Source organism: Pseudomonas sp. GW823-FHT02F05 (genome assembly GCF_058797315.1).
Genome location: NZ_JBXAJM010000024.1, coordinates 1 through 91,445 on the forward strand (window position 1 = coordinate 1; position 91,445 = coordinate 91,445).

Consider the following 91,445-nt stretch of genomic DNA (forward strand, 5'->3'; position numbering starts at 1 on the left):
ACTAATAGGCGCCGCGTTCACTCAGGAAGCACGCGTTATCGTTGACGTTTTTCGCGAGCAAGCTCGCTCCTACAGGATTAGCGCAGACACAGTCCCTGTGTATGACTTGATAACCAAGCAAGCGCTTGGTAAGTTCGCTCCATCTCGCCATGGAGCTTGCCGATGTCTGCCTATCAGGAATACTTCGATCCCAGCCACCAATTGGTCCGCGACAGCGTGCGCCGCTTCGTCGAGCGCGAGATGCTGCCGGGCATCGAGCACTGGGAGGAAGCTGAGAGCTTTCCCCGTGAGCTTTACCTCAAGGCCGGTGCGGCGGGCATTCTGGGCATCGGCTACCCCGAGGCGCTGGGTGGCAGCCACGAAGGCGATCTGTTCGCCAAGGTCGCCGCCAGCGAAGAGCTGATGCGCTGCGGCTCCGGCGGCGTGGTGGCAGGGCTCGGCTCCCTGGATATCGGCCTGCCGCCCATCGTCAAATGGGCCCGGCCCGACGTGCGTGAGCGCATAGCGCCTCTGGTGCTCGCCGGCGAGAAGATCATCGCCCTGGCGGTCACCGAGCCCAGCGGCGGCTCGGATGTAGCCAACCTGCAAACCCGCGCCGTACGTGAAGGCGAGCATTACCGCGTGAGCGGTGCCAAGACCTTTATCACCAGCGGCATTCGCGCTGATTTCTACACCGTGGCCGTGCGCACGGGTGGGCCGGGCTTTGGTGGCATCAGCCTGCTGCTGATTGAAAAAGACACGCCCGGTTTTACCGTCGGCCAGCCACTGAAGAAGATGGGCTGGTGGGCGTCGGACACCGCCGAGTTATTCTTCGATGACTGCCGCGTGCCTGTGGGCAATCTCGTCGGTGTCGAGAACATGGGCTTTGCCTGCATCATGGGCAACTTCCAGAGCGAGCGCCTGGCCTTGGCCCTCATGGCCAACATGACCGCGCAACTGGCCTTGGAGGAAAGCCTCCAGTGGGCCGCCCAGCGCGAAGCATTCGGCAAACCCATCGGCAAATTCCAGGTGCTCAAGCATCGCCTGGCGGAAATGGCTACCGCCGTGGAGGTTTCCCGCGAGTTCACCTATCGCCAGGCCGCGAAGATGGCCGCCGGCAAGAGCGTAATCAAAGAGATTTCCATGGCCAAGAATCTGGCCACCGATACCGCTGATCGGGTGACGTATGACGCGGTGCAGATATTGGGCGGGCAGGGATATATGCGTGGCAGTCTGGTGGAGCGGCTGTATCGCGATAACCGGATTTTGTCGATTGGTGGCGGGACGCGCGAAGTGATGAATGAAATCATCAGTAAGCAGATGGGGTTGTAAGCCGGGGTGTTCTTTCGGCCTCATCGCGGGCAAGCCCGGCTCCCACAGGAGAATGCATTCCAAGGTGGGAGCCGGGCTTGCCCGCGATGGCGTCAGTACTGACGACGCTTATCTCTCAGTCAGCCCGAACTGCGTCAGGCAATACGTCGGAATCCCCATGTCTGCCAACCGCTGCGAGCCACCCAGCTCCGGCAAATCAATAATCGCCGCGGCTTCAAAGATCTTTGCCCCCATGCGCCGCACCAGGTTCGCCGCCGCAATCAGGGTGCCGCCGGTGGCGATCAGGTCATCGAACATCAGCACGGAATCGCCTTCGCACAGGCTGTCGGCGTGCACTTCCAGGAAGGCTTCGCCGTACTCGGTCTGGTAACCCTCGGCCAGCACGTCCGCCGGCAGCTTGCCTTGCTTGCGGAACAGGATGAGCGGCTTGTTGAGTTGGTAGGCGATGATCGAGCCGATCAGGAAGCCACGGGCATCCATTGCACCGATATGGGTGAAATCGGCTTCGACATAGCGTTGGGCAAAGCTGTCGGCCACCAGGCGCAGGGCGCGGGGCGATTGAAACAGCGGCGTGATGTCACGAAAGATCACACCCGGCTTGGGGAAGTCGATAACGGGGCGAATCAGGGATTTGATGTCGAACGAATCAAAAGTCATCGTCGAGGAGTCCAGAGCGGAAAACGGACTCGAAGTATACCTGCGGCCTCGCCGATTGGCGCGGCCGCAGCCTGGATCAGACCTCCAGCGAACCGCCAGCCAATGCACACAGCTGGATCGGGTCGAGGATATGCACTTCTTTACCCTCGGCGGCAATCAACTGGTTCTGCTGGAAACGGGTAAACACGCGGGACACAGTCTCCACTGCCAGGCCCAGGTAATTACCGATCTCATTGCGCGACATGCTCAGGCGGAACTGGTTGGCCGAGAACCCACGGGCGCGAAAGCGCGCCGACAGGTTGACCAGGAACGTGGCGATACGCTCGTCGGCGGTTTTCTTCGATAGCAGCAGCATCATTTGCTGGTCGTCACGAATCTCGCGGCTCATCACGCGCATCAACTGGCGGCGCAATTGCGGCAGTTGCAGGGCCAGTTCATCCAGGCGCTCGAAAGGAATTTCGCACACCGACGTGGTTTCCAGGGCCTGGGCCGACACCGGATGAATCTCGGTGTCCATCCCCGACAGCCCGACCAACTCGCTTGGCAGGTGGAAACCGGTGATTTGCTCTTCGCCGCCGTCGCTGAGGCTGAAGGTCTTCAGCGCGCCCGAGCGTACTGCATAGACGGAATCAAACTTGTCGCCCTGGCGAAACAGAAACTCGCCTTTTTTCAGTGGGCGGCCGCGTTTGACGATGTCGTCCAGCGCATCCATGTCTTCCAGATTCAACGAAAGTGGCAGGCAGAGGGGGGCCAGGCTGCAATCCTTGCAATGGGCCTGGCTGTGAGCGCGCAGTTTGACTGGCTCGGACATTTCTTAAATCCTTGTGGGAAAACACACATAAGACGTAAGGGTAACGCACTGGGGGGCAGCGAGGCCAGCGTGTACAGAAAACCTGCACAGGTATAAAGATTTGTTGCTTGAGGTCGATACAAAGAGCACATCTCTTAGACGGAGCTCGGATCATGTCTGTTATAGCGGCCTACAACCCGGCTATTCGCATCCCTGTTGTGCCTGACGCGAAGCCGGTTACTGCGCTCAAGGACGAAGGTCCCACCCTTGAAAAATCTTCTGAAACCAAGGTCGTGGAAGGTGTGACAGTGACTATTTCCGCTGCGGCATTCAAAGCGGCAGGCGTGGAGCAGCGCAGCAATGCGGACATCGATGACAGTGGCCTGGAAGACAACGTCAAACAGGTATTGAAAATGATCCGCCAACTGAAGCAACAGATCGCCGAAAAACAGGCCGAACTGGCGGCGGTGGCCGCGGACAGTAATCTTTCCCCTGAAGAGGCGCGTGCCAAGGCCAGCGCGCTGCAGACCGAGATCGGTTCGCTGCAGGCTGGCCTGATGTCGGCTCAGACGTCGCTGGCCAAGGCGATGAAAGGCATGAGTGCCGAGGATTCGATGAAAGCTGCCTCCCTGGCGATGTAATCAAATCACCCGCGAAAACCGTTGCCTGTTCTGGTGCTCCAGGTAGGCATCGAACACCATGCACACCGAGCGCACCAACAAGCGCCCGGCTGGCAGCACGCGAATGCCCTGAGCGTCCAGTTCGATCAAGCCATCATCGGCCATTGTCTGCAATTGCGGCCATGACTCGGCAAAATAGCCGCGAAAATCGATGTTGTACGCCTGTTCGATTCCCTCGAATGCCAGGCTGAAATTGCAGATCAACTGCTGGATCACGTCCCGTCGCAACCGGTCGTCCGTAGTGCAGACCAGGCCGCGGCTGGTCGCCAGTTGCGCGCCCGCCAAGGCATTCTGGTACTGGTTCAGGTCACTGCTGTTCTGGCAATACAGGTCGCCGATCTGGCTGATCGCCGACACCCCCAGCCCAATCAGGTCGCAGTGCCCGTGGGTGGTGTAACCCTGGAAGTTGCGCTGCAGCTTGCCTTCTTCCTGGGCCACCGCCAGTTCGTCGTCCGGCAGCGCAAAGTGGTCCATGCCTATGTAGCGGTAACCGGCCTGGGTCAGTTGTTCGATGGTGGTTTGCAGCATCAGCAGTTTTTCTGCCGGCGAGGGCAGGTCGTCGGTGTTGATCCGCCGCTGGGGCATGAAGCGTTCCGGCAGGTGCGCGTAGTTGAATACCGACAGGCGGTCAGGCTGCAAGCGGATAACTTCCTCCACGGTGCGCGCAAAGTTCAACGGCGACTGCTTGGGCAGGCCGTAGATCAGGTCGATATTGATCGAGCGAAATTGCAAGGTGCGCGCTGCATCGATCACGGCGCGGGTTTCCTCCAGGCTTTGCAGGCGGTTGACCGCCCGTTGCACCTCGGGGTCGAGGTCTTGCAGGCCGATGCTCACGCGGTTGAAGCCCAGTTCGCGTAGCAGGCCCATGGTGGCCCAGTCGGCTTCGCGCGGGTCGATTTCGATGCCGTAGTCGCCCGAGTCATCATCCAGCAAATTGAAATGCTGGCGCAGGCGTGTCATCACCTGGCGCAGTTCATCGTGGCTGAGAAACGTTGGCGTACCGCCGCCGAAATGCAGTTGCTCAACGGGTTGCTGCGGGTCGAGGTGGCAGGCCACCAATTGGATCTCCTGCTCCAGGCGCTGCAGGTAGGCCTGGGCGCGCCCCCGGTCCTTGGTGATCACCTTGTTGCAGGCGCAGTAGTAGCAAATGTTGGCGCAGAAGGGTACATGCACGTACAGCGACAGTGGCCGCACTGCCTTGCGGCTGTCACGCAGGGCGTGGAGCAGGTCGAAGGTGCCGACCTGGCTGTCAAATTGTACGGCGGTGGGGTAGGACGTGTAGCGCGGCCCCGCCAAGTCGTAGCGGTGAATCAGATCTGTGTCCCAACGAATGGCGTCGAGCATGCGGGCGGTCCCCCGGATTGGCTAGTGGGCCGAGTCTAGGGGCAGGGCAGGCAAGGCATGTTGATTTGCATCAACGGGGAGCGGCGCTATGCCACAGGGCCTGTTAATGCCCCATTAGCCAGTGCTGATGGGGGCCGGGCAAGGTCCAGAGGCCGAAGATCATCACCAGCACCCCGCCGGCCACCCGCACGCTGCGCTTGCGCAACAACGCCGTCACCCGTTCGGCGACCAGCCCGGTGGCCAGCAGCACCGGCCAGGTGCCCAGCCCGAACGCCAGCATCAGCAAGGCGCTGTCCAGTGCATTGCCCTGGCTCGCCGCCCATAGCAGGGTGCTGTAGACGAGCCCGCACGGCAACCAGCCCCACAGCGCACCCAGCAACAAGGCGCGGGGCAGGCTGGACACCGGCAGCAAACGGTTGGCCACTGGCTGCAGATGCCGCCACAGGCCGCGCCCCAGGCTTTCGATACGGGTGAGGCCGCTCCACCAGCCGGCCAGGTACAGGCCCATGCAGACCAACAGCAGGCCGGCGAGCACACGCATGAACATCGCTGCCGGGCTGTTGGCCACCGCCCAGCCGGCCAGGCCGATCAATAAACCGGCGGTGGCATAGCTGAGGATGCGCCCCAGGTTGTACGCCAGCAGCAGGCGAAAACGGCGGCTGCGTTGTTCCTTGGGAATCGCCAGGGTCAGCGCGCCCATCAACCCACCGCACATGCCCAGGCAGTGGCCACCACCGAGCAGGCCGAGGATCAGCGCCGAGACCAGCAAGGGCATCAGCTCAAGCATGAGGGGGCTCTTTGGGCGGTTGCTCGGGGTTGTTGGCTTCATCGATGGCGGCCAGGTGGTTCGGGTCCTGGTCATCGAACAGCACGCTATGGGCCGGGCCATCGAGGTCTTCGTACTGGCCGCTGTCCACGGCCCAGAAGAAGATGTAGATGGCCACGCCCACTAACAGCAGTGCTGCCGGAATCATCACATAGAGAGCTGGCATCTGTACTCCATGCCCACGCGGCTCAGGCCGGCAGCGGGCGGGTTGCTGGGGCGGTACCCGGGGCTTGCGCGCTCGGCAGGCGAGTCAGGCGCAACGCGTTGAGTACCACGGTCAACGAACTGAGGGACATGCCGATGGCCGCCCAGATCGGAGTGATCCAACCCAGGGCGGCGAACGGCAGCATAAGGCCATTGTACAACCCGGCCCACAACAGGTTCTCGATGATCACTCGGCGGGTGCGCCGCGCAAGGCTGAAGGCCTGCACCAGCGCATCCAGGCGGTTGGACAACAGCACCGCATCGGCGCTGGTTTTTGCCAGGTCGGTGGCCGAGCCCATCGCCACACTGATATCGGCAGCAGCCAACACCGGCACATCATTGACCCCATCGCCCAGCATCAGCACTTTGCGACCTTCCTTGTGCAGGTTTTGCAGTACCTGCAGCTTGTCGTCAGGGCGCAGGCTGCCGTGGGCCTCGTCGATACCCAGCTCAGAGGCGACACTGGCTACCATCGGCGAACTGTCGCCGGAGAGCAACAGCGTGCGCCAGCCCCGCGCCTTGCATGCGGCCAGCAAGGCGGGGGCGTCGCTGCGCAGACGGTCGTCGAGTACGAACCAGGCCAGCGCCCCGCTGCGGTCGCCCAGCAGCAGCCATTGCCCGGCTTCGTCCGGCGAGGCGGGAATCGCGCAGCCACTGAGTTCACAGACAAAACCCGGCTGGCCGATGCGCAACAGACATTCTCCCACACGACCCTCCAGGCCCAGGCCTTGCGTGCTCAGCACTTCATCGGCGGCCAGCGGCGCACGGCCGAAGGCACGGGCAATCGGGTGTTCGGAGCGGTTCTCCAGGGCGGCGGCAAGGCCCAGGCATTGGTCGCTGTCCAGCGCGCCGAGGGGCCGGATGGCGCGCAACGCCAGGCGCCCTTCGGTGAGGGTGCCGGTCTTGTCGAAAATCACCGTGTCGATCTGGTTCAGGCCCTCCAGCACATGGCCGCGGGTCAGCAGTAACCCGAGACTGTGCAAGGTACCGGTGGCTGCGGTAAGGGCGGTGGGCGTGGCCAGCGACAGGGCGCACGGACAGGTCGCCACCAGCATCGCCAGCACAATCCAGAACGCCCGGGTGGGGTCCAGCTCCCACCACAGCAGGCCGATCAGTGCGGCGGCGATCAGCGAGCACAACAAGAACCACTGTGCAGCGCGGTCGGCGATCTGCGCCAGGCGCGGCTTCTCGGCCTGGGCGCGCTCCAGCAGGCGCACGATGGCGGACAGGCGCGTGTCATGCCCCAGGGCGCGTACTTGGACGGTCAGCGCGCCTTCGACATTCAGCGTGCCGGCCGTGACGCTCTCACCCGTGCGCCGAGGTTGCGGCAGGTACTCGCCGGTCAGCAGGGATTCATCAATGCTGGATTGGCCGTCGAGAATCATCCCATCCGCCGGCAGCACCGCACCGGGATGCACCAGCACACGATCACCCAGTGCCAACTCGCTGAGCAGGATGCGTTCGCTCTGGCCATTGTCCTTGAGGCGCAGGCAGGAGGCGGGCAACAGGTTGACCAGTTGGGCGGTGGCTGCGGCAGTACGCTCCCGGGCGCGGCGCTCAAGGTAGCGTCCGGCCAGCAGGAACAGGGCAAACATGCCCACGGCATCGAAATACAACTCGCCTACGCCAGTGATCGCCGTCCAGATGCCGGCCAGGTACGCGCCGCCAATCGCCAGGGACACCGACACGTCCATGGTCAGGTGGCGCGTGCGCAGGTCACGCAGGGCGCCTTTGAAGAAGGGCGCGCAGCTGTAGAACACGATGGGCGTGGTCAGAAACATCGCGACCCAGCGCAGGATGACGTGCAGTTCCGGGCTCAGGTCGATATTGAATTCCGGCCAAGTGGCCATGGTTGCCATCATGGCCTGGAACCACAGCAAGCCGGCGACCCCCAGTTGTCGCAGGGCCAGGCGATTCTCGCTGGCCAATTGTTCGGCGGCGCGGTCGGCCTGGTAAGGGTGGGCGGCGTAACCGATATGGCGCAGCTCGCTGAGCAGTTGGCTCAACGGCAATTGCCCATCGGCCCAGCGCACGTGCAGGCGGTGGTTGGACAGGTTCAATCGCGCTTCGGCCACCGCAGGCAGGCTGCGCAGGTGTTTCTCGATCAACCAGCCGCAGGCGGCGCAACTGATGCCTTCCATCAGCAGCGTGGTTTCGGCCAGGTCGCCCTGATGGCGTACAAAGGGTTTTTGCACATCGGCGCGGTCGTACAGCGCCAGCTCGTCCACCAACTGCACGGGCAGCGCCTCGGGGTTGGCCGAGGCTTCGCTGCGGTGTTGGTAATAGCTTTCCAGCCCGCCGGCCACTATCGCCTCGGCCACGGCCTGGCAGCCCGGGCAGCAGAGTTCACGGCGTTCGCCGAGGATCTGGGCGGTGAACCGACTGCCGGAGGGGACGGGTAGGGCGCAGTGGTAGCAGGGGGTGGGTTGGGTCATTGCTCAGTTCCGTAGATCGTTCCCACGCTTTGCGTGGGAATGTTGCCCGTGACGCTCTGCGTCACAAAGCAGACGCAGAGCGTCCAGCAAGGCGTTACCACGCAGAGCGTGGGAACGATCATCGTCTACTTCTTCAGGTCCTCGGCGCCCTGCAACGGTTCGTCACCCAGCAGCAAGTCCTTGTCGTGGCTGACCTCTTCTTCTTCGAACAGGCGCCAGGTGTTGCCGCCCTCCACGCCAAGCAGTTCCACGAAACGGCGACCTTCGACCTTGTCGGTGACCTGGCCGATGTAGCGGCCGGGCTCGCTGTCGCTGCGGGTGAGGTTGATCTTACGATCCTTCTCTGGCTGGGTCGGGGAGATCAGGTTCAGCTCCAGGGTATTTGGATTGCTGTAGCCAGTCAGTTGCAGCTCGACCTCGCCGGTCAGTTCGTCCAGGTGCAGCTTGCCGCGCAGTTGCAGGGTCTGGGCCAGGCGTTCGCGGTCCAGGGAACGGTTGATGCCTTTGCCGGCCTCGTAGTAGTTGTCGTTGACCAGATTGTCCGGGTTGTTCACTGCGATGGTCACCATGGACAAGGTCAGGGTCACCGAGCAGGCCAGAATCGCGATGATGATCCAGGGCCAGAGGTGCTTGTACCAAGGGCTGGCGGCAGTAGTTGCGGGCATGCGTATGTTCCCTGTTAACGGACTTGTGGGCCGATGAATCGGCTCTTGGCTTCAATATGGACGCTGGTGTCATCGGCGTCTTCGAGGATGAAGGTCACCTCGTTGGTGCTCGACGGCAACTGCTCGGGCGCACTCGACAACTCCACCGGCATGCTGACGATATCGCCGGCGGCCACTTTGATTTCGCGCCGGCCTTGCAGCTTGAGGTCTGGCAGGCCAGCGGCGTCGAGCACGTAGGTGTGGTCGCGCTGGTCTTTGTTCATGATCTTCAGGCTGTAGACGTTTTCGATGCGTCCTTCGGCGTTCTCGCGATACAGCACGCGGTCTTTGCTGACGTCGAAACCCACCAGCGAGCGCATGAAGAAGGCGGCCACCAACAGGCTGATCATCGCCAGCAATACCAGGGCGTAACCGATCAGGCGCGGGCGCAGCTTATGGGTTTTCTGCCCCGACAGGTTGTGTTCGGTGGTGTAGCTGATCAGGCCGCGTGGGTACTCCATCTTGTCCATGATGTTATCGCAGGCATCGATACAGGCGGCGCAGCCGATGCATTCGATTTGCAGCCCGTCGCGGATATCGATACCGGTAGGACATACCTGCACGCACATCGTGCAGTCGATGCAGTCGCCCAGGCCCTGGGCCTTGTAGTCGGTACCCTTTTTACGTGGGCCACGCACTTCGCCACGGCGGGGGTCATAGGACACGATCAAGGTGTCCTTGTCGAACATCACGCTCTGGAAGCGCGCATAGGGGCACATGTAGATGCACACCTGCTCACGCAGCCAGCCGGCGTTGCCGTAGGTGGCGAGGGTGAAGAAACCCACCCAGAAATACGACCAGCCATCGGCCTGGCCAGTGAAAAAGTCGAACACCAGTTCGCGAATCGGCGAGAAGTAGCCGACGAAGGTGATGCCAGTGGCAAAGCCGATCAGCAGCCACAGGCTGTGCTTGCTGAACTTGCGCAGGAATTTGTTGGCGCTCATGGGCGCCTTGTCGAGCTTGATGCGCTGGTTGCGGTCGCCTTCGGTGACCTTTTCGCACCACATGAAGATCCATGTCCACACGCTTTGCGGGCAGGTATAGCCGCACCACACGCGCCCGGCGTATACGGTGATAAAGAACAGGCCAAATGCCGCGACAATGAGAATGCCCGACAGCAGGATGAAATCCTGGGGCCAGAACGTTGCGCCGAAAATAAAGAATTTACGCTCCGGCAGGTTCCACCACACCGCCTGGTGACCGCCCCAGTTCAGCCACACCGTGCCGAAGTACAACAGGAACAGAGCGGCACCGCCGACCATGCGCAAGTTGCGGAACAAGCCAGTGAAGGCGCGGGTGTAGATCTTCTCTCTCGAAGCGTAGAGGTCGACGGTCTTGGTAGGCGGGGTAACGTCATGTACCGGTATCTGGTCGCTCATCATTGCATCCCACGGCGGTGGAGATTTGCCTCGGCCAGTACGTGCCAGCCGGGGTCAAATTAAGGGTGTTGCAGTGGCCTAATGATACGCCCCCGATGGTGCGCAAAGGGTGCGACCTTTGGTCGCGTTGGGGGAAATCAATTGATGGTGTACGTGACCTGGATCAATTGACTTGGCAAGTATGGACGGTTTTTGTCGGTAAGCCGGTCATTCGTCCCATGGATTGATCAGTGCAACGCCGCTCGATTTGAAGTCGCTGATGTTACGCGTGACGACGGTGAGCCCGTGAACCAGCGCGGTTGCGGCAATCAATGAATCACTTTCGTTGGCTCGGTCGGGTACATGCAAGTGTGCGCAACGCAACGCGACTGCTGCATCGACGGGCAGGATTCTGGCATCAAAGGCGGGCATCACATGACGCTTGAGCCAGGCTCTCAACACCTTCCCCTGCGCCGGGTCTCGCCGCTCAATTCGCAGGACTCCGGTTTCCAATTCCTTCAGCGTGATCGCCGAAATAAACATACGTGGCGCTACCACACTTTTTGCCCACGCCACCACATTTGCATCAGCCTGAGGTTTACGCAGTTCAGAGATCACATTCGTGTCGAGTAAATACATCAAGAAAAGTCCACGGGGCGATGAATGATCACGGCACGTTCGGTTTCGAAGTCGATATCGGCCGCTTCCGGCATCACCAACAGGTCAACGATGTCGGCATTCAGACCTGTCAGCTTCTGGTAGTCCTCAATGCTTAGCAGTACATGGGCAGGCTTGCCGCGATCAGTGATAAAAACCGGCCCTTTGCGGGCGGCTTTTTTGGCACCACTTGTGTCTTGATTGAATTCGCGGCTGGAAATGGTCGTGATGGTCATGGGGTAGGCCCCCCTTCGCTGGACTGAATGTAGTTACGTTACTACTTAGCGAATGCGTGCGGCAAGGTTGAGGCTACGAACGGTAGATTTGGCTTTCAAAGCTTCGGGGGCTAGAACAAAAAAGCCCCGCCAGCATTCGCTGCGCGGGGCTCCCTTATTGTTTCAGAGGTCTTACTGCTCCTCAGCCTTCTTATCCCCATGAGACAAGCTATACACATACGCCGCAAGCAAGTGCACCTTGTCATTGCCCTGCAACTGCTCCTGCGCCGGCATCTGGCCCTGGCGGCCATAACGGATGGTCTGCTGCAGTTGCGCGAAGCTTGAACCGTAGATGAACGCACCCGGATGCGTCAGGTCGGGCGCGCCCATGGCTGGGGTGCCTTTACCGGCCGGGCCGTGGCAGGCCACGCAGTTGGCGGCGAAGAGTTTCTCGCCGTTGGCTACGTCGGCTTTGGCGCCTTCCGGCAGTTTGCGGCCATCGAGGTTGGTCACCACGAAGCCCGCCACGTCAGCCACACCTTGCTCGCCGATGACTTCGGCCCAGCCTGGCATCACCGCGTGGCGGCCCTTCATGATGGTTTCCTTGATGGTGTTGGGTTCGCCGCCCCAGCGCCAGTCGGCGTCGGTCAGGTTGGGGAAGCCGTAGGCGCCTTTGGCGTCGGAGCCGTGGCACACCGAGCAGTTGGAGGCGAACAGGCGGCCGCCCATCTTCAAGGCTTGCGGGTCCTTGGCGACTTCTTCAATCGGCATCGACGCGAATTTGGCGAAGATCGGCCCGAATTTGGCCTCCGACCTGGCCATTTCCTTTTCCCATTCGTGCACGCCGGTCCAGCCGGTCTGGCCGTTGGCGAACGGGGTTTGCTTGTCGTTGTCGAGGTAGTTGTAGCCAGGCAGCAGGCCCTTCCAGTTACCGAGGCCAGGGTAGAGCACCAGGTAGCCAAGGGCGAAGACGATGGTGCCGACAAACAGCATGAACCACCACTTGGGCAGCGGGTTGTCGTACTCCTCGATGCCGTCGAACGAGTGGCCGACGGTCTCGTCCGTCTGCTCGGTGCGCTGGCCCTTGCGGGTCGACAGCAGCAGCCAGGTCAGGGCGAAGATGGTACCCAGACTGAGGACTGTGACGTACAGACTCCAGAACGTAGTCATTCTTTGTTACTCCTAGAAGCTTGCTCGACGTGCTTGATGGCTTCGGGGTCATCTGCGAAGGGCAGCATGGTCGCGTCGTCAAACTCCGACTTGCGCCGCGGGCTGAACACCCACAACGCCAGGCCGACAAAGGCCACCATCACCACAACGGTGCCCAGGCCACGAATCATCCCGATATCCATGAAGGTCACCGTTTGCTTTTGATGATGGTGCCAAGGCCTTGCAGGTAGGCCACCAATGCGTCCATTTCGGTCTTGCCCTTCACGGCGGCGGCTGCGCCGGCGATGTCTTCGTCGGTGTAGGGCACGCCCAGGGTGCGCAAGACTTCCATCTTCTTCGCGGTGTCCTTGCCGTCGAGCTTGTTTTCCACGAGGAACGGGTACGCCGGCATTTTCGACTCAGGCACCACGTTGCGCGGGTTGTACAGGTGCGCACGCTGCCAGTCATCGGAGTAACGCCCACCCACACGGGCCAGGTCCGGGCCGGTGCGCTTGGAACCCCACAGGAACGGGTGGTCCCACACGCTTTCACCGGCGACCGAGTAGTGGCCGTAGCGTTCGGTTTCAGCACGGAAAGGGCGGATCATCTGCGAGTGGCAGCCCACGCAACCGTTGGCGATGTAGACGTCGCGGCCTTCCAGTTCAAGGGCGGTGCGCGGCTTCATGCCTTCGACCGGCTTGTTGGTCACGTCCTGGAAAAACAGCGGGACGATTTGGGTCAGGCCGCCGATGCTCACGGCGATGACCATGAAGAAGGCCAACAGGCCGATGTTCTTCTCGACTACTTCATGCTTCATCAGTGAGCTCCCACAACGGCGATCTTGGCGGCGGCTTCGGCTTCTACAGGGTCGCTGGCACGCACGGTGCGCCAGACGTTGTAGGCCATCAACAGCATGCCGCTGGCAAAGAACGCACCGCCCAGGGCACGTACGATAAAGCCCGGGTGGCTGGCTTGCAGCGCTTCGACGAAGGAGTAGGTGAGGGTGCCGTCATCGTTGATCGCACGCCACATCAGGCCCTGGGTGATGCCGTTGACCCACATCGAGGCGATGTAGAGCACGGTGCCGATAGTGGCCAGCCAGAAGTGTGCGTTGATCAGCCCGACGCTGTGCATCTGCACGCGGCCGAACAGTTTGGGGATCATGTGGTACAGCGCGCCGATGGAGATCATCGCCACCCAGCCCAGCGCCCCGGCGTGTACATGGCCGATGGTCCAGTCGGTGTAGTGGGACAGCGAGTTGACGGTCTTGATCGCCATCATCGGACCTTCAAAGGTCGACATGCCGTAGAACGCCAGGGACACCACCAGAAACCGCAGGATCGGGTCGGTGCGCAGCTTATGCCAGGCGCCCGAGAGGGTCATCATGCCGTTGATCATGCCGCCCCAGCTTGGCGCCAGCAGGATGATCGACATCGCCATGCCCAGGGACTGTGCCCAATCCGGCAAAGCGGTGTAGTGCAAGTGGTGAGGGCCGGCCCAGATGTACAGGGTGATCAGCGCCCAGAAGTGCACGATGGACAGGCGATAAGAGTAGATCGGACGCTCGGCCTGCTTGGGCACGAAGTAGTACATCATCCCCAGGAAACCGGTGGTGAGGAAGAAGCCTACGGCGTTGTGGCCGTACCACCACTGGATCATCGCGTCCGTTGCGCCGGAATAGGCCGAATAGGACTTGAACAGGTTCACCGGCAGGGAGGCGTGGTTGACGATGTGCAGCATCGCCGTGACCACGATAAAGGCCCCGTAGAACCAGTTGCCCACGTAGATGTGCTTGGTCTTGCGCTTGACGATGGTGCCGAAGAACACCAGGCCGTAGGTCACCCACACGATGGCAAGCAAAATGGCGATCGGCCATTCCAGCTCGGCGTATTCCTTGGTAGTGGTGTAGCCCAGGGGCAGGCTGATGATGGCGCCGACGATGACCGCCTGCCAGCCCCAGAAGGTGAAGGCGGCCAGACCATCGGAAATCAGTCGCGTCTGGCAGGTGCGCTGCACGACATAGTAGGAGGTGGCAAACAGTGCACATCCGCCGAAGGCGAAGATCACCAGGTTGGTGTGCAGTGGGCGCAGGCGGCCGAAAGTCGTCCAGGGCAGGTCGAAATTCAATTGCGGCCAAACCAGTTGCGAGGCGATGAACACCCCGAGCCCCATGCCAAGGATCCCCCAGACCACCGTCATGATGGCGAACTGGCGGACTACCTTATAGTTATAAGCAGTCGGACTGATTGCTGTGCTCATTCTAAGGTTCCACGGTTTAGGTTTTTTTATAGGTAAAATCGGCCGCAAGTATGTAGAAACCGAGGGGCCATTGCAACGCAATGGCTGACCTGTATCAATGCGTTCCACGCCAGATTCTGCGCCCTTTCCATGTTTGGTGTAAGGATAAAGACCGAAATAGAAAGCTGATCAAGTGGACAGGAATTTTAGAGGGCGCAACGGATACCGTCGCCTACGCCAGAATTGCTCCACTGTGGGAACAAGCGTAGACCCGAATAGGAGGAGGGGAAAGTTGGGTTTGGAAGGGGTGCGACACTTGGTCGCGACTTATGCCTGTGGCGAGGGAGCTTGCTCCCGTTGGGCTGCGTAGCGGCCCCAAAATCGTGGGAGCGCTTCGCACTCCAGCGGGAGCAAGCTCCCTCGCCACAGGTAGAGCTTTTACTGCGGTTGGCTGTCTGGCGTTGCGCCTTCAGCGTTATGGGACAGGCTGTACACGTAAGCCGCCAGCAAGTGCACCTTGTCATTGCCTTGCAGCACGTCCTGAGCCGGCATCTGGCCCTGGCGACCATGGCGGATGGTCTGCTGCAACTGCGCCAGGCTGGTGCCGTAGATAAAGCCGGCAGGCTCGGTCAGGTTGGGCGCACCCATGGCTTCCACGCCGTGACCTTGCGGACCATGACACGCCACGCAAGTGGTGCTGAAGGCGGCTTGCCCGGCGGCCAGGTCGGCGGTGTTGTCGGCGGGCAACGGCAGCTTGGCCAGGTCGTGACGCACGTAGGCGGCGACGTTCTTCACCCCGTCCTCGCCCAGCACTTCACCCCAGGCCGGCATCGCCGCGTGGCGACCGTTCAGGATGGTGGCCTTGATGGCCTCGGCCGAACCGCCCCAGCGCCAGTTGTTGTCGGCCAGGTTGGGGAAGCCATAGGCGCCCTTGGCGTCCGAGCCGTGGCACACCGCACAGTTGGAGGCAAACAGGCGACCGCCCATCTTCAACGCTTGCGGGTCCTTGGCGACTTCTTCCACCGGCATGGCCGCGAACTTGGCGAAGATCGGCCCGAACCTGGCGTCGGCCTTGGCCATTTCCTTGTCCCATTCCTTGGTCTGGGTCCAGCCGTCTTCATAGCCCGGCAGTACGCCTTTCCAGTTGCCCAGGCCCGGGTAGAGGATCAGGTAGCCGACGGCAAACACCAGGGTGCCGGCGAACAACATGAACCACCACTGGGGCAGCGGGTTGTCGTATTCCTCGATACCGTCGAAGGCGTGGCCCATGGTCTGGTCGACGCTGCCCTTGGTCTCGCCCTTGCGGGTGCCGACCAACAGCCAGGTCAGGCCGATCAGGCTGCCCAGGGTCAATACGCAGATCCATGTACTCCAGAACGTAGTCATGGCCGAGTGCTCCTTGTGGCTGGCTCTGCTTGAGCGTCGGGTGGGGAAGGTTCATCGGCAAACGGCAGCAGGCGGGCCTGCTCGAATTCCGCGTTGCGGCGGTTGTTGAACACCCATAGCGACAGGCCGATAAAGGCGATGGCGACCACCAGCGTGCCAAGGCCGCGGATGGTGCCCGCATCGAATTCAAATCCCATGGCTCACCTCTTGCTCTTGATGGCAGTGCCGAGCACTTGCAGGTAGGAAACCAGCGCGTCCATCTCGGTCTTGCCCTTGAGGCTGGCGACGGCGCCATTGATGTCGTCGTCGGTGTACGGCACGCCGAGGGTGCGCATCACTTTCAACTTGGTCTCGGTGTGGCTGCTGTCGACGGCGGCGGTGACCAGCCAGGGGTAGGCCGGCATTTTCGACTCTGGCACCACGTTGCGCGGGTTGTACAAGTGCGCGCGGTGCCAGTCGTCCGAGTAGCGCGCGCCGACGCGGGCCAGGTCCGGCCCGGTACGCTTGGAGCCCCACAAGAACGGGTGGTCCCACACGCTTTCGCCAGCCACCGAGTAGTGGCCGTAGCGCTCGGTCTCGGCGCGGAACGGGCGGATCATCTGCGAGTGGCACTGCACGCAGCCTTCGCGGATGTAGATGTCGCGGCCTTCCAGTTGCAGCGCGGTGTAGGGCTTCATGCCTTCGACCGGTTTGTTGGTCACGTCCTGGAAGAACAGCGGGACGATCTGCGTCAGGCCACCGATGCTCACGGCGAGCACCATCAGCAGCATCAACAGGCCGACGTTCTTTTCAATCGTTTCGTGTTTCATCATCGACTCCTCAGGCCATCTGCGCGGCAGCGGTGACTTCGGCAGGTTGCGCCGAACGCACGGTGCGCCATGTGTTGTAAGCCATCAGGAACATGCCGCTGAGGAAGATCGCACCGCCCACCAGACGCACGATGAAGCCTGGGTGGCTGGCCACCAGGGTTTCGACGAAGGAGTAGGTGAGGGTGCCGTCTTCGTTGACCGCACGCCACATCAGGCCCTGGGCGATGCCGTTGACCCACATCGAGGCGATGTAGAGCACGGTGCCGATGGTGGCCAGCCAGAAATGCGCGTTGATCAGGCCGAGGCTGTACATCTGCTCGCGACCGAAGACTTTCGGGATCATGTGATACAGCGCGCCGATGGAGATCATCGCCACCCAGCCCAGCGCCCCGGCGTGTACGTGGCCGATGGTCCAGTCGGTGTAGTGGGAGAGGGCGTTGACGGTCTTGATCGCCATCATCGGGCCTTCGAAGGTCGACATGCCGTAGAAGGCCAGGGAGACGACGAGGAAGCGCAGGATCGGGTCGCTGCGCAACTTATGCCAGGCACCCGAGAGGGTCATCATGCCGTTGATCATGCCGCCCCAGCTTGGCGCCAGCAGCACCAGTGACATCACCATGCCCAGGGACTGCGCCCAGTCCGGCAAGGCGGTGTAGTGCAAGTGGTGAGGACCGGCCCAAATGTACAGGGTGATCAACGCCCAGAAGTGCACGATCGACAAACGATAGGAATACACCGGGCGCTCGGCCTGTTTGGGCACGAAGTAGTACATCATGCCGAGGAAGCCCGCAGTCAGGAAAAAGCCTACCGCGTTGTGCCCATACCACCACTGCACCATGGCATCCGTCGCACCGCCGTACAGCGAGTAGGACTTGGTCAGGCTGACCGGGATTTCCAGGTTATTGACGATATGCAAAATGGCCACGGTGATGATGAACGCGCCGAAGAACCAGTTACCCACATAGATGTGCTTGGTCTTGCGTTTCATGATCGTGCCGAAGAACACGATGGCGTAGGCGACCCAGACGATGGTGATCAGGATGTCGATGGGCCATTCCAGCTCGGCGTATTCCTTTGAGCTGGTGTAGCCCAGTGGCAGGCTGATGGCGGCCAGCAGGATCACAAGCTGCCAGCCCCAGAAGCAGAACGCGGCGACTTTCGGCGCGAACAGCTGCGTCTGGCAGGTGCGTTGCACCGAGTAAAAGGAGCTGGCGAACAGCGCACAGCCACCGAACGCGAAGATCACCGCATTGGTGTGCAATGGGCGCAGACGGCCGAAGCTGGTCCAGGGCAAATCGAAGTTGAGCGCAGGCCAAACCAATTGGGCGGCGAGAAAAACCCCGAGCCCCATGCCGACGATGCCCCACACCACCGTCATAATGGCGAATTGGCGGACCACCTTGTAGTTATAGGCGGTACTTAAAGTAGTGTTCATGGTTCCCCATCCACGGTTCAACCCAAGCAAGTGCGGCACTTGGGCTGGAGTTATAGGCAGACTAAAAAGCGAGGCAAGCATGGGCAAAGAGCACAAGGCCAGTATTGACGGGGATCAATGGGCGCAGTGTGTACGGGAACATGGCTGGTTGTGGGATGTCGCCACGGGCAAGCGTTCGGGCGAGCCTGTGACGCTGATTCTGGCCCATGGCGCCGGTGCACCGATGGACTCGGCGTTCATGAACGACATGGCTGCACGCCTTGCCGGGCATGGTGTGAACGTGTTGCGCTTCGAGTTCCCGTACATGGCCCAGCGCCGCTTGGACGGGGGCAAACGCCCGCCGAATCCGGCGCCGAAACTGCTGGAGGCGTGGCGTGAGGTGTATGCCCAGGTGCGACGTCATGTCGCTGGGAAACTGGCGATTGGCGGCAAGTCCATGGGCGGGCGCATGGCCAGTTTGTTGGCCGATGAGCTGGGCGCAGATGGGTTGGTGTGCCTGGGCTATCCGTTTTATGCGGTGGGCAAGCCGCAAAAGCCTCGGGTGGAGCATCTGGCTGCGCTTGCGACGCCGACGCTGATAGTGCAGGGCGAGCGTGATGCCTTGGGCAATCGAGCGGCGGTGGAGGGGTATGCGTTATCGCCGAGCATTGAGGTGATGTGGCTGGTGGCGGGGGATCATGATTTGAAGCCGTTGAAGGCGTCGGGGTTCAGTCATGAGCAGCATTTGGAGGCGGCGGCCATCAAAGCGTCAGGTTTTCTCGCCTGACGCTTTGCAGGTTTCTCTATGTTGGGATATTTCGGCTAGTGTTTTCGTGAGGTTTAACACTAGCGGTCCCTAATGAGCGTGAAGTGTCCTGTCGCGTCGTATTGAGCATACTCACTGTCGAAGGACGCCTCGAAGTTGCCATTGGCCGTGCCTTCAACAGGGTTGAGCTTTATTGTCAGCGTTGCGTGTTTGGCGGGAATCGCTGTAGTGCCAGGCATGTCCCCAGGGCCAGAGATGGAAAGAGCATAATGTAAAATTCCGTCAAGTATATACGTATTGTCTATCGGCGCTTCTCCTAGGTAGGGGATATGAAAATAATACGAAGAAAAATTCTTTGTACTTTTATCTCCAATGGCCCCTGAAAATGTCCAGGTATTTGTCTGTGTACGATGACCAAAAGTTGTTCTTTCTGCAGTGATTGATGTTTGAGAGTTTTTAAATGTCCATTCAAAATGGTTGTTTGCAGATTGAGAGATATAGCAGTCGGGGATGAAAATAATTTCTTGGTTCATGGTGAGACCTTTTACCCGTGGGGTTTGCGCTATCTGATTTTTTCAGAAATGCCAGCTTGAGTGTGTCGCGCTCGACTGAGACGTGAAACTTATTTTGTTTTAAAGTTCTTTTGTCGAGCCTTATTACGATGGGGGAGTAGGGTCTTTTATAGGCTGAAACGTGCCGTTAGTCATCTCTACACGGTCGCGGATTTTATTTTTAAAGGTGGCTTCGCAGCGCAACGGCTGCTGAGTCAGTGTAAGCGTTACATTGTATTCGCCTTCATAGGTGCCACCGCCGAAGGGAGCATAGTAAAAATTTGATTTCTCATCGCCGTTTTTAAATGTTTCATCGATGATCTGTTCATTTTCATCGTCGCAGTAAATATAAATAGCCCACTCACGGTATTGAGGCGTACCCCATTCTCCCTCCTCGCTGGTCAGATACCATGCCTTGCTTGAACTGGAGTAGGCCAGCCAGCCCTCCGTTTTGTATTGAGTTTGTCCTTCTGTCCACTTAAAGATCGAATGTTGTGAGGCAAGGGTAGTTCCAGGCCACTCACAGCAGCATTTTATTTCGCGTAATTCCGACGCTGTGTCAGTGAAAGAACCTTCGAAATTCAGCGTTGTGTTCCCTGTGCTTTCGTCAACGGTTACTTCAATGTCGCCGACAGGTTTAATACGTTCTTCCGTTTCAGGTGCGTTATTGTTTGCACCTTGAATGTACAGGTGGGCGAAGGCTTCCGGGTTTTGCTTGATTGATTTGTTAGGTGATGTGCTTATGGAGTCGCAAGGTATTTTCAGTAACAGTGATTGTTGAGTGTCTGGGGCCTGGAGCGTCAACTTGACCCAATACTGATTATTGTATTCGGATAGGTGCAGTGGGAGAGCCCAGCCTTCCAATGTTCTTTCGTTGTTCGATGATTTTTCAGTCCATTGCACACGCCCTATGGTTTTTGGGAAGGGATGCAGGGCGCTATTTGAATCGGCAGGTCGGGACATGGCGGTGTGCTCCTGTTTGACAGGTTCACACTATAAGGAGGGAGGCGTTCAAAGGTTAACTGTGAGAATTGACAGTTTTATAGAATGCTTGGTGATAAAAAGATGATGAGTGATAGCCATCTGCAAGGGGCTCACTGGTTGGAGAAAGTGAGCCCCTGAAGTTCTACCGGTTAAAACGCTCCACCAGCGAGTACTGAGTATTCGCCGTATGAGTCAGTTCTTCACTCAACTGCGCCGAGTTCATCGCCTGCTCTGAGGTCTGGTCTGCCAACAGCGCAATAGTGCTGATGTTACGGCTGATCTCCTCGGCCACGGCGCTTTGCTCTTCGGTGGCCGCGGCAATCTGGGTGGTCATGTCGGTGATATTGGCCACCGCCTCGCTGATACCCACCAATGCCTGGTCCGCTTCCATCACCCGCGCCACACCTTCTTCGGCCTGGCGGTGCCCGGCGTCCATGGTTTGCACGGCCGCGGCCGCCGTGTGTTGCAGCTTGGCGATCAAGGCATGGATCTGCCCGGTGGATTCGGCCGTACGCTGCGCCAGTTGGCGCACTTCATCGGCGACCACCGCAAAACCACGGCCCATCTCACCGGCACGCGCGGCTTCGATAGCGGCGTTGAGTGCCAGCAAGTTGGTCTGGTCGGCGATGCCCTTGATTACATCGACAACGCCGCCAATTTCATCGCTGTCCTTGGCCAGTTGAGTGACGGTCACGCCGGTCTCGCCAACGGCGGCCGAAAGCCGCTGAATCGCCTCGCGGGTTTCCCCGGCGATATCGCGGCCGCGACCGGTCAGGCGGTTGGCTTCCTGGGTGGCGTCGGCGGTGCGCTGCACGTGGCTGGCAACTTCCTGGGTGGTTGCAGCCATCTGGTTGACGGCGGTGGCCACCTGTTCGGTTTCCACACGCTGACGTTCCAGGCCGCTGGAGCTGCTGTGCGCCAGGGTGTTGGACTGTGCCGCCTGATCGTTGAGGTGCTCGGCAGTGTCCTGCAAGCGGGTCAGGCAGGTCTTCAGACGCGCTTCCTGGCTGAGGATCGACATTTCCAGTCGGGCCTGGGCGCCACGGCTGTCGGTGTACATCTGCGCAATCAGCGGGTCGGACGTGGTCTGTTCGGCCAGGCGCAGCAAGCGCTTGAGGCCGCGCTGTTGCCAGCTCAGCCCCAGCAGGCCCAACGGCACCGACAACGCTGCCGCCAAGGCAAAGCCCCACTGGGAGGTGAGGGTGGCGCCGATCATGAAGCTCAGTTGGCTGACCAGGATAAACGGCAGCCAGTCCTGCAGCACCGGCAGCCATTTGTCGCGCTGGGGAATCGCCGACTTGCCCTGGTTGATGCGTTGATAAAGCGCCTCGGCCCGGCGGATCTGCTCGGCGGTGGGCTTGATGCGCACCGATTCGTAGCCGATCACCTGGTTACCGTCGAATACCGGTGTTACATAGGCGTTAACCCAGTAGTGGTCGCCGGTCTTGCAGCGATTCTTGACAATGCCCATCCATGGCAAGCCTTGTTTGAGCGTGGACCACATGTGTGCGAACACCGCCGAGGGCACATCCGGGTGACGCACCAGGTTGTGCGGAGCACGGACCAGTTCGTCGCGGGTGAACCCACTGATTTCGACAAACGCGTCGTTGCAGTAGGTAATGACACCCTTGGCATCTGTGGTGGAGATCAACCGTTGCTGAGCAGGGAAGGTACGTTCGCGCTGGGTAACGGGTTGGTTATTACGCATGATTGTTCAATCCGCAAGGCTTTCAGGGGTTATCGGCCATGCTGGGCATTTATTTAACTTATTTTTGCAACAATCCTGGGAGCAGAGTGCCGACTGTGGCGAGGGAGCTTGCTCCCGCTGGGCTGCGAAGCGGCCCCAAACAACTTGCGGGCGCTACGCACCGGAGCGGGAGCAAGCTCCGTCGCCACAACAGCTCGTTCTTACAGTCGGGCAGGCTTAGCTGGCCAGCATTGGGTAGGTGAACAAGCCGAAGTGCAGCAGATTCAAGCCAAAATGCGTGGCAATCGCTGCGCCGAGCCCGCCAAAGCGATACGCCAGGCCGTAACCGACCCCGGCAATACTGGCCAGCGTCACCCATTGCCAACCCGCACCGAAATGCATCAGGCCGAATAACAGCGAAGCCAGCAGCAGCGCAAGGTTCTCGCCGTAGGGCAAGTGTTTGAAACGTTGGCTCAGGCCGCCCTGAACATAGCCACGAAACAGCGCTTCTTCCACCAGCGTCACCAGCAGCAGGTTATTGAGTACCCACAGCCATGCCTGGTCCGGCCATTTCGGCGCCCAACTGATCATTCCCATCAGTGCGGCACCACCCAGTGCGACGATGGCGGTCAGGGTCAGTGCCAGGGCGGTGACGCAGATCGACAGGCGCAATGAGCGTCGCGCCACAATCCACGGGCAGGCCAGCAACAGCCAGAAGCCTACCAGGGGCTTGTCCTGGTTCAGGTACATCGAGAAGGGCACTGAGTCCGGAGTTAAACGCTGGGGCGCAATACCGCGGCCGTTATAGAAACCCGGCAGCCAGTGCATCACCAGGCCCAGGGCCAGTACGATAAACAAGCCTTGGCCCAAGTAGCGTGCCCAAGGGTTGCGTTGCTGGCGCACGGCGTACCCGGCCACCAGCAGCAGTGCGATGGAGACCGCCGCCAGTACGCCCAGTTGGCCGTAGATCAAAGCCACGACATAGCCAATGGAAAGTAGGGTGAGGTACAGCCAGGGCAAAGCAATCATGTGAAATCCTTCGAAAAATCCGGGCGGCATTATAGCGAGTGGCCAGGTTCCAGGGCATGAAAACGCCTCCATGTACAAGGCAAGGGGGAAAGGATTGCAAAGTATGTTTGCGGCTGGTTATAGTCGTCGCGTCTTTATATCCCTTCAAAAAGATCAGCACATGCCAGCTTCCCAGCGCATAGCGGTAGTCGATTCAGCGGTCAACGCCGTGGTCGTGCGGTGCCGTGGCAAGCAGCCTGCGCAGATCAGTCATTACCCCCCACCTGTCAGTAGCACGCCGGTGTACGCAGTCGTATCACCGCCGGGTGTTGGCATTTCGGGCTGATCAGCGATTCGCTGTTGCCCGTGCCTGCCTGAAAAAACCTACTGAAATTCAGTTTTTTACTGAGTCGGCTTTTTTGCCTGATAACAGGTGGTAACCATGTCTGTGCTTTCGAAACAATCCGTGGCCGCGGCGGCCTCGACGAGCGTGTTTGTCTTGCTGTGGAGCAGCGGGGCGATCTTCTCCAAGTTGGGCCTGGCCCATGCGTCGCCCTTTGCCTTTCTGTTGATCCGGTTTGCCATTGCCCTGATGGGGTTGGTAGTGCTGGTCCCGCTCCTCAAGTTGAAGCTGCCACGTCCCGGCAAGCCGCTGCTGTATGCGGCGGCGACGGGCCTGGTCTTGCTGGGGGCCTATCAGATCTTCTATCTGCTGGCCCTGGACCTCAACGTCACCCCTGGGGTGATGGCGACCATCATGGGTGTGCAGCCGATCCTCACCGTGGTGCTGATGGAGCGCCAACGCTCCTGGCGCCGGCTGTTCGGCCTGGGGTTGGGGTTGGCGGGCTTGATCATGGTGGTGTACCAGGGCATCGGGTTGGCGGGCATGTCCCTGGCCGGGATGGTGTTCGGGCTGCTGGCGCTGGCGAGCATGACGTTTGGCTCGATCATGCAAAAGCGCATCACCGACAATCCTTTGGGCACGCTGCCACTGCAATACTTGGCCGGGCTGTTGCTGTGCGGAGTGTTCGTGCCGTTCCAGCCGTTCCACTTCGAGCACAGTGCAGGCTTTTACCTGCCGGTGCTGTGGATGGGCTTGGTGGTGTCGGTGCTGGCGACGCTGTTGCTGTATCGGCTGATTGCCCGCGGCAACCTGGTGAATGTCACCAGTTTGTTCTATCTGGTGCCGGCGGTGACCGCGGTGATGGACTACCTGATCTTCGGTAACCGCCTGGCGCTGTTGAGCGTGCTGGGAATGGCGTTGATCATTGTCGGCTTGGTCTTCGTGTTCCGTAAGAGCTAGAAACCACCCCTGTAGGAGCGAGCTAGCTGTTGCGAGCAAGCTTGCTTGCGCTGGGGTGCGAAGCGCCCCCAGGAGCTTGCGACTGCTACGCAGTCGAGCGGGAGCAAGCTCCCTCGCCACAGGGGCGCTCCTACAGTTTTTGCGGGCGCAACACCAACCACAACGCCCCGGCAATCAGCACACCGCCATACAGGTGGGCCATGGACAGCGGCTCATCCAACAGCAACGCACCCCACAACACGCCGAACGGCGGAATCATGAAGGTCACGGTCATCGATTTGACCGGGCCAATGGATGACAGCAGGCGGAAGTACAGGATGTAGGCGAACGCCGTACATACCAGCCCCAATCCGAGCAGCGACACCCACACCTGCCAGCCGCCCCAACTCGCCGGTGGCTGGGTGATGGCGCTGAAGGCGAAGAACGGCAGCAAAAACAACGTAGCACCCAGCATACTGCCCAAGGCAGAGAGACGACTGTCCAACCCGCCGCGCTGATCCAGCCAGCGTCGCGCCAGGAAACCGGCGAAGCCATAGCAGGTGGTCGCCAGCAGGCATGCTAATGCGCCTATTAACAGTTCCAGATCAAATGCCACCGGCCCTGCGCGGGTGAGCACGGCAACACCAAGCAGACCCAAGGCCACACCCGCTATTTTTGCCGGCGTCAGGCGTTCGCTGAAAAACAACCCGCCGATCAGCACACCCATCAGCGGTGTAGTGGCGTTGAAAATCGCCGAATAACCCGCCGGCAGTACCTGCGCCGCCACCGAGTACATCGTCGCGGGAATCCCCGAGTTGATCACGCCCAGCAGCAGGACCGTCTTGAACTTGCCCTGGAAATCCCAGCTCACGCGCAGCATCGCCAGGATCACCAATAGGCCCGCGGCGGCAATCGACACGCGGAAAAACGCGGTGGGCACCGTGCCGATTTCCGGCGCGATGATGCGCATGAACAGGAAACTCGCGCCCCAGATGGCAGCCAGCCCCAGCAGATACAGGGTGTCAACAGGTCTCACGGAAAACTCCTATGCCAATCGGGCGCAGAAGTGTTGCCCAGCGGGCAGGTCGGCACAATGGCTAATTGCAGTCAGTTTGCCCCCGTGCAAAATCATTCTTCTCCTGCCTCGGTTCACTGGCTAAGCTCTGGGCTTCCAGATACCCGTTCGAGGTTTCCCGCATGTCGCAGTCCGCCCTCGCTATCGCCCGGATGATCCTCGACGGTTTCGACGATTACCGTGAGCACTTCCGCCAGATCACCGATGGCGCCCGTGAGCGTTTCGAGAAGGCCCAGTGGCAGCAGGGGCAGGCCGCGTCGGCGGCGCGCATCAATCTCTATGAGGAGAAAGTCGCTGAGGTGACTACCCGTCTGCGCGCCAGTTTCGACCCTGCTGGATTGCAGGACATCGGCCAGTGGCCCTTGGTAAAAAGCGCTTATATCGGTTTGATCGACCTGCGCTTTGACGATGAGCTGTCCGAGACCTGGTACAACTCGATCTTCTGCGGCCTGTTCAGCCATGACCTGATCAGTGACGGCTGCATGTTCATCCATACCACCCGGCCTAGCCTGCGCCGGGCGCGGGCGGCGCAAACCCGTATCTACACGCCGGCCGGTAAAATAGCGGACATGCTGGCGCAGGTCTTCTCTGACTACAGCTTCAGCGAGCCCTACGCCGACCTGCCCGCCGACCTGCGCCGCCTCGAAGCCCAGTTGCGGGAAAACCTGCCGGATTGGGTGTGCAAGGACCCGGACCTCAAGGTCGAGTTGTTTTCCTCAGTGCTGTACCGCAACAAAGGCGCCTACCTCGTGGGGCGTATCTACACCCGCGACGAACAATGGCCGTTGGTGATTCCGCTGCTGCACCGCGAAGGGCGTGGCATCCAGATCGATGCGTTGATCACTGACGAAGCCGACGTGTCGATCATCTTCTCGTTCACCCGTTCCTATTTCATGGTCGATGTACCCGTGCCAGCGGAATTCATCGGCTTTCTCAAGCGCATCCTGCCGGGCAAGCACATTGCCGAGTTGTACACCTCCATCGGTTTCTACAAGCACGGCAAATCCGAGTTCTACCGCGCGCTGATCAACCACCTGGCCACCACCGACGACCAGTTCATCATGGCCCCCGGCGTGCGCGGCATGGTCATGAGCGTGTTCACGCTGCCGGGTTTCAATACGGTGTTCAAGATCATCAAGGACCGCTTCTCGCCGTCAAAAAACGTCAACCGCGCCACGGTGATCGAAAAGTACCGCCTGGTGAAAAGCGTCGACCGGGTGGGGCGCATGGCCGACACCCAGGAGTTCGCCGACTTCCGCTTCCCCTTGAGCAAGTTCGAGCCCGAGTGCCTGGCCGAGCTGCTGGAAGTCGCCGCCGGTACCGTCGAAGTGGAGGGCGACACCGTGCTCATCCGCCACTGCTGGACCGAGCGACGCATGACCCCGCTCAACCTCTACCTCGACAACGCCAACCCCGCCCAGGTGCGCGAAGCATTGGAGGATTACGGCCTGGCGATCAAGCAACTGGCGGCGGCGAATATCTTCCCCGGCGACATGTTGCTGAAGAACTTTGGCGTCACCCGCCACGGCCGCGTGGTGTTCTACGACTACGACGAAATCTGCTTTCTCACCGAAGCCAACTTCCGCCATATTCCCGCGCCGCGCACCCCCGAGGATGAAATGGCCTCCGAGCCCTGGTACTCCATCGGCCCGCTGGATGTGTTCCCCGAAGAGTTCCCGCCGTTCCTGTTTGCCGACGCCGGGCAGCGCCGGTTGTTCGATGAGCTGCATGGCGAGTTGTACAACGCTGACTACTGGAAAGGCCTGCAGGACGCGATTCGTGCCGGCAAGGTGATCGACGTGTTCCCTTATAAGAGGAAAGAGCAGCCATAAGCTGCAAGCTGCAAGCTGCAAGGGGCAAGTGAAGGTAGGTCTGCCCTTACTTGCTGCTTGAAGCTTGCCGCTAGCAGCTGCTTTTCTGCGACAATCCGCCCCCTGCATAAATAGACGACCCAAACGCACCTGATGACTGACCAAGCACCCACCATCGACCAACTGCTCAAAACCCTCGATCACGCCATGCTCGCCGACCGCCACCGCTTGCGCCGGCAGTTGCTTGAGCTGCGCAAGAAGCCCGACGAGGACAAGTTGGCGCAGTGGGTGGCGCGCATGCAGGCATCGTGCGCGCAGGTCACGGCGCGGCGCGCCAGCCTGCCGGTGATTCGCTACGACGACAGCCTGCCGATTGCCGCCAAGCGCGATGAGATCAAGGACGCGCTGAACAAGCACCAGGTACTGATCATCGCCGGTGAAACCGGCTCGGGTAAAACAACGCAGTTGCCGAAAATCTGCCTGGAAATCGGCCGCGGCCAGTTCGGCCTGATCGGCCACACCCAGCCACGCCGGATCGCAGCGCGCAGTGTCGCCAGCCGTGTCGCTGAAGAGCTGGCCACGCCATTGGGTGCGCTGGTCGGTTACCAAGTGCGCTTCGAAGACCAGAGTGACTCCAACACCCTGATCAAGCTGATGACCGACGGCATCCTGCTGGCCGAAACCCAGAACGACCGCTACCTCGAGCGCTACGACACGATCATCGTCGACGAAGCCCACGAACGCAGCCTGAACATCGATTTCCTGCTCGGCTACCTCAAGACCCTGTTGCCGCGTCGCCCCGACCTGAAAGTCATCATCACCTCGGCCACCATCGACCTGGAGCGCTTTTCCAAGCACTTCGACGATGCGCCGATTGTCGAGGTGTCGGGCCGTACCTTCCCGGTGGACACCTGGTATCGCCCACTCACCCTGGAACAGGACGAGGAGGGCAACCGCGTCGAGGACGACCTGACGGTCGACCAGGCGATCCTTGCCACCCTTGATGAAATCGCCGCCTATGAGCGCAGCGAACGGCGCAGTCCTGGCGACGTATTGGTGTTCCTGCCCGGCGAGCGCGAGATTCGTGACGCGGCCGACATGCTGCGCAAGGCCCAGCTCAAGCACACCGAGATTTTGCCGTTGTACGCACGGCTGTCGCCGGCCGAGCAGCAGCGCATTTTCCAGTCCCACCCGGGCCGGCGCGTGGTACTGGCGACCAACGTCGCGGAAACCTCGCTGACCGTGCCGGGCATTCGCTACGTGATCGACAGCGGCACGGCGCGCATCAGCCGCTACAGCTACCGCGCCAAGGTGCAGCGTTTGCCCATCGAGGCGATCTCCCAGGCCAGCGCCAACCAGCGTAAAGGCCGTTGCGGCCGGGTTGAGCCGGGCATTTGCGTGCGCTTGTACAGCGAAGAAGATTTTATCGGGCGCCCGGAATTTACCGACCCGGAGATCCTGCGCACCAACCTCGCTGCCGTGATCCTGCAGATGCTGCACCTGCGCCTGGGCGAGATCACCGATTTCCCGTTTATCGAACCGCCGGATGGCAAGGCCATCAGCGACGGTTTCAACCTGCTGCAAGAACTCTCGGCGGTAGACCGCAACAGCCAGCTCACGCCGTTGGGCCGCCAGCTTGCCCGCTTGCCGGTGGACCCGCGCATGGGCCGCATGTTGCTGGAAGCGGCCAAGCTGGGCAGTTTGCAGGAAGTGTTGATCGTCGCCAGCGCCATGTCGATCCAGGACCCGCGCGAGCGCCCACCGGAGCGTCAACAAGCGGCCGACCAGGCCCACGCACAGTGGAAAGATCCGGATTCGGACTTCGCCGGGCTGGTCAACCTGTGGCGCGGTTTCGAGGAGCAGCGCCAGGAACTGACCGCCAGCCCGTTGCGCAACTGGTGCCGCAAAAACTTCCTCAACTACTTGCGCCTGCGCGAGTGGCGCGACTCCCATCGTCAATTGAGCCTGATCTGCCGCGACATGCAGCTGAGCCTCAACAAAGAGCCCGCGGACTATCCGAAGCTGCATAAAGCGGTACTGTCCGGCTTGCTCAGCCAGATCGGCCAAAAGACCGAAGACGGCGATTACCTCGGCGCGCGCCAGCGTCGCTTCTGGATTCACCCGTCTTCGGGCATCGGCAAGAAGCGCCCGCAATGGCTGATGACCGCTGAACTGGTGGAAACCACCAAGCTCTATGCACGCATGGTGGCGAAAATCGACGCCGACTGGATCGAGCCGCTGGCCGGGCATCTGATCAAGAAAAACCACTTCGAACCCCATTGGGAGAAGAAGCGCGGCCAGGTGGTGGCCTTTGAGCAGATCACCCTGTTCGGGCTGATCGTGGTCGGGCGCCGGCCAGTGCATTACGGGCCGATTGACCCGGTGGTGTCCCGTGAGTTGTTTATTCGTGAAGGCCTGGTGCGCGGCGAGATTCAGTCCCGTGCCAAGTGCCTGACGGCCAACCAGAAACTGCTGGAGCAACTCGACGAGCTGGAAGCCAAGGCCCGCCGTCGCGACATCCTGGCCGACGAAGAAACCCTGTACGCCTTCTACGATGCGCGCCTGCCCGCAGAGATTCACCAGACCGCCACCTTTGACAGTTGGTACAAGGTCAACAGCCAGAAAGACCCGCAACTGTTGATCATGCGTGAAGAAGACGTACTGGCCCGCGAGGCCAGTGAAGTCACCGCCGCGCATTACCCGGACACCTTGCACTTGGGCGACCTGGCCCTGGCCTTGAGTTACCACTTCGAACCCAACCACCCACGTGACGGCGTGACCCTGCGGGTGCCGGCGCCTTTGTTGCCGGCGTTGCCAGCCGAGCGCCTGGAGTGGCTGGTGCCGGGGTTGATCGAAGCCAAGTGCATCGCTCTGGTGCGCAACTTGCCCAAGGCGTTGCGCAAAAACTTCGTGCCGGTGCCGGACTTCGTCAAGGCCGCGCTGCAACGCATCGAATTCGGCCAGGGCTCGCTGCCCCAGGCGCTGGGGCGTGAATTGCTGCGCATGACCGGTGCGCGGGTCAGCGATGAGGCGTGGGCCGAAGCGGCGCAACAGGTGGAGAATCACCTGAAGATGAACCTGGAAGTGGTCGACGGCCAGGGCAAATTCCTCGGCGAAGGCCGTGACCTGGCCGAGCTCACCGCACGGTTTGCCGAAGCCAGCCAGGCGGCTTTGGCCGTGCCGCAAACCGCGAAAAGCCAGCAGCCGGTGGAGGCCAAGGTGTTTGCGGCGGTGGCGGAAAAAACCCAGCAGAACATCGCCGGCCTATCGATGACGGTGTACCCGGCACTGGTGGAAGAGAACGGCACGGTCAAGGAGGGGCGCTTCTCGACTGCCGCCGAAGCCGAGTTCCAGCACCGTCGCGCCTTGCAGCGCCTACTGATGCAGCAATTGGCGGAACCGGCGAAATTCCTGCGCGGCAAATTGCCGGGCTTGACCGAGTTGGGCTTGATGTACCGTGAACTGGGGCGTATCGACGCGCTGGTGGAAGACATCCTGCTGGCCAGCCTCGATACCTGCGTACTTGAAGGCGAAGATAGCCTGCCACGGGACGGCGCTGGCCTGGCAGCCTTGGCTGAACGCAAGCGCGGCAGTTGGACTGAGCACGCCGAACGCTTGGCGCGCCTGACCCTGGAAGTGCTGAAGCTCTGGCACGGCCTGCAAAAACGCTTCAAAGGCAAGATCGACCTGGCCCAGGCCGTGGCCTTGAACGATATCAAGCAGCAACTGAGCAACCTGGTGTATCCAGGTTTTGTGCGGGAAACCCCGGCCCAGTGGTTCAAGGAACTGCCGCGTTTCCTCAAGGCCATCGAACTGCGCCTGGAAAAACTGCCGAGCCAGGTGCAAAAGGACCGCGTGTGGAGCAGCGAATTGGGCGGCCTGTGGGCGCAGTACCAGAACCGCCTGAACAAACACACCCAGGAAGGCAAGCGCGACCCGCAGTTGGAGCTATACCGCTGGTGGCTGGAGGAATACCGGGTGTCGCTGTTTGCTCAGCAGTTGGGCACCAAAGTGCCGATTTCCGATAAACGCCTGAGCAAGCAATGGAGCCAGGTAGAGCCCTGAACCCCTGGCCCACTTGTAGGAGCGAGCTTGCTCGCGAAAAACGTCAACGATAACGCGGCTCTCCTGAATAAACGCGGCGCCTGTGAGTTTTTCGCGAGCAAGCTCGCTCCTACAGGTATGAGGACAAACCTCTCCCACAATTGGATGTTTGTCTGGCATATGGCGCCAAATCACCGGCGTTGTGGCAAACTTCGCGGCTACAAGATTAGATAAAGCGTTGCCAGTTTGATGCCTGCTGGACGGAATCAAACGACTTACAGTTTGGTACGACGGTACCAATATCTTCTGCCTGACAGATTTAGAGGAACGACCGTGCATAACGTCGTCATCAGCGGCACCGGCCTGTACACCCCGGCCAACAGCATCTCCAACGAAGAGCTGGTGCAGTCTTTCAATGCCTACGTACAACAGTTCAACGCCGACAACGCCGCCGCTATCGAACGTGGCGAGGTGCAGGCGCTGACCGAGTCGAGCGCGGCATTCATCGAAAAGGCATCCGGCATCAAGAGCCGTTTTGTGATGGACAAGGACGGCATCCTCGATCCGCAGCGCATGGCGCCGCGCCTGCCCGAGCGCAGCAACGACGAATGGTCGGTGCTTTGTCAGATGGCCATCGGTGCCGCCGAACAAGCCCTGCAGCGCGCCGGCAAGACTGTCGCCGACATTGATGGCGTGATTGTCGCCTGCTCCAACCTGCAACGCGCCTACCCGGCGATCGCCATCGAAGTCCAGGAAGCCTTGGGTATCCAGGGTTTCGGCTTCGACATGAACGTGGCGTGTTCCTCGGCCACCTTCGGCATTCAGAACGCGGCCAATAGCATCCAGTTGGGCCAGGCCCGGGCGATCCTGATGGTCAACCCGGAAGTCTGCACCGGCCACCTGAACTTTCGTGACCGTGACAGCCATTTCATCTTCGGTGATGCCGCCACGGCGGTGATCCTGGAGCGTGCTGACCTGGCGACGTCCGAACATCAGTTCGACGTGGTGAGCACCAAGCTGCTGACCAAGTTTTCCAACAACATTCGCAACAACTTCGGCTTTCTCAACCGCACGGCGGAAGAGGGCATCGGCGCCCCCGACAAGCTGTTCGTGCAGGAAGGCCGCAAGGTATTCCGTGATGTCTGCCCGATGGTGGCCGAATTGATCGGTGAGCACTTGGCAGAAAACCAGCTGAGTGTGACTGATGTGAAGCGTTTCTGGCTGCACCAGGCCAACCTGAGCATGAATCACTTGATCGTGAAAAAATTGCTGGGACGCGAGGCATCGGTGGAAGAAGCGCCGGTGATCCTCGATACTTACGCCAATACCAGCTCGGCCGGCTCGGTGATTGCGTTTCACACTTATCAGGATGACCTGCCCAAGGGCGCGGTTGCCGTACTCAGCTCCTTTGGCGCCGGGTATTCGATTGGCAGTGTGATCCTGCGCAAACGCTGAGTGTGTGGCCGGACGCGATCTACTGTGGGAGCTGGCTTGCCTGCGAAGGCATCGGCTCGGTGTGCCTGAATCACCGAGTTGTCTGGATCGCAGGCAAGCCAGCTCCCACATTGAGCGTATTTCCACGGCAATATTGAGGTAATCGATGGCAGCAGCGGACGATGCGCACCTGCTTGAACGCCTGCTCAAGGGTGAGCAGCGGGCTTATAAGGATTTGGTCAACACTTACCAGAGTGCGATGCGCGCAGTGGCGTATGCCATCGTCGGCCAGCGCCATGCCGAGGAGGTGGTGCAAGATGCCTGGCTCTCGGTGGTGCGCAACCTGGCCAAGTTCGAAGGGCGATCGAGCCTCAAGACATGGTTATTGACGATCACTGCCAACTCCGCAAAGAGCCGTTACAAACAAAATCGTCGGGAAGTCCTTCTCGACGATTTGCCCTCACCCCACGGCACCATTGGCGATGACCGCTTCAGCCCGGATGATGGCCATTGGGCTGTCGCCCCTTACGCTTGGCACCAAGACACCCCGGAAGCGCTGCTGACCGAAGATGAACTGCGCAAATGCCTGGAGCATACGATTCTGAGTTTGTCCGAATTGCAAAGCAGTGTGCTGGTCCTGCGTGAACGCCAGGGCCTGGAACTGGAAGAAATCTGTAATCTTCTGACCCTTTCACTCTCCAACGTCCGTGTGCTGTTGCATCGAGCGCGGCTTAAAGTCTTCGCCACGGTGGAGCATTTTGAGGAAACGGGCGAATGTTGACCTGTAAAGAACAAGTAGCGCGTTCCAGTGACTATCTCGATGGGCAATTGACCTTTCGGGAGCGTCTGCTGGTGCGTCATCACTTGATGTTTTGTCCGAACTGCCGGCGCTTTATCCGTCAGATGCGCCTGATGCAGGCAACGCTCAAGCGTATGCCGCAGGAGCCGGTGGAGGGTGTTGATGCGCTGGCCGAACAACTGGCCGCCGAGCGGCGTAAAGACATCATGTAGGAGCGAGCTTGCTGTGGCGAGGGAGCTTGCTCCCGCTCGACTGCGCAGCAGTCGCAGGCTTTTGGGGGCGCTTCGCACCCCAGCGCAAGCAAGCTTGCTCGCCACAGCAAGCTCGCTCCTACATGTTAAACGTTAGAACTTGGCTTCAGCATCCAGCTGCAAGGTGTTGGTATCGGCATCCCGCTGGGTCCGGCTGGCGAAGTCAGCCTTGGTCAGGAAGTAGGTGGCGCCGATGGCGAAGTTCTTGTCGATGTCGTAGCTGACTTTCATCTTGTGACCGCGCGAGCCGGTGGTGCCGTTGGCGAAGTCCGAATCGGTGAAGGCGCCTACGACGGCATTACGTTGAACGTCGCGGTAGTTGTAGTCCAGGTTCAAACCGAACACCTTGGACTTGGCACCCAGCAACCAGGCGGTGTCCTGGTCGGTCACTGCATCGTTGTTTTTCACGTACTGCCCGTAGAACGACAGCGGCACGGCCAGGCCACCGATGTCTGCTTGCGCAAAACCTTCGTACAGGCGGAATTCATTGTTGGCCGAGTTGCCGTTGACCGCCAGTGCGCAAGGCGTGGTGGTGGTTGTGCAGCGGCTGTCCTCGTCATTCTTGTAGGCGTAGATACTGCCGCCCAAGGTCATTTTCAGGTTGTCGGTGACCGAGAACCGCGTGCCCAACTGGCCGGACGTCAGGCGCAGGTCATGGCGAAATTGCACGCCGTCACCGTCCACGTTGTCCTTGAGGTTGTAGTTACCCAGGCTACCGAACAGCTCAGCGCTGCTACCCAGTGGGTATTTGTAGGTGACGGCCAGGCCTTCAGGGTTGATGTCGCTATCCCAGATCACATCGCCCATGTTCACCCACGGCTGCAGCATCTTGCCGCCGATCACGTGCAGGTTCTTGATCTGGTCCGGGTGGTAGTCGATGTAGCCGAGGTCCAGCCAGATCGACTTTTTATCGAAGTAACCATCCTGGTCCTGGTTGGTGGAGCGTGCATCATCGCCGCCGCCGGTGGCGATACGGATACCGGTGTCCACTTGCGGGTTGATTTCGGTGTAGGCACCCAGGCGGGCACGAATGCGTTGACGGTCTTTGTCACGCCCACCGTTGTTGGGCTCGCCGTCGATCTTGATGGTTTCCTGGCGGAAGCGCACGTCACCCTTGAACTGGGTCTTGGCTGCCCAAGCCAATTTCTGGTCGAAGCTGCTCAGCTCGTTGGTTTTTTTCGCAGTGGCCGCGATCTGCTCGTTGGTCTCTTGTTGAGCCTGGCGTGCGATCTGCTGCTCTTTCTGATCCCTGGCCAGTTCCATTTGCAGTTCGGTGTACTGCGCCGCGGTGATCTGGCCGTTGGCCTTGAGCATGTCGAGCAATTTAGCGTCGACTGCAGCGCTGGCCGGAACGCTCAGTGCCAGCAACAGGCCGCCACACAGGACCGCCGCAGTTTTAGTGGAAGCAAGACGCATATCAATCTCCGAAAGTGAGGAGGGAGGGCAACACCCTCCAGGACACAACCGACCCATGACGGACGGAAAAAATGTCGCCCGGTAGACCCGGACGCTCTAAAAACTGGCGTCAGTATCGCGACCGTTTATGACGGAGTAGTGGCTAAGTGATTTCATCTAGATGACAAATCGTTACGCAACGGAACTAAGGGTTTTGACGTCTGTCCGCGTGTTTTGAGGATGTGTGCGCGGCTGTGATCAGCGATACTCCCCAGGTTTTCATGCCAAGAAACAATGAGGATGCCGATGCCGCTGCAACGCCTGGACAGCCTGTCCGATATCGCTGCGCACACGTGGGATGCCCTGATGCCACAGGCCCAGCCGTTTATGCAGCATGGGTTTCTCAGTGCGCTGGAAGACAGCGCCAGCATCGGCCCGCATTCGGGCTGGCAGACGGAGCACTTGCTGCACTGGGAAGGCGACCGGTTGATGGCGGCATTGCCGGGTTATCGCAAATGGCATTCTTATGGCGAGTACGTGTTCGATCACGGCTGGGCCGACGCTTGCGAGCGCGCCGGCATCGACTATTACCCCAAGTTGCTGACGGCCGTGCCGTTCAGCCCGGTCGGTGGGCCGCGCGTATTGGCTGCCAGTGCCGCAGACGCTTTCGAATTGCTCAACAGCCTGCCGGGGTATCTGGAGATCGAGGGCCTGTCGAGCGCCCATATCAACTTTACCGATGCCCTCGCCGATGAAGCCATGGCCCAACACCCCGGCTGGTTGCAACGCCTGGGTTGTCAGTTTCATTGGCAGAACCGTGGTTACCGCGACTTCCAGGATTTCCTCGACGCCCTGAGTTCACGCAAGCGCAAACAGATGCGCAAAGAGCGCGAACAAGTGGTAGGGCAGGGTATCGAGTTCGAGTGGTTGCAAGGCCATGAGCTGAGCGAATCCCAGTGGGATTTTGTTTACGCCTGCTACGCCAACACCTACGCGGTGCGTCGGCAATCGCCCTACCTGACCCGCGCATTTTTCAGCCTGTTGGCTGAGCGCATGCCGGCAGCCATACGCGTAGTCTTGGCCAAACAAGGCACGCGCCCGGTGGCCATGGCCTTCAGCCTGCTCGGTGGCGACAGCTTCTATGGTCGCTACTGGGGTTGCCTGGCGGAATTCGACCGCCTGCATTTCGAAACCTGTTTCTACCAGGGCATGGACTACGCCATCGCCCACGGCCTGCAACGCTTCGATGCAGGTGCCCAGGGTGAGCACAAATTGATTCGCGGGTTTGAGCCGGTGATTACGCGGTCATGGCACTACCTGCGCCACCCTGGGTTGAAGAACGCTGTGGAAGATTTTCTTGAGCGTGAACGGGTGGGGGTTCTGGCGTATGCCGAAGAGGCGAGGGCGGCCCAGCCTTATCGGCACTCTGACGGCACGTGAAACACCCTGTAGGAGCGAGCTTGCTCGCGAAGAACGTGCAGACGACGCGGGATTACAGCTGTATGCACCGCGTCATCGTTGGCGTTTTTCGCGAGCAAGCTCGCTCCTGCAGGGATTGGGTCAAGCTGTTTTTTCTGTACCCAACCATCGGTACGTAATGCCGCCGATCACCGCGCCGAGGATGGGCGCGAGCCAGAACAGCCACAATTGCTGCAGCGCCCAGCCGCCGACAATCAACGCAGGCCCTGTGCTGCGGGCCGGGTTGACCGAGGTGTTGGTCACCGGGATGGAGATCAGGTGGATCAGCGTCAGCCCCAGGCCGATGGCGATGGGCGCGAAGCCTGCCGGGGCTCGACGGTCGGTGGCGCCAAGGATGATCAGCACGAACATCGCCGTCATCACCAGCTCACAGACAAAGCCTGCCGCCATTGAATAACCACCGGGTGAATGCTCGCCATAACCATTGCTTGCCAGCCCGGAGGCCAGTTCGAACCCGGGTTTGCCGCTGGCGATGAAGTACAGCAGTGCGGCGGCGATGGCGCCACCGATCACTTGCGACACAATGTAGGCCGGCAGCTCCCTGGCCGGGAATCTGCCGCCGACCACCAACCCCACCGAGACGGCTGGGTTAAGGTGACAGCCGCTGATATGCCCGATGGCAAATGCCATGGTCAGCACCGTGAGCCCAAAAGCCAGGGACACCCCGAGCAGGCCGATGCCGACGTTGGGGAACGCTGCGGCCAACACCGCACTCCCGCAGCCACCCAACACCAGCCAAAACGTACCCAGTCCTTCCGTTACGGAACGTTTGAACAGTGACATGAACACTTCCTTAGATTGCTCTATCTGATTAACGGTCTGTGTGGCTTCCCTGCTGCCTTAAATCAGGGCCCTCCTGGGGCCTGATTGCAGTACAGCAGGATTGTGTCGCAAGACCAGCCAGATAGAGAAAGCTGTCAGAATTGTTCGGAATTGAGCGGGGCTTTACTCAGCAAAATCAGTCTATGCCGACAAAACCCCCGGTCTGATGCTGCCATAACCGCGAATAAAGCCCGCCGTATGCCAACAACTCGGAATGGCTGCCGCTTTCGGCAATCTGGCCTTTTTCCAGCACCACCAGGCGGTCCATTCGTGCGATGGTCGACAACCGGTGTGCAATTGCGATCACCGTCTTGCCCTGCATCAAGGTTTCCAGGCTCTCCTGGATCGCCGCTTCCACTTCAGAGTCCAGCGCAGAGGTGGCTTCGTCCATGATCAGGATCGGCGCGTCCTTGAGCAGCACGCGGGCGATAGCGATACGCTGGCGTTGCCCGCCGGAGAGTTTCACCCCACGTTCACCCACATGGGCATCCAGCCCGGTGCGGCCCTCGGAATCCGACAGCAGCGGGATGAATTCATCGGCGCGGGCCTTGTGCACCGCCGCCCACAGTTCTTCGTCAGTCGCGTCGGGCTTGCCATACAACAGGTTGTCGCGGATCGAGCGGTGCAGCAACGAGGTGTCTTGGGTGATCATGCCGATTTGTGCACGCAGGCTCTCCTGGGCTACCTCGGCGATGTCCTGGCCGTCGATGAGGATGCGCCCGCCCTGCAGGTCGTAAAGGCGCAGCAGCAGGTTGACCAGCGTCGACTTGCCCGCGCCGGATGGGCCGATCAAGCCGATCTTTTCCCCGGCCTTGATCTCAAGGTTGAGGCCGCCAATGATTCCGCTCTTCTTGCCGTAGTGGAAGTCCACTTGCTCAAAGCGTACCTGGCCGTGGGGCACCGTCAGGCGCGGAGCGTTTTCCCGATCGATAACGGCCAGTGGCTGGGCGATGGTCTTCAGGCCGTCTTGCACAATGCCGATGTTTTCGAAAATGCCGTTGACCACCCACATGATCCAGCCGGACATGTTGACGATGCGGATCACCAGGCCGGTGGCCAGGGCAATCGCGCCCACGGAAATCAGCGACTGGGTCCACAGCCACAGGGCCAGGCCAGTAGTGGTGACGATCAGCAGGCCGTTCAGAATACAGATCACGGTGTCCATGCTGGTGAGCACGCGGGCGGCCAGTTGGGTTTTTTCGGTCTGCTCGATGATCGCTTGCTTGGCGTATTCCTGTTCGTTCTGCGTATGGGCGAACAGCTTCAAAGTGGTGATATTGGTGTAGCCGTCGACGATTCGGCCCATCAGTTTGGAGCGCGCCTCGGAGGAAATCACCGAGCGTTCTTTCACCCGAGGTACGAAGTAACGCAGGGCCAGGCTGTAGCAAACGATCCAGGTGATCAGCGGAATCATCAGCCGCCAGTCGGCCTCGGCAAACAACACCAGGGCACTGATGGCGTAGATCGACACGTGCCAGATAGCCTCCGCGGTCGCCACCGCCGAGTCACGCAAGGAGTTGCCGGTTTGCATGATCCGCTGGGCGATGCGCCCGGCGAAATCGTTTTGAAAGAAATTCAGGCTCTGCTTGAGCACGTAGCTGTGGTTCTGCCAGCGAATCAGGCTGGTCATGCCAGGGTTGATGGTCTGGTGCACCAGCAAGTCATGCAGGCCGTTGAAGAGCGGGCGCAACAACAGGGCGACCACGGCCATCCAGATCAGCTCGGCGCTGTGGATCTGGAAAAAATTCGCCGGTGGCGTGCCCTGGGCCAGGTCGATGATGCGGCTCAGGTAGCTGAACAACGCAACTTCGATCAGGGCGCCGACCAGCCCCACCACCAGCAGCGCGGCGAAGCACGGCCACACCTGGCGCAGGTAATAGAGATAGAAGGGCAGGACTTTTTCGGGAGGGGCCGCGCTGGGGGCGTCGCGGAAAATATCGATCAGTTGTTCAAAACGACGATAGAGCATTAGGTTTGACGCCCGCCGGGCGGGCTCTCCTTTCAAAGGTGCACGGTGCCATGCGGGCACCGTGCAAAGCTGCCTGCGGACCTCAGTCGATGCGCTTGGCCGACTTGATGATCACAGGATCGATAGGCACGTTCTGCATGCCTTGCTTGGTGGTGGTCTGGGAGTTGACGATGATGTCGACCACGTCCATGCCCTTGACCACTTTGGCGAACACGGCATAACCGGCATCGCGGCCCGGGTCGAGGAAGGCATTGTCGGCCACGTTGATGAAGAATTGGCTGGTGGCCGAGTTCGGGTCATTGGTGCGAGCCATGGACAAGGTGCCACGCACGTTATGCAGGCCATTGCTGGCTTCGTTCTTGATCGGTGCTTCGGTCGGCTTTTGCGCCATTTGCTGGGTGAACCCGCCGCCCTGGACCATGAAGCCGGGGATCACGCGGTGAAAGATCGTGTTGGTGTAGAAGCCCTTGTCGACATAGGCCAGGAAGTTCTTGGTGCTGATCGGCGCCTTGACCGGGTCCAGTTCGATTTCAATCTGGCCGTTGGTGGTGTCGAGCAACACGTGTGGCGCCTTGGCCGGCTCGGCCGCCATCAGGTTGGCAGCGAACAGGGCGGAACCGGCAAAGAAGGCGATTTTTTTCAGCATGGGTCAGTGATCCTGGGTAGTGGTTTCGACGGTCTTTAGAAACTCGAGCAAGGTCGCGTTAAAGACCTCGGGTTGATCCAAGGGCGTGGCATGGCGGGAATCTTCGATGACCACCAGCCGCGCATCGGGCAGCAGTTTTACATAGATTTCTTTCTGCGCCACGGGGGTGTAGTCATGGTCGGCGCTGATGACCAGGGTTGGACAGGCAATTCTCGACAGTTGTTCCTGCACGCCCCAGCCCACAATGGCGTCGAAGCTGGCGAGATAAGCACGTTTGTCGTTGCTTGCCCAGCGTTCGGCCATCTTGCGGCGCAGGTCGGCCTGCTCAGGTTTTGGGAACAGCCGATCGCCCAAGGCCTTGCCGATGTTGCCCAGGCTGAGCACGCGGGCCAGGGTCCAGCGTTTGGCCCACTGCCAATAGTCGTCGGCACTGCGCACCTTGACCTCAGGCGCGCTGTTGACGATGCACAGGCTTTTGACCCGCAGGGGTTCATCCACCGCCAGTTGGAAGGCGATCATGCCGCCCATGGATAAACCCACCACGTGGGCCGCTGGCAGGTCCAGGTGTTCGATCAGGGCGACCAGGTCGAAGGTAAACCCTTTGATGCTGTAGCGCTCCCGGGGTTTGTCCGAGCGACCATGGCCGCGCACGTCAACCACGATCAGGCGGTAGTGCCGGGCGAGTACCGGTATTTGCAGTTCCCAATCCTGGCTGCTGGAGCCCAGGCCGTGGATCAGGATCAGGGGGTTGCCATGGCCGTATTCCTCGTAATGCAGGCTGCAGCCTTCATGATCGAACCAGGCCATGGATGAACTCCGTTTCAGGCTTGTTGGGGAGCGGCGAAGGGCGCGTCCAGGGGAGCGGTGTCAAAGGTGCGCAGCAATTCCACGAGGATCTGCGTGGCGGGCCCCAAGGGTTTGTCTTTGTTGGAGTACAGGTAAAACGTCGGGTTGCGACTGCCACCTTTTTCCAGGGGAAGCTGCTTGAGCACGCCTTCCTTGAGTTCGCGCTCGATCATGTGCCGGGGCAGCCAGGCAAAGCCCAGGCCGCTGCCGACGAAGGTGGCGGCGGTAGCGAGGCTGCCGACGGTCCAGCGCTGTTCGGCGCCTAGCCAGCCGACGTCGCGCGGTTGTTGGCGGCCCGAGTCACGGATCACAACCTGCATCTGGCTCTCCAGGTCGTGGAAACTCAGCTCACGGTTGAGGCGATGCAGCGAGTGATCGGGGTGGGCCACGGCGACGAACTCCACATCGCTCATTTCCGTGCCCAGGTAGCCCGGGATGATAAACCCGCAAATGGCCAGGTCCGCCATGCCGTCGAGCAGCAACTCTTCGACGCCGGACAGCACTTCTTCGCGCAGGCGCACCCGGCAGCCACGGCTTTGGGGCATAAAGGCGGTCAGCGCGCGAACGAGGCGTGCGCTGGGGTAGGCGGCATCCACCACCAGGCGCACTTCGGCTTCCCAGCCCTGCTCCATGTGATGGGCGAGGTCTTCCAGTTGGCTGGCGTTTTTCACCAGTTGGCGGGAGCGGCGCAGCAGCACTTCACCGGCTTCGGTCAGCACCGCCTTGCGCCCGTCGATACGCAGCAAGGGGACACCGAGTTGGTCCTGCATGCGCGCTACGGTGTAGCTCACTGAAGATTGCGAACGGTGCAGCGCTTCGGCGGCTTGGGCAAAGCCGCCATGATCGACCACGGCTTGCAAGGTGCGCCATTGATCGAGGGTAACGCGGGGCGCTTTCAAGATGAGCTCCTCTTGTCCTAAGCTGGCGGTCCTTATTGGAGACTGCCGAATGAGAAAATTGTGTTGTGTGTTGCTGGCGCTGCTGCCGATGAGCGCGTTTGCCTACCCTATCGACGTGACGAAAAAGATCGATGGCGTGAGCATTGATTACACCGCCTCCGATGTGGACGGCGACATCAGTTCGATCCAGCTGAACAACTACGGTACCCAGGACGCTGTGTGCAAGGTTACCTTCACCAACGGCCCGGAATCGCCACGCCGTCGCACCGTGACTGTGCCGGCAGGCAAAAGCACCAACACCACGGTCAAGTTCAACCGCGCCATCATCAAGATGCGCATTGCCTTGGACTGCGCCCCAAAATAAAGCGGTAGCGGGGCATGCCCACAGGAATACTCCGCTTATAAACGAATTTCTAGATGGGTTGTAGCAGTTTTTTGCGCTTTTTTATCGAATGGGCCCTGGTTAACCTTCTCTCCATCGACTTACAGCAATTACCGATGGAGCCTACGAAGCCATGTCCAATGTCCTGATCATCGAAAGCAGTGCGCGCCAGCAGGATTCCATTTCCCGCCAGCTCACCCAACAGTTCATCAGCCAATGGCAAGTCGCCCATCCGGCAGACCACATCACCGTGCGCGACGTCGCGCTCAATCCGGTACCCCATTTGGATGCCAACCTGCTGGGCGGTTGGATGAAACCGGCGGAGCAGCGTAACGACGACGAACAGGTGTCCCTGGACCGCTCCAACGAGTTGACTGACGAACTACTGGCCGCCGACGTGTTGGTGATGGCCGCGCCGATGTACAACTTCGCTATCCCCAGCACCCTCAAAGCCTGGCTGGATCACGTGTTGCGGGCCGGTGTGACTTTCAAATACACCGCCACTGGGCCCCAGGGCCTGTTGACCGGCAAGCGCGCCATCGTGCTCACCGCACGCGGCGGTATTCACACGGGTGCTACCTCGGATCACCAGGAACCGTACCTGCGCCAGGTCATGGCATTTATTGGCATTCATGACGTCACCTTCATTCACGCCGAAGGCGTCAACCTGGGCGGCGACTTCCAGGAGAAGGGCGTCAATCACGCCAAGGCACTGCTGGCCCAGGTGGCCTGAGGCGTTAATCGTCAGATAATCCCGTGCTGCTTATATAGCCCCACGCAAACCCTTCAAGTACGCGTATCGAACCTCCCTTTGCACTTTTTGCTCCTGAGTGCTCCTGCCCGACTGCCGCTTTAGCGAGGTCGGGTTTTTTTTGCGCCGAGTTTCTTCAACCTCCAAAAAGCTTTAATGTCGCGCCCATTCGAAACGAGGCGCGCATGGGCTATTTACTGGTTGTCACCCTGATTCAGGCATTTTCCTTCAGCTTGATTGGCGAATACCTCGCCGGTCACGTCGACAGCTACTTTGCGGTGCTGGTGCGCGTGGTGCTGGCCGGGCTGATCTTTATCCCGCTGACGCGCTGGCGCTCGGTGGAGCCCGCGTTCATGCGCGGCATGTTGGTGATCGGTGCATTGCAGTTCGGCGTGACCTACGTCTGCCTGTACCTGAGCTTTCGCGTGCTGACGGTGCCGGAAGTGCTGCTATTCACCATCCTCACGCCGCTGCATGTGACCCTGATCGAGGACGCGCTTAATCGCCGCTTCAATCCCTGGGCGCTGGTGGCGGCCCTGGTGGCGGTGGGCGGTGCGGCGGTGATTCGTTTCGATCAGATCACCCCGCACTTCCTGATGGGGTTCTTGCTGCTGCAATTGGCCAACTTCACCTACGCCGCCGGGCAAGTCATGTACAAACACCTGGTGGCGCGTTATCCCAGTGACCAGCCGCACTTCCGGCGTTTCGGTTATTTCTACCTGGGTGCCTTGTTGGTGGTGTTGCCGGCATTCCTGCTGTTCGGCAAGGCTGACTTCCTGCCGCAAGCGCCGCTGCAATGGGGTGTGCTGGTGTTCCTCGGGTTGGTCAGCACCGCGCTGGGCATGTACTGGTGGAACAAGGGCGCCTGCCTGGTCAATGGCGGCACCCTGGCGGTGATGAACAACCTGCATGTGCCGGTGGGGTTGCTGCTGAACCTGCTGATCTGGAACCAGCACGAACCGCTGGGCCGTTTGGCCCTGGGCGGCCTGGTGATTCTGGGGGCGGTTTGGATCAGCCGGCTGGGTGTACGTCGGGTGGTGTCGTCCCCATCGTGATCACCACCTTGCCTTTGGCGCGGCCTTGTTCGACATAGTCCAGGGCCGCCGCTGTGGATTCGAACGGAAAGGTACGGTCGATAACCGGCCGGATACTGCCGGACTCGACCAGCGCGGTGATTTCATCCAGTTGTGCGCCACTGGCACGCATGAAGACAAACTCATAGCTCACGCCTTGCTTGCGTGCTTTCCTGCGGATACCGCTGCTCAACAGGCCCATGACCAGGCCTAATACCCATGGCAGGTTCTGGGCGCGGGCGAAGGCGGGCGTCGGCGGCCCGGAGATGGAGATGAGCTGACCGCCGGGCTTGAGAATCTTCAGTGACTTGGCCAGCGCATCCGGGCCCAGGCTGTTCAGCACCACATCGTAATCCCGCAGCACGGCCTCGAAGGCTTGCTGTTTGTAGTCGATCACTACATCCGCGCCCAACGCCTTGACCCACTCCACATTGGCGGTGCTGGTGGTGGTGGCGACAAAAGCGCCCAAATGCTTGGCCAGCTGGATGGCGATACTGCCCACCCCGCCTGAGCCCGCATGAATGAACACCTTCTGGCCTTTCTTCAGCTTCGCGGTTTCCACCAGCACCTGCCACGCCGTGAGCGCGACCAGGGGCAGGGACGCGGCTTGCTCCATGGTGATGTTGTCGGGTTTGCGCGCCAGTGCGTCTTCGTGCACGGCAATCCGCTCGGCGAAGGTGCCGATACGTTGCTGGGGCGGACGAGCGTAGACTTCGTCCCCCGGCTTGAAGCGTCGTACCGCAGCGCCGACGCTGAGCACCACGCCGGCCAGGTCGTTGCCCAGTGTCAACGGCAATGCATAGGGCAGGATCAGTTTGAATTCGCCCTTGGCGATCTTTGCATCCAGCACATTGACGCTGCTGGCCCGCACCTGGACCAGCACGTCATGTTCACCCACAACAGGCGCGGGGGTCTCGATGAGGCGGCCGGGCTGCTTGCCGTACCGTTCGATGGAAAATGCCTTCATGGTTCAACGCTCGTTGCTTCGGTGAGAAGGGCAGGCGCGGAGCACGCCTGCTACCGGTTGATCAGGCGTTGGCCAGGTAACGCTCGGCAACCTGGGACTGCTTGATCTGCGCCAGCAAGCCTTGCCGCGCAGCCTGCAACGCGTCCCAACGGGCGCCGTCCTGCAACGGCGGAATGGTCACCGGCTCGCGGCGGTCGAAACCGACCAGCGCTGCGTCCACCAGATCACCCACTTCCATCACGTCCGTGAGGGTGTTGATATCAATGCCCGCACGCTCCCAGATCTCGGTACGCGTGGCAGCGGGCAGCACGGCTTGCACGTACACGCCTTTGGGCGCCAGTTCCAGGCTCATGCCTTGGGACAGGAACAGCACGAACGCCTTGGTCGCGCCGTACACCGTCATGCCGAATTCCGGGGCTAGGCCCACTACCGAGCCAATGTTGATGATAGCGCCGTTGCCGACTGCCGCCAGGCGCGGGGCGATGGCACTGGCCAGGCGTACCAGCGCCGTGGTGTTGAGGGCGACCAACTGCACGACGCTTTCGGTGGACTGTTCAATAAAACTGCCGGACTGCGCGGCGCCTGCATTATTGACTAGCGTGCCAATGCTGGCGTCATCGCGCAGGCGCGCTTCAACTGCGGCCAGGTCAGCGCTTTGGGTCAGGTCGGCCGGGAGGATATCAACGCTGACGGCGTGGTGCTCACGCAGCCTGGCGGCGAGCGCTTCCAGGCGCGCTATGTCACGGGCGACCAGTACGAGGTCGTGGCCGCGTGCGGCAAAGCGTTCGGCGTAGGCGGCGCCAATGCCGGTCGAAGCGCCAGTGATCAGAACGGTAGTGGAAGTGCTCATGGTGTGATGCTCTGTGAGTGCGAGGAGGTTTTATGATGTCGATCATAATCAAAGCTGTCAACGGTTTTGATTATGATCGACATCATAGTAATATGCCTATCTCGCAAGCTGGCAGGACCCTACACATGAAGATCACCAAGGCGCAGTCACAGAGCAATCGGGCCCATATCGTCGCGACAGCTTCCGAGCTATTCCGCGAGCGGGGTTTCGATGGGGTGGGCGTGGCTGAGTTGATGGCTGCGGCCGGTTTTACCCAAGGCGGCTTTTACAAGCACTTCGGCTCCAAGGCGGACTTGATGGCGGAAGCAGCCGCCAACAGTCTGGCGCAGTCACTGGCCGACAGCGCGGAGATGGAGGTGGAGCAGTTTTTCGAGGTTTACCTGTCCAGGCAGCACCGCGACCATCGCGGCGGCGGATGCACATTGGCGGCGTTGTGTGCCGATGCCGCCCGTCAATCGGACACGCTGAAGGCGACCTTTGCCGACGGTTTGGAAAATACCCTGCAGGCCCTGGAAGCAAAGTACAACGCAGCTCATGAGACGCCACAAGAAGGCGTGCGCGCGAAAATGCTCGACAGCATGGCCCATGCCATCGGCGCAATCATGCTGTCGCGGGCGTGCCCGGATGATTCCACACTGGCCGATGAAGTGCTTGAGGTTTGCCGCAAGGAGATTACGGCGTCACTGCCGTAATCCCGTTTGCATCACCTCATGCCGTTTCGGCGACGGGGACCTGCGTGGCCCCGGCCAATGCCGGCAGCACGCCGGCGCGCAGGTCGTTGCCGCTCGGCTGCTGATACAGGCTCAGCCCGAACTCCGGCAACACCGCCAACAGATAATCGAAGATATCGCCCTGGATCCGCTCGTAATCGCCCCACGCCGTGGTGCGGGTAAAGCAGTAGATCTCCAGCGGCACGCCCTGGGCGGTGGTTTGCATCTGGCGCACCATGCAGGTCATGTTCGGCTGGATGTCCGGGTGGCTTTGCAGGTATGCCAGTGCGTAGGCGCGGAAGGTGCCGAGGTTGGTCATGCGCCGACGGTTGGCCGACAGTTGCGCGCTGTGGCCCTGAGCCTCGTTCCAGGCCTTGAGTTCGGCCTGCTTGCGGCTGATATAGCCGCTGAGCAAATGCACCTGGGTCATGCGCACTTCTTCCTCGTCGTTCAGGAAGCGTACGCCGCTGGCGTCGATGTACAGGCTGCGCTTGATACGGCGCCCACCGGAGGCCTGCATGCCACGCCAGTTCTTGAACGATTCGGACATCAGGCGCCAGGTGGGGATGGAAACGATGGTCTTGTCGAAGTTCTGCACCTTCACCGTGTGCAGGGTGATATCCACCACATCGCCATCGGCACCCACCTGGGGCATTTCGATCCAGTCACCGACGCGCAGCATGTCGTTGCTGGTCAATTGCACACTGGCGACGAACGACAGCAGCGTGTCCTTGTAAACCAACAGAATCACCGCCGACATCGCACCCAGGCCCGACAGCAGCAACAGCGGCGAGCGGTCGATCAGGGTGGCGACGATGATGATCGCGCCGAACACGAACAGCACCATTTTCGCCAGTTGCACATAGCCCTTGATCGAGCGGGTGCGTGCGTGTTCGGTGCGTGCGTAGATATCCAGCAGCGCGTTGAGCAGGGCACTCATGGCCAAAACCATGAACAGAATGGTGATCGCCAGGGCGACGTTGCCGATAAACAGAATGGCGGTCTTGCTCAGGTCCGGCACCAGGTACAGGCCGAACTGGACCACCAGCGATGGCGTCATCTGCGCCAGGCGATGGAAGACTTTGTTATGCCGCAGGTCGTTCAGCCAGTGCAGGGCCGGCTGCCGGCCGAGCAATTTGACCGCGTGCAGGATGAGGTAACGGGCGACCCTTCCCACCACCAATGCCACCACCAGCAACACGAGCAAGCCTAGGCTGGAATGCAGGACCGGGTGTTCATCGAGGGCGCCCCAAAGGTCTTGGACGTTGAGCCAGAGCTGTTTGATATCCATGAGTGAACCGATTCTTCTGTAAGACAACACGGGGCGATTAGAGCATTTAAGTGCAACAAAGTTGACGCTCTGGACAAAATCGCTGACAAAAAAGCAGCTGATTAGCCCCGTTCGCGTAAAGAAACTCGGTTTGGGCGCCCGAAACCGGTAACCTATGCAGCTGATATTTTGTATTTCTTCGAGGTAGCACCCGTGTTTTCCCAATTCGCCCTGCACGAACGCCTGCTTAAAGCCGTGGCCGAGCTTAAATTTGTCGAGCCTACGCCTGTGCAAGCAGCGGCCATCCCGCTCGCGCTGCAAGGGCGTGACCTGCGGGTGACGGCGCAAACCGGCAGCGGCAAGACCGCCGCTTTCGTCCTTCCGGTACTTAACCGCCTGATCGGCCCGGCCAAAGTGCGCGTCAGCATCAAGACCCTGATCCTGCTGCCGACCCGCGAGCTGGCCCAGCAGACCCTGAAGGAAGTCGAGCGCTTCTCGCAGTTCACCTTCATCAAGTCCGGCATCATTACCGGTGGCGAAGACTTCAAGGTCCAGGCCGCGATGTTGCGCAAGGTACCGGACATCCTGATCGGCACCCCAGGGCGCATGATCGAGCAGCTCAACGCTGGCAACCTCGACCTCAAGGAAGTCGAAGTGCTGGTGCTCGACGAAGCCGACCGCATGCTCGACATGGGCTTTGCCGATGATGTGCAACGTCTGGTCGGTGAGTGCGTCAACCGCCAGCAGACCATGCTGTTCTCCGCCACCACCGGTGGTTCGACCCTGCGCGATATGGTCGCCAAGGTGCTGAACAACCCTGAGCACTTGCAGGTCAACAACGTCAGCGACCTGAACGCCACCACGCGTCAGCAGATCGTCACCGCTGACCATAACGTGCACAAAGAACAGATCCTGAACTGGTTGTTGGCCAACGAGACCTACCAGAAGGCCATCGTGTTCACCAACACCCGTGCCGCCGCCGACCGTATCTACGGGCGCCTGGTTGCGCAGGAATACAAGGCGTTCGTGCTGCACGGCGAGAAAGACCAGAAGGACCGCAAGCTGGCCATCGACCGTCTCAAGGCGGGCGGCGTGAAGATCCTGGTGGCCACCGATGTTGCCGCACGCGGTCTCGACGTGGACGGCCTGGACCTGGTGATCAACTTCGACATGCCCCGCAGCGGCGACGAATACGTGCACCGTATCGGCCGTACCGGACGGGCCGGCAACGATGGCCTGGCTATCTCGCTGATCTGCCACGGCGACTGGAACCTGATGTCGAGCATCGAACGCTACCTGAAGCAGTCGTTCGAGCGCCGCACCATCAAGGAAGTCAAAGGCACGTACACCGGGCCGAAGAAGGTCAAGGCGTCGGGCAAGGCCGTTGGCGTGAAGAAGAAAAAGACCGACGCCAAGGGCGACAAGAAGAAAACCGGCGCCAAGTCGCCGACCAAGCGCAAGATCGCCAACCGGCCGAAGACCGACAACCTGTCGCTCGTCAGCAAGGACGGCATGGCGCCGCTCAAGCGCCGCAAGCCAGAAGCTCCGGCTGCCGAATAAGCAGTTGGGCATAAAAAAACCGGACAATGTCCGGTTTTTTTTCGCCATGATCGTTCCCACGCTCCGCGTGGGAATGCCTCCAGAGACGCTCTGCGTCGCGTTGTGCTCAATGCTTCCGCGCAGCCTCTCTGAGCTCCTTGAGCCGCGCATCGATCAACTGGCACTTGTCGGGAAACTTGGCGCTTTCAGTATCCAGGTCCATCTTCTGCAACTCGTCATTCATCTCCTTGGCCTTGTTCGGGCTCTGCTCGGTGAGCTTGGTCACTTCCTTGGCCAGCTCCTCGCGCTTGGCCGTGGCCTCCTCAGGCGTGCAGGCCCAGGCGGGCAGGGTGCTCAACAGCGTGGCGGCGAGGGTCAGCTTCATCAAGGTTTTCATGGTCGGACTTCCTTGGCAGTGATGTGCAGTTGAGGCGGCGAACCTCTGGAAAGTTCAGAGAAATGACGCCCGTCCGTTCGGTTGAACGGCCAGTGCCGGAACGTGTCACTCCCTTAGACGGGCTAACTCCATCGGCCTGCAGGAGGAATCAGGATGACGACTTACAATTGGGATCTGATCGAACGTCTGCTGCATGAAGTGCAGAACGGCGAAGGCAGCTTTGCCCCGCGCAAATACGCCGAACAAGAAGCGGCCGAGAAGGCGACGGCCGGCGAGGACACTGGCAACCTGGACGCACTCAAGAAGACCGCTGCCGATTACGAGGCGCTGCTGTTCAAGCGTGGCTTTATCGAGTCGCGGCCTGAGGAAGAGGGCGGCAATGGCGAGAATTTCATTCTGACGGCGCTGGGTGCGCAATTGCTGGCGCTGATCGACAGTTCGATTCCGGGCAATGATCATCCACGTCAGGTGTTGGATGAGCAGGAGGACGCGCTTGATCCGGCAACGTTCGCTGAAGTGGCCTCCAAAGCGCAGATCGCCTGATCTTCTTGTGCCCCGGCGCCCCCGAGGGAGCCGGGTGAACCTGTCGAATCGGTAATCTGTCGCTAAGGTTGCTGACAGCCGGCGACTCCTAATCTGCTGCCATTCAACTCACGGACTTGAATCGGCATGCACTCCACAACCTCCAGACGCACATTCGTCAAAGGCCTGGCCGCAGGCGGCCTGCTGGGTGGGCTCGGGCTTTGGCGCCCACCTGTGTGGGCACTGACCAGCCCCGGCCAGCCCACGGTGCTCGCCGGCAGCGAATTTGACCTGTTTATTGACCAGACTCCCGTCAACCTGACCGGCCGTGCGCGCACCGCGTTGACCGTCAACGGCAGCCTGCCCGGCCCGCTGTTACGCTGGCGCGAAGGCGACACCGTGACCCTGCGCGTGAAAAACCGTCTTGGCGAGCCCACCTCGATCCACTGGCACGGCATCCTGTTGCCATCGACCATGGACGGCGTGCCCGGCCTGAGCTTCAAGGGCATCGAACCGGGCGGCCTTTACGTTTACCAATTCAAGGTCAAGCAGCACGGCACCTACTGGTACCACAGCCATGCCGGGCTTCAGGAGCAGCAGGGGGTGTACGGCCCGCTGATCATCGATCCCAAGGAACCCGAGCCTTATAGCTACCAGCGCGATTACGTGGTGATGCTGTCGGACTGGACCGACGAAGACCCCGTCGCCCTGATGAAAACCCTCAAAAAGCAGTCCGATTACTACAACCTGCACAAACCCACCCTGGGCGATTTTATCCGGGATGTGGGCAAGCAGGGCTGGTCGGCCACGGCTGCCGACCGGCTGATGTGGGCGCAAATGAAGATGAACCCCACCGACCTTGCGGACGTCAGCGGCGAGACCTACACCTACTTGCTCAACGGCCAGCCGCCTGGGCAGAACTGGACCGGAGTGTTCAAGACGGGGGAAACGATTCGCCTGCGTTTTATCAATGGCTCGGCGATGACCTATTTTGATGTGCGCATTCCTGGGTTGAAGATGACCGTCATCGCCGCGGATGGCCAGCCGGTGAAGCCGGTAAGCGTCGACGAGTTCCGTATCGCCGTGGCGGAAACCTACGATGTGCTGGTCGAGCCTGTGGCAGAGGCCTATACCCTGTTTGCCCAGTCCATGGACCGCACAGGCTATGCCCGTGGCACCCTCGCCCGGCAGATGGGTGCGACCGCCTCAGTACCGCCGCTTGATCCGCGCCCGTGGCTGACGATGGATGACATGGGCATGGGCGGCATGGACCATGGTGCCATGGCCGATATGCCGGGCATGGAAGGCATGGATCACAGCGCCATGGGCGCGATGGCGATGCAGAAACACCCGGCCAGCGAGCAGAACAACCCGCTGGTAGACATGCAGGGGATGAACCCGATGCCCAAGCTGGACGACCCTGGAATCGGCCTGCGCAACAATGGCCGCCGGGTGCTCACCTATGCCGACCTGCGCAGTACCTTTGAAGACCCCGATGGCCGCGATCCCTCGCGCACCGTCGAATTGCATCTCACCGGGCATATGGAAAAGTTCGCCTGGTCGTTCAATGGCGTGAAGTTTTCCGATGCCGAGCCTTTGCAACTGACTTATGGCGAGCGCGTGCGGGTGGTGCTGGTCAACGACACCATGATGGCCCACCCGATTCACCTGCATGGCTTATGGAGCGACCTGGAGGACGAAAACGGCCAGTTCCTGGTGCGCAAACACACCATCGACATGCCACCGGGCTCCCGTCGCAGTTACCGCGTCACCGCCGATGCCCTGGGGCGATGGGCCTATCACTGCCACCTGCTGTACCACATGGAAATGGGCATGTTCCGCGAGGTGCGCGTGCATGAATAAGGAAGCGAGCATGAACCGTTGCGTCTCGTCCCTTTGCATCGCTTTCGCCACGCTGGGGTTCGCCCCATGGGCGTTGGCGGCCGAGGATGAATTTCAGGGCATGAGCCCGGCGACGCCCGCGCTGACGCAAAGCCGTACGCCGATTCCGGCGCTGACCGACGCAGACCGCGCAGCGGTGTACAACGCGCCGGGAGGGCATCAGGTGCACGACAGCGGCGTGAACTCGATGCTGCTGATCAACCAGTTGGAATGGCAGGGCGGCGACGGCAACGCGCAGAGTTGGGACATCAAGGGTTGGGTCGGTGGTGACATCGACCGGCTGTGGCTACGCAGTGAAGGCGAACGCAGCGCCGGCCGCACTGAAAGCGCCGAAGCCCAAGCGTTATGGGGGCACGCTATCGGCCCGTGGTGGGACGTGGTCGGCGGCGTGCGTCAGGACTTCAAGCCCGGTGCCAGCCAGACTTGGGCGGCCTTTGGCCTACAAGGCATGGCGCTCTACAACTTCGAGGCCGAAGCCACGTTGTTTGTCGGCGAATCGGGGCATACCGCCGCACGCCTTGAGGGTGACTACGACATTCTGCTCACCAATCGCCTGATCCTGCAGCCCACCGCCGAACTCAATTTTTATGCGCAGAACGATTCGCAACGTGGCGTTGGTTCGGGCTTGGCGGAAAGTGACCTGGGCTTGCGTTTGCGCTACGAAGTTCGCCGCGAGTTTGCGCCTTATGTCGGGCTCAGCTGGAACCGCACTTATGGCCAGACTGCGCAATACGCACGGGACGAAGGCGAAGACGTTAACCAACTGCACTGGGTGGTTGGCGTGCGCCTATGGTTCTGACCGCAAGCATCCATCAAGACTGTGCGCTTTTCAGGCATTTGAGCGCCTGGAAGTCGCTGCGGACTTTGTCGATTTTCTGGGTGAGTTTCAGGCGCTGCGCTGGGGAGCTTTGGGCCATCACATCAATGAGCAAGCTGCGCGCGGCGGCTTCGGTCTGTGCATAGGCGGCGCGGTATTGTGGGGTCCACAGGCTTTCGCGATCCACCAGCAGTTGCTGGATTTTCTGCGGGAAATCGGCATTGTGGCGTTGTTGCAGCGCCTCGATAAATTGCGCCTGCCAATGGGCGCGGTTGCCGATCCACGCTTGGTTTTGCGCGCCCAACTCGGCCGACCAGGCCGTGACGCGGTTTTGCTGGCCTGGGCTCAACGGGCCGATCCAGGCGTCCAGGCGCTTGCTCATACGCTCGGCGCGTTCCTTGATTTGTTGAGCCAGTGGTGGCTTGAGGTATTCGTCCTGGCGTTTGCGCAGGTCCTTGGCCAGAGCATCGCTCATGTCCTTGACCTGCTGATCGTCCAGGCCTTGCAGCAATTGCACGGCTGAGGGCGTGATTTCCCGCGCAATCTCGGCAATTGCCTGTTTGGCTTCGACTGTACGGGTTTGCAATGCGGCGTCGGTGACCTGGTTGCTGTCGACCATCTGTTGCAGGCGGTCGAGCCAGTCCAGGTAGCCAGGCAATTGAGTGGTGCAGTGCCAGGCCAGGTGTTCCTTGAGGGTGTCGTTGAACCAGCTCTTCTGCCCGGCATTCATGTCCAGGTAGTCGTTGAGGGTCCAGGGGATGATCACGTCGAGGTTTCGGTAGGCCAGGCCCACGCGATTGCAGCCGGCAAGCACCAGGCTCAGGGTCAGCAGTACCACCAGGAATTTAAGCCGGCGCAACATGGGCAGGTCCTTGCATGGAGGGCGTTAATGCATGTGAACCTGCGCGGGGCGCGACAGTTCAGCCCATCAATAAAACGACCGTGCGGCCTTCAAGGTCAACAGCCCGTCACATTGCGAATTGTGTCCGGAGTAGGCCGAGCAGTCACTGCCGCTGAGGCTGGAGCCGCTGTAGATGAGGTCCAGGTCAATGCCTTTCCAGGCCCGGGAAAACTGTACCGACCAATCGCTGAAACTGCTGATGGCGCCGTTCTCTACCGAGACCGGTGTGCCCAGTTGATGGGTGGTGTACTTCATGCTGACGCCGATGCCGAAAGGCTGGGTGCCGCCCAGGTCGGCAAACAGGGTACTGTCCTGGCGGTCGGGGTCGTTGCTGAAGGACACGCCAAAGCGGTTGCCCAACAGGTTCAGCCCGCCGTAGAACTCCTGGCTGTCGAGGGGGCTGACCTTGGGGTAGCTGTAGTGGATCAAGCCGACTTCATAGCCCAGGGTCTGGTCGAACGGACGCTTGAAGCCCATGTAGGAGTCGACTTCAAGGTTATTGGCCGACGACAGGCCCATGTTCGGGGAAAACTGGCCGAAATACAGGCCGCTGTCGTGGGTAAGGTCCAGGCCTCCGTGGAACGAGTCGCTGCCAGGGGCGGTCGGCTTGACCAGGCCCTGGGCCATGGTGCGGCTGGGGGTTGTACCTAATTTCAGGTCGAAGTCACCCAATTCGCGCTGGAAGATATGCGCTTCGGCCAAAGGGCTGGCGACCAGGATGCTGACCACGAAAATACAGCGTTTAAGCATGCTTCACTCCATGAAAAGCGAGGAGCAGTAACGGAAAGATTCAGGCAGATGCCCGTGCTAGACGTGTGCAAGGATACCGGCGAATGCCAGGCATTGAGGCCCGTTCGTCGATTAGCTGCGTATTGAGGGTGTCGGGAGGGGGTGGCAACTCTAGTCCTAGCGCCTCGAAGGCAAGACGCTTAGGGACCAGATGCAGTGCGCGGGTATGACTATTACTTCTTGCCCAGGCTGATCTGCTTGGACGGGCCGAAAGTCTGGCCGCTCACGCCCTTGGCAATTTGCTGGATTTCGCCGCCGGACTTGAGGAACGCAGCAATCTGGCTGTTGATCGATTCGCTGGTTTCAACGGCGGGAGCTGGCTTTGCTTTGCTGTTGGATGCTTTTACACGCATGGCGGCCACTAACCTGTAGAAAATTAACTTGGCCAGCTATCGTACAGTAAATACTTTACAATTGCTTGGCAAATATCCCTCGAGAATAAGTGCTCGCGGCTGGAAATAGCCGAAGTTCAGCGCTGAAATAAAGCGCTAACTTACTGTTTTAGCTGGAAACCCAACGCCTTTGGACACGCTGATGGCCTGCTCAAAGTGAACCGAACGATCAGACGAGTGGGGCGATGCCACTGGAACGCCATGCCAGCCGCGATTTTTCAGGCGCGTGCGCGTGCAGGGCACAACTCGGGTAGAATGCCGCCCACGCAATGAGGGTATTGGAAATGGCTTTAGTCGGGCGCTACAACAGCTTGCAAGTGGTCAAGCACACTAACTTTGGTTTGTACCTCGATGGTGCGCAAGATGGGGAAATCCTCTTGCCTAATCGGTATATCCCTAAAGATATTCCCAGTGAAGATGAAGACTGGCTCAACGTTTTCATTTATCTGGACAGCGATGACAAACTTATCGCCACCACCGAAAAGCCCAAAGTTCAAGTCGGTGAATTCGCCAGTTTGAAAGTTGTGGAAGTCAACAGCATTGGCGTCTTCCTTGATTGGGGTTTGCCCAAGGATCTGCTGCTGCCTTATTCGGAAGAAAAACGCCAGATGACCGCGGGTGAATATTGCGTGGTGCACGTCTACCTCGACAAGCACACCAAGCGCATCACCGCCACCGCTCGCCTTGACCGTTACCTGGACAAGACGCCGGCGAACTATCAGGTGGGCCAGGAAGTCGACCTGCTGGTGGCCGAAGCCACTGACATGGGCTTCAAGGCGATCATCAACAACAAGCACTGGGGCTTGATCCACAAGAACGAAGTGTTCAAGTTCCTGCGCCCGGGCAAGGAAGAGAAGGGCTTTATCAAAGAGATCCGCGCCGATGGCAACATCAGCCTGAGCCTGCAGCCGGTGGGCCAGGAAGCGGCCTCCAGCCTGAACTCGAAGATCCTCGCCAAGTTGCGCGACAACAATGGCAGCCTGCCGGTCAGCGACAAAAGCGACCCGGCGGTGATCAGTAACTTGTTCGGCGTGAGCAAGGGCAACTTCAAGAAGGCCATTGGTGCGCTCTACAAGCAGGGCCAGATCGTGATTCATGCGGATCGCATTGAACTAAGCTGAGTACGCTTCGCTCTCCTGTAGGAGCGAGCTTGTTGTGGCGAGGGAGCTTGCTCCCGCTCGACTGCGTAGCAGTCGCAAGCTTTTTTGGGGGCGCTTCGCACCCCAACGCAAGCAAGCTTGCTCGCCACAACAAGCTTGCCTTCACAGTAGGGCTTGCTCATGTCAAGAAAGTCGTTGTATGCCTACCTCGGTACCTTGCTCGCCTTCCTGGTCCTCGACGGCCTTTGGCTCGGTGTGCTCATGGGGCCCACCTACAAATCCCTGCTTGGCGCGCTGATGCTTGATCAGCCACGCCTGTTGCCTGCCGTATTGTTCTATCTCCTGTACGTCCTCGGTTGCGTGGTGCTGGTTATCTTGCCCAGCGCCAGTTGGCAGCGCGCTGCGCGTTTGGGCGCCTTGCTTGGCCTGGTGGCCTACGGCACCTATGACCTGAGCAACTGGGCCACGCTTCAAGGCTGGTCCGCTGGGTTGGCGCTGATGGACATGGCGTGGGGCACGTGCCTAACCGCCATTTGCTGCACTGTTGGCCATTTGTGTGCAAATCGGCTGTGGCGGTAGAGGGCGGTTGATCAGTACTGAACCTGCTAATAACAACCCGGTACCGGCAGCGACCAACGCCGGTTGCAGGCCGCCACTGAGGTGGCTGCTGACCGACGCCAATAGTGGCCCGCTCAATTGGCCGACGGCGAAGCTGGCGGTCAGCAGCCCCGTGCTGCGTTGGTAGCCATGGGGTGCGACCTCCCTTAATCGCGCCATCACCAACTGCATGCAGGCCAAAAATGGCGCACCGCACAGCAACACGCCCAGCGCCAAGCCCCAGCCATTGCCCAGCAGGCAGGCAAATACCCCGGCCGCTTGCAGCCATAAAGTCGCCATCAGCCAGCGACGGGTGGTGTTCGGGTGCTTGCGGCGCAGGCTGGCCACCCCCACTCCCAGCGCGGCCGCCAGGCCAAAGCAGGGCCAGAACAGATCGGCCTGCCAGGCCCCGTTGAATTGAGCGCTGGCCATCTGCGACAGAAAAGTCGCCGGGATGATGTAGCCCAGGCCGTACAAGAAATAGATACAGCACAAGTGCGCGATGCTGCCGTTGCTCCCCGCGCTGGTGGGCTGTGTCACGGTGAGGGTCGGCTTGGGTAGAAACGGCAGGATCGCCAGCAACATCACCAGCGCCACCGTCCCGTAGATCAACCACAGCGCGGCAGAGCTTTGCCCTGATAGGTTCGACACCAGCGCCAGCAGCCCCGTCAGCACAATCCCCAACCCCGGCCCAGCAAACACCAGCGCACCCAGGCGCGGGCGGCCGGCGGCAATCGCCAGTGGCTGGCTCAGGCTGGTAATCATCACCAGGGCCCAGGCACTGGCGACCCCGGTGCCGAAACGCAGCAACAAATGCGGCCAGAACCCGTTAGCCCAGTAGGACGCCAGGGTCAGCAATACGCACAACCACAGCCCGCCGTAGAGGCGCCCGCGCACATGCTGATGGCTGCGGGCAAAGATCGAGTCCACCGCGCCGACAAAATAGCCCAGGTAATTGGCGGCTGCGATCAGGCCGGCGCCGGTCAGGTCGATCTGGCCTTCACTGAGCAAATGCGGCATTTGCGGAGTCAGGGCGAAGCGGCCAATGCCCATGGCCATCATCAGGGCGACGAAGCTGGCGAGTAAACGAATCAGCGGGGACATGGTCAGGTTTCCTGCAAAGAAGCGAATGCCTTGCAGGCTAAGACGGATTGACTTTCTGTAAAATTGAATAATAGTGAGTAACTTGTTCAGTTTTGGAGAAAGTAATGGAGTTCAGTCAATTGCGCATTTTCCAGGCCGTGGCGGAAGAGGGCTCCATCACCCGCGCCGCTGAGCGCCTGCACCGCGTTCCCTCAAATCTGTCGACCCGGCTTAAACAAATGGAAGAGCAACTGGGTGTCGACCTGTTCGTGCGCGAGCGCCAGCGTTTGCAGCTTTCTCCGGCAGGCAAGGTACTACTGGACTACAGCACCCGCCTGCTGGCGCTGCACGATGAAGCCCACGGCGCCGTACAAGGCGGGCAACCGGCTGGTGATTTCGTATTGGGCAGCATGTACAGCACCGCCGCGGTTCATTTGCCGAAGCTGCTGGCGCGCTATCACAAGACTTACCCCATGGTGAATCTGCAGGTGCAGTCGGCGCCCAGCGGGGAGTTGCTGGAAGGGCTGATTACCGGGCGCCTGGACGCAGCCTTCGTCGACGGCCCGCTGACCATCGCCACCCTGGATGGCGTACCGCTGTGCGAAGAGCGCCTGGTGCTGATTTGCGAGGCCGATCATCCGCCGGTGCGTGGCCCCCAGGATGTGGCGGGCCGTGCAGTGTTCACGTTCCGGCGCAGTTGCGCCTACCGCACGCGCCTGGAAACCTGGTTTTCCCATGAGCGTGTGGCGATGGGGCGGGCGATCGAGATCGAGTCCTACCAAGGCATGCTCGCCTGCGTGATCGCAGGTTCCGGCGTGGCGTTGATGTCTGAGTCCATGCTCGCAAGCCTGCCCGGCAAGGACAGCGTGTCCGTTCATCCGCTGACTGGGCCTTTTGCCACTGCGACCACCTGGCTGATGTGGCGAAAGGGCATGCTCGGCGCTAACCTCAATGCATGGATCGACCTGCAGCAAGACGGCAACCCGCGATGCGTGCAAGACACACGTGCCATTGCTTGAACGATCCGTCAGGATTCGGATCAATTCAGTAATAGTTCGTTGTGGTTTCCTTCAAGCATTACCTAGGACTTAGGGCTACTATCACTGTAGGAAACGGCGACAGTACTCACGCCGGCCAGCACTACCCTCAAAGGGGGCAATCATGAAAGAGAAAATCCAAAACTGGCTCCACGACCTCGGCGTTGCATTGGGCTTGATCGAGCCTCCGCTGCAACCGGTGCCGATTCGCACGGATGACGAGCAACGTCGGCCACGTCGCCGCTAATCACGCGGTCTAAAAAATGTGGGAGCGGGCTTGCTCGCGAATAGGGTGTATCAGCCAAAATAAGGTTGAATGACACACCGCTTTCGCGAGCAAGCCCGCTCCCACAGTTGTTTTGCACCAGGCGAAAAAAACGGGCGCGACCTCCGACGTCGCGCCCGCTGAAAAAAATATCCCCGCCCTTGTTATAGCTCAAACCACCGCAGCCGCCACCTTGGCCGGCCGACGCGACAGCAAACTCACCAGTACAAAGCTCACCAGCGCCACCGCCAGGCTGTAGTAGATCGGCGTATTTGCATCCAACCCATCCTTGAACATAAATACCAGCGCGGTCATAAAGCCCAGGCTCATGGACGTGATTGCGCCCGAGGTGGTCGCGCGCTTCCAGAAGATCGCGCCGATCAAGGGCACCAACATACCGCCCACCAACAGGTTATAGGCCAGGGTCAGGGCGCTGATCACATCGTTCACCACCAATGCGATACCCAGCACGGCAACGCCGGTCAACAGGGTGAACAGGCGGTTGATGCGCAGGCTCGACGCCTTGCCGCCGCGCAGGCGGGGCAGCAGGTCTTCGGTCAATACGGTGGAGGCGGCGAGCAGGCCGGCGCTGGCGGTGGACATCATGGCGGCCAGCGCGGCGGCGATGACCAGGCCGCGAATGCCGTCCGGCAGCGAAGCTTTGACGATCGCGGCGAAGGCATTGTTGACGTTGTCCAGGTCAGGGATCAGCACATGGGCAGCCATGCCGATCAGCGCACAGGCCAGGCCGTACAGGATGCAATAGAAGCCGGCAAAAGTGCCTGCGTACTGGGCGACCTTTTCGTCACGGGCGGTGAAGACCCGTTGCCAGATATCCTGGCCGATCAGGATGCCGAAGAAGTAGATCATGAAGTAGGTGATGATCGTGTCCCAGCCGATCGCGGTGAAGCTGAAGTTTGACGCTGGTAGCTTGGCCACCAGTTCATCCCAGCCGCCGACGCGGTACAGGCAGATCGGCAACAGGATGAACATCAGGCCGACGGTCTTGATCACGAATTGCACAATATCGGTGAGGGTCAGCGACCACATGCCACCGATGGTCGAATACACCACCACCACGCCGCCGCCCACCAGTACCGACATCCAGAACGGCAGGTCGAACAGCACTTGCAGCACGGTGCCGATGGCCAGGATCGAGGTCACGCCGATCATCAGGGCGTAGGCCAGCATGATCACCGCGCTGGCCTGGCGGGCCATGGGGTTGTAGCGTTTTTCCAGGACCTGGGTGACGGTGAAGATTTTCAGCTTCAACAGGGGCTTGGCCAGGAACAGGTTCAGGGCAATGATGCCCGCGCCGAGCGCGGCGCACAGCCAGAAACCCGAAATACCATGCACATATCCCAGGCGCACGGTGCCGACGGTGGAGGCACCGCCCAGCACCGTGGCGGCCATGGTGCCCATGTACAGCGATGGGCCGAGGTTGCGGCCGGCGACCAGGTAGTCTTCGTGGGTCTTGGCGCGACGCATGCCGTAGTAGCCGAGCACCAGCATGCCGGCGGCGTAGATGAGTACGACGAATAAATCCAAAGCCATGACGGCGGTTCTCCGATTATATTTTTTATGGGCGATCAGGCGGCAGCTGGCTCGGTAAACACGCGAGCGAAAGTCAGGTACATCGTTGTCGGGGATCTGTGCGACCCCCTTGGTTGTGAGTGTGAAGACGCGGTTTTTTTTGTTCTCAGCGCGTTCGCCTTATCAGCGATGCGCGACGCCAGGCAGTATGCAGAGCATCTCGTACAGCAAGTTGGCGCCCAGCAACGAGGTATTGCCGGTGGTGTCGTAAGGCGGCGAAACTTCTACCAGGTCGCAACCAATCAGATCGAGGCCCTGGCAGCCACGGATGATTTCGATGGCCTGGATGGTGGTCAGCCCGCCGATTTCCGGGGTGCCGGTGCCGGGTGCCCAGGCGGGGTCGATGCCGTCGATGTCGAAGCTCAGGTACACCGGGCCGCCGCCGACTTTTTCTCGCACTTCGGCCATCAGCGGCGCGAGGGAGTGATGCCAGCATTCTTCGGCCTGGACCACGCGGAAGCCTTGCTTGCGGCTCCAGTTGAAGTCTTCGGCGGTATATCCCTGGGCGCGCAGGCCGATCTGCACCACGCGGTCGCAATCGAGCAAGCCTTCTTCCACGGCGCGGCGGAAGGTGGTGCCGTGGGCAATTTTCTCGCCGAACATATGGTCGTTGACGTCGGCGTGGGCATCGATGTGCACCAGCCCGACCTTGCCATGTTTTTTGTGGATCGCCCGCAGGATCGGCAGGGTGATGGTGTGGTCGCCACCCAGGGTCAGGGGGATGGCGTCGTGCTCGAGGATCTCGTCGTAGGCCTCTTCGATGATGCGCACCGCGTCGAGCAGGTTAAAGGTATTGATCGCCACGTCGCCGATATCGGCCACCGACAGTGAGTCGAACGGTGCGGCGCCGGTGGCCATGTTGTAGGGACGGATCATCACCGACTCGGCGCGGATTTCCCGTGGGCCGAAGCGCGTACCGGCGCGCAGCGAGGTGCCGATATCCAGAGGCACGCCGACGAAGGCGGCGTCCAGGCCCTTGGCGGTTTGCAGGTGGGGAAGACGCATCATGGTGGCGATGCCGGCGAAGCGCGGCATTTCGTTGCCGCCCAGTGGTTGGTGGAAAATCTTGTCCACGGGATTGCCTCATCGTTGTTTTGTTTATTGATGGCCGATTCTGCGAAAAGCCTGGCTTAGGAAGAATCGGCAGAGGCAAATACTTAGTTCAGATTTTTCTAAACTAAAGCCTGAGTTAAACTCCCTGATCCCTGTAGGAGCGAGCTTGCTCGCGAAAAACGTCAACGATGATGCGCAGCCCCAGAATGTACGCGGCGTCCTCAGGTTTTTCGCGAGCAAGCTCGCTCCTACAGTTGATCGTTCCCACGCTCTGCGTGGGGATGCATCCTGTGATGCTCTGCGTCACGCTTCACTGGAGCCCCCATGGCCAACGCCTTGCCCGACCTGAAACTCCTGCGCATCTTCGTCAGCGTCGTGCGCCACCAAGGGTTTGCCAACGCCCAGCATGAGCTCAACCTGTCGACGTCGGCCATCAGCACCTACATGAGCCAACTCGAGTCAGCCTTGGGCCTGGTGCTGTGCCATCGTGGCCGTGGCGGCTTCAGCCTGACCAGCAAGGGTGAGCTGTTTCATCAGGAAACCCTGCGCCTGTTGGGCGAACTCGAAGGTTTCGAGCAATACGCCGCTGCGTTGAAAGGCGAATTGCGCGGCACCCTCAAGCTCGGAGTGCTCGACTCCACCGTCAGCGACAAGGCCTTGCCGTTCGCCGAAGTGATTGGCGCCTACAGCCTGGAGCACCCGGCAGTGCATTTGCACCTGTCGGTGATGAGCCCCTACGAATTGCAACTGGGGGTGCAGGACAACCGCCTGGACCTGGCCATCGGTGCGTTTTCCAACCGCATGAGCGGGCTGGTCTACATGCCGCTGTACCGCGAACAGCACTGGTTGTATTGCAGCACCCGGCACCCATTGTTCAACGAGCGGCGCATCCCGGAACAAGTGATCACCCAGCAACGCATGGTCGGGCGGGGTTACTGGAGCCAGGCGGAGTTGGCGCGCCACGGCTTCAAGCACAGCGCTGCCACGGTGGAAAGTATGGAGGCGCAACTGATTCTGGTGCTGTCGGGCGCTTATATTGGCTACCTGCCCGAACACTACGCCCAGGCCTGGGCTGACAAGGGCGACCTGCGCGTTTTGCTGCCGGCGACCTTCGGCTACCAGGCGCCGTTTTCGCTGATCATGCGCCGTGGCCGCAGCCGCGAGCCACTGATCCAGACCTTCCGCGATTTGCTCAAGACCCAGCTCAACCAGGCCTGAAAACACCATGTCCCGACCCCATTGCCCGCGCTGCCTGCGCCCGACCACGCACTGCCTTTGTGCGCTGATCCCCCACCTTGACAGCCGCACTCGTGTGTTGGTGTTGCAGCACCCGAGCGAGGTCGGCCATGCGCTCAATACTGCACGGTTGGCGGCGTTGGGCCTGAACAACGCGCAGTTGGTGGTGGGGGAGGTGTTTGATGACCTTGCGACGCTATTGAACCCGCCTGGCTATCGGGCACGCCTGTTGTTTCCGGCGGATGACGCCGAGCCGCTGCACGCCTACGCACCTGACGATCAGCCACTGCTGTTGGTGGTTCCCGATGGCACCTGGCGCAAGGCGCGCAAACTGCTGCACCTCAACCCTTTGCTGGCGGCATTGCCCCGGGTGACGTTGGCTGAAGGCAGCGTTTCCCGCTATCGCTTGCGCAAGGCGCCGGGGCCTGGCGCCTTGTCGACGGTCGAAGCGATCACGCAAGCGTTGCAGGTATTGGAAGCGCCGACGTCCTTCGAGCCACTGCTCAAACCCTTTGAAGCGCTGATCGAAGGGCAGATTGCTGCGATGGGCGATGAAGTATTCCAGCGCAACCATGGCGACCCGACATAAACCCGGCTTATGCCTTTAAGCCATAAGCACCACACTTTGCGTGATATGGCCCGCCGGCCTTTCCCGGTATGATGTGCGCCCCGCAGTCTGGATTGCGAATACGCCATGACCTTGCAGTACCCAACAATCGCCGATTGTGTCGGCAACACGCCCCTGGTCCGCTTGCAACGCATGGCGGGTGAAACCAGCAATACCCTGTTGCTCAAACTCGAGGGCAACAACCCGGCCGGCTCGGTCAAAGACCGCCCGGCGCTGTCGATGATCGCCCGCGCCGAGTTGCGTGGGCAGATCCAACCCGGCGACACCCTGATCGAAGCCACCTCGGGTAACACCGGGATCGCCCTCGCCATGGCCGCAGCGATCAAGGGTTACAAGATGGTGCTGATCATGCCCGACAACGGCAGCGCCGAGCGCAAGGCGGCGATGACCGCCTATGGCGCCCAGCTGATCCTGGTGACCCAGGAAGAAGGCATGGAAGGCGCCCGTGATCTTGCCGAGCGCATGGCCGCCGAAGGCCGTGGCGTGGTGCTCGATCAGTTCGCCAATGGCGACAACCCCGAGGCGCACTACACCAGCACCGGCCCGGAGATCTGGCGCCAGACCCAGGGCACCATCACTCACTTCGTCAGCTCCATGGGCACCACCGGTACCATCATGGGCAACTCGCGCTACCTCAAGGAGCAGAACCCGGCGATCCAGATCGTCGGCCTGCAACCGATGGAAGGCGCGGCCATCCCGGGTATTCGTCGTTGGCCCGAAGAGTATTTGCCGAAGATCTACAACGCGACGCGGGTAGACCGCATCATCGACATGGCCCAGCGCGAAGCCGAAGACACCACGCGCCGCCTGGCCCGTGAAGAGGGCATCTTCTGCGGCGTGTCCTCCGGTGGCGCCGTGGCCGGTATGTTGCGCTTGTCCAAAGAAGTGGAAAACGCGGTGATCGTCGCGATCATCTGTGACCGAGGCGACCGTTACCTGTCGACCGGCATTTTCGACGAACCCAACTGATGGCCAAGCACGAGAGAGGCCTGCGCTTCCAACCGACGGGCGGCAGCCGGGCCCCACAGATACCCGTGGGCAAGAAACAGCGCCTGACCATCGAGCGTCTGGCCAATGATGGCCGGGGCATCGTGTTCTTTGAAGGCCGCACCTGGTTTGTGAACGGTGCGTTGGCCGGCGAAGAGGTGGAAGCACGGGTGTTGGGCGCCCATGGCAAAGTGGTCGAGGCGCGCACCGAGCGGGTGTTCCAGGCCAGCGAGTTGCGTCGCCCGGCACCCTGCGCCCATGTTGGCCGCTGCGGCGGTTGCAGCGTGCAGCACCTGCCCCATGAAGAACAACTTGCCCTGAAACAGCGCATGCTTGCCGAGCAATTGTCCCGGGTGGCCGGTGTCGAGCCACAGGAGTGGGCAGCGCCGTTGAGCGGGCCGGAGTTCGGTTATCGGCGCCGCGCCCGTGTGGCCGTACGTTGGGACGCCAAGGCAAAGAAACTCGAAGTGGGTTTTCGCGCCGTGGCCAGTCAGGACATCGTCGCTATCGATGATTGCCCGGTGCTGGTACAGGCCTTGCAACCGATCATGCAGCGTTTGCCAACGATGCTGCGTCGCTTGAGTAAACCGCAGGCGTTGGGGCATGTCGAGTTGTTCAGCGGTTCGTCCATCGCCGTGTTGCTGCGGCATATGGCGCCGTTGTCCGAGGCTGACCTGCAGATCCTCAAGGAATTCTGCACCTTCCATGACGCCCAATTGTGGCTGCACGGGGAAGGGCAGCCGGAGCCCGTCGAGCCGGGTCAGGCCTTGGGCTTCCGTTTGGAGGCGTGGGATCTGGAGCTGGCGTACCGGCCGGGCGACTTTGTGCAGGTCAACGCCGGGGTCAACCAGGCGATGGTCGCCCAAGCGCTGCAATGGCTGGCGCCACAAGCCGACGAACGGGTACTGGACCTGTTTTGCGGCCTGGGCAACTTCGCCCTGCCACTGGCTCGCCACGTACGCGAAGTGGTGGCGGTGGAGGGCGTACAGGCCATGGTGGACCGTGCGGCCCTCAATGCCGTCAGCAACCATTTGCATAACGCACAGTTTTTTCAGGCCGATTTGTCCCAGCCTTTGACCGACGCAGAATGGGCCAAACAGGGCTTTTCTGCGGTACTCTTGGACCCACCCCGCGATGGTGCCCTGGAGGTTGTGCGCAAACTTGCCGCCTTGGGGGCCAAGCGCCTGGTGTATGTGTCCTGCAACCCAGCCACGCTGGCGCGGGACACGGTTGAGTTGGTCAAGCAAGGCTACCGGCTAAAGCGTGCCGGGATCCTCGACATGTTTCCGCAGACCGCGCATGTCGAGGCCATGGCGTTATTTGAAGCGGGCTAGGATGCCCGTTTAATCCGACTGGCCTGCGTTCTCCAGGGCCTGAACACTGCCACGGAGCTCGCAGTAAAGTCGGCGATGATTTTGGCGCATCGAAGGTGCGTCGTAGGGAAGGTAAGCAAGATGGTACAGGTGAGAGCACACCAGCCGATCAACACCGACGGCAGTATCAATCTCGAGGCATGGCTGGATCATGCCGTCAGTGTCGACCCGGCACTGGACCGTGAAGCCTTGAAAGCAGCCTGCGAGTTCGCTCGTGAGTCTGAACAGCAAGACAATGCGGCCAAGAACCTGTGGGCCGAAGGCACTTCAAGTTTTCGCACTGGCCTGGAAATCGCCGAGATCCTCGCCGATCTCAAGCTGGACCAGGATTCGCTGATCGCCGCCGTGCTCTATCGCGGCGTGCGCGAAGGGCATATTCCGTTGGCCACCGTTGGCCAGCGTTTCGGTTCGGTGGTGGCCAAGCTGATCGACGGCGTGCTGCGCATGGCCGCCATCAGTGCCAGCCTCAGCCCGCGTCAGTCCATGGTGCTGGGCACCCAGGGCCAGGTAGAAAACCTGCGCAAAATGCTGGTAGCGATGGTCGACGATGTGCGCGTCGCCCTGATCAAGCTGGCCGAGCGTACCTGCGCGATCCGTGCGGTGAAGACCGCCGATGATGAAAAGCGCAACCGTGTGGCCCGCGAAGTCTTCGACATCTACGCGCCGCTGGCCCATCGCCTGGGCATCGGCCATATCAAGTGGGAGCTGGAGGATTTGTCCTTCCGCTACCTGGAACCTGACCAGTACAAACAGATCGCCACGCTGCTGCATGAGCGGCGCCTGGACCGCGAGCGCTTTATCAGCGACGTGATGGGCCAGTTGCGTTCGGAGCTGCAGGCCACCGGCGTGGACGCGGACATCAGCGGCCGCGCCAAGCACATCTATTCCATCTGGCGCAAAATGCAGCGCAAGGGCCTGGCCTTCAGCCAGATCTACGACGTGCGTGCGGTGCGCGTGCTGGTGCCGGAAATGCGCGACTGCTACACCGCGCTGGGTATCGTCCACACCCTGTGGCGGCACATTCCCAAGGAATTTGACGACTATATCGCCAACCCCAAGGAAAACGGCTACCGCTCGCTGCACACCGCCGTGATCGGCCCTGAAGGCAAGGTGCTGGAAGTGCAGATCCGCACCCACGCCATGCACGAAGAGGCCGAGCTGGGGGTGTGCGCGCACTGGCGCTACAAGGGCACCGACGTCAAGGCCGGGTCCAACCAGTACGAAGAGAAGATCTCCTGGCTGCGCCAAGTGCTGGAATGGCACGAAGAACTCGGCGACATCGGCGGCCTGGCCGAACAACTGCGGGTGGATATCGAGCCGGACCGGGTCTATATCTTCACGCCTGACGGCCACGCCATCGACTTGCCCAAGGGCGCCACGCCGCTGGACTTCGCCTACCGCGTGCACACCGAAATCGGGCATAACTGCCGCGGCGCCAAGATCAACGGGCGCATCGTGCCGCTCAACTACAGCCTGCAAACCGGTGAACAGGTCGAGATCATCACCAGCAAGCACGGTACGCCGAGCCGCGACTGGCTGAACCCGAACCTGGGTTACATCACCACTTCGCGGGCGCGGGCGAAGATCGTCCACTGGTTCAAGCTACAGGCGCGCGACCAGAACGTCGCCGCCGGCAAGACCTTGCTTGAACGCGAACTGGCGCGTCTGGGCCTGCCTCAGGTGGACTTCGACAAGCTGGCCGAAAAGGCCAACATGAAGATCGCCGAAGACATGTTTGCCGCCCTCGGCGCGGGCGACCTGCGCCTGGCGCAACTGGTCAACCTGGCCCAGCAACTGGTCGAGCCTGAGCGCGGCAACGAACAGCTGGAGCTGATCCCGCGCAAAGCCACTGGCTACAAGCCGGGCAAGCGTGGCGATATCCAGATCCAGGGCGTGGGCAACCTGATGACGCAAATGGCCGGCTGCTGCCAGCCGTTGCCGGGCGACGCCATTGTCGGCTACATCACCCAAGGCCGTGGTGTGAGCATTCACCGCCAGGATTGCGCCTCGGTGCTGCAACTGGGCGGGCGCGAACCGGAGCGGATCATCCAGGTCAGCTGGGGCCCGGTGCCGGTGCTCACTTACCCTGTCGACATCATCATCCGTGCCTACGACCGTTCCGGCTTGCTGCGTGACGTCTCGCAAGTGCTGCTCAACGAGCGGATCAACGTGCTGGCGGTCAACACCCGTTCGAACAAGGAAGACAACACTGCATTGATGTCCCTGACCATCGAGATTCCGGGGCTGGACGCACTGGGACGGTTGCTGGGGCGGATTTCCCAGTTGCCGAACATCATCGAAACCCGGCGCAACCGCACCCCATGATTAGCAGGATGACAGCCGACTGACATGTGGAGTTGTTTTCTGTGGGAACTGGCTTGCCTGCGATAGCATCACCTCGGTTTAACTGAAGCACCGAGTCGCAAGCATCGCAGGCAAGCCAGCTCCCACATTGGATTTTCAGCGGAAAGAGATACGATGTATTCACTCGAAGACCTGCTGCACCTGATGAGCCGCCTGCGCGACCCGCAGTACGGCTGCCCGTGGGACATCAAGCAAACCTACGCGACCATCGTCCCGCACACGCTGGAGGAGGCCTATGAAGTGGCCGACGCCATCGAGCGCGGCGACTTTGACCATCTGCAAGGCGAACTGGGCGATCTGCTGTTCCAGGTGGTGTATTACAGCCAACTGGCCCGGGAAGAAGGGCGCTTCGAATTTGCCGGCGTGATCGACAGCATCACTCGTAAGTTGATTCGCCGGCATCCTCACGTGTTCCCAACCGGCGACCTGTACGCACCGCTGGATATCCCGCAGTTGAGCGAAGAACAGGTCAAGGAGCGCTGGGAGCAGATCAAAGCTGAGGAGCGCGCAGAAAAGTCCGACGTTCCCGAGCAACTCTCCCTACTCGATGATGTGCCCACCGCCTTACCCTCGTTGTCCCGTGCGGCCAAATTGCAAAAGCGCGCCAGCCAGGTTGGTTTCGACTGGCCTTCCGCGTTGCCGGTGGTGGACAACGTGCGCGAAGAGTTGGACGAAGTGCTCGAAGCCATGGCCGATAACGATGCGGCGGCCATCGCCGATGAAGTCGGCGACCTGCTGTTTGCCGCGGTCAACCTGGCCCGTCACCTCAAGGTCGACCCGGAAACTGCCTTGCGCGGTGCCAATGCCAAGTTCGAACGACGTTTCCGATTTATCGAACAGGCATTGCGCGATACACACCAACCCATAGAAGATTGCACCCTCGAAGAGTTGGACGCCCTCTGGGGTGAAGCCAAACGTCAGGAAAAGAATGTGTCCAACTGCGGTTGAGCAGTTGCCTAAGTGAGTAAGCACCATGAGCCTTTCCCTTCGCGACCAGTTGCTCAAAGCAGGTCTGGTCAACCAAAAGCAGGCCAAGCAGGTCGGCAAAGAGAAACAGAAACAGCAGCGCCTGGTCCACAAGGGCCAGGCCGAAGTCGATGATACCCAGGCGCGCCTGGCTGCTGAGGCACACGCCGAGAAGGTCAAGCGTGACCAGGAGCTGAACCGTCAGCAGCAGGAAAAAGCCGAAGCCAAGGCGCGTACCGCCCAGGTCAAGCAACTGATCGAGACCTCGCGCCTGCCCAAGCTGACCACCGAGGACTACTACAACTTCGTGGATGACAAGAAGGTCAAGCGCCTGTCGGTCAACACGCTGATGCGCAACAAGCTGAGCAACGGCTCCCTGGCTATCGTGCACCACGGCGGCGGCTACGAGGTGATCCCGCGGGAAGCGGCGCTTAAAATCCAGGAGCGCGCTCCGGAGCGTATCGTGCAGCTCAACATCCTCACCGAAAGCCAGGTGCCGGACGAGGATGATCCGTACGCCGCTTACCAGATCCCTGATGATCTGATGTGGTAAGCCGCTGGAAATGACAAACCCCGCCAAAAGGCGGGGTTTGTGTTTTAAGCGTGCAGCACCAACCGGTTACCAATCCACTGCGTAACTCAGGCTGAAGGTACGACCCTCGGCATTCGGGTACGGTGCGCGGGCGTTGGCCTGGGCGAACATGTTCTGGTAGTTGCGGTTGGTGAGGTTGTACACCGCACCTTCGAGGCGGCCTACCGGTAGCCTTACCGAGCCCAGCAGGTCGACCAGGGTGTAGCCCTGGATATCGCGACCGTTGTTGTCCTTGGCCGCAGCGTCATAATTGGCCAGGCGCATCCCCTGCAAGCGCAGGCTGTAGTCGTCACGCTCGTAGCCGACAAACGCTGTGGTCTTGGCGGGGGAGATGCGGGTGGCAGGCAGGTCGATCCACTTGCCGTTCTGCTGGGTCTCGCCTTTGGCGTAAGCGTAAGTACCACCGACGGACCATTGGTCGGTGATGTTATAGGTCAGGCCGGTTTCGACGCCACGCACGCGTTCTTTCTGATTGATCAGGCGCAGCACACGATCATTGGCATCATAGAACTGCGTGACATCCGAGGTGTTTTCGTACGCGGTGACACTGGCCTGCCACTTGTCCCAGTCGCCACGCCAGCCCAGCTCGTAACTGTCGACCTTCAAGGCCTGGGCATTGAGGTCCTGGATATCGTATTTGCTGTTCACGTCACGCAGGAAGCGCTGGATATCCGGCAGGGAAAAGCCCTGGCTGAAGTTGACGAACACATCCTGGTTGTCGGTCAGGTGGTACACCGCACCGAGGTTATAGAGCGTGTCATCGTATTTGAGCGTGCCGCCGGGCAGTGTCGCGCGGTTGCCGGTCTGGACGATTTCGCCGTATGCGATGCTGTCGGAGACCTTGCTTTCAATCCATTCGCGACGTACGCCACCGCGCAAGGTCCAGTTGTCGATGTCGTAGGAGAGCTGGCCAAAGATGGCTTTGGTGGTGGTCTCGATATCTGGACCCAGTTCGAACGTGGTACCGGTTTTCGTGTAGGTCAGGCCATTGACCCGGTATTGGTCGCCACGCTGGCGTGAGGTTTCATGGTCGTAGTCCGCGCCCCATACCAGGTTGCCCGTTGCCGGGCCGATGTCCGGCATCTGGGTATCGACCGCTGCACGCAGGCCGTAGACGTCCTGCACGCTGTTGTTATCTGACACGCCTGCCCGGCCTCGGGACAGGTCTGGAAAGAACAGGGCGTCGGCCCGCCGCCAGTAGCTTTCGATCTGCAGGCCCTGGCCGTAGAAATCCTTGTCGGCGTAGTTGAGGTTGACCGCCTGGTTGTGGGTGTAGGGTTGGTCGCCCAGGTCCAGGCCTTTTACGGCGACTGCGTTGCTGGTGATGCGGGGGTTCTTGGTGTAGCGGGTGTCTTGTTCGTCCTTGTAGTCTTGCAGCGACAGGCTGATCTTCTTGTCGTCATCAAGCTCATAGCCGAAGCGACCTTGCAGGTCGTAGGTATCGGTGTCCATGTTGCTGCCCTGGGACGTGTCCTGGGGAATGCGCTTGCCATTACCGTCGAACTGATCGTTGCGCTGCACGGTGTTGCCCGAGAGGTACCAGTCCACCGGGCCTTTGCGCCCGGTGGCGCTTTGGAACGCCTGGTAAGCGAACCCCTTGTGGCTGAGGTTGTTGCCGGCGGTCATGCCGATCTTGCTGCTGAACGCCAGGTCTTCACCTTGGTTGCGTTTGGTGATGATGTTGATGATGCCGCCCGATGCGCCTGCGCCGTAGACGCTGCTGGCGCCGGAGATCACTTCGATACGCTCGATGCTTTCCGGTGCCACGCTGTTGAGCTGGCGGAAGTTATCGCGCGTGGCGTTTTGCGAAACCCCGTCGATCAGGATCAGGGTATTGCGCCCGCGAAGCGTCTGGCCGAAGTTGCTCATGCCGCCGCTGGAAGGGGCAATGCCAGGCACCAGTTGGCCGAGGATATCTGCAACCCGACGTCCTGCCCCGGTCTGCTGGCGGATTTGCGCTTCATTGATCACCTGCACTGAGCCTGGAATCTGCGCAATGCTGGTTTCGCTGCGCGTGGCCGATACCACTGTCGCCTGCAGTTGCAGACTGGTCGGGGCTGCCTGTGTCTGCTCTGTCTGATCGGCCCAGGCAGGGGCACTTATTGACCCAAGAAGTGGCAGCAGTACTGCCCATTGCGATGTGTTCATGATCATGTCTCAGAGTTATTAGAAGTATTGACAGAAAAATCGGATGTCTCAGGCGCTCGCGCAAACGAACGGATGGCGCGGATACTCACGGCGGCCAAGGCATAGGTCAGTGCGACCAGCCAGAAGCTGTGTGCCAGGCCTACCCACCCCATGCCGATACCGCCCAACAATGCGCCGCACAGCGCACCAGCTTTCGCGGCGCTGTTGCCCATGCCCAGGGCAAAACCCTGCTGGCTGTGCGCTACGGTAGTGGCGATCAGTGTGTAGGCCACGGGCAACAAAGCCCCCTGCCACACGCCCCACAGCAGCCTGCTGGCGATGAACCCCAACCACTCACTGGCCAGCGCCGTGCAGGCCAGCGTGAGCGCGCAGGCCCAGGTGACCCACTCGATGATGCGCAGCGTATGGGCTGGCTGATGTCGATCGAACAGGCGGCCCCACAACGGCGCGGACAGTGCCAGGGTCAAGGCACTGGCGCCATAGCTGGCGCCGATCAGCCACGCGGGCGCGTGCAAAACCTGGGCGACATATAAGGCGTAAAACGGTTGCGGCATCATCCTGGCTGCCTGGATCAATACGATGATCCCCAGCATCGCGCCAATCCAGCCTCTGGGGAGTGCGGCAGGCTTGGACGTGCGGGCAGGTCTCGATCGTGGTGAGTCGCTGGGTAAAAACGCGCTGATTATCGCGCACAACAGGCAGACGACGGTGGCGCTGTAGCACAGCAATGCGAAACCGGATATGTCCATGAGCCAGCCGCCCAATACCGGTCCGGCCAGGGAGCCTACAGCAGTGGCTGATTGCAGCCTGGCAAGAATGTGCCCCCGTCCGCCGTCGCCGCAGCAGGCCAGTGCGTAGGCTTGGGCTGCGGCGATGAAGCCGGCCAACGCACCTTGCACCACGCGGATGACCACCAGCCACCACGGATCAGGCGTTATCGCAGCCAGCGCCTGGCACACCGCCAGTGCCAGCAACGCGCGGATGATCATGGGCTTATGGCCGGTACGGTCGCCCAGCTTCCCCCACATGGGTGTGAGAATCATCGCTGCCATCATCGGCCCGGCATACACCAGCGAAGACAGCAGGCCGGTGTACTGGGCATTTGCAGTGCCCAGCAACTTCTGGATTTGCAGCGGCCAGAACGGGCCGCTCATTTCCATCGCCCCCATCGACACCAACTGAATCACCACCAGCAGCCGCAGCGCTGTGTTGTTAGTCGGCATTGGCGGCCGCGCTCAACGGGTTAGGCAACCGCCCGACGATATCGGCATGACTCTCCAGCAGACGCATTCGCATGAACGACTTGGCCGGCCATGCTTGCTCCAGCAGTGCTTTGCGCTCGGTGGCCCAGCGCTGCGGATCAACCTGCGAGCGCATGTCGTCAAAACACTGGCTGACCTGAGCCGACAGTTCATTCCAGAGCAGCGCCTGGGGGATGTCGAAGTCGCGCGCGGCAAGCAGGATGAGCTCGCCCAGATGGCACATGAAAACGGTGTGCAGCAGCTTGTCCCGTACGAAACCTGCGTCGTCGTACAGCGTCATCTTCGGGTCGTGCAGTTCAATGTCCAGGCCGTGGGCGTGCAAGGTTTTGCGGTCGATTCGGATATCGCCGAAGTCGCGCAACAGAAGACGGCTCAATTGTCCGTCTGCGGCCATCACCATGAAGGAGTTCTGTTGATGGGCCTCAAACGCGATGCCGTAGCGCAAATACATGCCCAGCAGCGCCGGCACACTGATCGCCGCGTAATCATGGAAGAAGGCGAGCATGGCCGCCGCGTCGTCCTTGCCTTGGCTCAGGCGCACCCATTGGCGCAGCAGCGGCTGGCCGTGTTGATCAATGGCAAACAGGCTGCCCACCGGCACGGCCATTTCGTCCGGCTGGAGCTGGCTCTGGGGATTGTCGCGATAGAGCACCGCCAAGTGGCGGGAGTGCTCGTCATTGGCCGGTTGTGGCTGGAAATGCACACCGATCCGCTCGGGAACGATGCTGAGGATTTTCTGAATCGCAGGCTCGCGCTCCAGGATGGCCAGCAGCAAATGGCTGATCCGTGGGCCCATGCGCGCTGAGCGCGGTGAGACGGTGCGCTGCACGCTGGTCAGTCGCAGCGACACGGGCAGTTTGACCATAGGCGCATCGCAACGCCCTTCAGGCAACACGGTTCTGAATGACATGGTGGGGTGGGCGGTAAACGCGACGATATCGGTCAGCACCAGCAGTTTGTCGCCGATTTCGTTGGCGAACAGTTGGGGCAGTTCCTGGCGTGCCTGCCAGGGGTGGGCGGGCAATGGCAGATAATCGCCTGCCTGAAGGCCCTGTGCTTGCAGGACTGCGGTCAATTGCTGTGCCGCTTGCGGGAAGTGCTCGCTCCACCACTGCCAGTAATCGGCGGTACCGGCCAACTTTTCGACATGGGCAAATTGGCGATGCAGCGCGCACAGCAGCACCGGGAAGCGTGCTTCGAACTCTGGCGAATAGTCGATGACTTGCTCGGTATTCAGGCCCAGCTTGGTCTTGTAATTGGGATGCCATGGGTGACCCAGTGTTCCCCACTGTTCAAGCACGGAAGTCGGGTTGATAACGCTCGGGCTGTTTTTGAGATGACTCAGCAGATTGTCTTGATGCTCCGGGCCCAGGGATGCATGCAGCTTGAGCGTCCATTGCTCATGGAAGGCCAGGCACAAGGTGTCGTTGATGAAGCTGTCGTCGATCTCTACGTTGAGGCGGTTTAGCACTTCCCGGTCGGCAGGCGACTCGAGGCTGGCGTTAAGCAACGTCAACAACTGTGAGGGGAACTGGATTTTCTGTTCGGGCTGGCCTTCGCGCAACAGGATGACTTCGCCACGCAGGTCCCAGCTTGCCATGCGGCCAGGGTGCAAATGTTCGAAACGCAATCGGGCCTGGCAAGCCAGTGTCAGCGAGCAATGGCCATGTTCGTCATAAAGGAGAGTGCTGGGGTCCAGCAGGCTTTCACGAAACAATGCTTGGATCAGGCGTTGGAAGCTACGTTCGGCGGCAGGTGCCAGCGTATTGATCAGGGCTTCGAGGCTGACGTGGCTGGCCTTAAATTGCGCAGTGGCAAGTGCTTCGCTCCAGCGTTCCAGTAACGCGTTTTCTGGCTTGCTGCTATTTCCATGCATCTAATTGATTCCCTGATTCGTGAGCCTGAATGAAAAGCGAACGAATGATATCGAGAATCATTATTTGTGTGTGTTTTTGTTACATTAATTTATGGCGATTATTGACAAAAAAACCGCGCCCCAAAGGCGCGGTTTCTCGTAAACGGCCCGGCTGCGTGGGCCGGGCGTCCACATGATTTCAGAGCTTCAGGAGCTTTTTGCCTGGCGTTGCAGTTCGAGAGTTTCGAGCTCGTTTTTATAGTTGTGGGCGTCGCTCTCGTTGTGAAACATGCCGACCAATACGTCTTGCTGATGGACATCCCAGATGTGAATCCCGTGGCCTACTGCTTCATGGGACATATGTTCATCGTCGCGTTCAGTTACTTTTACAGTCATCTGCTTGCTCCAATCTCTGGTTGATCTGCGGCAAGTCGTCGCAGGCCTCTGTTATATGATTTGTTAGCTTGCTAAGTAAACTGATTTTGCGCGCAATAATTCATTGCGGGGAACGCAACAATGCTGCAAGCCTTGTAAACCAAGGCATTGCGTCGCCATCGCAGCGGCTTTATGACAAAAGTTTCATGTTCAGGTTGGCTAGGTTGACCTCGGCACCGCTATCGCAGGCAAGCCAGCTCCCACCTTGGAATGCATTCCACCGTGGGAGCTGGCTTGCCTGCGATAGCGGGAGTGTCGTCCCCTAAAAATCCCAGGCAAAAAAAAGCCCCGCATTCAGCGAGGCTCTTTTCGGTGCATCAGCAATCAGCTGCCTTTGACGGCCTTACCGTCAACGGTGCCATCCTGCAGCATGATGTTGTATTCCTTGCCGTCAGTCTCGACCTGACGCAGGGCAACCAGAATGCCGCCCTGGTCCTTGGCAAACCACATCTGCGTGATGCGCTTGCTCTGCGACGGGTCGCGCACGCGCTCGACCTTGATCGCGTCGATCGAACCGACCTTGGTCTGGACCTTTTCCGAGCCGATCACGCGGAAGTCGTAGGTATCGGTATCAGTACCCTCAACCACGCGGTAGCTCATGCTCTTCTTGCCCGCGGCAACATCGCGTTGCAGAGCAAGTTGGTAGGTGGACTTGTCGAGCATGCCGCTTTCGAGCGTGACATTGACCGGATCTTTGTTTTCAAAGCCGGTGACTTTCTTGGCGCTCTGGTCGAAGTCCAGGTTGATCTTCTTCGCCTTGCCCAGGCCGCCGCGTTCGAAGCTGTAGCTCTTGGGTTGCAGGGTGTCCTTGTCGAACAGGATCACACTGGTTTCGGTCAGGCTGGCAATCATCATCGAGGCCTTGAAATTCAAGGTCCAGGTACCGTCGCCATTCTTGCTCAGGCTGCGTTCAGCCGAACCGCTCATGGGCAGTTGTTTCCAGTCGGCGGTGTAGCTGACGGAGAAGGGGTGAAGGTCTGCCGCTTGTACGGCAGGCAAAGCGAACAGCGCAAAAGCGAAAAGCAGGGCGCGACGCATAAAATCTCCTAGGTTCGAATCAAGTGGCCGCTGGCCGCGAGTAACTGGCCGTCCAATAATGCACCCTGGTCGCCAAGAATCAACCGTCCTTCGGCAAACCAGCGAACAGCCAGCGGGTAAATCCTGTGTTCCTGGGTATGAACCCGTTGCGCAAGCGTCTGCGCCGAGTCGCCTGACTCTACCGGAACCACTGCCTGTACGACCAGAGGCCCGCCATCGAGTTCCTCGGTCACAAAGTGCACGCTGCAGCCATGCTCACTGTCGCCGGCGTCGAGGGCGCGCTGGTGGGTGTGCATGCCTTTGTACTTGGGCAGCAGGGAAGGGTGGATATTGAGCAGGCGCCCTTCGTAGTGCCGGACGAAATCTGCGCTGAGGATGCGCATGAAACCCGCAAGGACCACGAGTTTGGGGTTGAAGGCGTCGATCAGTTCGATCAAGGCGCTGTCGAAGGCCTCGCGACCGTCGAACGCCTTATGATCCAGGGAGCGAGTATCGATACCCGCGTCACGGGCGCGTTGCAGACCGTAGGCGTCGCTGCGGTTGGAAATCACCGCAGCGATGCGCACCGGGCTGTCGCCGGTGCGCGTGCTGTCGATCAGGGCCTGCAAGTTACTGCCGGTGCCGGAAAGCAGCACCACGACATCACAGGTCTGGGGCATCAGTGAGCCTTGAGGTTCTTCAGTTCAACCTGGGCTGCGCCTTCGGCAGCAGTGGCGATCTGGCCAATGACCCAAGGTTGCTCGCCGGCTTCACGCAGCACGTTCAGTGCGGTTTCAACGTGTTCCTGCGCAACGCATATCACCATGCCTACGCCGCAGTTCAGCACGCGGTGCATTTCGGTTTCGTTGACGTTGCCTTTTTCCTGCAGCCAATCGAAGACAGCCGGGCGCTGCCAGCTGGCCACGTCGACAATCGCCTGGGCGCCTTTTGGCAGTACGCGCGGGATGTTGTCCAGCAGGCCGCCACCGGTAATGTGGGCCATGGCCTTGACGGCGCCGGTGTCCTTGATCAGCTTGAGCAGTGGCTTGACGTAGATGCGGGTCGGCGCCATCAGCAGGTCGGTCAGTGGCTTGCCGTCGAGCTGGATGTTCTCGATGTCGGCGCCGGACACTTCGATGATCTTGCGGATCAGCGAGTAGCCGTTGGAGTGCGGGCCGGACGATGGCAGGGCGAGCAGGGCGTCACCAGCAGCTACTTTGGAGCCGTCGATGATCTCGGCTTTTTCCACCACACCGACACAGAAGCCGGCCAGGTCGTAGTCTTCGCCTTCGTACATGCCTGGCATTTCAGCGGTTTCACCGCCGACCAGGGAGCAACCCGACAATTCGCAGCCGGCGCCGATGCCGGTCACGACCTGGGTCGCGGTCTCGACATTGAGCTTGCCGGTGGCGTAGTAGTCGAGGAAGAACAGCGGCTCGGCGCCGCACACCACCAGGTCGTTGACGCACATGGCGACCAGGTCGATGCCAATGCTGTCGTGCTTGTTCAGGTTCAGGGCCAGGCGCAGCTTGGTGCCTACGCCGTCGGTGCCGGACACCAGTACAGGCTGCTTGTAGCCGGCCGGGATTTCGCAGAGGGCGCCAAAACCGCCCAGGCCACCCATGACTTCAGGGCGCGCAGTGCGCTTGGCGACGCTCTTGATGCGTTCGACCAATGCTTCACCGGCGTCGATGTCTACACCGGCGTCCTTGTAGCTCAGGGAGGGTTGCTTGCTCATGATCCAGGCCTTTAGGGGGGATTTCTGGGTAACGACCGGGCGGGCGGGGGCTTTTGGAAAGGGCCCTGCCGTTGACGGTCTGCGAAGGCGCGCGATTTTATCAGGCTTGAGGGGCAGCGGCCATCCTCGGGCCGACGGGCAGGGCATATGAGCTCAAAAAAATGCAAATCGGGCCGGTAATCGTGCGTATTAAGGTATAGCCTTGAGCTCGCTAGCGTTATGACAGTATGAAAACTTACCGGGACCCTGTGAATGTTTTACCGGTCGCTGTGTCACAGCCTTGCCAAACCGAGATCACGCGGTCTGTTCCAACCGCTAAATTTGTCGTTCGGGAATCTTCCATGCGTCTGTGTAAATTCTTCTTTGTGGGCTGTTTGTCGTTGGTCAGCCTGGCGAGTCATGCCGAAACCCTCAATGGCCTCTATCAAGTACTTGAACCGGTCAGCAGCCAGTCGCCCCAAGAGCGCGACCAGGCCACCCAGCGTGCCGTGCAGACCCTGGTGATCCGCCTGACCGGCGACGCCAAGGCCGCCGATGGCCCGGGCCTGGCAGCGATCCGCAAAGACCCGCAACAAATCATCAGCCAGTACGGCTACGACGCCGGCCCGCCGGAAAGCCTGCAAGTAGACTTCGACCCGGTCAGCACCGACCGCGCCTTGCGGGATGCGGGCCTGTCGATCTGGGGCAGCAACCGGCCGTCGATCCTGGGTTGGTGGCTGAACGATTCAACTGAAGGCAGCAGCCTGGTCGGCGATGGCCAGGCCGTTGCCCAGGCCCTGCGCCGAGCCGCGCAACACAGGGGTCTGCCGCTGCGCTTGCCGTTGGGAGACCTGGATGAACAGGTAGTCGCCACCGCGCCGAATCTTGAAAGCCCCGACGCCACGCCTTTGCGCGCAGCCTCCGAGCGTTACGGTGCCGATGCTTTGCTGGCGGTGCATGCGCGCCAGGAAGGCAGTCAATGGCAGGCCAAATGGCGCCTGTGGCTGGGCGACAAGGCTGAGGAGGGCACCGCCCAAGGCGCTGACACTGCCGCGCTCGCCGATGCGGTATTGCTGGCGGTCAGCCAAAAGCTGGCGCCACGCTTTGCGGTCAAGCCGGGCGTGAGCACTGAGCAACTGCTTGAAGTACAAGGCATGAACCTTGAGCGCTACGCCGCCCTGGGTCGTTTGCTGGAGCCCTTTGGCGGCCAGCCGCAGTGGGTGGATGGCAACCGGATTGTGTATCGCGTCAATGGCAGCGCCGAACAATTGCGCACCCAATTGAGCCTGGCCAAGCTGCAGGAAATTCCTGCTGGCGAAGCCCCGGCCCAGCCAGCCGTGATCGATGGCACGCAACCGGCTGTTGCATCTGAGCCCCAGGCGCAACTGCGTTTTCGTTGGTAACTAGTGGTCCTCCTTCTATATAGAAGAAGGGCGTAAAAAACAGATGGAGTGGTTTATGGCGGATACGCGTCGTTGGGTGTGGCTTGGCGGGATTGTCCTGCTGTGCGGTTTTGTGTTCTTGCTGCATTCGATCCTGACGCCGTTCCTGGTGGCGCTACTGCTCGCCTATCTGTTCGATCCCGTGGTGGATCGCCTGGAAAAAGTCGGCATGTCGCGCACCTGGGGCGTGATCACGGTGTTTGCGCTGTTCACGTTGATCATCACCGCGCTGGTGTTGATATTGGTGCCGATGTTGGCCAAGCAGCTGTTCCGCCTCTATGAGCTGGCGCCGCAGATGCTCGACTGGTTGCAGCACACGGCGATGCCGTGGGCCCAGTCCAAGTTCGGGCTGGCGGATGGCTTCTGGAAGTTCGACAAGGTCAAGGCAGCTATCAGCGAGCACATGGACAAGACCACCGATATCGTCACGGTGGTGCTCAGCCAGGCGACTGCGTCGAGCCTGGCGCTGATCGGCTGGTTGACCAACCTGGTGCTGATCCCGGTGGTGGCGTTCTACTTGCTGCGAGACTGGGACATCATGATGGCCAAGATCCGCAGCCTGCTCCCCCGCGACCGGGAAGAGCGTGTTGTTTCCCTGGCAGCGGAGTGTCATGAGGTATTGGGGGCGTTCGTACGTGGCCAGTTGCTGGTGATGCTGGCCCTGGGAGTGATTTACGCTGCCGGCCTGATGGCGATCGGCCTGGAGCTGGGGCTGTTGATCGGCTTGATCGCGGGCCTGGCGGCCATCGTGCCCTACATGGGCTTTGTGATCGGCATCGGTGCGGCGCTGGTGGCCGGGCTGTTCCAGTTCGGCGGCGACCTGTACCCGATGCTGGGGATTGTCGCAGTGTTCATGGTGGGCCAGGCCTTGGAAGGCATGGTGCTGACGCCACTGCTGGTGGGTGATCGAATCGGCCTGCACCCGGTGGCAGTGATCTTTGCGATTTTGGCGGGTGGCGAGCTGTTCGGCTTTACCGGCATCCTGTTGGCGCTGCCGGTGGCGGCGGTGATCATGGTGCTGGTGCGCCATGTGCACGACCTGTACAAGGATTCGGACGTGTATACCGGGGTGGATGAGCCCGAGTTGTAATCGCGGTGTCACAAACCCGGCCCTGGCCGGGTTTGTTGTTTCTGGCGCCGGGGTGCGTCAAACAAACTGCGTAAAACCTCCGGGTTAACGCAAACCTTTGATTTTGCTTGTGGTCTGCTGCATTGTGCGCCCGGCGTCACGGGTATAAACTTTGCAAACTTTACATAGAGGCCACTAACGGTTCGATGGGAGCCGTTCAGTCAGCATGAAACCGATTCAGCTGCCCCTAGGTGTGCGTCTGCGTGATGACGCTACCTTTATCAACTACTACCCAGGCGCCAATGCCGCTGCACTCGGCTATGTGGAGCGGCTTTGCGAAGCCGACGCCGGGTGGACTGAAAGCCTGATCTATCTGTGGGGCAAGCATGGCGTGGGGCGTACCCATCTGCTGCAGGCCGCGTGCCTGCGTTTCGAGCAGACGGGCGAGCCGGCGGTCTACCTGCCCTTGGCCGAGTTGATGGACCGCGGGATCGGCATCTTCGATAACCTTGAGCAATATGAACTGGTGTGTCTCGACGACCTGCAGGCAGTGGCCGGCAAGCCGGAGTGGGAAGAGGCGCTGTTTCATCTGTTCAACCGCTTGCGCGATAGCGGCCGGCGCTTGCTGATCGCTGCGTCCACCTCGCCGCGTGAACTGCCGGTGAAGCTGGCTGACCTCAAGTCGCGCCTGACCCTGGCGTTGATCTTCCAGATGCGCCCGTTATCCGATGAGGACAAGCTGCGTGCGCTGCAACTGCGCGCTTCCCGTCGTGGCCTGCACCTGACCGACGAAGTCGGGCACTTTATCCTCACCCGTGGCACCCGCAGCATGAGCGCGCTGTTCGATTTGCTTGAGCAACTCGACCAGGCTTCCTTGCAGGCACAAAGAAAATTGACGATCCCTTTCCTGAAAGAAACCTTGGGCTGGTAAGGTCTTGATTTTCCGTGTGTCGGCATTTTCAAGGCGTCAGAAAACCTGCGTTTGAGCCAGAAGGGCTACGCAACTGAAGCGATAAATGGAATCACGGCTTAGATGGCATAGTCGAAACGATAAGTCACATATATCGCGATTGAATTTGCAAATCGATGTGATAGAGGGCATAGTCTCGGCTTCTTTACACATCAGCCACGGTCGTGCCCATGCTAAATCGCTTCGCACCCCTCGTGCCTCTCGCACTCGTTACCCTGTTGTTTGGCTGCGCCTCCCACCCTCAGCAGGTGGCAGAACAGCAAAAACCACAGGTTCAAAATCAGGCAAAGTTCGTTGCTGCACAGTCTGCTTCTGTTTATGAAGAAGAGGTGGCAACCGAAAAAGAACTCGCCGAGTTCTCTGACAGCAAGCCTTACCAACTGCCTCTTCTGGCCGACAGTATCCTTGAGCGCGGCATGTCCTTGATCGGTACCCGTTACCGTTTCGGCGGCACCTCGGAAGCCGGTTTTGATTGCAGTGGGTTCATTGGCTACCTGTTTCGTGAAGAGGCCGGCATGAATCTGCCGCGCTCTACACGCGAGATGATCAACGTGAATGCACCGTTGGTCGCACGCAACAACCTCAAGCCCGGTGATCTGCTTTTCTTTAGTACCAGTGGCCGCGGTCGTGTCAGTCATGCCGGTATCTACCTGGGCGATAACCAATTTATCCACTCCAGCAGCCGCCGCAGTGGTGGTGTTCGGGTCGATAACCTGGGTGACAGCTACTGGAGCAAAACCTTCATCGAAGCCAAGCGTGCACTCGCCATGGCTCCGACTACGGTTACCGCTAGTAAGTAAAGTTAAAGTGATACTTGAAGTTTGACGTGTAAGCGCTAGAATCCCTGGACATTGTTGTCATCCGTTCGCGCGAGCTTTGCTTGCGCGTTCTGGTTTTCAACGTTCGGCAGCGAAAGCCGCATCCAGACCAGGATTGTTCTGCACATGTCGACCTCGGCCCGCCTGATGCTTATTGTTTGCGCCGCGCTGCTCAGCGCCTGCGCCAGTCGTACACCGCCGCCCGCGCCCGTCGCGGTCAAGCCTAAGCCGGTGTTCAACTATGCCACCCAGAATTTCTCGCCTGCTGCCGAAGACGTGCTCTTTCGTGCGCTGGGCCTGGTCGGCACACCTTACCGCTGGGGCGGCAACACACCGGACTCGGGGTTTGATTGCAGTGGCCTGATCGGCTTTGTATTCCGCGACGCTGCCGGCATCTCATTGCCGCGCACCACCCGTGAATTGATCGTGATGCGTGCCCAGGACGTCAGCGAACAAAACCTGCAAACCGGCGACCTGCTGTTCTTCGCTACCGGTGGTGGTTCGCGGGTCAGCCATGCGGGCATCTATGTGGGGGAGGGCCGCTTCGTACACGCGCCTCAAACCGGCGGTACGGTGAAGCTGGATACGCTATCCAAAGCGTATTGGCAGAATGCCTACCTGAGTGCCAAACGCGTGTTGCCAGGAAATCTGGCGCGTAACCCCTGAATCAATAAAACTCCAAAATGTGGGAGCGGGCTTGCCCGCGAATGCAGTGTGTCAGTCAACGGATTGGTTGGCTGGGCCACCGTAATCGCGGGCAAGCCCGCTCCCACATTGGTGTGTGGCGATTTACTTAACAGCCGACACTCGCCAAACCTTATTGCCCACATCATCGGCCACCAGCAAATCCCCCTGCTGATCTATCACCACGCCGACCGGCCGGCCCATGGCTTTCTCATCGCTATCAAGAAACCCCGTCAGCACATCCACCGGTTGCCCTTTCGGCTGGCCCCCTTCGAAGGGAACGAAAATCACCTTGTAGCCACTGTGCGGCTTGCGGTTCCAGGAACCATGCTGGCCGATAAATGCGCCATTACTGAAGGGAGCGGGCAGTTTGCTGCCCTCGGCGAAGGTCAGCCCCAGCGACGCAGTATGAGGGCCTACCGCATAGTCGGGAGCGATGGCCTTGGCGACCATGTCCAGGTTCTGCGGGGTGACACGCACATCCACATGCTGGCCGTAATAACTGAAAGGCCAGCCGTAGAAGCCGCCATCCTTGACCGAGGTGATGTAATCCGGCACCAGGTCACTGCCGATCTCATCGCGTTCGTTGACCGCCGTCCACAGCTTGCCGCTCTGTGGCTCCCACGCCATGCCGTTGGGGTTGCGCAGGCCGGAGGCAAAAATGCGGTGTTGGCCGCTGGCGCGGTCGACTTCCCAAATGGCGGCGCGGCCCTGTTCGGCTTCCAGGCCGTTTTCGCCGACGTTGCTGTTGGAGCCGACGCTCACGTACAGCTTGCTGCCGTCCTGGCTGGCCACCACATTTTTGGTCCAGTGGTGGTTCAAGGGGCCACCGGGTAAGTCCACTACCTTGGCGCCTGGGGCTGTGATTGCGGTTTCACCCGGCTGATAGGGGAAGCGCAGCAACTTATCCGAATCGGCCACATACAGGTCGTTGCCCACCAAGGTCATGCCAAACGGCGAATTGAGGTTCTCCAGGAACACCGCGCGAGTTTCTGCCACACCGTCATGGTCGGCATCGCGCAGCAAGGTAATACGGTTCGGGCTCGGCACCCCGGCGCCAGCGCGATCCATGACCTTTTCCATCACCCAGCCACGTACGCCTTTGGCATCGTCCGGCTTGGGCGGTGCATTGGTCTCGGCCACCAGCACGTCGCCGTTGGGCAGCACGTAGAGCCAGCGCGGATGATCCAGGCCTTCGGCGAACGCGGCCACTTGGGTACCGGCGGCGGCGATGGGCTTGGCGCCTTCGGGCCAGCCGATGGCCGGGGCGATATTGACGGTGGGGATCAGCGTCTTGTTCGGCTCCGGCAACTTGGGCGAGGGCCCGGTGCCATCGGCGACCTGCAGGGTCGAGCTTTCGCCGCACGCGGCGAGGCTGCCTGCAAGCATGATCAGTAGGGCGAGTCGGGTTTTAGGCATGGTTTTCTCCTTGATACCTGTAGGGGTAGAGAAGCACGAACGGCAGATGGTTCAAGTACAAGGCCAGCTTTAATTGACGCTCCACCCCCAACCCACTAACCTTCGCGGCTTGTTCCAGGTGCTCTGTGGCGCGCGCGTCGACAGAGTGAAACAGGGAAGCCGGTGAGTGAGCGCACTTGTACACAGTGCCGCCGCGATTCCGGCGCTGCCCCCGCAACGGTAAATGAGTCAAGACGGTGCTGTTTGCCACTGTATCGCGTGCGATATGGGAAGGCGCACCCTCGGCTGCTTGCTATCAAAAGCGCCACTCATGAGCCCGGAGACCGGCCTGGATCATCCAACAGCATCACGGTGGGCGATGCTTGGCTGTCTGTTTTTTCTTTTTCCTGCCCGCCGTTTTTGTCCAGCCCCAACGGAGAGCTGCCATGACTGATTCCCCCGACCGCGACGAACGCCACTTGGCGCGCATGCTGCGCAAAAAAGCCGTGATTGACGAGCGCATCGCCAATTCCCCCAATGAGTGCGGCCTGCTGCTGGTGCTGACCGGCAACGGCAAAGGCAAGAGCAGTTCGGCGTTCGGCATGTTGGCCCGGGCCATGGGGCATGGCATGCAATGCGGTGTGGTGCAGTTCATCAAGGGGCGTAACAGCACCGGCGAAGAATTGTTTTTCCGCCGCTTCCCCGAGCAGGTGCACTTTCATGTGATGGGCGAAGGCTTCACCTGGGAAACCCAGGATCGCCAGCGCGATATCGCCGCTGCCGAAGCGGCTTGGGCGGTGTCCCGGGCCATGTTGAATGACCCCTCTATCGGCTTGGTGGTGCTGGACGAATTGAACATCGCCCTCAAGCACGGTTACCTTGACCTGGACCAGGTACTCAGCGACCTGCAAGCCCGCCCGCCCATGCAGCATGTGGTGGTCACCGGCCGTGGCGCCAAGCCTGAGCTGATCGAAATGGGCGACACCGTCACCGAAATGGGCATGCTCAAGCACGCGTTCCAGGCCGGTATCAAGGCACAGAAAGGCGTCGAACTTTGAATCAGCCCCGTCATTGCCCGGCCGTATTGATCGCCGCTCCGGCGTCCGGCCAGGGCAAAACCACGGTCACCGCCGCGCTCGCCCGTTTGCACCGCAACCTGGGACGCAAGGTGCGCGTGTTCAAATGCGGGCCGGACTTTCTCGACCCGATGATCCACGAGCGTGCCAGTGGCGCGCCGGTGTACCAGTTGGACATGTGGATGGTGGGCGAGCAGGAAAGCCGCCGCCTGCTCTGGGAGGCAGCGGGGGAGGCTGACCTGATCCTCATCGAAGGCGTGATGGGCCTGTTCGACGGCACGCCTTCCAGCGCTGACCTGGCGCGGCACTTCGGTGTACCGGTGCTGGGCGTGATCGATGGCACCGCCATGGCCCAGACGTTCGGCGCCCTGGCCCTGGGGCTGGCGCGCTATCAGCCCGACCTGCCGTTCGCCGGCGTGCTGGCCAATCGCGTCGGCACCCTGCGCCATGCGCAATTGCTTGAAGGCAGCCTCACCGAGGGCTTGCGTTGGTACGGCGCGTTATCCCGTGAGACCGGCATCGAACTGCCCAGCCGCCACCTGGGCCTGGTGCAAGCCAGCGAACTGAATGACCTTGATATACGCTTGGATGCTGCCGCCCAGGCGTTGGGCAGCAGTTGCGAAGTGGCCCTGCCGCCGCCGGTGACCTTTGCCGCGCCGCAAGTGGTCGAGGCCGAGCCCTTGCTGGTCGGTGTGCGGATTGCCGTGGCCCGTGACGAAGCCTTTGCCTTTACCTACGGCGCCAGCCTGGATTTGCTGCGGGCGATGGGCGCCGAGTTGAAGTTCTTTTCACCGATCCATGATCGCCAATTGCCTCAAGCTGACAGCCTCTATCTGCCCGGCGGCTATCCGGAACTGCACCACCAGGCATTGTCGGCCAATACCTCGATGCTGGGCGCAATTCGTGCTCATCACGCCGCTGGCAAGCCACTGCTCGCTGAATGTGGCGGCATGCTCTATCTGCTCGACTCCTTGACCGATGTGGACGGTACACGCGCCGAACTGGTTGGCTTGTTGCAAGGCGATGCGGTGATGCAGAAGAAACTCGCGGCCCTGGCGCTGCAAAGTGTCGAGCTGCCGGAGGGGACCTTGCGTGGGCATACCTATCATCATTCTCTGACCAGTACCGAATGGGAGCCGATTGCCCGTGGGCTTAGCCCTAACGGTGGGCGCGGTGCCGAGGCGGTCTATCGACAAGGGCGGATGACGGCGTCCTATGTGCACTTTTATTTTCCGTCGAATCCTGGCGCGGTGGCCGCGTTGTTCGCGCCAGACCTTGAGACAGCTATCGCAGGCAAGCCAGCTCCCACAGGGGAATGCATTCCAAATGTGGGAGGGGGCTTGCCCCCGATGAGGCCATGACTGACAACGCTTTCCCCCAAGCCGATCGCGAGGCCGTCTATCGCGCCATCGCCGAACGCCGCGACATGCGCCACTTCCGCGGTGGCAGCGTCGCGCCTGAACTGCTGCAACGCCTGCTCCACGCCGCGCACCAGGCGCCCAGCGTCGGCCTGATGCAGCCGTGGCGTTTTATCCGCATCAGCGACCGCTCGTTGCGCAGCCAGATTCAACAGTTGGTAGAGGAAGAGCGCGTGCGCACTGCCGAGGCATTGGGCGAGCGCTCCGATGCGTTCATGAAGCTCAAGGTTGAAGGCATCAACGACTGCGCCGAGGTACTGGTCGCCGCCTTGATGGACGATCGTGAGCGCCACATTTTCGGGCGCCGCACCTTGCCGGAAATGGACATGGCCTCGCTCTCCTGCGCCATCCAGAACCTGTGGCTGGCGGCGCGCGTGGAAGGGTTGGGCATGGGCTGGGTTTCGCTGTTCGACCCCCAGGCCCTGGCCGAGTTGCTGGGTTTGCCACCCGGTGCAAAGCCCCTGGCGGTGTTGTGCCTGGGCCCGGTGGCAGAGTTTTACCCGGCACCGATGTTGCAGCTCGAGGGCTGGGCCGAGCCGCGACCGCTAAGTGACATGCTGTATGAAAACAAGTGGGGAGTGAGTCAATGAGTGTGGCCTTGCTGTGTGTCGCTGCGGTGGCGCTGGATGCGCTGCTGGGTGAGCCCAGGCGCTGGCATCCGCTGGTGGCGTTCGGCAATTTCGCCGGGCGCATCGAGCAACGTTTCAATACTGGCGGGCGTGGCTGGCGCAGCCATGGTGTGACCGCGTGGTTTATCGCGGTGGTGCCGCTGACCCTGCTGGCCACGGCGTTGTCTTGGGCGCCTTATATCGGCTGGCTGCTGGAGATCCTGGCGCTGTACTGCGCCTTGGGCATGCGCAGCCTGGGCGAGCACGTGATGCCAGTGGCCCAGGCTCTGCGCCGTGATGACCTGGACGAAGCGCGCACGCGTGTGAGTTACCTGGTCAGCCGCCAGACCAGCGAACTGGACCGTACTGAAGTCGCGCGCGCAGCCACCGAATCGGTGCTGGAGAACGGCAGCGATGCGGTATTCGCCGCGTTGTTCTGGTTCGTGGTGGCCGGTGTGCCGGGCGTGGTGCTCTATCGTCTGAGCAACACCCTGGACGCCATGTGGGGCTATCGCAATGAGCGCTTTGAGCGCTTCGGTTGGGCAGCCGCCAGGATCGATGATGTGCTCAACTATATTCCTGCGCGCTTGGTGGCTTTAACCTACGCGCTATTGGGTAAAACCCGCCTGGCGCTCAAATGCTGGCGCACCCAGGGGCCGACCTGGGACAGCCCCAACGCCGGCCCGGTGATGGCGGCAGGGGCCGGTGCCTTGGGTGTGGAGCTCGGCGGCGCGGCGATTTATCACGGCGAGGTGCATCAGCGCCCGCCATTGGGCGAAGGCCCGCCGGCCGACGCCGATTCCATTGATCGCGGCTGGCAACTGGTGCAGCGCGGCGTGTGGCTGTGGCTGCTGGTCCTGTGCGTGGGGGCGCAAATCTATGCTTGAACATGGTGGTCGGCTGCGTAAGGCCGCGATTGAGTACGGCATTGCCGAAGCGGATTGGCTCGACCTGTCCAGCGGCCTGGCGCCCTGGCCGTGGCCGATTCCCGAGATTCCCTTGCGTGCCTGGGCGCGCTTGCCGGAAACCGATGACGGCTTGGAGAAGGCTGCCAGCGAGTATTACGGTGCTGGCCCGTTGCTGCCGGTGCCGGGTTCCCAGGCAGCGATCCAACTGCTGCCGCGACTGCGTCGTTCCGGTAAGGTCGGCGTGCTTTCGCCCTGTTACGCCGAGCACGCCGAAGCCTGGCGCCGTGCCGGTTATGTGGTGCGTGAAGTGCAGGAGCAGGAAGTCGACTTCTTTCTCGACAGCCTCGACGTGCTGGTCGTGGTCAACCCCAACAACCCCACCGGCTTGAGCCTGAGCCCGCAACGCCTGCTGGACTGGCATGCGCGGCTGGCCCAGCGCGGTGGCTGGCTGGTGGTGGACGAGGCATTCATTGACGTGACCCCGGACTTGAGCCTGGCCAGCCATGCCGATCAGGTCGGCTTGATCGTGCTGCGCTCATTCGGCAAGTTCTTCGGCCTGGCCGGCGTGCGCCTGGGCTTTGTGCTGGCCGAGCGCAAGTTGCTCAAGCTGTTGGCCGAACAGGTCGGGCCCTGGGCTGTCAGTGGTCCGACGCGGGTGCTGGGCCAAGTGTGCCTGCGCGACACCGACGGGCATGCGCGCCAGCGCAGTCGTTGCATCGCAGCCGGCCAGCGTCTGTTCGAGTTGCTTGAGCGCCGCGGCCTTCAACCTCACGGTGGCTGCGCATTGTTCCAGTGGTTGATTACCCCCCACGCTGAACGGCTGTACGAGTTCATGGCCCAACGCGGCATCCTGCTGCGCTTGTTTGTGCACAACAGCAGCGTGCGCTTGGGCCTGCCCGGCACCGACGCCGACTGGCTGCGCCTTGACGAAGCCCTGGCCGCCTACAAGGACGCCACATGACCACGTTGATGGTGCAGGGCACTACCTCCGACGCCGGTAAGAGCACCCTGGTGACTGCGCTGTGTCGCTGGCTGGTACGCCAGGGCGTCGCGGTGGCGCCGTTCAAGCCGCAGAACATGGCGCTCAACAGCGCGGTGACCGCCGAAGGCGGCGAGATCGGCCGTGCCCAGGCGGTGCAGGCCCAGGCTGCCAACCTGGCACCCCACACCGACATGAACCCGGTGTTGCTCAAGCCCAACAGCGACACTGGCTCCCAAGTGATCATCCATGGCCGTGCTGTCACCAGCATGAATGCTGTGGCCTATCACGACTACAAAGCCATTGCGATGCAAGCGGTGCTGGCCTCCCACACGCGTTTGAGCCAGGCCTACCCGGTGTTGATCGTCGAAGGCGCGGGCTCACCGGCCGAGATCAACCTGCGTGCCAATGACATTGCCAACATGGGCTTCGCCGAAGCGGTGGACTGCCCGGTGCTGTTGATCGCGGACATCAACCGCGGCGGCGTGTTCGCCCATCTGGTCGGCACCCTGGAGCTGCTGTCGCCCAGTGAGCAGGCCCGGGTCAAGGGCTTCATCATCAACCGTTTTCGCGGCGATATCGCGTTGCTGCAACCAGGCCTGGACTGGCTCGAAGCGCGGACCGGCAAACCGGTAGTCGGCGTGCTGCCCTACGTGATGGACCTGCACCTGGAGGCGGAAGACGGCATCGACCAGCGCCAGATCGACAAGGCCGCCCAGGTGCTCAAGGTGGTGGTGCCGGTGCTGCCGCGCATCAGCAACCATACCGACTTCGACCCGCTGCGCTTGCACCCCCAGGTGGACTTGCAGTTCGTCGGGCCGGGCCAGGCGATACCTGCTGCTGACCTGATCATCCTGCCGGGCTCGAAAAGCGTGCGCAGTGACCTGGCCTATCTGCGTGCCAACGGCTGGGATACCGCCGTGGCGCGGCATCTGCGTTATGGCGGCAAGGTACTGGGGATCTGCGGCGGCTTGCAGATGCTCGGCGAGCAAGTCCACGACCCGTTGGGCCTGGAGGGGCTTGCGGGCTCCAGTGCCGGCCTTGGGTTGCTGGCGTTCAGCACCACCCTGGAACAAGAGAAACAACTGCGCAATGTGCGTGGGCGTCTGGTATTGGAAGATGCCGACGTCAGCGGTTATGAAATTCATGCTGGGGTGAGCTGCGGCGCTGCCTTGGCAAGCGCTGCGGTATTGCTGGACGATGGCCGCAGCGATGGCGCGCAGAGCCCTGATGGGCAAATTCTAGGCACCTACCTGCACGGCCTGTTCGAGACCCCGGCTGCGTGCAGCGCGTTGCTGCGTTGGGCCGGGTTGCAGGATGTGCAAGAGGTGGATTATCACGGCTTGCGCGAGCGCGATATCGAGCGGTTGGCGGACTTGGTGGAGCACCACTTGGACACCGATTTGTTGCGCAAGCTATGTGGGATCTGACGGTGTTCACACCATCTAACTGTGGGAGCTGGCTTGCCTGCGATAGCCATGTGTATCTACACAACGCTGTAGTGCTCAACGGTAACCACGATGCGAAGCGAGCCGCTCTTGATCTGCTTTTGATCTTAGGCGCCCCGTTAAACCACGCTG

The 91,445-nt window shown here is 60.7% G+C and carries 87 protein-coding genes, 1 pseudogene and 1 riboswitch; of the genes and pseudogenes, 41 read left to right on the forward strand and 47 right to left on the reverse strand.

Annotation, left to right across the window (positions count from 1 at the left end):
- Positions 1 to 162: 162 nt before the first annotated feature.
- Positions 163 to 1,311, forward strand: coding sequence for an acyl-CoA dehydrogenase family protein (locus AC1RAC_RS23975; RefSeq protein ID WP_054921740.1), 1,149 nt, complete (start codon positions 163 to 165; stop codon positions 1,309 to 1,311).
- Positions 1,312 to 1,419: 108 nt separating this feature from the next.
- Here AC1RAC_RS23975 and AC1RAC_RS23980 read toward each other — a convergent pair whose 3' ends face one another.
- Positions 1,420 to 1,968 (reverse strand): adenine phosphoribosyltransferase, encoded by a 549-nt coding sequence (locus tag AC1RAC_RS23980; protein ID WP_034128393.1) that lies wholly within the window; start codon positions 1,966 to 1,968, stop codon positions 1,420 to 1,422.
- A 76-nt stretch (positions 1,969 to 2,044) separates the two neighbouring features.
- A complete protein-coding gene (fnr, locus tag AC1RAC_RS23985) occupies positions 2,045 to 2,779 on the reverse strand; it encodes a fumarate/nitrate reduction transcriptional regulator Fnr (protein WP_005790290.1) in 735 nt (244 codons plus the stop codon).
- A 152-nt stretch (positions 2,780 to 2,931) separates the two neighbouring features.
- On the opposite strand from fnr, the gene AC1RAC_RS23990 reads away from it, so the two are divergent.
- A complete protein-coding gene (locus AC1RAC_RS23990) occupies positions 2,932 to 3,399 on the forward strand; it encodes a FlxA-like family protein (protein WP_080757733.1) in 468 nt (155 codons plus the stop codon).
- On the opposite strand, the gene hemN is transcribed toward AC1RAC_RS23990, so the two are convergent.
- From hemN to ccoN (AC1RAC_RS24070), 16 genes are all read right to left on the reverse strand, one after another.
- Entirely contained in the window at positions 3,400 to 4,782 is a 1,383-nt protein-coding gene (gene hemN, locus AC1RAC_RS23995) for an oxygen-independent coproporphyrinogen III oxidase (protein ID WP_034128394.1), read from the reverse strand.
- 103 nt (positions 4,783 to 4,885) lie between these two features.
- Positions 4,886 to 5,569 (reverse strand): sulfite exporter TauE/SafE family protein, encoded by a 684-nt coding sequence (locus AC1RAC_RS24000; RefSeq protein WP_492617043.1) that lies wholly within the window; start codon positions 5,567 to 5,569, stop codon positions 4,886 to 4,888.
- Complete coding sequence (gene ccoS / locus AC1RAC_RS24005; RefSeq protein ID WP_054898601.1) at positions 5,562 to 5,774, reverse strand: cbb3-type cytochrome oxidase assembly protein CcoS; 213 nt, start codon at positions 5,772 to 5,774, stop codon at positions 5,562 to 5,564. Before ccoS ends, AC1RAC_RS24000 begins: the two co-directional genes overlap by 8 nt.
- Positions 5,775 to 5,796: 22 nt before the next feature.
- The gene (locus AC1RAC_RS24010; protein ID WP_492617044.1) at positions 5,797 to 8,247 is read right to left on the reverse strand and encodes a heavy metal translocating P-type ATPase; all 2,451 of its coding nucleotides are present in this window, start codon (positions 8,245 to 8,247) and stop codon (positions 5,797 to 5,799) included.
- 125 nt (positions 8,248 to 8,372) lie between these two features.
- Positions 8,373 to 8,912, reverse strand: coding sequence for a FixH family protein (locus tag AC1RAC_RS24015; RefSeq protein ID WP_014719446.1), 540 nt, complete (start codon positions 8,910 to 8,912; stop codon positions 8,373 to 8,375).
- Positions 8,913 to 8,926: 14 nt separating this feature from the next.
- Positions 8,927 to 10,330, reverse strand: coding sequence for a cytochrome c oxidase accessory protein CcoG (gene ccoG, locus AC1RAC_RS24020; RefSeq protein ID WP_492617045.1), 1,404 nt, complete (start codon positions 10,328 to 10,330; stop codon positions 8,927 to 8,929).
- Positions 10,331 to 10,537: 207 nt separating this feature from the next.
- Positions 10,538 to 10,948: a type II toxin-antitoxin system VapC family toxin gene (locus AC1RAC_RS24025; protein ID WP_073527185.1), complete on the reverse strand. Its 411-nt coding sequence runs from the start codon at positions 10,946 to 10,948 to the stop codon at positions 10,538 to 10,540.
- The gene (locus AC1RAC_RS24030) at positions 10,948 to 11,202 is read right to left on the reverse strand and encodes a type II toxin-antitoxin system Phd/YefM family antitoxin (protein WP_034128400.1); all 255 of its coding nucleotides are present in this window, start codon (positions 11,200 to 11,202) and stop codon (positions 10,948 to 10,950) included. Before AC1RAC_RS24030 ends, AC1RAC_RS24025 begins: the two co-directional genes overlap by 1 nt.
- 171 nt (positions 11,203 to 11,373) lie before the next feature.
- A complete protein-coding gene (gene ccoP, locus AC1RAC_RS24035; RefSeq protein WP_032895838.1) occupies positions 11,374 to 12,351 on the reverse strand; it encodes a cytochrome-c oxidase, cbb3-type subunit III in 978 nt (325 codons plus the stop codon).
- On the reverse strand, positions 12,348 to 12,533 hold the full coding sequence (locus AC1RAC_RS24040) for a CcoQ/FixQ family Cbb3-type cytochrome c oxidase assembly chaperone (protein WP_005790274.1): 186 nt from the start codon (positions 12,531 to 12,533) through the stop codon (positions 12,348 to 12,350). The genes ccoP (AC1RAC_RS24035) and AC1RAC_RS24040 overlap by 4 nt, the downstream gene beginning before the upstream one ends.
- Positions 12,534 to 12,538: 5 nt before the next feature.
- Entirely contained in the window at positions 12,539 to 13,147 is a 609-nt protein-coding gene (gene ccoO, locus AC1RAC_RS24045; RefSeq protein WP_003193167.1) for a cytochrome-c oxidase, cbb3-type subunit II, read from the reverse strand.
- The gene (ccoN, locus tag AC1RAC_RS24050; protein WP_014719443.1) at positions 13,147 to 14,589 is read right to left on the reverse strand and encodes a cytochrome-c oxidase, cbb3-type subunit I; all 1,443 of its coding nucleotides are present in this window, start codon (positions 14,587 to 14,589) and stop codon (positions 13,147 to 13,149) included. The genes ccoO (AC1RAC_RS24045) and ccoN (AC1RAC_RS24050) overlap by 1 nt, the downstream gene beginning before the upstream one ends.
- Before the next feature lie 417 nt (positions 14,590 to 15,006).
- A complete protein-coding gene (gene ccoP, locus AC1RAC_RS24055; RefSeq protein WP_054897851.1) occupies positions 15,007 to 15,954 on the reverse strand; it encodes a cytochrome-c oxidase, cbb3-type subunit III in 948 nt (315 codons plus the stop codon).
- Positions 15,951 to 16,151 (reverse strand): cbb3-type cytochrome oxidase subunit 3, encoded by a 201-nt coding sequence (locus AC1RAC_RS24060; protein ID WP_003193161.1) that lies wholly within the window; start codon positions 16,149 to 16,151, stop codon positions 15,951 to 15,953. Before AC1RAC_RS24060 ends, ccoP (AC1RAC_RS24055) begins: the two co-directional genes overlap by 4 nt.
- A gap of 3 nt (positions 16,152 to 16,154) precedes the next feature.
- The gene (gene ccoO / locus AC1RAC_RS24065) at positions 16,155 to 16,763 is read right to left on the reverse strand and encodes a cytochrome-c oxidase, cbb3-type subunit II (protein WP_003193159.1); all 609 of its coding nucleotides are present in this window, start codon (positions 16,761 to 16,763) and stop codon (positions 16,155 to 16,157) included.
- 10 nt (positions 16,764 to 16,773) lie between these two features.
- Entirely contained in the window at positions 16,774 to 18,198 is a 1,425-nt protein-coding gene (gene ccoN, locus AC1RAC_RS24070; RefSeq protein WP_034128402.1) for a cytochrome-c oxidase, cbb3-type subunit I, read from the reverse strand.
- 79 nt (positions 18,199 to 18,277) lie between these two features.
- On the opposite strand from ccoN (AC1RAC_RS24070), the gene AC1RAC_RS24075 reads away from it, so the two are divergent.
- The gene (locus AC1RAC_RS24075; RefSeq protein WP_072447440.1) at positions 18,278 to 18,964 is read left to right on the forward strand and encodes an alpha/beta family hydrolase; all 687 of its coding nucleotides are present in this window, start codon (positions 18,278 to 18,280) and stop codon (positions 18,962 to 18,964) included.
- A 59-nt stretch (positions 18,965 to 19,023) separates the two neighbouring features.
- Here AC1RAC_RS24075 and AC1RAC_RS24080 read toward each other — a convergent pair whose 3' ends face one another.
- From AC1RAC_RS24080 to AC1RAC_RS24095, 4 genes are all read right to left on the reverse strand, one after another.
- Positions 19,024 to 19,476: a hypothetical protein gene (locus tag AC1RAC_RS24080; RefSeq protein ID WP_143129389.1), complete on the reverse strand. Its 453-nt coding sequence runs from the start codon at positions 19,474 to 19,476 to the stop codon at positions 19,024 to 19,026.
- A 123-nt stretch (positions 19,477 to 19,599) separates the two neighbouring features.
- Positions 19,600 to 20,457 carry a hypothetical protein gene (locus AC1RAC_RS24085; RefSeq protein ID WP_252949698.1) on the reverse strand — a complete coding sequence of 286 codons (858 nt, stop codon included), beginning with the start codon at positions 20,455 to 20,457 and terminating at the stop codon, positions 19,600 to 19,602.
- 163 nt (positions 20,458 to 20,620) lie between these two features.
- Positions 20,621 to 22,186, reverse strand: a complete 1,566-nt coding sequence (locus AC1RAC_RS24090; protein ID WP_034128405.1) for a methyl-accepting chemotaxis protein — start codon at positions 22,184 to 22,186, stop codon at positions 20,621 to 20,623.
- A gap of 216 nt (positions 22,187 to 22,402) precedes the next feature.
- Positions 22,403 to 23,194 carry a CPBP family intramembrane glutamic endopeptidase gene (locus AC1RAC_RS24095; RefSeq protein ID WP_492617046.1) on the reverse strand — a complete coding sequence of 264 codons (792 nt, stop codon included), beginning with the start codon at positions 23,192 to 23,194 and terminating at the stop codon, positions 22,403 to 22,405.
- A gap of 421 nt (positions 23,195 to 23,615) precedes the next feature.
- Between AC1RAC_RS24095 and AC1RAC_RS24100 the strand changes: the two genes are divergently transcribed.
- Complete coding sequence (locus tag AC1RAC_RS24100; RefSeq protein WP_072447446.1) at positions 23,616 to 24,476, forward strand: DMT family transporter; 861 nt, start codon at positions 23,616 to 23,618, stop codon at positions 24,474 to 24,476.
- A gap of 130 nt (positions 24,477 to 24,606) precedes the next feature.
- Here AC1RAC_RS24100 and AC1RAC_RS24105 read toward each other — a convergent pair whose 3' ends face one another.
- Positions 24,607 to 25,491 (reverse strand): DMT family transporter, encoded by an 885-nt coding sequence (locus AC1RAC_RS24105; RefSeq protein WP_054897844.1) that lies wholly within the window; start codon positions 25,489 to 25,491, stop codon positions 24,607 to 24,609.
- A gap of 161 nt (positions 25,492 to 25,652) precedes the next feature.
- On the opposite strand from AC1RAC_RS24105, the gene aceK reads away from it, so the two are divergent.
- The 5 genes from aceK (at position 25,653) to AC1RAC_RS24130 (ending at position 33,830) form a co-directional block, all read left to right on the forward strand.
- Positions 25,653 to 27,362, forward strand: a complete 1,710-nt coding sequence (aceK, locus tag AC1RAC_RS24110) for a bifunctional isocitrate dehydrogenase kinase/phosphatase (protein WP_034128409.1) — start codon at positions 25,653 to 25,655, stop codon at positions 27,360 to 27,362.
- 132 nt (positions 27,363 to 27,494) lie between these two features.
- Positions 27,495 to 31,406: an ATP-dependent RNA helicase HrpA gene (gene hrpA / locus AC1RAC_RS24115; protein WP_096143525.1), complete on the forward strand. Its 3,912-nt coding sequence runs from the start codon at positions 27,495 to 27,497 to the stop codon at positions 31,404 to 31,406.
- 312 nt (positions 31,407 to 31,718) lie between these two features.
- A complete protein-coding gene (locus tag AC1RAC_RS24120) occupies positions 31,719 to 32,840 on the forward strand; it encodes a beta-ketoacyl-ACP synthase III (protein WP_072447456.1) in 1,122 nt (373 codons plus the stop codon).
- 145 nt (positions 32,841 to 32,985) lie between these two features.
- On the forward strand, positions 32,986 to 33,600 hold the full coding sequence (locus tag AC1RAC_RS24125) for an RNA polymerase sigma factor (protein WP_057976213.1): 615 nt from the start codon (positions 32,986 to 32,988) through the stop codon (positions 33,598 to 33,600).
- Entirely contained in the window at positions 33,594 to 33,830 is a 237-nt protein-coding gene (locus tag AC1RAC_RS24130) for an anti-sigma factor family protein (protein WP_014719432.1), read from the forward strand. The genes AC1RAC_RS24125 and AC1RAC_RS24130 overlap by 7 nt, the downstream gene beginning before the upstream one ends.
- Positions 33,831 to 33,962: 132 nt before the next feature.
- Here the strand turns inward: AC1RAC_RS24130 and AC1RAC_RS24135 are convergent, their stop codons facing one another.
- On the reverse strand, positions 33,963 to 35,285 hold the full coding sequence (locus AC1RAC_RS24135) for a putative porin (protein ID WP_003193136.1): 1,323 nt from the start codon (positions 35,283 to 35,285) through the stop codon (positions 33,963 to 33,965).
- Between the two features lie 285 nt (positions 35,286 to 35,570).
- On the opposite strand from AC1RAC_RS24135, the gene AC1RAC_RS24140 reads away from it, so the two are divergent.
- The gene (locus AC1RAC_RS24140; RefSeq protein WP_492617047.1) at positions 35,571 to 36,704 is read left to right on the forward strand and encodes a GNAT family N-acetyltransferase; all 1,134 of its coding nucleotides are present in this window, start codon (positions 35,571 to 35,573) and stop codon (positions 36,702 to 36,704) included.
- 120 nt (positions 36,705 to 36,824) lie between these two features.
- Here the strand turns inward: AC1RAC_RS24140 and aqpZ are convergent, their stop codons facing one another.
- The 5 genes from aqpZ to AC1RAC_RS24165 form a co-directional block, all read right to left on the reverse strand.
- The gene (gene aqpZ / locus AC1RAC_RS24145; RefSeq protein ID WP_054920241.1) at positions 36,825 to 37,526 is read right to left on the reverse strand and encodes an aquaporin Z; all 702 of its coding nucleotides are present in this window, start codon (positions 37,524 to 37,526) and stop codon (positions 36,825 to 36,827) included.
- Positions 37,527 to 37,701: 175 nt separating this feature from the next.
- Positions 37,702 to 39,534, reverse strand: a complete 1,833-nt coding sequence (locus tag AC1RAC_RS24150; RefSeq protein WP_054897840.1) for an ABC transporter ATP-binding protein — start codon at positions 39,532 to 39,534, stop codon at positions 37,702 to 37,704.
- 82 nt (positions 39,535 to 39,616) lie between these two features.
- Complete coding sequence (locus tag AC1RAC_RS24155; RefSeq protein WP_034128293.1) at positions 39,617 to 40,180, reverse strand: peptidylprolyl isomerase; 564 nt, start codon at positions 40,178 to 40,180, stop codon at positions 39,617 to 39,619.
- Positions 40,181 to 40,183: 3 nt separating this feature from the next.
- On the reverse strand, positions 40,184 to 40,987 hold the full coding sequence (locus AC1RAC_RS24160) for an alpha/beta fold hydrolase (RefSeq protein ID WP_492617048.1): 804 nt from the start codon (positions 40,985 to 40,987) through the stop codon (positions 40,184 to 40,186).
- Positions 40,988 to 41,001: 14 nt separating this feature from the next.
- Complete coding sequence (locus AC1RAC_RS24165; protein ID WP_003193120.1) at positions 41,002 to 41,925, reverse strand: PA3225 family LysR-type transcriptional regulator; 924 nt, start codon at positions 41,923 to 41,925, stop codon at positions 41,002 to 41,004.
- A 49-nt stretch (positions 41,926 to 41,974) separates the two neighbouring features.
- Between AC1RAC_RS24165 and AC1RAC_RS24170 the strand changes: the two genes are divergently transcribed.
- The 3 genes from AC1RAC_RS24170 to AC1RAC_RS24180 all read left to right on the forward strand — a co-directional run bounded on the left by AC1RAC_RS24170 (position 41,975) and on the right by AC1RAC_RS24180 (position 44,113).
- Positions 41,975 to 42,289, forward strand: coding sequence for a 3-phosphoglycerate kinase (locus AC1RAC_RS24170; protein WP_034128295.1), 315 nt, complete (start codon positions 41,975 to 41,977; stop codon positions 42,287 to 42,289).
- A 151-nt stretch (positions 42,290 to 42,440) separates the two neighbouring features.
- Positions 42,441 to 43,040, forward strand: coding sequence for an FMN-dependent NADH-azoreductase (locus tag AC1RAC_RS24175; RefSeq protein ID WP_044275035.1), 600 nt, complete (start codon positions 42,441 to 42,443; stop codon positions 43,038 to 43,040).
- 203 nt (positions 43,041 to 43,243) lie between these two features.
- Positions 43,244 to 44,113 carry a carboxylate/amino acid/amine transporter gene (locus AC1RAC_RS24180; protein ID WP_054920237.1) on the forward strand — a complete coding sequence of 290 codons (870 nt, stop codon included), beginning with the start codon at positions 43,244 to 43,246 and terminating at the stop codon, positions 44,111 to 44,113.
- Here the strand turns inward: AC1RAC_RS24180 and AC1RAC_RS24185 are convergent.
- Positions 44,070 to 45,098: an NADP-dependent oxidoreductase gene (locus AC1RAC_RS24185; protein ID WP_127881102.1), complete on the reverse strand. Its 1,029-nt coding sequence runs from the start codon at positions 45,096 to 45,098 to the stop codon at positions 44,070 to 44,072. The two genes, AC1RAC_RS24180 and AC1RAC_RS24185, sit on opposite strands and share 44 nt — an antisense overlap.
- Positions 45,099 to 45,159: 61 nt before the next feature.
- A complete protein-coding gene (locus tag AC1RAC_RS24190) occupies positions 45,160 to 45,948 on the reverse strand; it encodes an SDR family NAD(P)-dependent oxidoreductase (protein WP_492617049.1) in 789 nt (262 codons plus the stop codon).
- 125 nt (positions 45,949 to 46,073) lie between these two features.
- On the opposite strand from AC1RAC_RS24190, the gene AC1RAC_RS24195 reads away from it, so the two are divergent.
- Entirely contained in the window at positions 46,074 to 46,640 is a 567-nt protein-coding gene (locus AC1RAC_RS24195; protein ID WP_486084427.1) for a TetR/AcrR family transcriptional regulator, read from the forward strand.
- A 16-nt stretch (positions 46,641 to 46,656) separates the two neighbouring features.
- Here AC1RAC_RS24195 and AC1RAC_RS24200 read toward each other — a convergent pair whose 3' ends face one another.
- Positions 46,657 to 47,949: a mechanosensitive ion channel family protein gene (locus tag AC1RAC_RS24200; protein WP_034128301.1), complete on the reverse strand. Its 1,293-nt coding sequence runs from the start codon at positions 47,947 to 47,949 to the stop codon at positions 46,657 to 46,659.
- A gap of 192 nt (positions 47,950 to 48,141) precedes the next feature.
- Here AC1RAC_RS24200 and AC1RAC_RS24205 point away from each other — a divergent pair, with 192 nt between their 5' ends.
- The gene (locus AC1RAC_RS24205) at positions 48,142 to 49,488 is read left to right on the forward strand and encodes a DEAD/DEAH box helicase (RefSeq protein ID WP_003193110.1); all 1,347 of its coding nucleotides are present in this window, start codon (positions 48,142 to 48,144) and stop codon (positions 49,486 to 49,488) included.
- Between the two features lie 106 nt (positions 49,489 to 49,594).
- Here the strand turns inward: AC1RAC_RS24205 and AC1RAC_RS24210 are convergent, their stop codons facing one another.
- On the reverse strand, positions 49,595 to 49,864 hold the full coding sequence (locus AC1RAC_RS24210; protein WP_072447464.1) for a hypothetical protein: 270 nt from the start codon (positions 49,862 to 49,864) through the stop codon (positions 49,595 to 49,597).
- A gap of 153 nt (positions 49,865 to 50,017) precedes the next feature.
- Between AC1RAC_RS24210 and AC1RAC_RS24215 the strand changes: the two genes are divergently transcribed.
- The 3 genes from AC1RAC_RS24215 to AC1RAC_RS24225 all read left to right on the forward strand — a co-directional run bounded on the left by AC1RAC_RS24215 (position 50,018) and on the right by AC1RAC_RS24225 (position 53,087).
- On the forward strand, positions 50,018 to 50,407 hold the full coding sequence (locus tag AC1RAC_RS24215; RefSeq protein ID WP_034128303.1) for a hypothetical protein: 390 nt from the start codon (positions 50,018 to 50,020) through the stop codon (positions 50,405 to 50,407).
- A 126-nt stretch (positions 50,408 to 50,533) separates the two neighbouring features.
- Positions 50,534 to 52,249 (forward strand): copper resistance system multicopper oxidase, encoded by a 1,716-nt coding sequence (locus AC1RAC_RS24220; RefSeq protein WP_492617050.1) that lies wholly within the window; start codon positions 50,534 to 50,536, stop codon positions 52,247 to 52,249.
- Positions 52,250 to 52,259: 10 nt separating this feature from the next.
- Positions 52,260 to 53,087 (forward strand): copper resistance protein B, encoded by an 828-nt coding sequence (locus AC1RAC_RS24225; protein WP_492617051.1) that lies wholly within the window; start codon positions 52,260 to 52,262, stop codon positions 53,085 to 53,087.
- A 13-nt stretch (positions 53,088 to 53,100) separates the two neighbouring features.
- Here the strand turns inward: AC1RAC_RS24225 and AC1RAC_RS24230 are convergent, their stop codons facing one another.
- The 3 genes from AC1RAC_RS24230 to AC1RAC_RS24240 all read right to left on the reverse strand — a co-directional run bounded on the left by AC1RAC_RS24230 (position 53,101) and on the right by AC1RAC_RS24240 (position 55,148).
- The gene (locus tag AC1RAC_RS24230; RefSeq protein ID WP_492617052.1) at positions 53,101 to 53,967 is read right to left on the reverse strand and encodes a DUF6279 family lipoprotein; all 867 of its coding nucleotides are present in this window, start codon (positions 53,965 to 53,967) and stop codon (positions 53,101 to 53,103) included.
- Positions 53,968 to 54,033: 66 nt separating this feature from the next.
- Entirely contained in the window at positions 54,034 to 54,756 is a 723-nt protein-coding gene (locus tag AC1RAC_RS24235; protein WP_060764453.1) for a TorF family putative porin, read from the reverse strand.
- A gap of 212 nt (positions 54,757 to 54,968) precedes the next feature.
- Positions 54,969 to 55,148 carry a PFL_1563 family small protein gene (locus AC1RAC_RS24240; protein ID WP_003193095.1) on the reverse strand — a complete coding sequence of 60 codons (180 nt, stop codon included), beginning with the start codon at positions 55,146 to 55,148 and terminating at the stop codon, positions 54,969 to 54,971.
- A 323-nt stretch (positions 55,149 to 55,471) separates the two neighbouring features.
- On the opposite strand from AC1RAC_RS24240, the gene AC1RAC_RS24245 reads away from it, so the two are divergent.
- Both AC1RAC_RS24245 and AC1RAC_RS24250 read left to right on the forward strand, forming a co-directional pair.
- Positions 55,472 to 56,308, forward strand: coding sequence for a CvfB family protein (locus AC1RAC_RS24245; RefSeq protein WP_054897831.1), 837 nt, complete (start codon positions 55,472 to 55,474; stop codon positions 56,306 to 56,308).
- Positions 56,309 to 56,467: 159 nt separating this feature from the next.
- Positions 56,468 to 56,866: a DUF2177 family protein gene (locus AC1RAC_RS24250; protein ID WP_080757723.1), complete on the forward strand. Its 399-nt coding sequence runs from the start codon at positions 56,468 to 56,470 to the stop codon at positions 56,864 to 56,866.
- On the opposite strand, the gene AC1RAC_RS24255 is transcribed toward AC1RAC_RS24250, so the two are convergent.
- The gene (locus AC1RAC_RS24255) at positions 56,810 to 57,988 is read right to left on the reverse strand and encodes an MFS transporter (protein ID WP_200583181.1); all 1,179 of its coding nucleotides are present in this window, start codon (positions 57,986 to 57,988) and stop codon (positions 56,810 to 56,812) included. The two genes, AC1RAC_RS24250 and AC1RAC_RS24255, sit on opposite strands and share 57 nt — an antisense overlap.
- 104 nt (positions 57,989 to 58,092) lie before the next feature.
- Here AC1RAC_RS24255 and ptrR point away from each other — a divergent pair, with 104 nt between their 5' ends.
- The gene (ptrR, locus tag AC1RAC_RS24260) at positions 58,093 to 58,986 is read left to right on the forward strand and encodes a putrescine utilization regulator PtrR (protein WP_069557109.1); all 894 of its coding nucleotides are present in this window, start codon (positions 58,093 to 58,095) and stop codon (positions 58,984 to 58,986) included.
- A gap of 142 nt (positions 58,987 to 59,128) precedes the next feature.
- A complete protein-coding gene (locus AC1RAC_RS24265) occupies positions 59,129 to 59,251 on the forward strand; it encodes a PA1414 family protein (RefSeq protein WP_003193089.1) in 123 nt (40 codons plus the stop codon).
- A gap of 189 nt (positions 59,252 to 59,440) precedes the next feature.
- Here AC1RAC_RS24265 and AC1RAC_RS24270 read toward each other — a convergent pair whose 3' ends face one another.
- Together AC1RAC_RS24270 and speB are read right to left on the reverse strand one after the other, a co-directional pair.
- A complete protein-coding gene (locus tag AC1RAC_RS24270) occupies positions 59,441 to 60,823 on the reverse strand; it encodes a sodium:solute symporter family protein (protein WP_054920207.1) in 1,383 nt (460 codons plus the stop codon).
- 162 nt (positions 60,824 to 60,985) lie between these two features.
- Positions 60,986 to 61,936 carry an agmatinase gene (gene speB, locus AC1RAC_RS24275; RefSeq protein WP_236455644.1) on the reverse strand — a complete coding sequence of 317 codons (951 nt, stop codon included), beginning with the start codon at positions 61,934 to 61,936 and terminating at the stop codon, positions 60,986 to 60,988.
- 124 nt (positions 61,937 to 62,060) lie between these two features.
- Between speB and AC1RAC_RS24280 the strand changes: the two are divergent.
- From AC1RAC_RS24280 to AC1RAC_RS24315, 8 genes and pseudogenes are all read left to right on the forward strand, one after another.
- Positions 62,061 to 62,171: pseudogene (locus AC1RAC_RS24280) on the forward strand (outer membrane lipoprotein carrier protein LolA); the annotation flags it as partial.
- Positions 62,172 to 62,239: 68 nt separating this feature from the next.
- Positions 62,240 to 63,133 carry a LysR family transcriptional regulator gene (locus tag AC1RAC_RS24285; protein WP_034128316.1) on the forward strand — a complete coding sequence of 298 codons (894 nt, stop codon included), beginning with the start codon at positions 62,240 to 62,242 and terminating at the stop codon, positions 63,131 to 63,133.
- A 7-nt stretch (positions 63,134 to 63,140) separates the two neighbouring features.
- Positions 63,141 to 63,740 (forward strand): tRNA-uridine aminocarboxypropyltransferase, encoded by a 600-nt coding sequence (locus AC1RAC_RS24290; RefSeq protein ID WP_054920205.1) that lies wholly within the window; start codon positions 63,141 to 63,143, stop codon positions 63,738 to 63,740.
- Between the two features lie 105 nt (positions 63,741 to 63,845).
- Complete coding sequence (gene cysM, locus AC1RAC_RS24295) at positions 63,846 to 64,748, forward strand: cysteine synthase CysM (protein ID WP_034128318.1); 903 nt, start codon at positions 63,846 to 63,848, stop codon at positions 64,746 to 64,748.
- Positions 64,748 to 66,100 carry a 23S rRNA (uracil(1939)-C(5))-methyltransferase RlmD gene (gene rlmD, locus AC1RAC_RS24300; protein ID WP_034128319.1) on the forward strand — a complete coding sequence of 451 codons (1,353 nt, stop codon included), beginning with the start codon at positions 64,748 to 64,750 and terminating at the stop codon, positions 66,098 to 66,100. The genes cysM and rlmD overlap by 1 nt, the downstream gene beginning before the upstream one ends.
- 120 nt (positions 66,101 to 66,220) lie before the next feature.
- Positions 66,221 to 68,464: a GTP diphosphokinase gene (gene relA / locus AC1RAC_RS24305; RefSeq protein WP_005790193.1), complete on the forward strand. Its 2,244-nt coding sequence runs from the start codon at positions 66,221 to 66,223 to the stop codon at positions 68,462 to 68,464.
- A 153-nt stretch (positions 68,465 to 68,617) separates the two neighbouring features.
- On the forward strand, positions 68,618 to 69,451 hold the full coding sequence (mazG, locus tag AC1RAC_RS24310) for a nucleoside triphosphate pyrophosphohydrolase (protein ID WP_492617053.1): 834 nt from the start codon (positions 68,618 to 68,620) through the stop codon (positions 69,449 to 69,451).
- Between the two features lie 25 nt (positions 69,452 to 69,476).
- Positions 69,477 to 70,022 carry a DUF2058 domain-containing protein gene (locus AC1RAC_RS24315; RefSeq protein WP_014719402.1) on the forward strand — a complete coding sequence of 182 codons (546 nt, stop codon included), beginning with the start codon at positions 69,477 to 69,479 and terminating at the stop codon, positions 70,020 to 70,022.
- A 66-nt stretch (positions 70,023 to 70,088) separates the two neighbouring features.
- Here AC1RAC_RS24315 and AC1RAC_RS24320 read toward each other — a convergent pair whose 3' ends face one another.
- The 7 genes from AC1RAC_RS24320 to purM form a co-directional block, all read right to left on the reverse strand.
- The gene (locus tag AC1RAC_RS24320) at positions 70,089 to 72,209 is read right to left on the reverse strand and encodes a TonB-dependent receptor (RefSeq protein WP_054897824.1); all 2,121 of its coding nucleotides are present in this window, start codon (positions 72,207 to 72,209) and stop codon (positions 70,089 to 70,091) included.
- A 2-nt stretch (positions 72,210 to 72,211) separates the two neighbouring features.
- The gene (locus AC1RAC_RS24325) at positions 72,212 to 73,432 is read right to left on the reverse strand and encodes an MFS transporter (protein WP_236282741.1); all 1,221 of its coding nucleotides are present in this window, start codon (positions 73,430 to 73,432) and stop codon (positions 72,212 to 72,214) included.
- Complete coding sequence (locus AC1RAC_RS24330) at positions 73,422 to 75,347, reverse strand: IucA/IucC family protein (protein WP_492617054.1); 1,926 nt, start codon at positions 75,345 to 75,347, stop codon at positions 73,422 to 73,424. The genes AC1RAC_RS24325 and AC1RAC_RS24330 overlap by 11 nt, the downstream gene beginning before the upstream one ends.
- 186 nt (positions 75,348 to 75,533) lie before the next feature.
- Complete coding sequence (locus AC1RAC_RS24335; RefSeq protein WP_003193064.1) at positions 75,534 to 75,722, reverse strand: hypothetical protein; 189 nt, start codon at positions 75,720 to 75,722, stop codon at positions 75,534 to 75,536.
- Between the two features lie 363 nt (positions 75,723 to 76,085).
- Positions 76,086 to 76,799: a DUF3108 domain-containing protein gene (locus AC1RAC_RS24340; protein ID WP_014719399.1), complete on the reverse strand. Its 714-nt coding sequence runs from the start codon at positions 76,797 to 76,799 to the stop codon at positions 76,086 to 76,088.
- A gap of 8 nt (positions 76,800 to 76,807) precedes the next feature.
- Positions 76,808 to 77,458 (reverse strand): phosphoribosylglycinamide formyltransferase, encoded by a 651-nt coding sequence (gene purN, locus AC1RAC_RS24345; protein WP_003193061.1) that lies wholly within the window; start codon positions 77,456 to 77,458, stop codon positions 76,808 to 76,810.
- The gene (gene purM / locus AC1RAC_RS24350; RefSeq protein ID WP_014719398.1) at positions 77,458 to 78,516 is read right to left on the reverse strand and encodes a phosphoribosylformylglycinamidine cyclo-ligase; all 1,059 of its coding nucleotides are present in this window, start codon (positions 78,514 to 78,516) and stop codon (positions 77,458 to 77,460) included. The genes purN and purM overlap by 1 nt, the downstream gene beginning before the upstream one ends.
- A gap of 341 nt (positions 78,517 to 78,857) precedes the next feature.
- Between purM and AC1RAC_RS24355 the strand changes: the two genes are divergently transcribed.
- The 5 genes from AC1RAC_RS24355 to AC1RAC_RS24375 all read left to right on the forward strand — a co-directional run bounded on the left by AC1RAC_RS24355 (position 78,858) and on the right by AC1RAC_RS24375 (position 83,460).
- Positions 78,858 to 79,898 (forward strand): DUF2066 domain-containing protein, encoded by a 1,041-nt coding sequence (locus tag AC1RAC_RS24355; RefSeq protein ID WP_034128325.1) that lies wholly within the window; start codon positions 78,858 to 78,860, stop codon positions 79,896 to 79,898.
- 55 nt (positions 79,899 to 79,953) lie between these two features.
- Positions 79,954 to 81,027 (forward strand): AI-2E family transporter, encoded by a 1,074-nt coding sequence (locus AC1RAC_RS24360; protein WP_014719396.1) that lies wholly within the window; start codon positions 79,954 to 79,956, stop codon positions 81,025 to 81,027.
- Positions 81,028 to 81,232: 205 nt separating this feature from the next.
- A complete protein-coding gene (gene hda / locus AC1RAC_RS24365) occupies positions 81,233 to 81,937 on the forward strand; it encodes a DnaA regulatory inactivator Hda (RefSeq protein WP_014719395.1) in 705 nt (234 codons plus the stop codon).
- 209 nt (positions 81,938 to 82,146) lie between these two features.
- Positions 82,147 to 82,776: a C40 family peptidase gene (locus AC1RAC_RS24370; RefSeq protein WP_003193051.1), complete on the forward strand. Its 630-nt coding sequence runs from the start codon at positions 82,147 to 82,149 to the stop codon at positions 82,774 to 82,776.
- Between the two features lie 144 nt (positions 82,777 to 82,920).
- On the forward strand, positions 82,921 to 83,460 hold the full coding sequence (locus AC1RAC_RS24375; protein ID WP_003193049.1) for a C40 family peptidase: 540 nt from the start codon (positions 82,921 to 82,923) through the stop codon (positions 83,458 to 83,460).
- Positions 83,461 to 83,583: 123 nt separating this feature from the next.
- Here the strand turns inward: AC1RAC_RS24375 and AC1RAC_RS24380 are convergent, their stop codons facing one another.
- Complete coding sequence (locus AC1RAC_RS24380; RefSeq protein WP_492617055.1) at positions 83,584 to 84,897, reverse strand: PQQ-dependent sugar dehydrogenase; 1,314 nt, start codon at positions 84,895 to 84,897, stop codon at positions 83,584 to 83,586.
- A gap of 99 nt (positions 84,898 to 84,996) precedes the next feature.
- A riboswitch (cobalamin riboswitch) is annotated at positions 84,997 to 85,243 on the forward strand.
- A 79-nt stretch (positions 85,244 to 85,322) separates the two neighbouring features.
- Between AC1RAC_RS24380 and cobO the strand changes: the two genes are divergently transcribed.
- The 6 genes from cobO to AC1RAC_RS24410 are packed head-to-tail and all read left to right on the forward strand — an operon-like array spanning position 85,323 to position 91,295.
- On the forward strand, positions 85,323 to 85,934 hold the full coding sequence (cobO, locus tag AC1RAC_RS24385; RefSeq protein ID WP_034128326.1) for a cob(I)yrinic acid a,c-diamide adenosyltransferase: 612 nt from the start codon (positions 85,323 to 85,325) through the stop codon (positions 85,932 to 85,934).
- Positions 85,931 to 87,313, forward strand: coding sequence for a cobyrinic acid a,c-diamide synthase CobB (locus AC1RAC_RS24390; RefSeq protein WP_103299625.1), 1,383 nt, complete (start codon positions 85,931 to 85,933; stop codon positions 87,311 to 87,313). Before cobO ends, AC1RAC_RS24390 begins: the two co-directional genes overlap by 4 nt.
- Complete coding sequence (bluB, locus tag AC1RAC_RS24395; protein ID WP_054899035.1) at positions 87,310 to 87,960, forward strand: 5,6-dimethylbenzimidazole synthase; 651 nt, start codon at positions 87,310 to 87,312, stop codon at positions 87,958 to 87,960. Before AC1RAC_RS24390 ends, bluB begins: the two co-directional genes overlap by 4 nt.
- Complete coding sequence (cbiB, locus tag AC1RAC_RS24400; protein WP_054899034.1) at positions 87,957 to 88,865, forward strand: adenosylcobinamide-phosphate synthase CbiB; 909 nt, start codon at positions 87,957 to 87,959, stop codon at positions 88,863 to 88,865. Before bluB ends, cbiB begins: the two co-directional genes overlap by 4 nt.
- Positions 88,858 to 89,847 carry a threonine-phosphate decarboxylase CobD gene (gene cobD, locus AC1RAC_RS24405; RefSeq protein ID WP_054899033.1) on the forward strand — a complete coding sequence of 330 codons (990 nt, stop codon included), beginning with the start codon at positions 88,858 to 88,860 and terminating at the stop codon, positions 89,845 to 89,847. The genes cbiB and cobD overlap by 8 nt, the downstream gene beginning before the upstream one ends.
- A complete protein-coding gene (locus AC1RAC_RS24410; RefSeq protein WP_492617056.1) occupies positions 89,844 to 91,295 on the forward strand; it encodes a cobyric acid synthase in 1,452 nt (483 codons plus the stop codon). Before cobD ends, AC1RAC_RS24410 begins: the two co-directional genes overlap by 4 nt.
- Positions 91,296 to 91,445 lie beyond the last annotated feature (150 nt).

Coding starts and splice junctions, on each gene's coding strand:
- AC1RAC_RS23975 (WP_054921740.1), top strand. CDS start 163: ATGTCTGCCTATCAGGAATACTTCGATCCCAGCCACCAATTGGTCCGC.
- AC1RAC_RS23980 (WP_034128393.1), bottom strand. CDS start 1,968: ATGACTTTTGATTCGTTCGACATCAAATCCCTGATTCGCCCCGTTATC.
- fnr (WP_005790290.1), bottom strand. CDS start 2,779: ATGTCCGAGCCAGTCAAACTGCGCGCTCACAGCCAGGCCCATTGCAAG.
- AC1RAC_RS23990 (WP_080757733.1), top strand. CDS start 2,932: ATGTCTGTTATAGCGGCCTACAACCCGGCTATTCGCATCCCTGTTGTG.
- hemN (WP_034128394.1), bottom strand. CDS start 4,782: ATGCTCGACGCCATTCGTTGGGACACAGATCTGATTCACCGCTACGAC.
- AC1RAC_RS24000 (WP_492617043.1), bottom strand. CDS start 5,569: ATGCTTGAGCTGATGCCCTTGCTGGTCTCGGCGCTGATCCTCGGCCTG.
- ccoS (WP_054898601.1), bottom strand. CDS start 5,774: ATGCCAGCTCTCTATGTGATGATTCCGGCAGCACTGCTGTTAGTGGGC.
- AC1RAC_RS24010 (WP_492617044.1), bottom strand. CDS start 8,247: ATGACCCAACCCACCCCCTGCTACCACTGCGCCCTACCCGTCCCCTCC.
- AC1RAC_RS24015 (WP_014719446.1), bottom strand. CDS start 8,912: ATGCCCGCAACTACTGCCGCCAGCCCTTGGTACAAGCACCTCTGGCCC.
- ccoG (WP_492617045.1), bottom strand. CDS start 10,330: ATGAGCGACCAGATACCGGTACATGACGTTACCCCGCCTACCAAGACC.
- AC1RAC_RS24025 (WP_073527185.1), bottom strand. CDS start 10,948: ATGTATTTACTCGACACGAATGTGATCTCTGAACTGCGTAAACCTCAG.
- AC1RAC_RS24030 (WP_034128400.1), bottom strand. CDS start 11,202: ATGACCATCACGACCATTTCCAGCCGCGAATTCAATCAAGACACAAGT.
- ccoP (WP_032895838.1), bottom strand. CDS start 12,351: ATGACTACGTTCTGGAGTCTGTACGTCACAGTCCTCAGTCTGGGTACC.
- AC1RAC_RS24040 (WP_005790274.1), bottom strand. CDS start 12,533: ATGGATATCGGGATGATTCGTGGCCTGGGCACCGTTGTGGTGATGGTG.
- ccoO (WP_003193167.1), bottom strand. CDS start 13,147: ATGAAGCATGAAGTAGTCGAGAAGAACATCGGCCTGTTGGCCTTCTTC.
- ccoN (WP_014719443.1), bottom strand. CDS start 14,589: ATGAGCACAGCAATCAGTCCGACTGCTTATAACTATAAGGTAGTCCGC.
- ccoP (WP_054897851.1), bottom strand. CDS start 15,954: ATGACTACGTTCTGGAGTACATGGATCTGCGTATTGACCCTGGGCAGC.
- AC1RAC_RS24060 (WP_003193161.1), bottom strand. CDS start 16,151: ATGGGATTTGAATTCGATGCGGGCACCATCCGCGGCCTTGGCACGCTG.
- ccoO (WP_003193159.1), bottom strand. CDS start 16,763: ATGAAACACGAAACGATTGAAAAGAACGTCGGCCTGTTGATGCTGCTG.
- ccoN (WP_034128402.1), bottom strand. CDS start 18,198: ATGAACACTACTTTAAGTACCGCCTATAACTACAAGGTGGTCCGCCAA.
- AC1RAC_RS24075 (WP_072447440.1), top strand. CDS start 18,278: ATGGGCAAAGAGCACAAGGCCAGTATTGACGGGGATCAATGGGCGCAG.
- AC1RAC_RS24080 (WP_143129389.1), bottom strand. CDS start 19,476: ATGAACCAAGAAATTATTTTCATCCCCGACTGCTATATCTCTCAATCT.
- AC1RAC_RS24085 (WP_252949698.1), bottom strand. CDS start 20,457: ATGTCCCGACCTGCCGATTCAAATAGCGCCCTGCATCCCTTCCCAAAA.
- AC1RAC_RS24090 (WP_034128405.1), bottom strand. CDS start 22,186: ATGCGTAATAACCAACCCGTTACCCAGCGCGAACGTACCTTCCCTGCT.
- AC1RAC_RS24095 (WP_492617046.1), bottom strand. CDS start 23,194: ATGATTGCTTTGCCCTGGCTGTACCTCACCCTACTTTCCATTGGCTAT.
- AC1RAC_RS24100 (WP_072447446.1), top strand. CDS start 23,616: ATGTCTGTGCTTTCGAAACAATCCGTGGCCGCGGCGGCCTCGACGAGC.
- aceK (WP_034128409.1), top strand. CDS start 25,653: ATGTCGCAGTCCGCCCTCGCTATCGCCCGGATGATCCTCGACGGTTTC.
- hrpA (WP_096143525.1), top strand. CDS start 27,495: ATGACTGACCAAGCACCCACCATCGACCAACTGCTCAAAACCCTCGAT.
- AC1RAC_RS24125 (WP_057976213.1), top strand. CDS start 32,986: ATGGCAGCAGCGGACGATGCGCACCTGCTTGAACGCCTGCTCAAGGGT.
- AC1RAC_RS24130 (WP_014719432.1), top strand. CDS start 33,594: ATGTTGACCTGTAAAGAACAAGTAGCGCGTTCCAGTGACTATCTCGAT.
- AC1RAC_RS24135 (WP_003193136.1), bottom strand. CDS start 35,285: ATGCGTCTTGCTTCCACTAAAACTGCGGCGGTCCTGTGTGGCGGCCTG.
- AC1RAC_RS24140 (WP_492617047.1), top strand. CDS start 35,571: ATGCCGCTGCAACGCCTGGACAGCCTGTCCGATATCGCTGCGCACACG.
- aqpZ (WP_054920241.1), bottom strand. CDS start 37,526: ATGTCACTGTTCAAACGTTCCGTAACGGAAGGACTGGGTACGTTTTGG.
- AC1RAC_RS24150 (WP_054897840.1), bottom strand. CDS start 39,534: ATGCTCTATCGTCGTTTTGAACAACTGATCGATATTTTCCGCGACGCC.
- AC1RAC_RS24155 (WP_034128293.1), bottom strand. CDS start 40,180: ATGCTGAAAAAAATCGCCTTCTTTGCCGGTTCCGCCCTGTTCGCTGCC.
- AC1RAC_RS24160 (WP_492617048.1), bottom strand. CDS start 40,987: ATGGCCTGGTTCGATCATGAAGGCTGCAGCCTGCATTACGAGGAATAC.
- AC1RAC_RS24170 (WP_034128295.1), top strand. CDS start 41,975: ATGAGAAAATTGTGTTGTGTGTTGCTGGCGCTGCTGCCGATGAGCGCG.
- AC1RAC_RS24175 (WP_044275035.1), top strand. CDS start 42,441: ATGTCCAATGTCCTGATCATCGAAAGCAGTGCGCGCCAGCAGGATTCC.
- AC1RAC_RS24180 (WP_054920237.1), top strand. CDS start 43,244: ATGGGCTATTTACTGGTTGTCACCCTGATTCAGGCATTTTCCTTCAGC.
- AC1RAC_RS24185 (WP_127881102.1), bottom strand. CDS start 45,098: ATGAAGGCATTTTCCATCGAACGGTACGGCAAGCAGCCCGGCCGCCTC.
- AC1RAC_RS24190 (WP_492617049.1), bottom strand. CDS start 45,948: ATGAGCACTTCCACTACCGTTCTGATCACTGGCGCTTCGACCGGCATT.
- AC1RAC_RS24195 (WP_486084427.1), top strand. CDS start 46,074: ATGAAGATCACCAAGGCGCAGTCACAGAGCAATCGGGCCCATATCGTC.
- AC1RAC_RS24200 (WP_034128301.1), bottom strand. CDS start 47,949: ATGGATATCAAACAGCTCTGGCTCAACGTCCAAGACCTTTGGGGCGCC.
- AC1RAC_RS24210 (WP_072447464.1), bottom strand. CDS start 49,864: ATGAAAACCTTGATGAAGCTGACCCTCGCCGCCACGCTGTTGAGCACC.
- AC1RAC_RS24215 (WP_034128303.1), top strand. CDS start 50,018: ATGACGACTTACAATTGGGATCTGATCGAACGTCTGCTGCATGAAGTG.
- AC1RAC_RS24220 (WP_492617050.1), top strand. CDS start 50,534: ATGCACTCCACAACCTCCAGACGCACATTCGTCAAAGGCCTGGCCGCA.
- AC1RAC_RS24225 (WP_492617051.1), top strand. CDS start 52,260: ATGAACCGTTGCGTCTCGTCCCTTTGCATCGCTTTCGCCACGCTGGGG.
- AC1RAC_RS24230 (WP_492617052.1), bottom strand. CDS start 53,967: ATGTTGCGCCGGCTTAAATTCCTGGTGGTACTGCTGACCCTGAGCCTG.
- AC1RAC_RS24235 (WP_060764453.1), bottom strand. CDS start 54,756: ATGCTTAAACGCTGTATTTTCGTGGTCAGCATCCTGGTCGCCAGCCCT.
- AC1RAC_RS24240 (WP_003193095.1), bottom strand. CDS start 55,148: ATGCGTGTAAAAGCATCCAACAGCAAAGCAAAGCCAGCTCCCGCCGTT.
- AC1RAC_RS24245 (WP_054897831.1), top strand. CDS start 55,472: ATGGCTTTAGTCGGGCGCTACAACAGCTTGCAAGTGGTCAAGCACACT.
- AC1RAC_RS24250 (WP_080757723.1), top strand. CDS start 56,468: ATGTCAAGAAAGTCGTTGTATGCCTACCTCGGTACCTTGCTCGCCTTC.
- AC1RAC_RS24255 (WP_200583181.1), bottom strand. CDS start 57,988: ATGTCCCCGCTGATTCGTTTACTCGCCAGCTTCGTCGCCCTGATGATG.
- ptrR (WP_069557109.1), top strand. CDS start 58,093: ATGGAGTTCAGTCAATTGCGCATTTTCCAGGCCGTGGCGGAAGAGGGC.
- AC1RAC_RS24265 (WP_003193089.1), top strand. CDS start 59,129: ATGAAAGAGAAAATCCAAAACTGGCTCCACGACCTCGGCGTTGCATTG.
- AC1RAC_RS24270 (WP_054920207.1), bottom strand. CDS start 60,823: ATGGCTTTGGATTTATTCGTCGTACTCATCTACGCCGCCGGCATGCTG.
- AC1RAC_RS24285 (WP_034128316.1), top strand. CDS start 62,240: ATGGCCAACGCCTTGCCCGACCTGAAACTCCTGCGCATCTTCGTCAGC.
- AC1RAC_RS24290 (WP_054920205.1), top strand. CDS start 63,141: ATGTCCCGACCCCATTGCCCGCGCTGCCTGCGCCCGACCACGCACTGC.
- cysM (WP_034128318.1), top strand. CDS start 63,846: ATGACCTTGCAGTACCCAACAATCGCCGATTGTGTCGGCAACACGCCC.
- rlmD (WP_034128319.1), top strand. CDS start 64,748: ATGGCCAAGCACGAGAGAGGCCTGCGCTTCCAACCGACGGGCGGCAGC.
- relA (WP_005790193.1), top strand. CDS start 66,221: ATGGTACAGGTGAGAGCACACCAGCCGATCAACACCGACGGCAGTATC.
- mazG (WP_492617053.1), top strand. CDS start 68,618: ATGTATTCACTCGAAGACCTGCTGCACCTGATGAGCCGCCTGCGCGAC.
- AC1RAC_RS24315 (WP_014719402.1), top strand. CDS start 69,477: ATGAGCCTTTCCCTTCGCGACCAGTTGCTCAAAGCAGGTCTGGTCAAC.
- AC1RAC_RS24320 (WP_054897824.1), bottom strand. CDS start 72,209: ATGAACACATCGCAATGGGCAGTACTGCTGCCACTTCTTGGGTCAATA.
- AC1RAC_RS24325 (WP_236282741.1), bottom strand. CDS start 73,432: ATGCCGACTAACAACACAGCGCTGCGGCTGCTGGTGGTGATTCAGTTG.
- AC1RAC_RS24330 (WP_492617054.1), bottom strand. CDS start 75,347: ATGCATGGAAATAGCAGCAAGCCAGAAAACGCGTTACTGGAACGCTGG.
- AC1RAC_RS24335 (WP_003193064.1), bottom strand. CDS start 75,722: ATGACTGTAAAAGTAACTGAACGCGACGATGAACATATGTCCCATGAA.
- AC1RAC_RS24340 (WP_014719399.1), bottom strand. CDS start 76,799: ATGCGTCGCGCCCTGCTTTTCGCTTTTGCGCTGTTCGCTTTGCCTGCC.
- purN (WP_003193061.1), bottom strand. CDS start 77,458: ATGCCCCAGACCTGTGATGTCGTGGTGCTGCTTTCCGGCACCGGCAGT.
- purM (WP_014719398.1), bottom strand. CDS start 78,516: ATGAGCAAGCAACCCTCCCTGAGCTACAAGGACGCCGGTGTAGACATC.
- AC1RAC_RS24355 (WP_034128325.1), top strand. CDS start 78,858: ATGCGTCTGTGTAAATTCTTCTTTGTGGGCTGTTTGTCGTTGGTCAGC.
- AC1RAC_RS24360 (WP_014719396.1), top strand. CDS start 79,954: ATGGCGGATACGCGTCGTTGGGTGTGGCTTGGCGGGATTGTCCTGCTG.
- hda (WP_014719395.1), top strand. CDS start 81,233: ATGAAACCGATTCAGCTGCCCCTAGGTGTGCGTCTGCGTGATGACGCT.
- AC1RAC_RS24370 (WP_003193051.1), top strand. CDS start 82,147: ATGCTAAATCGCTTCGCACCCCTCGTGCCTCTCGCACTCGTTACCCTG.
- AC1RAC_RS24375 (WP_003193049.1), top strand. CDS start 82,921: ATGTCGACCTCGGCCCGCCTGATGCTTATTGTTTGCGCCGCGCTGCTC.
- AC1RAC_RS24380 (WP_492617055.1), bottom strand. CDS start 84,897: ATGCCTAAAACCCGACTCGCCCTACTGATCATGCTTGCAGGCAGCCTC.
- cobO (WP_034128326.1), top strand. CDS start 85,323: ATGACTGATTCCCCCGACCGCGACGAACGCCACTTGGCGCGCATGCTG.
- bluB (WP_054899035.1), top strand. CDS start 87,310: ATGACTGACAACGCTTTCCCCCAAGCCGATCGCGAGGCCGTCTATCGC.
- cbiB (WP_054899034.1), top strand. CDS start 87,957: ATGAGTGTGGCCTTGCTGTGTGTCGCTGCGGTGGCGCTGGATGCGCTG.
- cobD (WP_054899033.1), top strand. CDS start 88,858: ATGCTTGAACATGGTGGTCGGCTGCGTAAGGCCGCGATTGAGTACGGC.
- AC1RAC_RS24410 (WP_492617056.1), top strand. CDS start 89,844: ATGACCACGTTGATGGTGCAGGGCACTACCTCCGACGCCGGTAAGAGC.